The organism is Streptomyces sp. NPDC032161, from assembly GCF_040636995.1.
GTDB lineage: Bacteria > Actinomycetota > Actinomycetes > Streptomycetales > Streptomycetaceae > Streptomyces.
Genome location: NZ_JBEZVN010000016.1, coordinates 1 through 114,233, shown reverse-complemented (window position 1 = coordinate 114,233; position 114,233 = coordinate 1). Strand labels below are relative to the sequence as shown.

At 72.5% G+C, this 114,233-nt stretch carries 93 protein-coding genes, 1 tRNA gene and 2 pseudogenes (1 of these 96 running past the window's edge); 48 read left to right on the top strand and 48 right to left on the bottom strand.

Annotation, left to right across the window (positions count from 1 at the left end; all coding sequences use genetic code 11):
• Positions 1–507: the 3' portion of a FadR/GntR family transcriptional regulator gene (locus tag AB0E67_RS24330; protein WP_362030441.1), read on the top strand. Its footprint begins 198 nt before the window's first position; only the last 507 of its 705 coding nucleotides appear in the window; the start codon falls outside the window, past its left edge; the stop codon is at positions 505–507.
• Between the two features lie 159 nt (positions 508–666).
• Complete coding sequence (locus AB0E67_RS24325; protein ID WP_362030439.1) at positions 667–1,740, top strand: PAC2 family protein; 1,074 nt, start codon at positions 667–669, stop codon at positions 1,738–1,740.
• 150 nt (positions 1,741–1,890) lie between these two features.
• On the opposite strand, the gene mshC is transcribed toward AB0E67_RS24325, so the two are convergent.
• From mshC to AB0E67_RS24305, 4 genes are all read right to left on the bottom strand, one after another.
• Positions 1,891–3,120 carry a cysteine--1-D-myo-inosityl 2-amino-2-deoxy-alpha-D-glucopyranoside ligase gene (gene mshC, locus AB0E67_RS24320; protein WP_362030437.1) on the bottom strand — a complete coding sequence of 410 codons (1,230 nt, stop codon included), beginning with the start codon at positions 3,118–3,120 and terminating at the stop codon, positions 1,891–1,893.
• A gap of 347 nt (positions 3,121–3,467) precedes the next feature.
• On the bottom strand, positions 3,468–4,322 hold the full coding sequence (locus AB0E67_RS24315) for an SCO1664 family protein (RefSeq protein WP_362030435.1): 855 nt from the start codon (positions 4,320–4,322) through the stop codon (positions 3,468–3,470).
• Positions 4,286–4,876, bottom strand: coding sequence for a DUF3090 domain-containing protein (locus tag AB0E67_RS24310; RefSeq protein ID WP_073787872.1), 591 nt, complete (start codon positions 4,874–4,876; stop codon positions 4,286–4,288). Before AB0E67_RS24310 ends, AB0E67_RS24315 begins: the two co-directional genes overlap by 37 nt.
• 109 nt (positions 4,877–4,985) lie before the next feature.
• A complete protein-coding gene (locus tag AB0E67_RS24305) occupies positions 4,986–5,708 on the bottom strand; it encodes a histidine phosphatase family protein (RefSeq protein WP_362030433.1) in 723 nt (240 codons plus the stop codon).
• Between the two features lie 72 nt (positions 5,709–5,780).
• Here AB0E67_RS24305 and corA point away from each other — a divergent pair, with 72 nt between their 5' ends.
• Positions 5,781–6,776 (top strand): magnesium/cobalt transporter CorA, encoded by a 996-nt coding sequence (gene corA / locus AB0E67_RS24300; protein WP_362030431.1) that lies wholly within the window; start codon positions 5,781–5,783, stop codon positions 6,774–6,776.
• Positions 6,777–6,867: 91 nt separating this feature from the next.
• Here the strand turns inward: corA and AB0E67_RS24295 are convergent, their stop codons facing one another.
• The gene (locus AB0E67_RS24295; protein WP_362030429.1) at positions 6,868–7,656 is read right to left on the bottom strand and encodes a ferritin-like domain-containing protein; all 789 of its coding nucleotides are present in this window, start codon (positions 7,654–7,656) and stop codon (positions 6,868–6,870) included.
• Positions 7,657–7,943: 287 nt separating this feature from the next.
• Positions 7,944–8,993 carry an LLM class F420-dependent oxidoreductase gene (locus AB0E67_RS24290; protein ID WP_362030427.1) on the bottom strand — a complete coding sequence of 350 codons (1,050 nt, stop codon included), beginning with the start codon at positions 8,991–8,993 and terminating at the stop codon, positions 7,944–7,946.
• A 140-nt stretch (positions 8,994–9,133) separates the two neighbouring features.
• Here AB0E67_RS24290 and AB0E67_RS24285 point away from each other — a divergent pair, with 140 nt between their 5' ends.
• Positions 9,134–10,117: an aldo/keto reductase gene (locus tag AB0E67_RS24285; protein WP_351522658.1), complete on the top strand. Its 984-nt coding sequence runs from the start codon at positions 9,134–9,136 to the stop codon at positions 10,115–10,117.
• Positions 10,114–12,423: a helix-hairpin-helix domain-containing protein gene (locus AB0E67_RS24280; RefSeq protein ID WP_362030426.1), complete on the top strand. Its 2,310-nt coding sequence runs from the start codon at positions 10,114–10,116 to the stop codon at positions 12,421–12,423. The genes AB0E67_RS24285 and AB0E67_RS24280 overlap by 4 nt, the downstream gene beginning before the upstream one ends.
• Before the next feature lie 96 nt (positions 12,424–12,519).
• Here AB0E67_RS24280 and AB0E67_RS24275 read toward each other — a convergent pair whose 3' ends face one another.
• Entirely contained in the window at positions 12,520–13,179 is a 660-nt protein-coding gene (locus AB0E67_RS24275; protein WP_362030424.1) for a hypothetical protein, read from the bottom strand.
• A 47-nt stretch (positions 13,180–13,226) separates the two neighbouring features.
• On the opposite strand from AB0E67_RS24275, the gene AB0E67_RS24270 reads away from it, so the two are divergent.
• Positions 13,227–13,415: a DUF5703 family protein gene (locus tag AB0E67_RS24270; protein WP_072484370.1), complete on the top strand. Its 189-nt coding sequence runs from the start codon at positions 13,227–13,229 to the stop codon at positions 13,413–13,415.
• Positions 13,416–13,472: 57 nt separating this feature from the next.
• Here the strand turns inward: AB0E67_RS24270 and AB0E67_RS24265 are convergent, their stop codons facing one another.
• The 3 genes from AB0E67_RS24265 to AB0E67_RS24255 all read right to left on the bottom strand — a co-directional run bounded on the left by AB0E67_RS24265 (position 13,473) and on the right by AB0E67_RS24255 (position 16,124).
• A complete protein-coding gene (locus AB0E67_RS24265) occupies positions 13,473–14,237 on the bottom strand; it encodes a chaplin (RefSeq protein ID WP_362030422.1) in 765 nt (254 codons plus the stop codon).
• A 139-nt stretch (positions 14,238–14,376) separates the two neighbouring features.
• Positions 14,377–14,610 (bottom strand): chaplin, encoded by a 234-nt coding sequence (locus tag AB0E67_RS24260; RefSeq protein ID WP_362030420.1) that lies wholly within the window; start codon positions 14,608–14,610, stop codon positions 14,377–14,379.
• A 188-nt stretch (positions 14,611–14,798) separates the two neighbouring features.
• The gene (locus AB0E67_RS24255) at positions 14,799–16,124 is read right to left on the bottom strand and encodes a M20/M25/M40 family metallo-hydrolase (protein ID WP_351629326.1); all 1,326 of its coding nucleotides are present in this window, start codon (positions 16,122–16,124) and stop codon (positions 14,799–14,801) included.
• A 182-nt stretch (positions 16,125–16,306) separates the two neighbouring features.
• Here AB0E67_RS24255 and AB0E67_RS24250 point away from each other — a divergent pair.
• A tRNA-Leu gene (locus tag AB0E67_RS24250) sits at positions 16,307–16,394 on the top strand.
• 113 nt (positions 16,395–16,507) lie between these two features.
• On the opposite strand, the gene bla is transcribed toward AB0E67_RS24250, so the two are convergent.
• Positions 16,508–17,425, bottom strand: a complete 918-nt coding sequence (gene bla / locus AB0E67_RS24245; protein WP_362030418.1) for a class A beta-lactamase — start codon at positions 17,423–17,425, stop codon at positions 16,508–16,510.
• A gap of 298 nt (positions 17,426–17,723) precedes the next feature.
• Between bla and AB0E67_RS24240 the strand changes: the two genes are divergently transcribed.
• Entirely contained in the window at positions 17,724–18,659 is a 936-nt protein-coding gene (locus AB0E67_RS24240; protein WP_362030416.1) for a pseudouridine synthase, read from the top strand.
• A 68-nt stretch (positions 18,660–18,727) separates the two neighbouring features.
• Here AB0E67_RS24240 and AB0E67_RS24235 read toward each other — a convergent pair whose 3' ends face one another.
• A complete protein-coding gene (locus AB0E67_RS24235; RefSeq protein WP_362030414.1) occupies positions 18,728–19,357 on the bottom strand; it encodes an MBL fold metallo-hydrolase in 630 nt (209 codons plus the stop codon).
• Positions 19,357–20,442 carry an S-(hydroxymethyl)mycothiol dehydrogenase gene (locus AB0E67_RS24230; protein ID WP_362030412.1) on the bottom strand — a complete coding sequence of 362 codons (1,086 nt, stop codon included), beginning with the start codon at positions 20,440–20,442 and terminating at the stop codon, positions 19,357–19,359. Before AB0E67_RS24230 ends, AB0E67_RS24235 begins: the two co-directional genes overlap by 1 nt.
• Positions 20,443–20,838: 396 nt before the next feature.
• Between AB0E67_RS24230 and phsA the strand changes: the two genes are divergently transcribed.
• Positions 20,839–22,671: an O-aminophenol oxidase PhsA gene (gene phsA, locus AB0E67_RS24225; protein WP_362030469.1), complete on the top strand. Its 1,833-nt coding sequence runs from the start codon at positions 20,839–20,841 to the stop codon at positions 22,669–22,671.
• 154 nt (positions 22,672–22,825) lie between these two features.
• On the opposite strand, the gene AB0E67_RS24220 is transcribed toward phsA, so the two are convergent.
• A complete protein-coding gene (locus AB0E67_RS24220; RefSeq protein WP_362030410.1) occupies positions 22,826–23,527 on the bottom strand; it encodes an FCD domain-containing protein in 702 nt (233 codons plus the stop codon).
• A gap of 142 nt (positions 23,528–23,669) precedes the next feature.
• Here AB0E67_RS24220 and AB0E67_RS24215 point away from each other — a divergent pair, with 142 nt between their 5' ends.
• The 3 genes from AB0E67_RS24215 to AB0E67_RS24205 all read left to right on the top strand — a co-directional run bounded on the left by AB0E67_RS24215 (position 23,670) and on the right by AB0E67_RS24205 (position 26,321).
• A complete protein-coding gene (locus tag AB0E67_RS24215) occupies positions 23,670–24,179 on the top strand; it encodes a gluconokinase (RefSeq protein ID WP_362030408.1) in 510 nt (169 codons plus the stop codon).
• 11 nt (positions 24,180–24,190) lie between these two features.
• The gene (locus tag AB0E67_RS24210) at positions 24,191–25,588 is read left to right on the top strand and encodes a gluconate:H+ symporter (protein ID WP_362030407.1); all 1,398 of its coding nucleotides are present in this window, start codon (positions 24,191–24,193) and stop codon (positions 25,586–25,588) included.
• Positions 25,589–25,871: 283 nt separating this feature from the next.
• Positions 25,872–26,321, top strand: a complete 450-nt coding sequence (locus AB0E67_RS24205) for an ASCH domain-containing protein (RefSeq protein ID WP_362030406.1) — start codon at positions 25,872–25,874, stop codon at positions 26,319–26,321.
• A gap of 132 nt (positions 26,322–26,453) precedes the next feature.
• On the opposite strand, the gene AB0E67_RS24200 is transcribed toward AB0E67_RS24205, so the two are convergent.
• Positions 26,454–27,707, bottom strand: a complete 1,254-nt coding sequence (locus AB0E67_RS24200; RefSeq protein WP_362030404.1) for a carboxylesterase family protein — start codon at positions 27,705–27,707, stop codon at positions 26,454–26,456.
• Positions 27,704–29,053, bottom strand: coding sequence for an MFS transporter (locus AB0E67_RS24195; protein ID WP_360107996.1), 1,350 nt, complete (start codon positions 29,051–29,053; stop codon positions 27,704–27,706). Before AB0E67_RS24195 ends, AB0E67_RS24200 begins: the two co-directional genes overlap by 4 nt.
• Before the next feature lie 293 nt (positions 29,054–29,346).
• On the opposite strand from AB0E67_RS24195, the gene AB0E67_RS24190 reads away from it, so the two are divergent.
• From AB0E67_RS24190 to AB0E67_RS24165, 6 genes are all read left to right on the top strand, one after another.
• Complete coding sequence (locus AB0E67_RS24190) at positions 29,347–30,822, top strand: 2-hydroxymuconic semialdehyde dehydrogenase (RefSeq protein WP_362030402.1); 1,476 nt, start codon at positions 29,347–29,349, stop codon at positions 30,820–30,822.
• A gap of 136 nt (positions 30,823–30,958) precedes the next feature.
• A complete protein-coding gene (locus tag AB0E67_RS24185) occupies positions 30,959–31,723 on the top strand; it encodes a 4-oxalocrotonate decarboxylase (protein ID WP_362030400.1) in 765 nt (254 codons plus the stop codon).
• Positions 31,723–32,178, top strand: a complete 456-nt coding sequence (locus AB0E67_RS24180) for a RidA family protein (RefSeq protein ID WP_073787974.1) — start codon at positions 31,723–31,725, stop codon at positions 32,176–32,178. The genes AB0E67_RS24185 and AB0E67_RS24180 overlap by 1 nt, the downstream gene beginning before the upstream one ends.
• Positions 32,175–32,696, top strand: a complete 522-nt coding sequence (locus tag AB0E67_RS24175; RefSeq protein ID WP_362030398.1) for a 3-hydroxyanthranilate 3,4-dioxygenase — start codon at positions 32,175–32,177, stop codon at positions 32,694–32,696. The genes AB0E67_RS24180 and AB0E67_RS24175 overlap by 4 nt, the downstream gene beginning before the upstream one ends.
• 2 nt (positions 32,697–32,698) lie before the next feature.
• On the top strand, positions 32,699–33,706 hold the full coding sequence (locus AB0E67_RS24170; protein ID WP_362030396.1) for an amidohydrolase family protein: 1,008 nt from the start codon (positions 32,699–32,701) through the stop codon (positions 33,704–33,706).
• Between the two features lie 244 nt (positions 33,707–33,950).
• Positions 33,951–35,771, top strand: coding sequence for an acyl-CoA dehydrogenase (locus AB0E67_RS24165; protein WP_362030394.1), 1,821 nt, complete (start codon positions 33,951–33,953; stop codon positions 35,769–35,771).
• 135 nt (positions 35,772–35,906) lie between these two features.
• Here AB0E67_RS24165 and AB0E67_RS24160 read toward each other — a convergent pair whose 3' ends face one another.
• On the bottom strand, positions 35,907–36,848 hold the full coding sequence (locus AB0E67_RS24160; RefSeq protein ID WP_362030392.1) for a LysR substrate-binding domain-containing protein: 942 nt from the start codon (positions 36,846–36,848) through the stop codon (positions 35,907–35,909).
• A gap of 294 nt (positions 36,849–37,142) precedes the next feature.
• Positions 37,143–38,798 carry an FAD-binding dehydrogenase gene (locus AB0E67_RS24155; RefSeq protein ID WP_362030390.1) on the bottom strand — a complete coding sequence of 552 codons (1,656 nt, stop codon included), beginning with the start codon at positions 38,796–38,798 and terminating at the stop codon, positions 37,143–37,145.
• Between the two features lie 243 nt (positions 38,799–39,041).
• On the opposite strand from AB0E67_RS24155, the gene AB0E67_RS24150 reads away from it, so the two are divergent.
• The 7 genes and pseudogenes from AB0E67_RS24150 to AB0E67_RS24120 all read left to right on the top strand — a co-directional run bounded on the left by AB0E67_RS24150 (position 39,042) and on the right by AB0E67_RS24120 (position 44,202).
• Positions 39,042–39,935 carry a DMT family transporter gene (locus AB0E67_RS24150; protein WP_362030388.1) on the top strand — a complete coding sequence of 298 codons (894 nt, stop codon included), beginning with the start codon at positions 39,042–39,044 and terminating at the stop codon, positions 39,933–39,935.
• Between the two features lie 94 nt (positions 39,936–40,029).
• Positions 40,030–40,240, top strand: a pseudogene (locus AB0E67_RS24145) (TetR/AcrR family transcriptional regulator); the annotation flags it as partial.
• A gap of 134 nt (positions 40,241–40,374) precedes the next feature.
• Positions 40,375–40,959 (top strand): NUDIX domain-containing protein, encoded by a 585-nt coding sequence (locus AB0E67_RS24140; protein WP_362030386.1) that lies wholly within the window; start codon positions 40,375–40,377, stop codon positions 40,957–40,959.
• Between the two features lie 43 nt (positions 40,960–41,002).
• Positions 41,003–41,398, top strand: coding sequence for a DUF202 domain-containing protein (locus AB0E67_RS24135; protein ID WP_362030384.1), 396 nt, complete (start codon positions 41,003–41,005; stop codon positions 41,396–41,398).
• Positions 41,395–41,706, top strand: coding sequence for a DUF202 domain-containing protein (locus tag AB0E67_RS24130; protein WP_362030382.1), 312 nt, complete (start codon positions 41,395–41,397; stop codon positions 41,704–41,706). Before AB0E67_RS24135 ends, AB0E67_RS24130 begins: the two co-directional genes overlap by 4 nt.
• Positions 41,707–41,958: 252 nt before the next feature.
• Entirely contained in the window at positions 41,959–42,981 is a 1,023-nt protein-coding gene (locus tag AB0E67_RS24125; protein ID WP_362030380.1) for a phosphotransferase family protein, read from the top strand.
• 6 nt (positions 42,982–42,987) lie between these two features.
• A complete protein-coding gene (locus AB0E67_RS24120) occupies positions 42,988–44,202 on the top strand; it encodes an acyl-CoA dehydrogenase family protein (RefSeq protein ID WP_362030378.1) in 1,215 nt (404 codons plus the stop codon).
• A 49-nt stretch (positions 44,203–44,251) separates the two neighbouring features.
• On the opposite strand, the gene AB0E67_RS24115 is transcribed toward AB0E67_RS24120, so the two are convergent.
• The 3 genes from AB0E67_RS24115 to AB0E67_RS24105 form a co-directional block, all read right to left on the bottom strand.
• The gene (locus AB0E67_RS24115; protein ID WP_362030376.1) at positions 44,252–49,264 is read right to left on the bottom strand and encodes a HEAT repeat domain-containing protein; all 5,013 of its coding nucleotides are present in this window, start codon (positions 49,262–49,264) and stop codon (positions 44,252–44,254) included.
• A 324-nt stretch (positions 49,265–49,588) separates the two neighbouring features.
• Positions 49,589–50,191, bottom strand: coding sequence for a TetR/AcrR family transcriptional regulator (locus tag AB0E67_RS24110; RefSeq protein ID WP_362030374.1), 603 nt, complete (start codon positions 50,189–50,191; stop codon positions 49,589–49,591).
• Between the two features lie 297 nt (positions 50,192–50,488).
• Positions 50,489–51,259: an SDR family oxidoreductase gene (locus AB0E67_RS24105; RefSeq protein ID WP_362030372.1), complete on the bottom strand. Its 771-nt coding sequence runs from the start codon at positions 51,257–51,259 to the stop codon at positions 50,489–50,491.
• Between the two features lie 272 nt (positions 51,260–51,531).
• Between AB0E67_RS24105 and AB0E67_RS24100 the strand changes: the two genes are divergently transcribed.
• Entirely contained in the window at positions 51,532–52,806 is a 1,275-nt protein-coding gene (locus AB0E67_RS24100; protein WP_362030370.1) for a DUF1343 domain-containing protein, read from the top strand.
• 94 nt (positions 52,807–52,900) lie between these two features.
• On the opposite strand, the gene AB0E67_RS24095 is transcribed toward AB0E67_RS24100, so the two are convergent.
• Positions 52,901–55,729 carry a penicillin acylase family protein gene (locus AB0E67_RS24095; protein ID WP_362030368.1) on the bottom strand — a complete coding sequence of 943 codons (2,829 nt, stop codon included), beginning with the start codon at positions 55,727–55,729 and terminating at the stop codon, positions 52,901–52,903.
• Between the two features lie 227 nt (positions 55,730–55,956).
• Here AB0E67_RS24095 and AB0E67_RS24090 point away from each other — a divergent pair, with 227 nt between their 5' ends.
• Positions 55,957–56,568: a hypothetical protein gene (locus AB0E67_RS24090; RefSeq protein WP_362030366.1), complete on the top strand. Its 612-nt coding sequence runs from the start codon at positions 55,957–55,959 to the stop codon at positions 56,566–56,568.
• 197 nt (positions 56,569–56,765) lie between these two features.
• Here AB0E67_RS24090 and soxR read toward each other — a convergent pair whose 3' ends face one another.
• On the bottom strand, positions 56,766–57,314 hold the full coding sequence (gene soxR / locus AB0E67_RS24085) for a redox-sensitive transcriptional activator SoxR (protein WP_362030364.1): 549 nt from the start codon (positions 57,312–57,314) through the stop codon (positions 56,766–56,768).
• A gap of 191 nt (positions 57,315–57,505) precedes the next feature.
• Here soxR and AB0E67_RS24080 point away from each other — a divergent pair, with 191 nt between their 5' ends.
• Complete coding sequence (locus tag AB0E67_RS24080) at positions 57,506–57,967, top strand: MaoC family dehydratase (RefSeq protein WP_362030362.1); 462 nt, start codon at positions 57,506–57,508, stop codon at positions 57,965–57,967.
• Positions 57,968–58,054: 87 nt separating this feature from the next.
• Here the strand turns inward: AB0E67_RS24080 and AB0E67_RS24075 are convergent, their stop codons facing one another.
• A complete protein-coding gene (locus AB0E67_RS24075; RefSeq protein ID WP_362030360.1) occupies positions 58,055–58,678 on the bottom strand; it encodes a TetR/AcrR family transcriptional regulator in 624 nt (207 codons plus the stop codon).
• A 173-nt stretch (positions 58,679–58,851) separates the two neighbouring features.
• On the opposite strand from AB0E67_RS24075, the gene AB0E67_RS24070 reads away from it, so the two are divergent.
• Complete coding sequence (locus AB0E67_RS24070) at positions 58,852–59,565, top strand: winged helix-turn-helix domain-containing protein (RefSeq protein ID WP_362030467.1); 714 nt, start codon at positions 58,852–58,854, stop codon at positions 59,563–59,565.
• 33 nt (positions 59,566–59,598) lie between these two features.
• On the top strand, positions 59,599–60,684 hold the full coding sequence (locus AB0E67_RS24065; protein WP_362030358.1) for a DMT family transporter: 1,086 nt from the start codon (positions 59,599–59,601) through the stop codon (positions 60,682–60,684).
• 196 nt (positions 60,685–60,880) lie between these two features.
• Here the strand turns inward: AB0E67_RS24065 and AB0E67_RS24060 are convergent, their stop codons facing one another.
• Both AB0E67_RS24060 and AB0E67_RS24055 read right to left on the bottom strand, forming a co-directional pair.
• Positions 60,881–62,785 carry an ABC transporter ATP-binding protein gene (locus tag AB0E67_RS24060; protein WP_362030356.1) on the bottom strand — a complete coding sequence of 635 codons (1,905 nt, stop codon included), beginning with the start codon at positions 62,783–62,785 and terminating at the stop codon, positions 60,881–60,883.
• 33 nt (positions 62,786–62,818) lie between these two features.
• The gene (locus tag AB0E67_RS24055) at positions 62,819–63,499 is read right to left on the bottom strand and encodes a TetR/AcrR family transcriptional regulator (RefSeq protein WP_362030354.1); all 681 of its coding nucleotides are present in this window, start codon (positions 63,497–63,499) and stop codon (positions 62,819–62,821) included.
• A gap of 177 nt (positions 63,500–63,676) precedes the next feature.
• On the opposite strand from AB0E67_RS24055, the gene hmgA reads away from it, so the two are divergent.
• The 3 genes from hmgA to AB0E67_RS24040 all read left to right on the top strand — a co-directional run bounded on the left by hmgA (position 63,677) and on the right by AB0E67_RS24040 (position 67,311).
• Positions 63,677–65,005, top strand: coding sequence for a homogentisate 1,2-dioxygenase (gene hmgA / locus AB0E67_RS24050; RefSeq protein ID WP_362030352.1), 1,329 nt, complete (start codon positions 63,677–63,679; stop codon positions 65,003–65,005).
• 83 nt (positions 65,006–65,088) lie between these two features.
• The gene (locus tag AB0E67_RS24045) at positions 65,089–65,856 is read left to right on the top strand and encodes a GntR family transcriptional regulator (protein ID WP_362030350.1); all 768 of its coding nucleotides are present in this window, start codon (positions 65,089–65,091) and stop codon (positions 65,854–65,856) included.
• A gap of 192 nt (positions 65,857–66,048) precedes the next feature.
• Complete coding sequence (locus AB0E67_RS24040) at positions 66,049–67,311, top strand: type ISP restriction/modification enzyme (protein WP_362030348.1); 1,263 nt, start codon at positions 66,049–66,051, stop codon at positions 67,309–67,311.
• 78 nt (positions 67,312–67,389) lie between these two features.
• On the opposite strand, the gene AB0E67_RS24035 is transcribed toward AB0E67_RS24040, so the two are convergent.
• Positions 67,390–68,097 carry a TetR/AcrR family transcriptional regulator gene (locus tag AB0E67_RS24035; RefSeq protein ID WP_362030346.1) on the bottom strand — a complete coding sequence of 236 codons (708 nt, stop codon included), beginning with the start codon at positions 68,095–68,097 and terminating at the stop codon, positions 67,390–67,392.
• Positions 68,098–68,162: 65 nt separating this feature from the next.
• On the opposite strand from AB0E67_RS24035, the gene AB0E67_RS24030 reads away from it, so the two are divergent.
• Both AB0E67_RS24030 and AB0E67_RS24025 read left to right on the top strand, forming a co-directional pair.
• Complete coding sequence (locus AB0E67_RS24030) at positions 68,163–69,140, top strand: ATP-binding cassette domain-containing protein (RefSeq protein WP_362030344.1); 978 nt, start codon at positions 68,163–68,165, stop codon at positions 69,138–69,140.
• The gene (locus tag AB0E67_RS24025) at positions 69,137–69,967 is read left to right on the top strand and encodes an ABC transporter permease (protein ID WP_362030342.1); all 831 of its coding nucleotides are present in this window, start codon (positions 69,137–69,139) and stop codon (positions 69,965–69,967) included. The genes AB0E67_RS24030 and AB0E67_RS24025 overlap by 4 nt, the downstream gene beginning before the upstream one ends.
• A 163-nt stretch (positions 69,968–70,130) precedes the next feature.
• Here AB0E67_RS24025 and AB0E67_RS24020 read toward each other — a convergent pair whose 3' ends face one another.
• Both AB0E67_RS24020 and AB0E67_RS24015 read right to left on the bottom strand, forming a co-directional pair.
• Entirely contained in the window at positions 70,131–70,394 is a 264-nt protein-coding gene (locus AB0E67_RS24020) for a hypothetical protein (RefSeq protein WP_351522920.1), read from the bottom strand.
• A gap of 266 nt (positions 70,395–70,660) precedes the next feature.
• Positions 70,661–71,470: an SGNH/GDSL hydrolase family protein gene (locus AB0E67_RS24015; protein WP_362030339.1), complete on the bottom strand. Its 810-nt coding sequence runs from the start codon at positions 71,468–71,470 to the stop codon at positions 70,661–70,663.
• A gap of 215 nt (positions 71,471–71,685) precedes the next feature.
• Between AB0E67_RS24015 and AB0E67_RS24010 the strand changes: the two genes are divergently transcribed.
• Positions 71,686–72,789, top strand: a complete 1,104-nt coding sequence (locus tag AB0E67_RS24010) for a DUF5925 domain-containing protein (RefSeq protein WP_362030336.1) — start codon at positions 71,686–71,688, stop codon at positions 72,787–72,789.
• A gap of 130 nt (positions 72,790–72,919) precedes the next feature.
• On the opposite strand, the gene AB0E67_RS24005 is transcribed toward AB0E67_RS24010, so the two are convergent.
• Entirely contained in the window at positions 72,920–73,297 is a 378-nt protein-coding gene (locus AB0E67_RS24005; RefSeq protein ID WP_362030333.1) for a GntR family transcriptional regulator, read from the bottom strand.
• Positions 73,298–73,457: 160 nt separating this feature from the next.
• Here AB0E67_RS24005 and AB0E67_RS24000 point away from each other — a divergent pair, with 160 nt between their 5' ends.
• The 3 genes from AB0E67_RS24000 to htpG all read left to right on the top strand — a co-directional run bounded on the left by AB0E67_RS24000 (position 73,458) and on the right by htpG (position 77,013).
• Positions 73,458–74,378, top strand: a complete 921-nt coding sequence (locus AB0E67_RS24000; RefSeq protein ID WP_362030330.1) for a GNAT family N-acetyltransferase — start codon at positions 73,458–73,460, stop codon at positions 74,376–74,378.
• The gene (locus AB0E67_RS23995; RefSeq protein ID WP_362030327.1) at positions 74,359–74,853 is read left to right on the top strand and encodes a DUF402 domain-containing protein; all 495 of its coding nucleotides are present in this window, start codon (positions 74,359–74,361) and stop codon (positions 74,851–74,853) included. The genes AB0E67_RS24000 and AB0E67_RS23995 overlap by 20 nt, the downstream gene beginning before the upstream one ends.
• Before the next feature lie 216 nt (positions 74,854–75,069).
• Positions 75,070–77,013, top strand: coding sequence for a molecular chaperone HtpG (htpG, locus tag AB0E67_RS23990; protein WP_362030325.1), 1,944 nt, complete (start codon positions 75,070–75,072; stop codon positions 77,011–77,013).
• 93 nt (positions 77,014–77,106) lie between these two features.
• Here the strand turns inward: htpG and AB0E67_RS23985 are convergent, their stop codons facing one another.
• From AB0E67_RS23985 to dnaE, 4 genes are all read right to left on the bottom strand, one after another.
• On the bottom strand, positions 77,107–78,654 hold the full coding sequence (locus tag AB0E67_RS23985) for a methyltransferase domain-containing protein (protein WP_362030322.1): 1,548 nt from the start codon (positions 78,652–78,654) through the stop codon (positions 77,107–77,109).
• A 284-nt stretch (positions 78,655–78,938) separates the two neighbouring features.
• Positions 78,939–79,844, bottom strand: a complete 906-nt coding sequence (locus AB0E67_RS23980; protein ID WP_362030319.1) for an alpha/beta fold hydrolase — start codon at positions 79,842–79,844, stop codon at positions 78,939–78,941.
• A 313-nt stretch (positions 79,845–80,157) separates the two neighbouring features.
• Positions 80,158–81,174: a hypothetical protein gene (locus AB0E67_RS23975; RefSeq protein WP_362030465.1), complete on the bottom strand. Its 1,017-nt coding sequence runs from the start codon at positions 81,172–81,174 to the stop codon at positions 80,158–80,160.
• 17 nt (positions 81,175–81,191) lie between these two features.
• A complete protein-coding gene (dnaE, locus tag AB0E67_RS23970) occupies positions 81,192–84,953 on the bottom strand; it encodes a DNA polymerase III subunit alpha (RefSeq protein WP_362030316.1) in 3,762 nt (1,253 codons plus the stop codon).
• Between the two features lie 191 nt (positions 84,954–85,144).
• Between dnaE and AB0E67_RS23965 the strand changes: the two genes are divergently transcribed.
• The 6 genes from AB0E67_RS23965 (at position 85,145) to AB0E67_RS23940 (ending at position 89,350) form a co-directional block, all read left to right on the top strand.
• Positions 85,145–86,185: a DUF3533 domain-containing protein gene (locus AB0E67_RS23965; RefSeq protein ID WP_360108093.1), complete on the top strand. Its 1,041-nt coding sequence runs from the start codon at positions 85,145–85,147 to the stop codon at positions 86,183–86,185.
• Between the two features lie 104 nt (positions 86,186–86,289).
• A complete protein-coding gene (locus AB0E67_RS23960; RefSeq protein ID WP_362030313.1) occupies positions 86,290–86,805 on the top strand; it encodes a hypothetical protein in 516 nt (171 codons plus the stop codon).
• Positions 86,806–87,016: 211 nt separating this feature from the next.
• Entirely contained in the window at positions 87,017–87,838 is an 822-nt protein-coding gene (locus AB0E67_RS23955) for a helix-turn-helix transcriptional regulator (protein ID WP_362030310.1), read from the top strand.
• On the top strand, positions 87,835–88,095 hold the full coding sequence (locus AB0E67_RS23950) for a DUF397 domain-containing protein (RefSeq protein WP_362030307.1): 261 nt from the start codon (positions 87,835–87,837) through the stop codon (positions 88,093–88,095). The genes AB0E67_RS23955 and AB0E67_RS23950 overlap by 4 nt, the downstream gene beginning before the upstream one ends.
• A 20-nt stretch (positions 88,096–88,115) precedes the next feature.
• Positions 88,116–88,322: a DUF397 domain-containing protein gene (locus AB0E67_RS23945; RefSeq protein WP_362030304.1), complete on the top strand. Its 207-nt coding sequence runs from the start codon at positions 88,116–88,118 to the stop codon at positions 88,320–88,322.
• A gap of 152 nt (positions 88,323–88,474) precedes the next feature.
• A complete protein-coding gene (locus AB0E67_RS23940) occupies positions 88,475–89,350 on the top strand; it encodes an alpha/beta fold hydrolase (RefSeq protein ID WP_360108108.1) in 876 nt (291 codons plus the stop codon).
• A 47-nt stretch (positions 89,351–89,397) separates the two neighbouring features.
• Here AB0E67_RS23940 and fxsT read toward each other — a convergent pair whose 3' ends face one another.
• The 5 genes from fxsT to AB0E67_RS23915 all read right to left on the bottom strand — a co-directional run bounded on the left by fxsT (position 89,398) and on the right by AB0E67_RS23915 (position 98,381).
• Positions 89,398–93,330: an FxSxx-COOH system tetratricopeptide repeat protein gene (fxsT, locus tag AB0E67_RS23935; protein WP_362030301.1), complete on the bottom strand. Its 3,933-nt coding sequence runs from the start codon at positions 93,328–93,330 to the stop codon at positions 89,398–89,400.
• Entirely contained in the window at positions 93,314–94,672 is a 1,359-nt protein-coding gene (fsxC, locus tag AB0E67_RS23930; RefSeq protein WP_362030298.1) for an FxsC protein, read from the bottom strand. Before fsxC ends, fxsT begins: the two co-directional genes overlap by 17 nt.
• Positions 94,673–94,897: 225 nt before the next feature.
• A complete protein-coding gene (gene fxsB, locus AB0E67_RS23925; protein WP_362030295.1) occupies positions 94,898–97,144 on the bottom strand; it encodes a radical SAM/SPASM protein FxsB, inactivated metallohydrolase extension form in 2,247 nt (748 codons plus the stop codon).
• 30 nt (positions 97,145–97,174) lie between these two features.
• The gene (gene fxsA, locus AB0E67_RS23920; RefSeq protein ID WP_351523354.1) at positions 97,175–97,348 is read right to left on the bottom strand and encodes an FxSxx-COOH cyclophane-containing RiPP peptide; all 174 of its coding nucleotides are present in this window, start codon (positions 97,346–97,348) and stop codon (positions 97,175–97,177) included.
• A gap of 304 nt (positions 97,349–97,652) precedes the next feature.
• On the bottom strand, positions 97,653–98,381 hold the full coding sequence (locus AB0E67_RS23915) for a hypothetical protein (RefSeq protein WP_362030293.1): 729 nt from the start codon (positions 98,379–98,381) through the stop codon (positions 97,653–97,655).
• Positions 98,382–98,845: 464 nt separating this feature from the next.
• Between AB0E67_RS23915 and AB0E67_RS23910 the strand changes: the two genes are divergently transcribed.
• Complete coding sequence (locus tag AB0E67_RS23910; protein WP_362030463.1) at positions 98,846–99,742, top strand: DUF4231 domain-containing protein; 897 nt, start codon at positions 98,846–98,848, stop codon at positions 99,740–99,742.
• Positions 99,743–99,783: 41 nt separating this feature from the next.
• On the opposite strand, the gene AB0E67_RS23905 is transcribed toward AB0E67_RS23910, so the two are convergent.
• The 7 genes and pseudogenes from AB0E67_RS23905 to AB0E67_RS23875 form a co-directional block, all read right to left on the bottom strand.
• Complete coding sequence (locus AB0E67_RS23905; RefSeq protein WP_073791630.1) at positions 99,784–100,263, bottom strand: hypothetical protein; 480 nt, start codon at positions 100,261–100,263, stop codon at positions 99,784–99,786.
• Positions 100,264–100,517: 254 nt separating this feature from the next.
• Entirely contained in the window at positions 100,518–101,417 is a 900-nt protein-coding gene (locus AB0E67_RS23900; protein WP_362030290.1) for a S1 family peptidase, read from the bottom strand.
• A gap of 340 nt (positions 101,418–101,757) precedes the next feature.
• Positions 101,758–103,038, bottom strand: a complete 1,281-nt coding sequence (locus AB0E67_RS23895) for an NtaA/DmoA family FMN-dependent monooxygenase (protein ID WP_362030461.1) — start codon at positions 103,036–103,038, stop codon at positions 101,758–101,760.
• A gap of 17 nt (positions 103,039–103,055) precedes the next feature.
• Positions 103,056–104,123 (bottom strand): LLM class flavin-dependent oxidoreductase, encoded by a 1,068-nt coding sequence (locus AB0E67_RS23890; protein WP_362030459.1) that lies wholly within the window; start codon positions 104,121–104,123, stop codon positions 103,056–103,058.
• Between the two features lie 495 nt (positions 104,124–104,618).
• Positions 104,619–106,475, bottom strand: a complete 1,857-nt coding sequence (locus AB0E67_RS23885; RefSeq protein ID WP_362030288.1) for an FAD/NAD(P)-binding protein — start codon at positions 106,473–106,475, stop codon at positions 104,619–104,621.
• A pseudogene (locus AB0E67_RS23880) lies at positions 106,472–106,585 on the bottom strand (amino acid ABC transporter permease); the annotation flags it as partial. The pseudogene AB0E67_RS23880 and the gene AB0E67_RS23885, both read right to left, overlap by 4 nt.
• A 721-nt stretch (positions 106,586–107,306) precedes the next feature.
• Positions 107,307–108,617 carry a DUF5685 family protein gene (locus AB0E67_RS23875; protein WP_362030285.1) on the bottom strand — a complete coding sequence of 437 codons (1,311 nt, stop codon included), beginning with the start codon at positions 108,615–108,617 and terminating at the stop codon, positions 107,307–107,309.
• A gap of 309 nt (positions 108,618–108,926) precedes the next feature.
• Here AB0E67_RS23875 and AB0E67_RS23870 point away from each other — a divergent pair, with 309 nt between their 5' ends.
• Positions 108,927–109,370 (top strand): cell division protein SepF, encoded by a 444-nt coding sequence (locus AB0E67_RS23870; protein WP_362030282.1) that lies wholly within the window; start codon positions 108,927–108,929, stop codon positions 109,368–109,370.
• Positions 109,371–109,392: 22 nt separating this feature from the next.
• On the opposite strand, the gene AB0E67_RS23865 is transcribed toward AB0E67_RS23870, so the two are convergent.
• Both AB0E67_RS23865 and AB0E67_RS23860 read right to left on the bottom strand, forming a co-directional pair.
• On the bottom strand, positions 109,393–110,607 hold the full coding sequence (locus tag AB0E67_RS23865; protein WP_362030279.1) for an acyl-CoA dehydrogenase family protein: 1,215 nt from the start codon (positions 110,605–110,607) through the stop codon (positions 109,393–109,395).
• Positions 110,608–110,764: 157 nt separating this feature from the next.
• Entirely contained in the window at positions 110,765–112,522 is a 1,758-nt protein-coding gene (locus AB0E67_RS23860) for an MFS transporter (RefSeq protein WP_362030276.1), read from the bottom strand.
• A gap of 540 nt (positions 112,523–113,062) precedes the next feature.
• Here AB0E67_RS23860 and AB0E67_RS23855 point away from each other — a divergent pair.
• Positions 113,063–114,100, top strand: coding sequence for a phosphatase PAP2 family protein (locus tag AB0E67_RS23855; RefSeq protein WP_362030274.1), 1,038 nt, complete (start codon positions 113,063–113,065; stop codon positions 114,098–114,100).
• Positions 114,101–114,233 lie beyond the last annotated feature (133 nt).

The window sequence follows — 114,233 nt, the reverse complement described above, 5'->3', positions numbered from 1 at the left end:
ACCAGCCTGGATCCGCAGGTGCTGCTGGAGGCGCTGAGCTTCTTGGTGGACTTCCACCGAGACGACACGGTGCTGGAGTTCCTCGCGGTGCGCCGGATCCTGGAACCGGCGGCGACGGCGATGGCCGCCGCCCGGATCACCGAGGCCCAACTGGACGCGCTGGGCGCGGCGTTGGACGCCCTGGGGGAATCCCCCTCGGTGGAGGAACTGGTCGCGTCCGATCTGGAGTTCCACCGCGGGATCGTACGGGCGTCCGGGAACACGGTGCTCTGCTCGTTGCTCGACGGGCTGACGGGCCCGACGCTCCGGGCGCGGGTCCGGCGCGGCCTGACGCAGGAGGACGCGATCGGCCGGACGCTGTACGAGCACCGGGCGATCCTGTCCGCGCTGCGCGACCGGGACGCGGAGGCCGCGCGGTCCTGGGCGACGGTGCATGTGGCGGGCGTGGAGCAGTGGTTGCGGTCGACGTCGCGGGAGGCCGGGCAGGGGCCGGACCCCGCCCCCTGACACCGGCGGGCGGGCGGACCCGCACCGCGCCGCCGCGAACCCCGGGGCGCCCGGGATCCCGAGGACGGGTCCACCCCGCCGTGTGCGAGGGCTGCGTCGGAGGTGGCCAAAAGCCGTAAGGTTGTTGCGTACGCAAGGGAACTTCGGAAGGAGGCCTGGGTGATCGAGCTCGAGGGGGTTCCCGAGCTGATCGACCCGGTCATGGTGGCCGCGTTCGAGGGATGGAACGACGCAGGTGACGCCGCCTCCACGGCGGTCGCACACCTGGACCGGGAGTGGAAGGGAGAGGTGTTCGCGGCACTGGACGCCGAGGACTACTACGACTTCCAGGTCAACCGGCCCACGATCTGGCTGGACGGCGGTACGCGCAAGGTCACCTGGCCCACCACCCGGCTCTCCGTGGTCCGCGTCGGCGGGGAGCAGCCCCGCGACCTCGTCCTGGTCCGGGGCATCGAGCCGTCCATGCGCTGGCGCTCGTTCTGCAACGAGCTCCTGGGCTTCGCCCACGAGCTGGGCGTGGAGATGGTGGTGATCCTGGGCGCGCTGCTCGGCGACACCCCGCACACCCGGCCGGTGCCGGTCAGCGGGGTCACCTCCGACCCCGACCTGGCCAGGTCCATGGACCTGGAGGAGACCAGGTACGAGGGTCCGACGGGCATCGTCGGCATCCTCCAGGAGGCGTGCACCCACGCGGGCGTGCCCGCGGTCAGTCTGTGGGCCGCGGTGCCGCACTACGTGTCGCAGCCGCCCAACCCGAAGGCCACCCTCGCGCTGCTCAACCGGCTGGAGGACCTGCTCGGTCTGCGCATCCCGCTGGGCGAACTGCCCGAGGACGCGCGCGCCTGGCAGCTCGGGGTCGACCAACTGGCCGCCGAGGACAGCGAGGTGGCGGAGTACGTGCAGACGCTGGAGGAGGCCCGGGACACCGCGGAGCTTCCCGAGGCGAGCGGCGAGGCCATCGCCCGCGAGTTCGAACGCTATCTGCGCCGACGGGACGCCGGTCCGGGTCAGGCCCCCGGCGGACACGCGACGGAGAGCGGCGACACCGCGTATCTGCGCGACACCTCCGGTGGCCGGAACCGTCCGGCGAAGTCGCCGCGGCCGGAGGGCGAGGGCCGGACGGCACCCGGCGCTCCGCCCGCGAGCGGCTCCGCCCGCCCGGACACCGCCGACGACGAGGGCGAGGGCGACGACGGCCCGGCCCGGCCCTCGGAGGAGTCCCCCGACGACTGAGGTGCCCACGGCCCGGGGCACCTGCCCCGGACGCGTGCCCCGGGTCCGGGTTCGGCCCCCGGAACGGAACGGAACCGGCCCCGGACTTCGTCACGAAGTCCGGGGCCGGTTCGCCGGTCGGGGAATCGGCGGGTAGCCCCCGCGCGGGTGCTACAGCGCCACACCCAGCAACGCGTCGACGGTGCGCGAGACGAGTCCGGGCGCGCCCTCGTCCGTGCCGCCCTCGGCGTGCTGCCGCTCGGCCCAGCGGTCCACGGCGGCCAGTGCCGCCGGTGCGTCCAGGTCGTCGGCGAGGGCCTCGCGGACCTCCTCGACCAGCGCCTCGGCGGACGGTCCGTCGGGGCGGGAGACGGCGGAGCGCCAGCGTCCGAGCCGGGCGACCGCGTCGGCGAGCACCTGGTCGGTCCACTCCCAGTCGGACCGGTAGTGGTGCGCGAGCAGCGCGAGACGGATCGCCGCGGGGTCCACGCCGTCGCGGCGGAGCCGTGAGACGAAGACCAGGTTGCCCTTGGACTTGGACATCTTCTCGCCGTCCAGGGCGACCATCCCCGCGTGCACGTACGCCTGGGCGAACGGGTACTCGCCGGTCAGGACCTGGGCGTGCGAGGCGCCCATCTCGTGGTGCGGGAAGGCGAGATCGGATCCGCCGCCCTGGACGTCGAAGCCCATGCCGAGGTGGTCCAGCGCGATGGCGACGCACTCGATGTGCCAGCCGGGCCGTCCGGGGCCGAGCGAGCCGCCGTCCCAGCTCGGCTCGCCCTCGCGGGCGGCCATCCAGAGCATCGGGTCGAGCGGGTTCTTCTTGCCGGGGCGCTCCGGGTCGCCGCCGCGCTCCGCGGACAGCAGCCGCATCGCCTCCGCGTCGAGGCGGGAGACGCCGCCGAAGTGCGGGTCGGCCTCGACGGAGAAGTACACGTCGCCGTCGAGTTCGTAGGCGGCACCGGCGTCCCGGAGCCGTTCGACGAGCGGGACGATGCCCGGTATCGCCTCCACCGCGCCGATGTAGTGCTTCGGCGGGAGCATGCGCAGAGCGGTCATGTCCTCGCGGAACAGGGCCGTCTCGCGCTCGGCGAGCTGGGTCCAGTCCTGGCCGTCGCGCACGGCCCGCTCCAGCAGCGGGTCGTCCACGTCGGTGACGTTCTGCACGTAGTGGACCTGCCGCTTGGTGTCGAGCCACACGCGCTGAACGAGGTCGAACGCGTTGTAGGTCGCCGCATGACCCATGTGGGTCGCGTCGTACGGCGTGATGCCGCAGACATAGATGCGGGCGACGGGACCGGGTTCGAGAGTGATCCGTCCGCCGGTCGCGGTGTCGTGGATCCGAAGGTCGCGGCCCTTGCCAGGCAGGGCGGGGACCTCAGAAGCGGGCCAGGCATGCATGCCACGAGCCTAACCGGATGCACGTTCCGGATACGAACCGGATACCGGATCCTGGCCGAAGAGGCGCTCTTGCGCGATGCGGCCCCGTCTGCTTCGGCCCCGGAGGAAGGCGGCGCCGGGGACCGCTCGTGCCCCGGGAAGGCGCACGGATCCCGCCCGTGTTCTGCCGCACGACCGCCGAATCGGCCTGTTCTCCGCGGGCATCGCACCCGGCGTGCCCGCGCCGGGCCGTCGCCCGACTCGGGAACGACCCGGGCCGCCCGGACGGTCTCCGCACCGGACACGTTCGCGCCGGTCCGCCGCCCGCCCCTGGGCCGCCGCTCACACCGGCGGCCCAGGGCACCGGCTCACACCGGCGGCCAGGGGATCGAGGGCCACGAGCCGCTCGGTTCCGGGTGTCGTCCCGACGCCCGCAGCCCGCCCACACGGCCCCGCAGCGCCTCGATCTCGGCCTCGGTGATCAGCTCCCCCAGCCGGGTGACGAGCGGGGTCCCGGGGGCCAGTTCCGTGCCCAGCCGGTCCACGACGCCGACGGCCTCGGCCGTCAGCGGCTCCCCCGCCCACCCCCACAGCAGGGTGCGCAGCTTGTCCTCGGCGTTGAAGGTCACACCGTGGTCGATGCCGTAGAGCCGGCCGTCGGGCGCGGGCAGCAGATGGCCGCCCTTGCGGTCGCCGTTGTTGATCACGGCGTCGAGGACCGCCATCCGCCGCAGCTCCGGGTCGTCCGCGTGCACCAGCAGGGCCGTCCTGCCCTCCCCGATCTCGGCGCGTACGACGGCCTTCCAGCCCTCGCCGGGCTCGTCGTCCTCGACGAGCGCCAGCAACGGGCGCCGCCCGTCCCCGGCGTGCCCGTCGCCGTCCGGCCCGGCATCGATCCACAGCTGGCACATGCCCTCGCCGTACGGACCGTCACGGAGCACGGTGGGGGGTATGAGTCCCCAGCCGGTCGCCTCGGAGATCTCGTACGCGGCCACCTCCCGCCGGGCGAGGGTGCCGTCGGGGAAGTCCCACAGCGGCCGTTCGCCGGCCACGGGCTTGTAGACGCAGGCCAGTTCCGCGCCCTCGTGGGAGACCGCGCAGTGCAGCACCGCGTTGGACGCCCCGCGGACCTGTCCTCGGACGGTGAGCCGACCCTCGGTCAGCACGGTGACCCGGTCGGCGTCGGTCAGGCTCCGCGGCGGTATCCGTTCTGGCGCGGGCATACGTGTCCTTCCGGGTCGAGCGGCAGGCTGCACAGCGGGCACGGGGGGCGCCCGGCGTTCACGACGTCCAGGGCGCGCTTGGCGAAGGCCCGCGCCTGTGCGCCGCTCAGACGGACCCGGAGGACCGGAGGACCGTTCTCCTCGTCCTGCAGCAGCCGTTCCTCGGCCTCCGCGAGGTCCTCGTCGGATTCCACGTCCAGTTCGACCAGGGCCTGCGCCTCGACGATCATGCGCTGTTCCTCGCCGTCCCACGCGAGCGCCATCGTGCCGACCCGGAACTCCTCCTCGACGGGCACGTCGAGAGGGGCGGTGTCGGTGACGTCCATGGGCGCGACGGCGGGCACCGGCGAGTTGCCGCCGGTGCGCCGGACCACTTCGTCGAGCAGTTCGTCGATGCGCTCGGCGAGTGCGGCGACCTGAGTCTTCTCCAGGGCCACGCTGGTGACGCGGCTGCCCGAGGATGCCTGCAGGAAGAACGTACGACGTCCAGGCAACCCGACCGTGCCGGCCACGAAGCGGTCCGGGGGGTCGTAGAGGAACACCTGACGGGACACGTCCTGTCTCCCTTGAAGATCGACGGCGAATGGGGAATGGGGGTGGCCGGGGCCGCCGGCCGTCCCGGTCCGGGCGCCCACGGCGCGTCCACCCTACTGCGCGAAGCGATCACGGCGCCCCGGCGCCGCCACCGACCTCCGCGTCGGCTTCGGTGCCGGTGGCCGGGTGCGCGGCCGGCTCCGCCCCGTCCGTCCGCTCGCGCGGCGCCATTGAGGCGAGGTCCCCGGTGTCGCCGAGCCGCAGCAGGAACGGCCGCAGACGCGTGTAGCGGATCGCGGTGACCGAACAGGGGTCCACGTGGATCCGCTGGAAGAGGTCGAGGTGCATGCCGAGCGCGTCGGCGACGAGCGCCTTGATGACGTCGCCGTGCGAGCACATCACGTAGGCGGCGTCGTCGCCGTGCCCGGACTCGATCCGCGCGTTCCAGTCCCGCACGGCGTCCACGGCGCGCGCCTGCATGGCGCGCAGGGACTCGCCGCCCGGGAACGCCGCCGCCGACGGGTGCCGCTGCACGACGCTCATCAGCGGCTCGTCGGCGAGCTCGGCCAGCTTGCGCCCCGACCAGTCCCCGTAGTCGCACTCGTTGATCCGTTCCTCGGTGTGCGCCACCAGGTCCGGCCGGGCGTCGAGCAGCGGGCGCAGGGTCTCCCGGCAGCGCTGGAGGGGGCTGGTGACGACGGCGGCGAGGGGCAGCGCGGCCAGCCGTCCGGGGAGCGCCGCGGCCTGCGCGGTGCCGCGCTCGTCGAGCGCGACCCCCGGGGTGCGGCCGGCGAGCACCCCGGCCGTGTTGGCGGTGGAGCGTCCATGGCGTACGAGGATCAGGGTGGGCATACGGGCCAGCGTAGGCCGCCGCAGGAGCGCGCGGAGCGGGCCGGGATGCGCGGGAGTGCGGGGCAGGGAAGAATGCGCGCCGTGATTGTGGACTGTGCGATCTACCGGGACGGGCGCCGTACCGAGGGCCCCGCCGACCTCTCCGACGCCCTCGCGCAGGCACGGGCCACCGGGGACGCGTTCCTCTGGATCGGGCTGTACGAGCCGACGGAGCGGGAGATAGAGCGCGTCACCGAGGAGTTCGGGCTCCACCCGCTGGCCGTGGAGGACGCCCTGAGCGCCCACCAGCGGCCCAAGCTGGAGGTGTACGACGACTCGCTGTTCGCGGTGATCAAGCCGGTGGTGTACGAGCACTTCAGCGACAAGGTCACCGCCGACGAACTGATGGCCTTCATCGGCGATTCGTTCGTCGTGACGGTCCGGCACGGGGAGGGCGCGCCGCTCGCCGCGGTACGGCGCCGGCTGGAGGCGGAGCCGGAGGTGCTCAGGCACGGGCCGACCGCGGTGCTGTACGCGATCAGCGACGCCGTCGTCGACCACTACATCGAGGTGGCGGGCGAGCTGCAGAACGACCTGGAGGAGCTGGAGACCGAGGTGTTCGCGCCGACCGGCTCCGCGAACACCAAGAACACCGCGTCCCGCATCTACACCTTCAAGCGGCAGATCATGGAGTTCCGCCGTGCCGCCGGTCCGCTGAGTGCCCCCATGGCCCGGCTGGCGGGCGCGGACGTGCCGTTCGTCCACGAGCACGCGCAGCCGTTCTTCCGGGACGTGAACGACCACCTGACGCGGGCCAACGAGTACGTGGAGGGGCTGGACCGGCTGCTCTCGGACATCCTGTCCGCCCATCTGGCCCAGGTGGGCGTGCGGCAGAACGACGACATGCGCAAGATCTCGGCCTGGGCGGCCATGGCCGCCGTTCCGACCATGGTCGCGGGGATCTACGGCATGAACTTCGAGCACATGCCGGAACTCGGCTGGGTGTGGGCGTACCCGGCGGTGATCGCGCTGATGGCCACCGTGGTCTTCGGGCTGCACCGGCTCTTCAAGCGCCGCGGCTGGCTCTGAGAGCCTGCCGGGCGACCTCCGGCCGGAGAGCGGACGCGGCATGGTGCGTGCGTTTCCGGCGCCGCCGGGCCGTCCGGTGCGGGGGTGCCGGTCAGACGGGCTCGGCCTCGCGCGGCGCGGGCCCGCCCAGTGCGTCGCGGCGCTCCGGCTGTTCCAGGCGCACCATGCGCCGCCATCCCCCGAGCCGTTCGTACGCGTGGACCAGGTGGATCCCCGCCGCCAGTACGGCCGCCCTGGCCCGGGACCAGCCGAGGATGCGGCCCATGTGGTCCATCACGGCGAGACTGACGTCGCGGTACACCCGGATCTCGGCGAGCGCGCACTCGCGCAGCAGGCGCTGGATCGTACGGCCGTGTCCGGCCCCGGCGAGGCGCAGCAGCTCCTCGTGACAGTACGCCAGGTGGTTGTCCTCGTCGTCCGCGATCATCCGCAGCGCGCGGCCGATGCCGGGGTGGTCGCCGAAGTACCGTCGCAGCAGCGCCATCTGCTCGGAGGCGCGCTGCTCGGTGACCCGGCTGTGGGCGAGGTAGGTGATGATGTCGCGCTCGGTGAGCGGATCCCGGCGCGCCAGCCGTTCGTGGGCGAGGCCGATGCCACGCCGTTCCAGCAGCATCGTGTAGTCGGTCCCGGGCGGGACCTCGACCGGTCGCAGTCCGCGCTTCCTCAGCAGTGCGTGGAAGATCCGTCCGTGCTTGTCCTCGTCGGCGCCGTGCCGGGCGATCCTGGGCGCCAGAGCCCGCTGGCTCTCGGGGACGAGGGCCGCGATCCGGCCGTTCTCCCAGCCGCCCTGGGCCTCGCCGCCGGCCGCGATGGAGCAGAACAGCCGGAACGACTCGTCCTCGTCGAGAATCTCCTGGAACAGGTCCCTTGCCGAGAGCACCACAGCCACCTCCGTACCGGCTTCGGCCCATCGCCAGTCAAATGCGGCACGTCCGGCCGGGCAACAGGAACGGCCTCCGGCTACGCCGGACGGGCTGCCGGCCGCGCGACCGCCGTGGCCGCTGTGGCCGAAACCTTTCACCTCCGAGGGCGGCGGGCCGGGCGGGCGTAACCGCGCGCCGTCGGGGGCGTTGTTCCGCGTGACGGCCGTGGCGGGGAGACCCCCGAGCCCCCACCACGGCCGCGACGCCTGTCGGAGCCCGTGGTGCCGGGGTCCGTGCATCCGTATCACACGAGGCCGGACCGCTCCAGCGCCTCCGTGCCGGCCCGCAGCGCCGCGATCCGCTCGTCGAGCGTGAATCCGGCCGGGGCCAGGGTGAGCGTCGTGACGCCCGCGGCGGCGTACGCCTGCATCCGCTCGGCGATCCGCTCGACCGGGCCGAGCAGCGTGGTCCGGTCGATCAGCTCGTGCGGGACGGCTGCGGCGGCGCCGTTCTTGTCGCCGGACAGGTACTTGTCCTGGATCTCGACGGCCTCCTTCTCGTAGCCCATGCGCCGTGCGAGCCGGTTGTAGAAGTTCTGGTCGCGGCTGCCCATTCCGCCCACGTACAGCGCGGTGTACGGACGGAAGATGTCCGCGAGCGCGTCGACGTCGTCGCCGACGGCGAGCGGCAGCGTCGGGCACACGTCGAAGCCGTCCATGGTCAACCCGGCCTTCTCGCGCCCGGCCCGCAGGTACTTGACCGCGGTCTCCTCCAGGTGCTCGGCCGCGGGGAAGATCAGCAGGGCGCCGTCGGCGATCTCGCCCGTCTGCTCCAGGTTCTTCGGGCCGATGGCGGCGATGTAGAGCGGGATGTGCTCGCGCTGCGGGTGGACGGTGAGCTTGAGGGGCTTGCCCGGACCGTCCGGCAGCGGGAGCGTCCAGTGCTGCCCCTCGTACGTCAGCCGTTCACGGGACATCGCCCGGCGGACGATCTCGACGTACTCCCGGGTGCGGGCCAGGGGCTTGTCGAACTTCACGCCGTACCAGCCCTCGGAGACCTGGGGCCCCGACACACCGAGGCCGAGCCGGAAGCGGCCTCCGGAGAGCGAGTCGAGAGTGGCGGCGGTCATCGCCGTCATCGCGGGCTGGCGGGCCGGGATCTGCATGATCGCGGAGCCCACGTCGATGGACTCGGTCCGGGCGGCCACCCAGGACAGCACGGTCGGCGCGTCGGAGCCGTACGCCTCGGCCGCCCAGCAGACGTCGTAGCCGAGCCGGTCGGCCTCCTGGGCCACGGCGAGGTTGTCGCCGTCCATGCCCGCGCCCCAGTAACCGAGATTGATGCCGAGCCGCATAGCCGCTCCCCTTACCGATCAGTAACGTCTCTGGGTCCTGGACTCTAGCGCCCGTCGGCCCCTCGCGGCAGGGGCGACCCGGAACCGGGTTGTCCACAGCCCTCCGCCCGGTGGGGTTCCGGCCAGTAATCTCAGCGCCCATGGAGCAGAGGCATCTCGGCCGCACCGGCCTTCGCGTGTCCAGGATCGGGCTCGGCACCCTCACCTGGGGGCGGGACACCGACGAGCACGACGCCGCCGAACAGCTGAAGGCGTTCTGGGAGGCGGGCGGCACCCTGATCGACACGGCCGACGTGTACGGCGGCGGGGAGGCCGAGTACCTGCTCGGACGGCTCACCGACGGCCTCGTGCCGCGGCACGAGCTGATCATCGCGACGAAGGCGGGCAGTGTCGCCGACCCGTACCGCAGGTTCAACGGCTCCCGGGGGCATCTGCTGGCGGCCCTGGACGCCTCGCTGGACCGGCTCGGCACGGATCACGTCGACCTGTGGCAGGTCCACGCCTTCGACCCGGCGACTCCGCTGGAGGAGACGCTTCAGGCGGTGGACCTGGCGGTGTCCAGCGGCCGGGCCCGGTACGCGGGGGTGTCGAACTTCTGTGGCTGGCAGCTGGCGAAGGCGGCGACCTGGCAGCTGGCCGCACCCGGCGCGCGCACCCGGCTGGCGAGCACCCAGATGGAGTACTCCCTGTTGCAGCGGGGGGTGGAGCGCGAGGTGCTGCCCGCCGCCCTCGACCTGGGCGTGGGACTGCTCCCCTCCTCGCCGCTGGGCCGGGGAGTGCTGACCGGGAAGTACCGCACGGGCACTCCCGCGGACTCGCGCGGCGCCTCGGAACTGCTCGCTCCGTTCGTCGAGCCGTATCTGGACGACGCGGCGGCCCGCGTCGTGGACGCGGTGGCCACGGCGGCGGACGGTCTGGCCACCACGCCGCTCCAGGTGGCGCTGGCCTGGGTACGGGACCGGCCGGGAGTGGTGGCCCCGATCGTCGGCGCGCGCAACGCGCAGCAGCTGACGGAGGCATTGTCGGTGGAGACGCTTAGTCTTCCTGACGAGATCTGCCAGGCGCTCGACGACGTGTCGGCGCCCGTGCACCGCTATCCCGACCAGGACTGGAGCACGCTGTGACCGCGCTTCCCGGGGGAGACACCCCCGGCTCCCCGGCCGCCGACGACGCAGGCGCCGTCGCGGACCCCGCAACTGTTCCCTCCTCGCCCTCACCACCCGTGCGGGGCGAGGGCGAGGAGGCACACGAAGGAGCGGCGACGGCCGACGACGTCGCCGCCGAGGGGGCGGAGGCGGCCCCGGACGGCGGGGACGACGGGACCCCCGAGGACGGGGAATCCGCGGGCGGAAGGGCCACCGACGCCGAGGGGACGCCCGGCGAGGAGACCGCCGGGGGCGAAGGGGCCGCCGCGCCGCTCTCGGAGACCGAGGCCGAGCTCGCCGCCCAGCGCGAGCTCAGGGAGCGGATCGAGAAGCGCAAGGCCGAGAAGGCGGGCCCCATCCCGGCCGGCGGGAAGCTGAGCGGCACGGCGGCCGATCTGCTGGCCGCCGTGCGTGCCGTGGAGAGCGGCGAGAAGACCGCCGCCGCGTTCTTCGACTCGCCCGCGCCCGCCGCCGCGCCCAGACGGCCCGCTCCGGCCCCCGCCCCGACGCGCCCCCGCCCGCCCGAGCCGGCGCCCGCGCCCCGCGGACCCGCCCCGGAGACGGTGGCCGAGGTGGCCGCGGTGCTGGCCGAGGGTGGTGCTCCCGGAGCGCTCGCGGGACCGACGGCCGAGGCACTGGGCCCGCAGGCGGCCGGGGTCCTGCGCGAGGACCCGTGGCGGATGCTGGCCGTGCCGGGGGTCGGACCCGAGCAGGCGGACGCCTTCGCGCGGGCCCTGCTGGGTTCCGGATGCGGTCCGGACGACGAGCGCAGGACCACCGCCCTGATCGGCCGGCTGCTGGAGCGGGCCGCACTGCGGGGACACACGGCGATGGAGGCGACGGCGGTCCACGCCGCGCTCGCCGAGCACGCGGTGTCCGACCCGGAGGCGGCCGTGCGGCACGCCGTCGCCGCGGGCGCGGTCCTCGTGTTCCAGGAGGACGAGGCCGGGGACGGTGGCCCGGCCCCCGCCCCCGAGTCCGGCGAGGACTTGGAAGAGGACGACTCGTCCGGGCGGGGACCTGTCCGGGTGCTGCTCGGGCTCGACCGGTACGCGCTCGCCGAGGAGAGCCTCGCCGACGGTCTGGCCCGCCTGGCCCACGCCTGCGAGAAGGGTGCCGACTGGACGGAGGCGGCAGCGGCCGCGGGTTCCCCGTCGGCGGCCGAGCTGATCCGCGCGGTCGCGGTCCACGGCGTCGTGGCACACACCGGCGGCGAGGCGGCCCGTGCCGAACCCGCCGCGCTCCTCGTCGCCGCCCGCGCGCTGGGCCTGCGCGTCCTGGGCACCGCGCACGGCGTCGACGGCAGACGCAGGCTGGCCGGGGCGACCGGCGATCCGGCTGCGGCCGTCACCCTCGCCGGACTGCTCTCCGGCGCGGAGGGCCCGGGACGGGACGAGGAGGGGGCGATCGCCGTCGACCTGCTCGTCGTCCTGGACGCCCCGCAGGTGGACGTCGAGTCCGCCGCGATGCTCGTGGAGTCCCTGGCCGACGGCACCCGGCTGGTGCTCAGCGGCGATCCGGGCGTGCTGGGATCGGCCGGTGCGGGGCGGGTGTTCGCGGATGTGCTGGCGGCCCGCGCCTGCCCGCAGGTGGTCTCCCGCACCCCGGATCCGGGACCGATCGGCGAACTGGTCTCGGGCATCGGCATCGGTGAGCTGAACCAGGTCGAGGCGCCGGGCAGGGAAGTGGTGATCGTCCCCGTGCGCGACGCGGGCGAGGCGGTGCACCGCACCGTGCAGCTGGTCGCGGACTCGGTGCCGCGCGCCCTCGGCATCCCCTCGGCCGACACCCAGGTCATCACCGTCGGCCACGGCGGTCCGGCGGGCACCCGCGCGTTGAACGCGGCCCTCAAGCAACGGCTCAACCCCGGTCCGGGGCGGTTCGGCGGATTCGACCCGGGCGACCGGGTCGTCCACGTCCCGGCGCCCGGCAGGACCGTGCCCGCCACGGTCGTCTCGGCCGACGCCGAGGGCCTGCACCTGGACTCCGCGGGCGAGCGGATCGTCGTCCCCCGGCAGCGGGTGGCGTCGTCCGTGCGGCACGGCTGGGCCCTCAGCGCCCACCAGGCGGCCGGGACGCGGTGGCCCGCGGTGGTCGTCGTGCTGCCGGGCGACGCGGCGCAGGGGCTGAGCCGTCCCTGGGTGTACACCGCGTTCGGCCGGGCCGAGCGGCACCTCTCCGTGGTGCACGGCGTGGACCAGGCGCTCCCGCGCGCGGTCGCCGAACCCCCGGCCCAGGACCGCACGACGCGGCTGCGCGGCCTCCTGGAGGCGGCGGCCCGCTGACCGGGCCACCCGTCGTCCCGTACCCCCGGCCGATTCCGGCGGCGGGTACGGGACGGGCCGGGCGCACGGGGGTACGGACCCGGCCGACGGCACGGGTCAGGTGCCGTCCGCCACCAGTCCCGCCGGTTCCTCGTCCGCGTCGTCCTCGTCGAAGACGGAGCTGATGTCGAAGCGGCACACCACGAGTTGCGGATCCGCGTCCTCGAACGGGGCGTCGAGCCACTCCCCCGCCTCCGGCGGCTCCTCCACGGCCGTGACCCAGAGCGTGGAGTCCCCTTCCTCCAGCCCGAACTCGGAGTGCCGGGAGGCGATCTCGTCCGGTTCGTACTCCCCGAACAGCACTCCGAGCGCCGCGTGGACGCTGGAGCCGACGACCGCGGCGCTCCCGGTGGCCCGGTCGTCGGGATCGAGGTCGGCGATCCGCTGTGCCTGTGCGAACAGCCGCGGCGGCTCGACCACGGTGTAGTCCCGCCGGATCAGAACGCTGAGCGCGTTCGGTTCCTCGGGGCCGGTGTACGGCGGCAGGGAGCCGTCCGCACCCGGGATCTCGAAGGGGGTGACCTCGTCGTAGCGGTCGTAGAGCAGTTCGTCGTAGACCTCGGCGGCGGCGGCCAGTGCGTTGAACGCGTCGTAGACGGCGGGATCATCGTCCCCCGTCCGGCGCTCGACCGCGTCGAGGTGACGGTCGAGCGCGGCTTTGATGGCTTCGGCGGCGGCGCGTACCTCGGCAGCGGTGGGCTGCGCAGCATCAGACATGGTGCAGACGCTATCCGTACCGGGCCTCTGCCCGCACAATGGATGCGATGCCGGAATACGAATTTGTCGATGTGTACGTACCGCGCGGGGTGTCCCGGAAGGAGACCGCACGCCTGCTGACCGACCATGCCGAGTACGGGCACTGGGAACTGGACCGACTGACGCTGCGCCACGACGGCAGCCGCAGGGTGCGACTGCGGCGGCGGATCATCCGCCAGCTCCGCGCCACCTGGTGAGAGGGGCGGGCCCCGCTGCCGCGGGTCCCGCCCCTCTCGCTTCGCCGCCCCGGCCCGTTACGCGGACAGGCGGGCGCGGCGGTAGAACACCGTCCCCGCACCCGCCAGCAGCAGGCCGGCGCTCACCGGGATCAGCAGTTCGGCACCGCCCGCCCCGGTGTGGGCGAGCTGGGGCGCGTTCCGCGCCTCGGGCACGTTCGGCACCTCCCGCGGACCCGGCACCGGCGGCTTGTGCTCGGTGACCGGCGTGACCGGCGTGACCGGGGTGACCGGCTTCACCGGCTTCACCGGCTTCACCGGCGGTGTGACGACGTCCGTGTCGTTCCCGCATTCGTTGCCGAAGGTGGGATTGAGCAGTCCGCCGATGGTGACGCTGTTCCCGCAGACGTTCACGGGGATGTCGATCGGCGCCGAGATGCTGTTCCCGGACAGCAGGCCCGGCGAGCCCTCCGCGACGCCCTGGGCCGTCGCCCCCCCGTCGATCGGGGCCCGGTGCTTGCCCGTTCCCGGCCGACTCGCCTGGGTGAGGTCGCCGGACACCTGGCTGCCGGAGGCGTGCTTGCCCGCGGAGGCCCCCTGCGAACCGTTTCCACAGGTGTTCCCGAACGCGGGGTTGATCAGCGCCACGACGTCCACGGAGTTTCCGCAGACGTTGACCGGGACGTCGACCGGGATCTGGACGGAATTCCCCGAAAGCGCTCCCGGGGAATTCGCCGCGCCGCCGGACGCTCCCGCGTCCGCGTGCGCGTAGCCACCGCTCAGCGCGAGCGCGCCGCCCGCCGCAGCCATGGTGATCAGGCCCTTGCGCGTGACCTGTCGCATAACTTCTTTCCTGCCTTCTGCCTTCCGGAATACCCCCGGACTCGATCGAGCGGGGGCGGATTACCCAGCAGCCCCGGAGCGCATGGCGTGCACTCCGGGGCCGACCGGATTCAAACCCTCACGGGTTGACCCATCAACGTCAGGCGTTGCCGCAGGCGTTGCCGAAGGTGGGGTTCAGCAGCCCGATGATGTCGACCGTGTTGCCGCACACGTTGACCGGAACGTGCATGGGCACATGGACGACGTTGCCCGAGACGACACCCGGGTTGCCGACGGCGGCGCCCTGGGCACCGGAGTCCGCGACGGCCATGCCCGCACCCGAGAGCACCAGACCACCGGTCACGGCCGCAGCAGCGACGACCTTCTTGATCATTGTTTCCTCCTAGTTGGCAATGCGGTCCCAGCCGCGGACCGCATCACCTGTAACGAGGACGAGCTAATCGGGCTACGAGCGTATGGTTCCTTTCACTCGTTCCGGTCAAATGCGCACACGTTGGCGAATATTTGCGTGACACAGAGACGGACCGGTGCCACTCGTCCCTGCTCGGAGGCCGCGCGGGCTCAGCAGTTGTCGATGAAACGGTCGAGCACCCGCACGCCGAACTTGAGACCGTCCACCGGCACCCGCTCGTCCACGCCGTGGAACATGCCCGCGAAGTCGAGCTCCGGGGGCAGCTTCAGCGGGGCGAACCCGAAGCACCGGATGCCGAGGTCGTCGAAGGACTTGGCGTCGGTACCGCCCGAGAGCATGTAGGGGACCGCACGCGCGATCGGATCCTCGGCCTTGAGGGCCACCTGCATCGCCTCGACGAGCGAGCCGTCGAAGCTGGTCTCCAGCGCCTTGTCCGTGTGCACGTCCTCCCGCTTCACCCGGGGGCCGAGGATGCGGTCCAGATCGGCCAGGAACTCCTCCTCGAAACCGGGCAGGAAGCGGCCGTCGACGTGGGCCACGGCCTGTCCGGGGATGACGTTCACCTTGTAGCCGGCGCCGAGCATGGTGGGGGCCGCGGAGTTGCGGAGCGTGGCGCCGACCATCTTGGCGATGCCGTTGAGCTTGGGAAGCGTGGCCTCCATGTTCTCCGGGTCGAGCGGGACGCCGAGCGCGTCGGACAGCTCGTCGAGGAAGGACCGCACGGTCTTGGTGACCCGGACCGGCCAGTTGTGCCGCCCGAGCCGTCCGACCGCCTCGCACAGCTCGGTGATCGCGTTGTCGTCGTTGGTCATCGAGCCGTGACCGGCGGTGCCGTCCACGGTGAGCCGCATCCAGTGCATACCCTTCTCGGCCGTCTCGACGAGGTAGAGCCGCAGCTTCTCGTTCACCGTGAAGGAGAAGCCGCCGACCTCGCCGATCGCCTCGGTGACGCCCTCGAAGAGACCGGGGTGCTTGTCCACGAGATACCGCGCCCCGTACGTGCCGCCCGCCTCCTCGTCGGCGAGGAACGCCAGCACGATGTCACGCGGGGGCTTGCGGCCGCTGCGCAGCCGGTCGCGGACGACCGCGAGGGTCATCGCGTCCATGTCCTTCATGTCGACCGCGCCCCGGCCCCACACGCAGCCGTCCGCCACCTCGCCGGAGAACGGATGGTGGGTCCAGTCGTGGGCGTTGGCCGGCACCACGTCCGTGTGCCCGTGGATGAGCAGCGCGGGACGGGACGGGTCCTCGCCCTCGATCCGGGCCACGGTCGAGGCCCGGCCCTTGTGGGACTCGATGATCTGCGGCTCCAGCCCGACCTCGGCCAGCTTCTCCGCGACGTACTCGGCGGCACCGCGCTCCCCCGGTCCCGAGTGGTCCCCGTAGTTGCTGGTGTCGATGCGGATCAGGTCACGACAGAGGTCCACGACCTCGTCCTCACCCGGGACGGTCCGGGCCGTGTTGGTCTCGCTCACACTGCTTCCTTCCACTGTCGCTGTGTCCCTCCCCCTCATCCTCTCCCGCCCTGTCCGCCCGCCCAAGACCCTCCGTCTCTCGTCATGCGCCCTCACACTCCCCCCGCCGTGATCGAGCACCCCCGGATGTTTGCTATTGTTTTCCACGTCGGAACGGGCGAGGCCCGCGAGACAGACACCTGGTCCGGGTGGCGGAATGGCAGACGCGCTAGCTTGAGGTGCTAGTGCCCTTTATCGGGCGTGGGGGTTCAAGTCCCCCCTCGGACACCAATGAAAACCCCAGCTCAGCTGGGGTTTTCTGCTGTTTCGGGCGTGGGCCGGGAGCGCACGGCCCACGGGCCCGGCGCGCCGCCCATCGACGTTCCGGGCCCCGGCTCCCCCGGTTACGCGAGCGCCTCGGCCAGCAGGGCGGCGGTCCTGGCCACCAGTGCGTTGTCGGCCGGCGCGTCCTCCTCGTACCCGGTCGTCAGGACGGCCATGACGACCGGAGCGCCGCCCGGAGGCCAGGTGATGCCCACGTCGTTGCTGCCGCCGTACCGGCCGCCGCCGGTCTTGTCGGCGACGGTCCAGTCGGCGGGCAGACCGGCGCGGAACCGCTCGTCGCTGGTGGTGTTGCCCAGCAGCCAGCCGGTGAGGAGGCGCCGGTCCCGGGGCGAGAGCGCGTCGCCGAGCGTGAGGTTCGCGTAGGTACGACCGATGGCACGCGGGGTGGTGGTGTCGGTGACGCGCCACGGCTCCGCCGAGTTCAGTTCGGGCTCCCAGCGGTCGAGCCGGGTGCGGCCGTCGCCGGTCGAACGGCAGAAGCGGGTGACGGCGGTCGGTCCGCCCAGCTCGCGCAGGAGCAGGTTGCCCGCGGCGTTGTCGCTGTGGCGGATGGCCGCGTCGCACAGTGCACCGACGGTCATGCCGCGGGCGATGTTCTCGTCCTCGCCGGTGATCGGGCAGTACCCGGAGTCCTCCGCGTAGCGGCGGGTGTAGTGGATGCGCTCGGCCAGGAACTCGCCGTCGTGGTCGAGGTCGCGCAACACGGCCGCGGCGGCGATCGTCTTGAACAGCGAGCACATCGGGAAGCGCTCGTCCGCCCGGTAGGCCACCGTCCTCCGCGTGCGCGTGTGATGGGCGTACACGCCGAGCCGGGCGGTGTGCTCCCGCTCCAGTTGCGCCAGGCGCGAGGCGACGGCGCCGCCGGTCGAGGCGTACGCGGTGCCGCCGAGTGCCGCGGGCAGGGCGGCGGAGAGCGCCGCGCCGGCGCCGAGGACGAGGGCGGTACGGCGGGACGGGCGTGGTCCTGTGGTGTGCAAGGCGTTCCCTTCTCCGGTGCTCACGACATACCCCGAACACCCCGACACGCAGTCGGCTGCGGAACGGTTCCGTCCGGTCGGATGCGGAGCGGGGGCACGGGCCGCGCCCCGCGCACCGCGTGCGCGACGGTCCGATCGGCCGCGTCGGCCTCCCGGGCGGAGCGGGCCCGCTCTCCGTCCCGCGGGGCGGGGGCGGTGCCCCGGCGGGCCGGGACGACCGGGGATACTGGGCGAGCGCCCCGACGAGGACACGAGGAGTCCGTGCCATGCCCATCGCCGTACCGGACGGCGCGCCCCGGTGAGGGGACGCGCGAAGCCTCCGCCCGCGCCGCTGCCCCAGCGGGACGGGATCGATCCGGTGCGGGTGCGGCTTCCGGAGGACCCGGAGGGGCGGTGGGCGACGGTCGGGGATCATCTGCGGGCACGGTTCGCGGGCGCGGTCGGGGCGGCGCGGGTGGACGCCATGTTCGCCGAGGGGCGGTTCGTGTCCGCGCGCGGTCCCGTGTCCGCCGACGAGCCGTACGCCGCGGGGCGGTACCTCTGGTTCCACCGGGACTTCGCGCCGGAGGAACCGGTGCCGTTCCCGGTCGGGGTCGTCCATCGCGACGCGCATCTCGTCGTCGCCGACAAGCCGCACTTCCTTGCGACGACGCCGCGCGGACGTCATGTCACCGAGACTGCGGTGGCCCGGTTGCGCCGCGAGCTGGACATCCCCGCGCTGCAGCCCGCGCACCGGCTGGACCGGCTGACCGCGGGACTGGTCCTGTTCGTGGTGCGGCCCGAGGAGCGGGGCGCGTACCAGACGCTGTTCCGGGACCGGCTGGTGCGCAAGGAGTACGAGGCGGTGGCGCCGTACGATCCCGGGCTGGTCCTGCCGCGGACCGTGCGCAGCCGGATCGTGAAGGAGCGCGGGGTCGTCGCCGCGCGTGAGGAGCCGGGCGAGCCGAACAGCGAGACCCGGATCGAGCTGCTGGAGCACCGGGCGGGTCTCGGCCGCTACCGGCTGCTGCCCGCCACCGGACGCACCCACCAGCTGCGGGTCCATATGAACGGGCTGGGGCTGCCGTTGGTCGACGACCCGGTCTATCCGGTGGTCGAGGCGGAGGGCGAGGCCGACGACTGGTCGCACCCGCTCCAACTGCTCGCGCGCGTACTGGAGTTCACCGATCCGGTCACGGGCGGGCCGCGCCGCTTCGAGAGCGGGCTGCGGCTCTCCGCGTGGCCGGAGCGGTGACCGGCGGGCCGTACCGGTCCGGGGGCGGGTGACCTCCGCGGGCCCGGACCGGTGTGCGCCGCCCGGCCTCAGTGGCCGCGGGCGATCCACTCGTCGAGGTGCGGGGTCTCCGAGCCGATGGTGGTGGAGTCGCCGTGTCCGGTGCGGACGGTGGTCTCCGGGGGCAGGGTGAGCAGCCGTTCCCTGATCGAGTCGATGATCGTGGGGAAGTGGGAGAAGGAGCGTCCGGTGGCTCCCGGGCCGCCCCGGAAGAGCGTGTCGCCGGTGAAAACGGTGGTCAGCCCGGGGGCGTACAGGCAGACGGCGCCGGGCGCGTGGCCCGGGGTGTGCAGGACCGTGAGCGTCGTGCCGGCGATCCGCAGCTCCTGACCGTCGGTCAGTTCGCCGTCCGGGGCGCGGTCCGGGTGGGTGCGCCTCCACAGCGGCAGGTCGTCGGGGTGCAGCAGGATCGGTGCGCCGGTGGCGGCGGCGAGGGCCGGGGCCGCGTCGATGTGGTCGTTGTGCGCGTGCGTGCACACGATGGCGCGCAGGGCACGGCCGTTCAGCGCGGTCTCGATGGCGTCGGCGTCGTGGGCGGCGTCGATGACGATCGCCTCGGTGTCGTCGCCGACGATCCAGACGTTGTTGTCGACGTCCCACTCCCCGCCGTCGAGGGCGAAGGTGCCGGAGGTGACGAGGTGGTCGATGCGGACGGCCATCAGAGGACCACCACCGAGCGCAGCACGTCGCCCTCGTGCATCCGGGCGAACGCCTTCTCGACGTCGCCGAGTCCGATGGTCTCGGTGACGAACGCGCCGAGGTCGATGTGGCCCTGCTGGTGCAGATCGATGAGCATCGGGAAGTCGCGCGAGGGCAGGCAGTCGCCGTACCAGGAGGACTTGAGCGAGCCGCCGCGGCCGAAGACGTCGAGCAGCGGCAGCTCCAGCCGCATCTCCGGGGTGGGGACGCCGACCAGGACGACGGTGCCCGCGAGGTCGCGGGCGTAGAACGCCTGCTGGTACGTCTCGGGGCGGCCGACCGCCTCGATGACGACATCCGCGCCGTTGCCGCCGGTCAGCGAGCGGATCGCCTCGACCGGGTCGGTGGAACGGGAGTTGACGGTGTGGGTGGCGCCCATCGACTTCGCCGTCTCCAGCTTGCGGTCGTCGACGTCCACCGCGATGATCCGCGCCGCTCCGGCCAGCCGGGCGCCGACGATCGCCGCGTCGCCGACACCGCCGCAGCCGATCACGGCGACCGAGTCGCCGCGGCCGACCTGGCCGGTGTTGAGGGCGGCGCCGATGCCCGCCATGACGCCGCAGCCGAGGAGTCCGGCGACGGCCGGGGAGACCTCGGGGTCGACCTTGGTGCACTGGCCGGCGGCGACCAGGGTCTTCTCGGCGAACGCGCCGATGCCGAGGGCCGGGGAGAGTTCCATGCCGTCGAGCAGCGTCATCTTCTGCTTCGCGTTGTGGGTGTCGAAGCAGTACCAGGGTCGGCCGCGCAGACACGCCCGGCACTGGCCGCACACCGCACGCCAGTTGAGGATGACGAAGTCGCCGGGCGCGACGTCCGTGACGCCCTCGCCGACGGACTCCACCACTCCGGACGCCTCGTGTCCGAGGAGGAACGGGAACTCGTCGTTGATACCGCCCTGCTTGTAGTGCAGATCGGTGTGGCAGACGCCGCACGCCTGGATCTTCACCACGGCCTCGCCGGGGCCCGGGTCCGGGATCACGATGGTCTCGACCCGTACCGGCTCGTTCTTCCCCGGTGCGATGACCCCTTGCACCTGCTGCGACATACCGCGGTCTCCTGTTTCCGTCATTTCGTGAAGATCGAACACGAACAACCGTACGCCCCGAAAGGGTGTCACGGCGGCGCGCCGCGTTGGCGCGAAACGGCCGCCGCCCACCGGGTGGGATGTACCGGTTTCGGTCAGATGGGGCGTTGCGGTGAACTGCGGCGCCGCTCTCCGTGGTCCTTCGACGCAGAGGGACCACGGGGCCGACACCTGCGGGGGCAGGGGTCCCGTGGTCCACCGACAAATGATCTATGGATCACGGGGGGAAGTACCTTGACCGGGATCGCCGAGTTCACGGAGAAGATCGGCCGGCCGACCGGCGCGGCGGGAACCGACGCGGTGACGGCCGCGGCACCGGCCGACGCGGCCCGGACCGACGCGGCGGCGTCGGAGGCCGTGTCGGGGGCGCGGGTGGGCGGGCTCGTGCCGTACGCCGACCCGTTGCCCGTACCGCCGGTGCTGCGCCCGCGGAGCGACGACCCGCTCCGCGAGACCGAGATCGCCGTGTCGCCCACCTGGGTGCGGATGCACTCGCAGCTGCCGCCGACCCTGATGTGGGGGTACGACGGGATGGTGCCGGGGCCGACCATCGAGGTGCGGCGCGGGCAGCGGATCAGGATCGCCTGGACGAACCGGGTGCCCGAGGGGAGCGAGTACCCGGTGACCGCCGTGGAGGTCGGTCCGGTGGGACCGGGCGAGACGGCCCCGCACAACCGGCCGGGACGCGACGGCGTCGAGCCGGACGCGGACGTCGCCGCGCTGCCCGCCTGGACGGTGACCCACCTGCACGGCGCGCAGACCGGCGGCGGGAACGACGGCTGGGCGGACAACGCCGTCGGCTCCGGCGACGCCCAGTTGTCGGAGTACCCGAACGACCACCACGCCGCCCACTGGTGGTACCACGACCACGCCATGAACATCACCCGGTGGAACGTGTACGCCGGGCTCGTCGGCACGTACCTGGTCCGGGACGACGAGGAGGACACGCTCGGTCTGCCGTCCGGCGACCGGGAGGTGCCGCTGATCCTCGCCGACCGCAACCTGGACACCGACGAGGACGGACGGCCGAACGGGCGGCTGCTGCACAAGACCACCGTGGTCGTCGCGGCCGACCCGGAGACCGGAAAGCCGGTGTCGCTGCCGTTCCTGGGCCCGTACACGACGGTCAACGGCCGCATCTGGCCGCACTTCGACGTGGACGACGCCTGGTACCGGTTCCGGCTGGTCAACGCCTCCAACGCCCGGATCTACGATCTGGTGCTGCTGGACGACGCGAACGAGCCGGTGCCGGGCGTGATCCGGCAGATCGGCAGCGACGGCGGGCTGCTGCCGCGCCCGGTGCCGGTCGACTTCGACGAATCGATGCCGGCGCTGACGATCGCACCGGCCGAGCGGATGGACCTGCTGATCGACTTCTCGGCGCTGGCCGGGCGACGGGTCCGCCTGGTCAACCGCGGCAGGCTCGGGCCGGGGGTGCCGGACCTCGCGTCCAGCGTGCCGTTCCCGCAGGTGATGGAGTTCCGGGTACGGGAGACCGGGCGGCGGGACGCCTTCGTGCCGCCGGAGGTGCTGTCGGGTTCCTTCCGCCGGTACGAGCACAGCCTGGTGGAGCACGGACACCGGCTCGTCGTGCTGACCCCGCCCGGCACGGTCGGGGGTGGCGGCCACCCGGAGATCTGGGAGATGGCGGAGGTCGAGGACGCGTCCGGGGTGCCGGTGCCGTCGGACGGCATCGTCCAGGTGCGGGGCGAGGACGGCACGGTGCGCACGTACCGCAGGATCGCCCGGACCTTCAACGACGGGCTCGGGTTCACGGTCGGCGAGAACACGTACGAGCAGTGGTCGTTCCTCAACCTGGGCGCCCCGATCCATCCCATGCACATCCACCTGGCGGACTTCCAGGTCCTCGGCCGGGAGGCGTACACGGTGGACGGCTTCGACACCGCGATCGGCGGCACCCGCTCCCCCGTGGCGTTCGACCACGGCACCAAGATCCCGGTGCCGCCGAACGAGCAGGGCTGGAAGGACGTCTTCCGGGTGCCGCAGGGACAGTTGGTGAAGGTGCTCGGCAACTTCGACGGCGGGTACGGGCGGTTCATGTACCACTGCCATCTGCTGGAGCACGAGGACATGGGCATGATGCGGCCGTTCGTCGTGATGCCGCCGGAGGCGCTCAAGTTCGACCACGGCGCCGGGCACGGCGGCCACGGCCCGGGGCACGGCGGCTGACCCGGTCGCGAACGGCGGCCCCCGCGGGAGCGCCGACGCCGTCCCGGTGACGCGTCGGCCGCTTCGGGCCTGTCGTCGGACCGCCGCCGCACGGACGGCAGGCGACGGCCCGACGGCAGGTCCCGGCGGGAGCCCGCCGCGTGTCCGGGCGGGGTCAGGGCGCGAGCACGTCCAGTTCGTGCAGGGCGCCCACCGCGATCTCCTTCGTCAGCCGCTCCGCCGCTTCCGCGTCCCCCTCGCGCACCGCCTCGGCGACCCGGACATGGAGGGTGACCGCCGCCGGGTCGGGGTCCTCGAACATCACGTGGTGATGGGTGCGGCCGGCCAGGATCTCGGCGACGACGTCGCCGAGCCGCGCGAACATCTCGTTGCCGGAGGCGTCGAGCACGATCCGGTGGAACGCGATGTCGTGCTCCAGATAGCCCTCCAACTGCTGGCCGCGCGAGGTGGCGACCATGCCCAGCGCGCACTCCGTGAGGGCCGCGCACTGCTCGGGGGTCGCGTTGCGGGCGGCGAGGCCCGCCGCCACCGGCTCGATCGCCGACCGCAGCACGGTCAGGGAGCGCAGTTGGCGCGGGCGGTCGGCGCCGGCCAGCCGCCACCGGATGACCTGCGGGTCGTACACGTTCCACGCCTCGGTCGGCCGCACGGTGACGCCGACGCGGCGCCGCGACTCGACCAGGTGCATGGACTCCAGGACGCGGACCACCTCGCGCACGACCGTCCTGGAGACGTCGAAGCGCCGGGCCAGTTCGTCGGTGCGCAGCACCTGCCCGGGACGGTGCTCCCCGGCGGCGATCTCCAGACCCAGGGTGTCCAGCACATGCGTATGCAGCCCAGGGCCCTGTGTGGTCATGGGGACAGACTACGGCGCACCTCCGGAGACCAAAAAGTACGACGTTTACATCACAACATCTTGAATAAGTCGTACGTATACGTTTCAGTAGCGCGACGGACCGATGTCGAGGAAGACGTCGAAGAGAACAGCGAGGCCACCAATGAGCACCCCCCACGTCGTCGTGGTGATGGGCGTCGCAGGGACCGGCAAGACCACGATCGGCCCCCTGCTCGCCGCCGAACTGGGCGTACCGTACGCCGAGGGCGACGACTTCCACCCCGCGGCGAACATCGCCAAGATGTCGGCGGGCATCCCGCTGGACGACGCGGACCGGTGGCCCTGGCTCGATGCGATCGGCCGGTGGGCCCACGGCCGGGCGGGCCTCGGCGGGGTGGTGAGCAGCTCGGCGCTCAAGCGGGCCTACCGGGACCGGCTGCGGGCCGAGGCGCCCGGCGCGGTCTTCCTGCATCTGACCGGGGACCGCGCCCTGATCGGGGCCCGCATGGCGAAGCGCAAGGGCCACTTCATGCCCACCGCGCTGCTCGACTCGCAGTTCGCCGCCTTGGAGCCGCTCCAGGCGGACGAGGCCGGTGTCCCGGTCGACGTGTCCGGCACCCCTGAAGAAATCACCCAGCGAGCCGTCGCCGCACTGCGGCGGCTCGACGACTAAGGACCACCACCGTGACCAGTCTCAGCGTCGAGACGCTGGCAGCGGACGCCGTCGAACCGATCACCTCGGCGGGCAACGCGCAGTTGGGCATCGCCGTACTGGCGGGCATCGCCGTCATCGTCCTGCTCATCACCAAGTTCAAGGTGCACGCGTTCCTCGCGTTGACCATCGGGTCGCTGGCGCTCGGTTCGTTCGCCGGGGCCGCGGCGGACAAGACGATCGCCAGCTTCACCGCCGGGCTCGGCTCCACCGTGTCGGGTGTCGGGGTCCTCATCGCGCTCGGCGCCATCCTCGGCAAGCTGCTCGCCGACTCCGGCGGCGCGGACCAGGTCGTCGACACCATCCTCGCGAGGGCGAGCGGACGGGCCATGCCGTGGGCGATGGTGCTGATCGCCTCGGTCATCGGCCTGCCGCTGTTCTTCGAGGTCGGGATCGTGCTGCTGATCCCGGTGGTGCTGCTCGTGGCCAAGCGCGGGAACTACTCGCTGATGCGGATCGGCATTCCGGCGCTGGCCGGTCTCTCCGTGATGCACGGCCTGATCCCGCCGCACCCCGGCCCGCTGGTGGCGATCGACGCCCTCGGCGCCAACCTCGGTGTCACGCTCGCGCTGGGTGTGCTGGTGGCGATCCCGACCGTGATCGTCGCGGGTCCGGTCTTCTCCCGCTACGCCGCGCGCTGGGTGGACGTGGAGGCGCCGGAGAAGATGATCCCGCAGCGCCCCTCTCAGGAGCTGGACCGCCGTCCGGGCTTCGGCGCCACACTGGCGACGATTCTGCTGCCGGTCGTGCTGATGCTGGTCAAGGCTCTGGTCGACATCGTCGTGGACGACCCGGAGAACCACCTCCAGCGGGTCACCGACGTGATCGGCTCCCCGTTGATCGCGCTTCTGACGGCCGTCTTCGTCGGCATGTTCACACTCGGCCGGGCGGCCGGGTTCACCAAGGGCCGGCTCTCCGGCACCGTCGAGAAGTCCCTCGCCCCGATCGCCGGGGTGCTGCTGATCGTGGGCGCGGGTGGCGGTTTCAAGCAGACCCTCATCGACGTCGGCGTGGGCCAGATGATCCTGGACTTCTCGAAGGACTGGTCGATCCCGGCCCTGCTGCTGGGCTGGCTGATCGCCGTCGCGATCCGGCTCGCGACCGGTTCGGCGACCGTGGCCACCATCTCGGCCGCCGGTCTCGTCGCCCCGCTGGCCGCCGACATGTCGACCGCTCACATCGCACTGCTGGTCCTCGCCGTGGGCGCGGGCTCGCTCTTCTTCAGCCACGTCAACGACGCCGGGTTCTGGCTGGTGAAGGAGTACTTCGGAATGGACGTCGGTCAGACGATCAAGACCTGGTCGGTGATGGAGACCATCATCTCCGTGGTCGCGCTGGCCTTCATCCTGCCGCTGTCGCTGCTTCTCTAGTGCCGCGCCAGGCAACGTTTGCCCGTCAAGGAGCGCGTCCGGTACGTGCTCTCGGTGCGGCGAGAGGGCGTGCCGGGCGTCACGACGGGGCGAACGTTGCCTGATGCGGCACTAGCTAGTGCCGTGACCAGCAAGGTTTGCCCGGAACGAGCGTCGTCCGGTGCGCATGCCGAGGCGTGCGTCCGGTTCGGCGGGCGCCGTCGCCATGTGCACGGTTGACCAGCGGGAACGGAGGGCGTGCCGTCCGGCGCCGGGTCCGTGAGCGCGTGCCAGACTGAGCGCCATGCCGAACAGTGAACCCCTCAAGCCCTTTCTGCTCGCCTTCCCCGGCCCGCTGCGCGACCGGCTCGTCCGGGCGGTGCTCGACGGCGTGAAGGTGTCGACGACCGGGCTGCTCGCCGAGTACGAGGCGGAGAAGGAGGAGCTGCCCCCGGTGGGTGAGCGGTCCGCGCTGATCGACTCGGACGGCCGTGAGGTCGCGGTGCTGGAGGTGACGGAGGTACGGGTGCTGCGCCTCGGCGACATCGATCTGCCGCATGTGATCGACGAGGGCGAGGGGCACGCCTCGGTGGCCGAGTGGCGCGCGGACCACGAGAGGTTCTGGCACGGCGCGGAGATGCGGGAGGCGCTCGGCGACCCGGCCTTCACCGTGGACGACGACACCATGGTCGTCGCCGAACGGTTCCGCGTCGTCGAGCTGTCGGCCCCCGTGGCGGGCGCGGCGGAACGGTAGGGGCGGCCGGGCCTCACCCGCCGTCCCGGGCACGCGGTCCAGGCCCCGTCCCCGGCCGCACCCGTGGCCCGTGATCGCGGGCCCCGCGCCGGAGCCGGGCCGGAACCGGAACCGGACCGGGCCCGCGGCGGGTCAGGAGACCTTCCGGCAGGTCAGGGGCGGTGGGACGGCGCCCGGACGGCCGGTGCGCGCGAAGCCGGTCCAGGCGGCGCGCACCGCCCGGCCCAGCTCGTCCACCTCGTCCCATCCGGCGTCCCCCAGCATCGGGGACCTCCGCCAGGCGGCCCGGATGCCCAGGACCAGGGGCAGTTCCAGGCAGTGGGTGGCACCGAACGGCGAGCCCGCCGGGCGCCAGTCCAGCCGGTAGGCGTGGACCCGGGCCCCGGCGCGCACCAGCCGCTGCCCGAAGGCGGTCAGCGGTTCCTCGTACATCCGGCGGGTCGGTCCGGCCGGGTCGCCGTCCTCGTTCGGCTCGTCCGGGAAGGCCGTCATGTCGTCCGCGTTCCAGCCGTACAGGACGTCCATGCCGCGCACCCCCGCGTCGAGTTCCGCGCCGGGCCTCCGGACCGGTCCGAACGGCGGTTCCAGGGTGGAGCCGGAACGGGCGCGGTGGGCGAGGGCGGTGTCGCGTTGCGCGGCGAGCAGGGCAGCGGGGGCGGCGGTGCGCGGGTCGGCGCCGGGGGCGTGGACCGCGAGCCGTTCGACGAAGAGGCGTCCGAGGGCGGTCGCCTCCTCACGGGGGCGGGTCGTGATCGCCAGCGGGGCGCTCTGCAGGATCGCGCGGTGGAACAACCCGCGGGCCTCGGGCAGTTCCATCAGCAGCCGGATGGAGAGGGCCCCGGCGGACTGCCCGAAGACGGTGACGTCGGCGGGGTCGCCGCCGTACCCGGCGATGTGCCGGCGCACCCACCGGAGGGCTTCGAGTTGGTCGTACAGGCCCAGGTCGCCCTCGCAGACCCCGTCGAGGCAGAGGTAACCGAGCGCACCGAGGCGGTAGTTGACGGACACCACCACGACGTCGCCCTCGGCGGCGAGCGCTCCGCCGTCGTACCAGTCCATGAGGCCGCCGCCGCTGCTGAAGCCGCCGCCGTGGAACCAGACCATCACCGGCCGCCCTCGGCCGTCCCGGGCGGGTGTGGTGACCGTGAGGTTGAGGCAGTCCTCGCCCTGCGGGCGCCGGTCGAGCGGGGGGCCCATGACCGCGTCGAGCCGGGACGGCGGCTGCGCACAGATCTCGCCGCTCGCCGGGCGGGTGTCGTGCCCGGCCACCGGCCGCGGCCGGCCGAACCGCTCGGCCACCGCGTAGCGGATCGGGCCCGACCGGTGGACCCGGGCACCGGTCCGGTCCGCGCCCTCGCCCGGACCGGACCTCGGCGCGCCGGTCACGCGGCGCTCCCGGGCACCGACTCGGCCGGGACCCGCGCCGGTTCCGGCGCCCCTTCCGGCACCAGCCGGAACAGGGCGACGGCGCCCGCCAGGCTCACCGAGCAGATCGCGACCAGGTACCAGGTCACGCCGGTCGAGGAGCCGCCCGAGTTGAGGAGCGCCGTCGAGATCATGGGGGCGAGCCCGCCGCCGAGGATCGCGCCGGCCTGGAGGATGAGCGAGGTGCCGGAGTAGCGGACGTTGACGGGGAAGGTGTCGACGATGATGCTGCCCTGCACGCAGTGGGTGACCGGGATGATCAGGCCCATGCCGAGCAGCGCCACCACCGCGAGCGCGGAGTTCCCGGTGTTCAGCAGCGGGAAGAAGGCGACGCACCAGACGAGGATGGCGACGGATCCGCCGATGAACATGGTGCGCCGTCCGTGCCGGTCGGCGATCTTCGTCCACACCGGGATGGTCGCGAACCACAGGGCGGCGGCGACGGTGACGCTCACGATGAGGAACTGCTTGTCGTAGTCGAGGTGCTGGGAGCCGTAGGACAGGGTGAAGACCATGAACACGTAGGCGACGGCCGAGTTCGCCACGACGGCGAACAGGGTGAGCGCCAGCCGGGGCAGGCCGACCTTGAAGGACTCCGCCAGCGGGAACCTGACCACCTCGTCGCGGGCACGCGCGCGGTCGAAGGACGGGGACTCGGTCACCCGCAGCCGGATCAGCAGCCCCACGGCGACGAGCACGAAGCTGAGCAGGAACGGGATGCGCCAGCCCCATGAGGTGAAGGCGCGGTCGCCGACGAGCGCGTTGGTGGTGAGGAAGACGACGTTGGCCAGGACCAGTCCGCCGGGCGTGCCCATCTGCGGGAAGCCGGCGTACAGGTTCTTCTTGCCGCGCGGTGCGTGTTCCATCGACATCAGTGTCGCTCCGGCGCCCTCGCCGCCGAGGCCGATGCCCTGGACGATGCGCAGGGCGACCAGGAGGACCGGGGCCCAGAAGCCGATGGTGTCGTAGTTCGGGATGGCTCCGATGAGGGTGGAACCGATGCCCATCAGCACGAGGGAGACGACCAGCGTCGCCTTGCGGCCGATGCGGTCCCCGTAGTGGCCGAAGACCAGTCCGCCGAGAGGACGGGCGATGAAGCCGACGGCGAAGGTGCTGAACGCGGCGAGGGTGCCGGCGGCGGGGCTCAGCGACGGGAAGAACTGCTGGTTGAAGATGAGTGCCGCGGCCGTGCCGTAGAGAAAGAAGTCGTACCACTCCAGCGTCGTGCCCGCGAGGGTGGCGAGCGCGGTTCTGCCGGCGGTGGCTCGGGCTTCGCCCGGGTTTTCTTCGCGAGGTGAAGTGTTCACGGGGTGACCTATCACTTGGATGGCGGGCTGGGGCGGTTCGCTCCGGACAGCCGCTACGACGGCCTGGCTTCACCCGTCGTTAACGGTGGATCCTGATGCCCTGAGACATGACGCACAAATAACCAATTGGGGACTCGACATACCCGTTCGGGTATAGCGGAGGAGACCGCTCCAACATCGGCACGTCGCTCCGGCCGCCCGTCGACTCCGTCAGGCCGGTATGCCGAATCCGCTATGGCTCTCCACAGGAATCGCATTTGTACGGCATGACGACGGGGATCAGAGTGGGACCCATGACGGCAGAGACTGGGCGGTGGATCCGCAACTTCGTCGCCGGGCAGTTCGTGGAGCCCGACGAGAACCGCAGCTTCGAGAAGACCGACCCCGCCACCGGCCGGGCGTTCGCCCGGGTGCACGAGGCGGACCGGGAGCTGGTGGACCGTGCCGTGACGGCGGCCCGGCGCGCCCTGCACGACGGGTGGGCGTCGACACCGGTGCGGGAGCGCACGGCGCTGCTGCGGCGGGCGGCGGACCGGATCGAGGAGCGGTTCGAGGAGTTCGTCGCCGCGGAGATCGCGGACACCGGCAAGCCGGTCGTGCAGGCGCGGGAGCTGGACGTCGCCCGCGCCCTGACGAACTTCCGCACGTTCGCCGACGTGGTGGCCGCCGCCGGGCAGGAGTCCTTCGTCACCGATCTCGCGGACGGCCGTCAGGCGCTCAACTACGCGGTCCGCAAGCCGCTCGGCGTCGTCGCGGTCGTCGTCCCGTGGAACCTGCCCCTCCTGCTGCTGACCTGGAAGGTCGCCCCGGCCCTGGCCTGCGGCAACGCCGTGGTCGTCAAGCCCAGTGAGGAGACCCCGGCCACCGCCACGCTGCTGGCCGAGGTGCTCGCGGAGGTCGGGCTGCCGGCCGGGGTGTACAACGTGGTGCACGGGTTCGGGGGCGGCTCCGCCGGGGAGTACCTGACCTCGCACCCCGGGATCGACGGCGTGACCTTCACCGGTTCGTCCGCGACCGGGTCGCACGTCATGCGGACCGTCGCGCCCCGGGTCCGCCCGGTGTCGTTCGAGCTCGGCGGGAAGAACGCGGCGGTCGTCTTCGACGACGTCGACATCGACGAGGCGCTGAACGGGCTGACCAGATCGGTCTTCACCAACACCGGCCAGGTCTGCCTGTGCACCGAGCGGGTCTACGTCCAGCGCGGGATCTTCGACGACATCGCCCAGGGGCTCGCCGAACGGGCCCGGGGCCTGCGGCTGGGCGACCCGCTGGACGAGTCGACGACCACCGGCCCGCTGATCTCGCAGGCCCACCGCGAGAAGGTGCTGGGCTACTTCGAGCTGGCCGAGCGGGACGGGGCGAAGGCGCTCGCCGGCGGCGGCGTGCCGCAGCTGGGCCCCGGTCTGGCGGGCGGTTCCTGGATCGAGCCGACGCTCTGGACGGGCCTGACCAACGCGCACCGGGCGGTGCGCGAGGAGATCTTCGGCCCGGTGGCCGCCCTGATCCCCTTCGACACGGAGGAGGAGGCGATCGCGCTGGCCAACGACACGGACTACGGCCTCGCGGCCTCGGTGTGGACCAACGACCTGCGCCGGGGGCACCGGGTGGCGCAGGCGATGAACGTCGGCATGGCCTGGGTCAACACCTGGTTCCTGCGCGATCTGCGCTCCCCGTTCGGCGGCATGGGGCTCTCGGGCGTCGGCCGCGAGGGCGGCGAGTCCTCCCTGCACTTCTACACCGAGCCGACGAACGTGTGCGTGCAGCTGTGACCGGTCGACGTGGCCGATCGCCCGTACGCGATCGACGAGGTCCGGTCACCGGTGACCGGGCACCCGCGACCGGTCGTCACGACCCCGGCCCGCGCCGCGCGGATACGGCACGGGCCCCGAAGGAAAGGAACGACCAGTGATATCGGCGGAGCTGACCGGCATCCTGGCGCAACGGCTGGACACGGCGCAGACGTCCCGCAGGGACACCCCCAGTCTCGCCGACGGCCATGAGCTGGACATCGACGACGCGTACGCGGTGCAGGCCGGTCTGCTGGCGCTGCGCGAGGCGCGCGGCGAGCGGATCGTGGGCGTGAAACTGGGCTTCACCAGCAAGGCGAAGATGGCGCAGATGGGCGTCTCCGACGTGATCGTGGGACGGCTCACCGACGCGATGCGGATCGCGGACGGCGGCGAGGTGGACCTGTCGCGCTTCATCCACCCGAAGGCCGAGCCGGAGGTGGCCTACCGGATCTACCGGGACGTGGACCTGGACGACCCGTCGGTGGACATCGTGTCCTGCGTGGACGCGATGGCTCCGGCCATCGAGATCATCGACTCGCGGTACCGGGACTTCCGGTTCACGTACACCGATGTCGTCGCGGACAACACCTCCGCGTCCGCCTTCGCGATCGGCCCGTGGCGGCCGGTGAAGGACGTCGCCGACCGCGCGGTGCGGCTGCGCACCGGTGGTCAGGAGGCGACGGGCTCGACCGCCGCGATCCTCGGCGACCCGGTGAACGCGCTCCACGCGCTGCTGGACATGGCCCGGCGCCGCCGCATCCCGCTGGAGGCGGGCCAGGTGGTGCTGGCGGGCGCGGCCACGGCGGCGCTGCCGCTGACGGCCGGAATCACCGAGTGCGAGGTGGCGGGCGTCGGGTCCGTCACGATGAAGGGGTGCTGATGAACGGCTCACGGGTGATCGAGGGCAAGGCCGCCCCGCGGGGGCGGTTCCCGCACGTGAAGGTCGTCGGGGACCTGGTGTTCGTCTCCGGCACCAGTTCGCGTCGGCCCGACAACACGTTCGTGGGGGTGGAGGCCGACGAGTTCGGCACCACGAACCTGGACATCCGGGCGCAGACCCGGGCGGTGATCGAGAACATCCGCGACATCCTCGCCGAGGTGGGCGCGGAGCTCTCCGACATCGCGCAGATCACCACCTATCTGGTGTCCATGAACGACTTCGGCGGATACAACGAGGTCTACGGCGAGTTCTTCGACGAGCGGGGCCCGACCCGTACGACCGTCGCGGTGCACCAGCTGCCGCATCCCCATCTGCTGATCGAGATCCAGGCCGTCGCGCATCTGCCGCGGCCCCGCACGACCGCCACAGCGCACAGCACGGAGGTGTCCTCATGACCGCCATTCCCCCGGTCATCGATTTCCAGGGCTGGATCACCGAGCACGAGCACCTGCTCAAGCCGCCGGTGAACAACCGCACCATGTCCCTGGGCCAGGACTTCATCGTCCAGGTCGTCGGCGGCCCCAACCAGCGGACCGACTTCCACGTCGACCCGTACGAGGAGTGGTTCTACCAGGTCAAGGGCGACATGCACGTCGACCTGATGACCGATGAGGGGCCGCGGACCGTGCACATCCGGGAGGGCGAGGCCTGGCTGCTGCCCGGCAACGTGCCGCACTCCCCGCAGCGGCCCGACGCCGGTTCGATCGGGCTGGTCATCGAGCGGGTGCGGGAGGAGGGGACCCTGGAGAAGTTCCAGTGGTACTGCCCCGGCTGCTCCGCGCGGATCCACGAGGTCGAGCTCCAGGTACGGGACATCGTGGCCGATCTGCCGCCGGTCTTCACCGAGTTCTACGGTGACGAGAAGGCGCGTACGTGCCCGGAGTGCGGTGCCCTGCACCCCGGGAAGGGCTGAGCGTGGACCGCACGATCGACATCCACACCCATTACGTCCCGCGCGGCTGGCCGGATCTGACGGCCGAGGCCGGACCCGACGCGCCCTGGCTGCGGATCGAGTCCGAGTCGGACGCCGTGATCATGATGGGCTCCAAGGAGTTCCGGCGGATCCGGTCCGACGCCTGGGACGCCGGGACGCGGCTGCGGGACATGGACGCGGACGGGATACACCGTCAGGTGGTCTCCCCCACCCCGGCGTTCTTCACCTACGGGCGCGACGGCGCCGAGGCGGCGAAGATAGCGCGCATCTTCAACGATCTCGCGCTGGAGATCGTCGCCCCGGCGCCGGACCGGCTGATCCCGTTCTGCCAGGTGCCGTTGCAGGACCCGGACGCGGCCTGCCGCGAGCTGGAACGCAGCGTCGCGGGCGGCCACCGGGGCGTGGAGATCGGCAACCACGTCGGTGACCAGGACCTGGACAGCGAAGGCGTCGTGACCTTCCTCCAGCACTGCGCCGCGCTCGACGTGCCGGTGTTCGTGCACCCCTGGGACATGGCGAGTTCACCGCGTCTGGACCGGTGGATGGCGCAGTGGCTCACGGCCATGCCCGCCGAGACCCATCTGTCGATCCTCGCCCTGATCCTGGGCGGCGTCTTCGACCGGATCGACGAGCGGCTGAAGATCTGCTTCGCGCACGGCGGCGGGTCCTTCGCCTTCTGGCTCGGCCGGATGGAGAACGCCTGGTACGGCAGGAACGACGTGATCGGCACCTCGGAGCGCCCGCCCTCGCACTACCTGGGCCGGTTCTACGTCGACTCGGTGGTCTTCGACGACCGCGCGCTGCGGCTCCTGGTCGACACGGTCGGCGCGGAGCGGGTGATGGTGGGCAGCGACTACCCGTACCCGCTCGGGGAACGGCCGGTCGGCGAGGTGGTCCGCAAGAGCGCCTTCCTGGACGACCACAGCCGGGAGCTGATCACGTACGGCAACGCGGAACGGTTCCTGGGGCTGGACGGTCCGCAGGACTGAATGATCACGGAACCGGCCGGTCCGGGGGCCGACGGCCCCTCGGCCCGGCCGGTTTCCGTTGCCGCGGCCCCGGGCGCACGGTATCGGGAGCCGCAGTCGCCGCGGGAGGAGGTGCCCTCACGCCCCGCGGTCCCGGACGGGACCGGCGGCACCGCAATACGACTACCTACCGTCATTCGGAGGTTTCTAATCGTCATGATCATCACACTGTGTTCACCGAACGTATGAGCTAGCGTTCCCCTTCATGATCAACATCTCATCCCCTTCCGACCAGGCCGCCCCCACCGTCGCCGCACTGACGCGGGCGCTGTTCGGCGAACAACGGGAGAGCCTCCACGAGCCCTGGCGCAAGCTGTTCGGCACCGAGCCGTTCCGCTTCCTGGAAGGGCTTCCGCCCGACGAACGCGCCGCGCTCTCCTACGAGCGTCTGCGTCTGATCAACGACGCGCTCGACAGCCCCGAGGAGTTCGTGGCCGACGTGGAACGCCTCACGGCGCTGCACGAATGGGTCGGGCCGGTGGACGCGGGGCTGGGGACGGTCGCGAGCATCCACTACAACCTCTTCCTCGGCAGCCTCCTCGACCACCCCGCGGGCCCGGACCGCGAGATCGGCGAGTTCGTCGACTTAAGGCGTACGGGAACCTTCCTGTGCACGGAGGCCGGCCACGGCAACAGCGCCGCACAGCTGGAGACCACCGCCACGTACGAACCGGCCTCGCGCGAGTTCGTGCTGCACACGCCCCACGCGGGCGCCCGCAAGTTCATGCCGAACACGAGTCCCACCGGCGGCCCCAAGACCGCCGTCGTCGCCGCCCGTCTCATGACGGACGGGCAGGACCGGGGCGTCTTCCTGTTCCTCACCCCGCTCGGCGACGAGAACGGGCTGCCGACGCCGGGCGTCGACATACGCAGGCTGCCGCAGACCGCCACCGCCCCCGTCGACCACTGCGTCACCTCCTTCGACCAGGTCCGACTGCCGTACGAAGCGCTGCTGCAGGCCGAACACGGGCGCCTCACGCCGGAAGGCGTCTTCACCAGCTCGATCGGCAGCCCCCGCAAGCGATTCCTCCAGTCCATCGGCCGCGTCACCGCGGGCAAGCTCTGCATGAGCGCCTACAGCCTCGGGGTCACCCGTCACGCGCTCGCCGTGGCGGTGCGGCACGCCCACACGAGGCGGACGTCCGGGGTGACGGCGGGCGGCAGCGTTCCGCTGTTCGCCCACCGCAGCCACCACACCCCGCTCCTCGACGCGATCGCCACCACCTACGCGGCGACGTTCCTGCACCGCGCCGCGGTGCGGCGATGGGCGGGGGCCACCGGGGCCGAGCGGGAGGACGCGGAGCGGTTCGCGGCCGTCGCCAAGGGGTGGATCACCTGGCGGGCCCGCGACGTCATGACCGAGTGCCGCGAACGCTGCGGCGCGCAGGGGCTGTTCCTCGCCAACGGGATCGCGGGGCAGCTCGCCGCCAACGAGGGGACCATCACGGCGGAGGGCGACAACCTCGTCGTCTGGGTCAAGGCCGCCGGCGAGATGCTCCTCGGGCACTTCACCCCGAAGGAGCCCCAGAGCACGCCGCCCGAGGCCCGCGAGCTCGACGATCCGCTCTTCCTCCAGGACCTGCTGGCCGACATCGAGCGCATATGGCACCGGCGCGCACGGACCCGGCTGCGCGGCGGAGCGGCCGGCAACCCCCTCAACCGGTGGAACGCCACGGTCACACCGGCTCTGGAACTGGTCGACGCCCACGCGCACCGCCAGGCGGCCCAGGCTCTCCAGGACGCCGCCGACCAGGCCTCCCACCCCGAGGCGCAACGTCAACTGCGTCTGCTGCACCGCCTGTTCACGCTGCGCCGGGTGGCGGCCCACAGCGGGGACCTGCTCGCCGAGGGACACCTCACCCACGACCAGGTACGGCGGCTCCCGGACGCGGCCGAGTGCGTGGTCGAGGAACTCGCACCCCACGCCACGACCCTCACGGACGGATTCGCCGCCGTGGACGAGGTCCTCCTGGACCACCCCATCAACCGTCCGGACGCGTTCGAGGGCATCCTGCCGCCCCGGTGAGAACCCCTGCCGGTACGAAGAGGGCCGGCGCGGTGGGCCGGCGCACGGGACCAATGCTCCGGGCGGCCTCCCGGTGACGGACTCGGCGCACCGCCCGTCCGCCACCACCAGAGACCCCTCCGGGCCCGGAACGGGTCAGTCGCCGTCCACGGCCTGCGGGGACATGTGGGCGGCGATGTCCTCCAGGCTCCGGATCACCGCCTGCGCCGAGGGGCCCAGCGCACGGGCGGCCGACAGGGTCAACCCGACGCTGTGACTGATCGGGTCCAGCGGCAGCGCCAGCCGGACGAGCCGCGGGCCCTCCTGGACGATCAGGCTGGGAAGCGCCGCGACGACATCCGTCTCCAGGAGGAGTTGACGGACCGTCAGGAATGAGGTGGTCTCCACCCGGTTCATCGGCAGCTGCATGCCGTGCCGGGCGAAGAACTCCTCGATCTCCCGCCGCAGCGCGGTCTCGGCCCCCGGCAGGATCCACGGGTAGTCCGCCAGCCCGGCGAGGTCCACCGGGTCCCGCCCGGCGAGCGGGTGCCCGGCCCCGACGACGAGTTCCACCGACTCGTCGTAGAGCTTGCGGCGCACGATCCGCTCGTCGGAGGGGACGGTGAGCCGGCCGACGACGAAGTCGATGCGGCCGGCCTCCAGGTCCAGGAGCAGCGCTTCCGGCGACGCCTCCCGCACGACCACCGTCAGGTAGGGGCGCTCCTTCTTGATCTCCGCGATGGCCCTCGGGAGGAGCACGTTGGATCCGGCCAGGTGGGTGCCGACGATCACGGTGCCGCGGTCGGCGTCGGCCAGCTCCACGACATGACGGCCGGCCTGGGCCAGCTGGGCCAGCACCGCCCGCGCGTGCTCGGTGAACGCCTCCCCGAACACGGTGGCGGTGACGCCCCGCGGACCGCGTTCGTACAGCGGAACGCCGAGGATCTCCTCCAGCTCGTGCAGGCTGCGGGTGGCGGCCGGCTGGGTGACGTGCAGCTCCGCGGCGGCGCCGACGACGCTTCCCTGCCGGGAGAGCGCGTCGACGAGGACCAGGTGGCGGAACTTCAGCCGCCCGTCGAGGAGGCGCGGGATCTTCACTCCCCGACTCTATCCGCGATCCGCGCCCCCGCACCGGACGGGCCGGTTCCGGACATCCCACGAGGGCCGGGCCGGCGCGGGACGGTCCTCAGAGCCTGTCGGGTGACCTTCGGCCGGAAAGCGGACGCGGTAATGGTGCGTGCGATTCCAAGGCGCCGGGGTGTCCTGAGATGAGGTCTCCCCCGCTCGAACGAAGCCGAGAGCTCGGGGAAGGCGCTACCAGGACACCCCGGCAACGCCGGAAGCGTGCGTACCAGGGCATGGCCGCCCGGCCAGAGGTCACCCGACAGGCTCTCAGCCGACGGCCTTCGCCGCCGCCCGTCCCGCCGCGCGGCCGGAGAACACGCAGCCGCCGAGGAAGGTCCCCTCCAGCGAGCGGTAGCCGTGCACCCCGCCGCCGCCGAATCCGGCCGCCTCCCCCGCCGCGTACACACCGGGCAGCGGGCCGCCGCCCTCGGTGAGCACCCGGGAGGACAGGTCCGTCTCCAGCCCGCCGAGCGACTTGCGGGTCAAAATGTTGAGCCGTACGGCGATCAGCGGGCCGGCCGCGGGGGCGAGGAGGCGGTGCGGTGCGGCCGTGCGGATCAGCCGGTCGCCGAGGTAGGCGCGGGCCCCGCGCATCGCGGTGATCTGGAGGTCCTTGGTGAACGGGTTGGCGATCTCCCGGTCGCGGGCGACGATCTCGCGGCGCAGCTCGGCCTCGTCGATCAGCGCCTCGCCGGTCAGCGCGTTCATCCCGCGCACCAGGGCGGACAGGTCCTTCTCGACGACGAAGTCCGCCCCGTGGTCCATGAACGCCTTCACCGGTGCCGGTACGTCGGCGCGGGCCCGCCCGATCACGTCGCGGACCGACTTCCCGGTCAGGTCGGGGTTCTGCTCGGAGCCGGAGAGCGCGAACTCCTTGCCGATGATCTTCCGGTCGAGGACGAACCAGGTGTACTCGTAGCCGGACCTCATGATGTGTTCGAGGGTGCCGAGGGTGTCGAAGCCCGGGAAGAGCGGGACGGGCAGCCGCCTGCCACGGGCGTCCAGCCAGAGCGAGGACGGGCCGGGCAGGATCCGGATGGCGTGCTTGTCCCAGATCGGGTTCCAGTTCTCGATGCCCTCGGTGTAGTGCCACATCCGGTCCCGGTTGATGTGGTGGGCGCCCGCCTTCTCCGCGACGCCGAGCATCAGCCCGTCGACATGGGCGGGCACGCCGGAGAGCAGCTTCGCGGGCGGGGTGCCGAGCCGCCGGGGCCACTGCTCGCGCACCAGGTCGTGGTTGCCGCCGATCCCGCCGGAGGTGACGATCACCGCCTGGGCCCGCAGCTCGAAGGCGCCGGTCACCACCCGGCTGCTCGCGGTGCCCCGGGCCGCCGCGCTCGGTTCCAGGATCTCGCCGGTCACCGTGTCGACGGTGCCCGCGGTACGGCTGAGGCCGGTGACCCGGTGGCGGAAGCGGAACCGGACCAGGCCCCTGGCCGCACCCGCGCGGACCCGGCGCTCGAAGGGGGCGACCACGCCGGGGCCGGTGCCCCAGGTGATGTGGAAGCGGGGCACGGAGTTCCCGTGGCCGGTCGCCTCGTAGCCGCCGCGCTCCGCCCAGCCGACGACGGGGAACAGGCGCAGCCCCTGGGCGTGCAGCCAGGACCGCTTCTCACCGGCCGCGAAGTCGACGTACGCCTCGGCCCACTTCCGCGGCCAGTGGTCCTCCTCACGGTCGAAACCGGCCGTGCCGAGCCAGTCCTGGAGGGCCAGCTCATGGCTGTCCCTGATCCGCAGCCGACGCTGTTCGGGCGAGTCGACGAGGAACAGTCCGCCCAGCGACCAGTGCGCCTGACCGCCGATCGACTGCTCGGGCTCCTGGTCGAGCAGGATCACCGACCGGCCCGCGTCGACCAGCTCGGCGGTGGCCACCAGACCCGCGAGCCCTGCCCCGATCACGATCACATCAGCGTCGTACGCCATGGGTTCCATCCTTGTCGGGGAGGTTCGGCCTGGCCTCGGTGGCTCGTCGGCGGGAACCGCCGGGCCACGTCGGCGCCCGGCCCGAACGCCGGGATTCAGCGGAAGTTACTCGTGCGTCAGATCTTCGGCACCGGCCGCCACGACGTCAACCGCCCGGTCGGCGGCACTCCGACCGCGCTCGGCGGCCACAGGCGCTATCGTCGTAACAAATCACCCATGTCCGGCCTGCCTTGGGGTAGAAGCGTGTCGGTGCTGGTTTTCGTGCTCGCCGTGAGCGGCGCCTGCTGCCTGGGCTTCGGCTTCGTCCTCCAGCAGGACGCCGCCTCGCACGCGCCGAGGAGCGACTACCTCTCCCCCCGCCTGCTGCTGGATCTGATGCGGGTGCCGATCTGGCTGGCCGGGATCGGGCTGATGGTCTGCGGCATGGTGCTGGGCGCGCTGGCCCTGGGCAAGGGCGAGTTGTCCGTCGTCGAACCGCTGCTCGCCACCAATCTGCTCTTCGCGATGGCCCTGTCGCGCCACCGCACCGGGCAGCGCCTCGGCCGGCAGGGCTGGTCCGGGCTCTGGCTGCTGGCGGGCGGGGTCACCGCGTTCCTGGTGGCGGGCCGGCCGCGCGGCGGCGAGGCGGTGACCGATCCGCTGCGGCACTGGCTGGTCATCGGCGTGGTCGTGGGCGCCGCCCTGCTGCTCACCGCCGTCGCCAAGCGCCACCGTTCCGGGGTCGCCCCGGCGCTGCTCGCGGTGGCGGCCGGCCTGCTGTACGGCTTGCAGGACGCGCTCACCCGGCTGACCGGCCAGCGGATCACCGAGGGGGGTTTCGCGGCCGCGCTGACCGCCTGGCAGCCGTACGGGGTGGTGGTCCTGGGGGTGACGGGCCTGCTCCTGGTCCAGAGCGCGTTCGAGACGGGCCCGCTGCGGGTCTCCCTCCCGCCGCTGACCGCCTCCCAGCCGCTGGCCGGGATCGCCTGCGGGGTCGGGTTCCTCGGCGACCGCCTGCGCACCGACGCGGTCGCGCTGGCCTGGCAGGCGTCGGGGCTCGCGGCGATCGTCGTCGGGATCGTGCTGCTGGGACTGCATCCGGCCATGCCGGAGGGGCGGGTGGGCAGGCACCGGCACAAGAGCCTCCAGCCGAACTGAACGACGCGTCCGGTCACGGAATCCCCCGGTCCCTGGTTATCGATAATGTCCGCACCCCGCCCCGGACGGCACCGCCCACGGGCGGCTGACCGCCCGGGTCGGGGACTGCCTGGGCGAGCTGCCCCCGCCGGTGCGCCCTGGAGCGGCTGGACCCGGCGCTCACCCTGATCGGCGCGGCGTTCGTCGACCGGGCCCGCCAGGGGCTCGACGGCGTCCGGCCGCTGACCGGCCAGGAACTCTTCCTGGCCGATCTCGTCGAGACCACCACCGCGTTCCTGCACGCGCCCGCGCCGGACGGGACGTGAACGTCACCGGCGCCGAGCCGGCGGTCGACGGCGGCTGGCCGACCGGGCCGACCGTCAAGTACGTCATGGGGCAGTGATCCGAGTACGTCACGGGGCAGTGATCACGAAGGGGGATCTGCTGTTGGATGAGGGGTATGGCTCCTTCCGACAAGATCCCTTCCGGTTCCGGCGCGATCGCTTCCACCGGAACCCCTCCCCGGACCCCTTCCGACGAGATCCTGGACATCGTCGACGAGAACGACGAGGTCGTGGGGCAGGCCCCGCGCGGTGAGGCGACCGCGCGGGGCCTGCGCCATCGCTGTGTGTTCATCGAGGCCAGGGACGCCGCGGGCCGGCTCTTCGTACACCGCAGGACCCCCACCAAGCTGGTCTTCCCGTCCCACTACGACATGTTCGTCGGCGGGGTCGTCGGAGCGGGCGAGTCGTACGACGACGCGGCCCTGCGGGAGGCCGAGGAGGAGCTCGGCGTGCGCGGCCTGCCCCGACCCGAGCCGCTGTTCTCGTTCCTCTACACGAGCGCCGAACACTCCTGGTGGAGCCGGGTGTACCAGGTACGGTGCGAGCTGCCGGTGAACCCGCAGGCCGAGGAGGTCGCCTGGCACGCCTTCCTCACCGACGCCGAGCTGGAGCGCCGGCTCGACGACTGGGAGTGGGTGCCGGACGGCCTGGACGCGTACCACCGGCTGCGCGCCTTCCGGGCGGGCGGAGCGGCGTCCTGAGCCGGGTCGGCGGCCATCGGTACGACGACGGACGGGTTGGGGCATGAACGAATTCGTACGGGGACTGCGGCTGTGGTTCGCGCCTCAGCGCGTCCGCGAGGAGGGCGAGACCCCCGACTACCGGTTCTCGCTCGCCAACGAGCGGACGTTCCTCGCCTGGCTCCGCACGGCCCTCGCGCTGATCGGCGGCGGCTTCGCGGTCGACCAGTTCCTTCCGGAGCTGGCGTGGGGCGTCCGGGCCGGTCTGGCGCTGGCGCTGCTGGCGTCCGGTGTGCTGTGCGCGCTGCGGGCGATCAACCACTGGGTGCGCTGCGAACGGGCCATGCGGCGCGGCGAGGACCTGCCGGTCTCCCGGTTCCCGACGCTGCTGGGACTGGCCGTCGCCGCGGTCGCCGTGGCGATGGTGCTGGTGGTCCTCTTCGGCTGGGAGAGCCGGTGACGGACGATGCGCGCGACCCCGGGCTGCAGCCCGAGCGGACCAGGCTGGCATGGCGGCGCACGACGCTGTCCTGCACGGTGGTGGCGCTGCTGGCGGTCCGGCAGGCGCTGCACGCCGGGGCGGGCCCCGCGGCCCTCGTCGCCGTCGCGCTGAGCGCGCTCGCCTGGCTGGGCTTCCTGCTGGTGGCGCACCGGCGGATGGTCCGGTTGGCGACCGGGCCGCCCCGGCCGCTCCCGACGCGGGGCGCACTGGCCGCGGCGGCGTGCGTGATCGCGCTGGCGCTGTTCGCCGCGGGCCTGGTGTTCTGAGGACCGGCGCGCGTACGTGCCACCGGGTCGTGGCCGCCTTTCCCGCCGCCCCGTGCCCCCGCCTTCCTCCGTCCCCGTGCCGCCCTCGCCGCCTGCCCCGTACCGCACGCGTCGCCCCCGGCCGGCCTCCTCCCCCTCACCCCATCACTGGCCCCGGCACCTCCGCGCCCCGAATTCCCGGGGACGCTGGACGACATACCGACTGGTCGGCATCATGAACTCCGACCGTCTCTCATCCCGGAGGTGCGCACCATGAGCCCAGTCCATCCGCCAGGTCTCGACCTCGACCGGCTGCGCGGGCATCTCGACCGCGAGCGGCCGGGGCTGGTGAACGGACCGCTCGAGGCCCGGCTCGTCGAGGGCGGCCGGTCGAATCTGACCTATCTCGTGGCCGACGGCACCGGCCGCTGGGTCGTGCGCAGACCCCCGCTGGGGCACGTACTGGCGACGGCGCACGACATGAAGCGCGAGCACCGCGTCATCAGCGCCCTGCATCCCACCGCCGTGCCGGTGCCGGAACCGGTGCTGCTCTGCGAGGACGACTCGGTGCTCGGGGCGCCCTTCTACGTGATGGAGTACGTCGAGGGCACCCCGTACCGCACCGCCGAGCAGCTCGCTCCGCTGGGCGCCGGACGCACCCGGGCGGCCGTGCTCGGCCTCGTGGACACCCTGGTCGAACTCCACGCGGTGGACCCGGCGTCCGTCGGGCTCGGCGACTTCGGGCGTCCCGAGGGTTTCCTCGACCGTCAACTGCGCCGCTGGGGCAAACAGTTGGACGCCTCCCGCAACCGTGAGCTGCCCGGTGTCGACGAGCTGCACTCCGCGCTCGGCCGGGCCCTGCCCGACTCCCCCGCGCCCGCGGTCGTGCACGGCGACTACCGCCTGGACAACGTGCTGATCGGCGACGACGACCGGATCAGGGCCGTGCTCGACTGGGAGATGTCGACGCTCGGCGACCCGCTGACCGACCTGGGCCTGCTGGTGATGTACAGCTCCGACCTCGGGCTGGCGGACTCCCCGGTCTCCACCACCAGCGGCGCGCCCGGGCATCCCTCCCCCGCCGAGCTGATCGAGCGCTACGCCGCCCGGTCGGGCCGGGACACCTCCGCCCTCGCCTGGTACACCGCGTTCGCCTGGTTCAAGCTCGCCGTGATCCTGGAGGGCATCCACTACCGCTACACCCTGGGCCGGACGGTCGGTGCCGGCTTCGAGCGCATCGGCGACCTCGTCCCCGTCTTCATCGAGCACGGCCTCACCACTCTCCAGGAAGGCTGACCACCCATGGACTTCGCATTCGACGCACGCACCGAGGAGCTGCGCGGCAGACTCCTCGCCTTCATGGACGAGCACGTGTACCCGGCCGAGCGGACCGCCGACGAACAGCGCGCGCTCCTGTCGTCCCCGTGGCGGACCCCGCAGGTCGTCGAGGATCTCAAGGCCGAGGCGCGCAGGCGGGGGCTGTGGAACCTCTTCCTGCCCGATGCCGAGTACGGGGCCGGGCTGACCAATCTCCAGTACGCCCCGCTCGCCGAGATCACCGGCCGGTCACCGCAGTTGGCGCCGACCGCGCTCAACTGCGCGGCCCCGGACACCGGGAACATGGAGGTGCTGCACCAGTTCGGCGACGACGAGCAGAAGAAGCGGTGGCTGGAGCCGCTGCTCGCCGGGGAGATCCGTTCGGCGTTCGCGATGACCGAACCCGAGGTCGCCTCGTCGGACGCGACGAACGTCGAGACCCGGATCGAGCGGGACGGCGACCACTACGTCATCGACGGCCGCAAGTGGTACATCTCCGGGGCGATGAACCCGGACTGCGCGGTCTTCATCGTGATGGGCAAGACCGATCCCGACGGGACCGACATCCGTCGCCAGCAGTCCATGATCCTGGTCCCCCGCGACACCCCGGGCGTCGACGTACGGCGCGCCATGCGGGTGTACGGCTACGAGGACCACTACCACGGCGGGCACGCCGAGGTCGTGTTCGAGAACGTGCGGGTGCCCGCGGCGAACCTGATCGGCGAGGAGGGCGGCGGCTTCGCCATCGCCCAGGCGCGGCTGGGGCCGGGCCGCATCCACCACTGCATGCGGCTGATCGGCATGGCCGAGCGCGCGATCGAGCTGATGTGCCGGCGCGCGGTGTCCCGTACGGCCTTCGGCAAGCCGCTCGCCACGCAGGGCGTGGTGCAGAACTGGATCGCGGACGCGCGGGTGACGGTGGAGCAGCTGCGGCTGCTGGTGCTGAAGACGGCCTGGCTGATGGACACGGTGGGCAACCGGGGCGCGCACACGGAGATCCAGGCCATCAAGATCGCCACCCCGCGCGCGGTGGTCGGCATCCTCGACCGGGCGGTGCAGCTGCACGGCGCCGGAGGGGTCGGCCAGGACTTCCCGCTCGCCGAGCTGTGGGCGGCGGCGCGGACCCTGCAACTGGCGGACGGGCCGGACGAGGTGCACCAGCGGTCGTTGGCGCGGCGGGAGATCAAGAGGTACCTGTAGGCGGCGCCGCGGCGGGCCCACAGGGGGCCCGCCGGGTGCCGTCGCGCTCTCAGTCGCCGGACGGGCCCGGCCGCCGCCCTGCGGGCCGCGCCGCCGCGATCCGGTCGAGCACGGACGTGTAGCGGGCGCGTCTGTCGGGGCGGGCGTGGTCGGCGGCGTGGCGGAGGGCGGGGAGCGCCGCCTCGCCCATCCCGGCGAGACCGTCGGCCGCCGCCTCGCGCACGGCCGGACGCGGGTGCGTGAGCAGGGCCGTCAGGGCGGGGATCGCGGGCCGCCAGCGGGTGCGGCAGAGCGTACGGACCGCCGAGCGCACCACGTCGCTCCGGGGGTCGTCGAGCAGGAGCTCGGTGTGGCGCAGATGGGTGTCGCGGTCGAGCATCACCCGTGAGGCCCGGTGGGCGCGCAGCCGGACCCTGCCCCGGGAGCGCAGCAGCAACTCATCGAGCAGCTCGCGCAGTTCGGGATCGCGGTCCGGTTCCGGTCCGGGGTGCGCGTCGGCGAGTTCCGTCAGGGCCCGGCACGCCCGGTCCGGGGTGCCGGTGCGGGCCAGCTCCAGCAGTTCCCGCCGGGAGGTGCGGCGCGGCGCCCCGGCGGGCGCGGCCGGTGTGCGGGCGCGGAGCTCCGCCCGCGCCGCCGCGTCCCGGCGTCCCGCGTCCGGGTCGCGCAGGGGGCCCTCGACGAGGACGAGCCGGTCCGCGAGCGCGTCGCATCCTTCGGCGCGCAGCCGCTCATGAACGCGCGTCAGTGCGGGGGTGCGCAGCAGCCGACGGCCGACGAGCAGGTCGAGGAAGCCTCGGGCTCCGGCGTCGAGGCGGTCTTCGAGGGCGCGGGCGAGCGCGTCGGCGGGGTGGGCGCGCAGGGCGCCCACGAGCGCCGGTCGCAGGGCGGGCGGGGCCTGCTCCCACCATTCCAGCAGCAGCGGCACCAGCGGTTCCCGTTCCCCCGGGCCGAGCTTCGCGGCCACGAGGGCCACCCGGTCGCGCAGGATGCCGTCGCCGCGCAGGTCCGCCGGGTCGAGCGCGGTCAGCACACGGGCGAGGCCGTCGTCGACGGGCAGGTCCACGCGCCCCCGGAGGAACGCGAGCAGCACGGCCCGCCGGGTGTCGGGCTCGGGCCATGTCACCAGTGCGCGGGCGGCGGTCGCCCTGTGGTCGGCGGAGGCGGACTCCAGCATGGCGAGCAGGCGTGCGCGCAGCGGGGTCGAGCGGGACCCGTCGAGGTCGCCGCCCCGTACGCGCCGGGGCGCGGGGGGCTGTGTGCGGGCGGTCTCGGTGATGGTCCAGGGCGGCGCGTCGAGCGGCTGGAGCAGCGTCATCCAGTCGAGCAGCGCGGACCGGATCCCCGGGTCGGCCCCGTGGTGGGCCTCGATCAGCGCGGCCAGCCGGTCGCGGGAGCCGACCGTGCCGTCGTCGCGCCGACGGAACTCCTCCAGCGCGGCCGGGCTGCGCGTCGCCCCGTGCAGCGCCGCCCGCCAGGTCCGGGCCCTGTCGGCCTCGACGCCCGCGGCCCGGATCCCGTCGGTTCCGGGCCCGGCGGGCGGGGCCGCGCCGACGGCGGTTCCGCGGACGGGGCCTCGCCGGGGCCACGACGAGCCGGGCGCCGGGGTCGGACCTGCCGGGCCGTCCTCCGCCCGGCCACCGTCCGTCGGGGCGGAGCCGGCTTCCGGGACCGCGAACGCCTCGCGCAGCACGGCGGTCACCGCCTCCCAGGGGTCGGCGCCGAGCCGGGCCGCGTCGAGCGCCCGGTCGAGGTCGGCCCGGACCAGCACCGCGTCGAGCCGGCGCAACAGCGTCAGCGTGGACCTGTGCGGGGCCGCGGGCGCGGGGCGCAGGGCCCGTACCGAGGCGACGACGGCCGGTCTGCCGGCCGCCGGCAGCTCGGGCGCGACCTCTTCGAGCACCGCGATCAGGTCGTGCCGGTCCTCGTCCCGGGCCTCGGTGAGCGTGTCGAGCAGGGCCGGGACGGAGCGGGCGTACGCCGTCAGTTCGTCGGCCGTCCGGGGCCCGGGGCAGGCACGCAGCACCAGTCGCACGACGTCCTTCCGGGCCGCGGGGCGCGCGGAGGCCAGCCGGAGCAGGTCGCCGAGCATCGGCCGCAGTTGCGCCGCCCGTTCGGGGCGGGGGCGGTCGGCGTGCCCGGCGAGGCGGAGCGCGACCGTGGGGTCCCAGCCCCCGGTGACCAGTGTCGTGATGTCGTGGTCGGTCCCGTCGTCCGTCGGCGGCCGCCGTACCTCGTCCGGCGCGGCGACCCCGTGCCGGGCCATGGCCGCGGCGAGGTCCGGCACCGTCCCCGATGCCAGGCCGACGCGCCGGGCCGCGACCAGGGCGAGCAGGGAGGCCGCCACTGGTGACCCCTGGTCGTCCAGGGCGAGGACCGAACGCGCCGTGAGGGTGCCGTGGAGTGCTTCCAGGAGCCGGTCCCGGCTCCTCGTGTCGCCACTGTGTTCGGCGGCGGCGAGGAGCGTCGCCTCGTACGCGTCGCCGAGGACGTTGCGCAGGGCCTCGACGAGCGCGTCGCGCAGTCCGGGGTTGTCGTGGTGCCCGAGCCCGTGCAGCAGCCGGGGCACGGCTGCCGGGGTGCCGGCGCGGGCCAGCGCCTCGGCGGCCGTCTTCCTGATGTTCATGTTCGGATGGCCGAGGCAGGCGGCGATCGCCTCGGACGCCCAGTGGGCGCGCGCCCGGCCCAGGGCGAGCAGCGCCTGCCGGACGGTCTGGATGTCCGGGGCGCGGGTCAGCGCGATCAGGGTCGCCGACAGCGCCCGCGCGTCCTCGCCGCCCGCCGTGTCGTCGTCGGCGGACGTGTCCGCGCCGGAGGGCGTGCCCCTGCCGCCGGGCGCGGCCCCGCCACCGGTGTCGCGGGCGAGCAGGGCGATGACGTGCTTGCGCACATGCCGGTCGCGATGGCGCAGCAGCCGGTGGACCCGGGCCCGGGTGCCGGACCAGGGCGCCCTGCCCAGCAGCTCCAGCAGGATCGTCCGCTCGTGGTCGCTGAGGCCGGGACGTTCCAGCAGGTCCAGGACCGTGGTCGCGACGAGTGCGTGACCGGCCTCCCGCGCGTCCGCCGCGTCGAGCAGGCACACCGGCCGGATCGCGCCCCGCTCGTACAGCCGACGGCCCAGACCGTGCACGGCGTCCAGAACCTCTTGGGGCACCACCGGTTCGGCGCCCGGCCGGACCCGGTCGTGCGGCCCGGTGGCGGGGGCGGCCGACCGGCCGGCCGCCAGGTCGGACACGATGCGCAGCAGCAGGTCGGCGACGGCCGGCAGGGTGCCCGCGCCGCCGTACGCCGCTGTCCGCCGCAGCGCCGCCACCGGCCCGTCCGGGTCCGGGCGGGAGCGCAGCAGGGCCAGTTCCCGCTCGTCGGGTCCGCCGAGGTCCGCCGCCACACGTGCCGGGAGATCGAGCGGGTCGAGCCGCACCAGCAGGGCCTGCCGTCGCTCCGGGTCGCGGGTCAGCTGCCACAGCAGTTCGAGCGCGCGGTGCCGCACGGCGTACAGGTGGGTTGCGGGCGGCGCACCGGTCAGGCCCAGGCCGTCGCGCAGCGCCCGTACCGTCCGCCGCCCGCCGATGGCCTCCAGCGTGTCGAGAGCGGCGGCGGGCGCCGAGGGCAGCAGCGCGATCACGGCCTCCTCGGCCCGTCGGTGGCGCAGTTCGCGGATCGCGCGGAGGAACGGGCCGGGGTCGGGAGCCGACGGGAGTACGCGGGTGATCGCCTCCCCGACCGGCAGCTCGTCCGTTCCCTGTCCGGCCAGAGCCACCAGCAGGGCGAGCCGTCGCGGCCATCCGGGATCAGCGGGGTCCGCGTCGGTCAGGGTCCGGAACGTCTCGGCCCGGCAGGTGTACAGGATGGTCGCGGCCTCGTCGGGCGGAATCGAGTGATCGGCCAGGGCCAGACCGACGACGGCCCGTGCGTGCGGATCGGCCACGAAGTGCCCGCGCCGGTGGAGGCCCCGCAGACAGGCGATCGCGGGCCGCCCGAACAGCAGCGGATCCCCCGCGGCGACCGCCAGGAGGTCGCCGATGTCGTCGCGGTCCGCCCGGCCGCCCAGCAGTTCCATCGCCCGTCGGCGCGCGCCCGGCGGAAGGTCGGGATCCGCGACGGCCCGCCGCAGCAGCGTCCCGTGGCCGTGGCGTGCGGCGGCGGTGAGCGCCGCGTCGAGCGTCCCGGGCCCGGTGCGGGCCGACGCGGCGGTGAGGAACGGGGACAGGTGTCCCGGCGGCAGCGGTTCGGTGGCGGCCCAGGGCTCCCCGAGTTCGCGCAGCGCGTCGGCGACGACGGGGGCGCCGTCGTCGAGGAACGGCGGACCGTAGGCGGGAGCCGGGGCGGTGTCGGTGACGGGCACCCGGGCCGTGTCGGCGGTGTGGGCGGGAGCCGGAGCGGTGTCGGCGGAAGGGGCTGCCGGGGCCTCGTCGGTGGCGATCAGAGCGGTCAGGGTCGTGCGGACCCGTGCGGGTGCCAGGAGTCCGGCGCGCAGGCCCTGCCGGGCGAGCCGCAGCGCCTCGGCGCGGAGCACCGGGTCCCCGCTGCCGGCGAGTTCGTCCACCAGCCGGGCCGGCCGGGGCGCGCGGGCGATGTCCAGCGCGCGTACTGCCTGGTAGAGGAGTTCGCCGCGGGTCTCCTCGCGGATCAGCCCCGGCTCGTCGAGGATGTCGGCGCACAGCCACGCGATCCGCACCCGGGCCGGGAGCCCCGCCGTGCGCCACGCCGGGCGGGGACGGCCCCGCAGGTACGGGGCGAGCCGCTCGTGGAGTCCGGCGAGGAGGAGGTCCGTCTCCGGCCGTCCCGTCGGCGTGCCGGGCAGCAGTCCGGCCAGTTCGGCCCCCTCCGCCCCGTCGGACGGGCCGTCGGGCGTGACCCGCTCGGTGAGCAGGACGAGCCCCAGTTCGCACAGGCCGGGATCCTCGTGCCGGATCAGGCGTCCGAGGAGGGCGGGCGGGCAGTCCCGGGCGTCGAGGAGCGCGGACAACCGGGCGGCGTCGGCCCGGCGTACGGCGTCGTGGATCTCTTCCCGTATCCGGGCGTGGAACTGTTCGTCGGTCTGCGTGTCGGTCGGTGGCCTCACCGTCGGATGCTAACGACCTCGTCCACGATTGTCAGCGGCGTCGCGGTGTCTGGGGCCTCCGCCTCCGGCGTTGTCGTCAGTCACCGACGCTCCGCGTCGACTCCCTCCTCCGCCTTGGATTCGAAGGCCCCAGACACCGCTCCTTCCTCCACTGCCAATCGTGGACGAGGCCGTAACGACGGTGCTCCGGCCGCCGTCAACGGGATTCCGGCTTCCCGGGCGCGGCTCGTGACCGTTCCCGCGGTCGTGCCCATGGGTCCGCGCCGCGTCCGTGCTCGTGCTCGTGCGTGGAGCGTGCCCCGGCCGCCGGGGACCGACGGGTGGCTACGGGCGCAGGGCGCGCAGCAGCAGGTCGGCGAGGTGGTCGGCGACCTCCTGCTGACTGAGCGGGCCGTCGGGCCGGTACCAGGTGGACAGGTGGTGGACCGAGCCGAAGTGGTAGTCCACGATCAGGTCCGCGGGGGTGGCCGTGGAGAACACGCCGCTGCGCTGCCCCTCTTCGACCAGGGCCCGGAAGCGCTCGTGGTAGCGGCGCCGCTCCGCCCGCACCTGCTTGTTCTTCTCCGGGCTCAGATGGTGCATGGAGCGGAAGAAGATCGCGGCGTCGTCGAGGTTCTCGATGGTGGTGACGACCACGTCCGCCGCGGCGTCGCGAAGACGCTTCTCGACCGGGGCGTCGGCGCCCGCGAAGGCGTCGAGGCGTTCCTGCTGGAGGCGCAGCACCCGGGCATACACCTCTTGGAGCAGGTCCTCCTTGGAGCCGAAGTAGTGGTAGAGGGCGCCCTTGGTGACGCCCGCCGCCTCGACGATCTCCTGGACGGATGTGCGGTCGTAGCCCTGCTCGGCGAAGAGCCGGGTGGCGGCGGCGAGCAGCCGTCGGGGTACGGGGGCCGGTTCCTCCGGTTCCCCGTCCGTCGCCTTGGTCATGGCCGTCGCCTTCCTTCCGTCCTGTGCGCGGGTCCGCGCCGTGTGCCGTGCGTGCCGCGTGCGATGCGGTCCACCGAGGGGAACGCGGTCGGCGCCCGAGGATCTTCCCACTCGCGGTCCCCGGGTGTCCGGTCGGCGTCTCGGCCGCGCGGGCCCGTGATATATGGGACGCCCCTGCCCGTAGCCGCCATATCGTCGCCCGTCTCGGCGGGACTCCCGTCCGCGCCGGTCCGTGCGGGTCCGCGCCGGTCCGTGTGGACGAATCGGGCCCCTGCGGGTCCGTGCGGACGAATCCGGTCAGGCGCCGCCGCTCTCCTCCCACCTCCGCTGGAGGTGGTTCATGCCGCCGAGCCACTGGTCGGTGTCGTCGGCCCGGGCGCGGTAGAACCCGGCGACCTCGGGGTGAGGCAGCACGAGGAAGCGGTCCTCGGCCATGGCGTCGAAGAGCGCGTCGGCGACCGCCTCCGGCTCGATGGCGGTGGGCGCGAGGACGAGTTCACCGGCCGATCCGGCGGCGGTCAGCATGTCGGTGCGCACGCCCTGCGGACAGATGGCGTGCACCTTGACACCGCGGTGGCGGTAGGTCAGCGACAGCCATTCGGCGAAGGCGACGACACCGTGCTTGGTCACGCTGTACGGCGCTGCGCCGATCATCGTCAGCAGCCCGGCGGCGGAGGCGGTCGAGACGAACCGGCCGGCGCCGCGCTCCAGCCAGCCGGGCAGCAGCGCCCTGGCCGCCCTGACATGGGCCATGACGTTGACGTCCCAGGCGGCGGCCCAGACCTCCTCCTCGGCGAAGACGTCACCGGGCGAGGCCAGACCGGCGTTGGCGCAGTAGACGTCGACGGTGCCGTCCAGCGCGTCGCGGACGGCGTCCAGGGTCCGCGAGGCGTCGCCGGCGACCGCGACGGCACCGATCTCCTCGGCCAGACCGCCGATCCGCGCCTCGTCCAGGTCGTTCACCACGACCCGCGCGCCCTCCGCCGCGAAGCGACGGGCCAGCGCGGCCCCGATGCCGCCTCCGGCCCCGGTGACCACCACGCCCGCGCCCCGCACCGTGCCACTCATCGGTACCGCCTCTCTCCGCCGACCGCACCCGGCAGACTAACCAGTCGGTATGCGGGAACGGAAGAGGTCGCCGCCCGGCCGGCAGGTTCACGCGCGGGAGGCGCCCGAGCGGCCGGTCGCGCGGGTCGTTCCGCCCCTGCCGAGGCGGCACCGCCCTGGGAGGCACCGCCGTCACCCCTGCCGCACCGGTCACGTCCGGCTCGTTCCGTATGGCCTGATCACGCGCTAGCGTGCGTGACCATGACAGACGTCGCGATCACGGAGGTAGCCGAATGAGCCTGTCCAGACGTGGTTTGCTGGCCGCCGGCGGCGCGGTGGGCGCCCTCGCGGCGACGGCCGCAGGCAGTGGCGGGACGGCGGCCGCGGCCGGCCGAGGACACGGCGGCGGCAACGGCCGCGGGCGGGTCCGCACCGGTTTCGACCGGCTGGCGGCGGACGGCTACGCGCTGTTGAAGGGCCAGAAGGTCGGGGTCGTCACCAACCCGACCGGGATCACCTCCGACGTGCGCCACATCGTCGACGTGATGCACCCGGACGGCCGGGTGGACCTGACCGCCGTCTTCGGCCCCGAGCACGGCTTCCGCGGCACCGCGCAGGCGGGCGGTTCGGAAGGACGGTACGACGACCCGGCGACCGGACTCCCGGTCTACGACACGTACCTCAAGAGCGGGCAGCCGCTCGCGGACGTCTTCACCGCGTCCGGCGTGGACACGGTCGTCTTCGACATCCAGGACGCGGGCGCCCGCTTCTACACGTACATCTGGACCCTGTACGACTGCATGGAGGCGGCGGCCCTCGCGGGCAAGCGGTTCGTGGTGCTGGACCGGCCGAACCCGGTGACCGGACGGGCGGCGCTCGGGCCGGTCCTCGACCCGGCGTTCGCGACGTTCGTCGGTCGTCGGGAGATCGCCCAGGCGCACGGCATGACGGTGGCCGAGCTGGCGTTGCTGTTCGACCGGGAGTTCCTGGAGCGGCCGGTGGACCTGCGGATCGTGAAGATGTCCGGGTGGCGGCGCTCGGACTTCTTCGACACGACCGGCCTGCCGTGGGTGCCGCCGAGCCCCAACATGCCGACGCCCGAGACGGCGCTGGTCTACGCGGGCACGTGCCTGTTCGAGGGCACGAACCTCTCCGAGGGGCGCGGCACGACCCGGCCGTTCGAGCTGCTCGGCGCGGAGGGCATCGACCACCGGTGGGCGGCCGCTGCCAACGCGCTGGACCTGCCGGGGGTCGCGTTCCGCGAGGCGTACTTCGCGCCGACGTTCTCCAAGTTCCAGGGCAAGACGGTCGGCGGGGTGCAGGTGCACGTCCACGACCGTGCCGCCTTCGATCCGGTCCGCACGGGCATCGGGCTGCTGGTGACGGCGAAGCGGACCTGGAGCGGCTTCGAGTGGCGCTCCGACAACTGGATCGACAAGCTCACCGGCAACACCCGGGTCCGCACGATGATCGACGCGGGGGCCGGTACGGACGAGGTGGTGGGGGCCTGGGAGGCGGATCTCGCCGCGTTCCGGGCCGTCCGGAAGAAGTACCTCCAGTACCACTGAGGCTGCGCCGGACGGGCCGGGTGGGCCCGGACCCGCGGGTCCGGGCCCACCCGGCGTACGACTTCCGTCCCCACCCGGCGCACGGGTTCCGTGCTCACCGATGGGCGGGGAACTCCACCACCTGCTGGTACGTGGGGCGGTTCTGCCAGTGGATGGTCTTCTGGGAGATCCCGCCGAGCGCCCGGTGCACGATCGCGTCCGCGCACCACTGGTCCCCGGCCTTGCACGTGTCGTCGCCCGGGTAGACCTGCGTGGCCGGCTGCGCCGCCGCCTCCTTCAGCGAGGCCAGCAGCGCGTCGCGGCAGGCGCCGAGGTCACCGCCGCCGCAGTAGGTCCTGGCCAGCGGGCCCTTGACCGGCTGGCCCAGGACCTTGCGCAGGTCCTTGTCCACGAAGCCCCACCAGCCGTACTGGAACGCCGAGCCGCTGTGCGCGCCGCTGGCCCCGTGGCCGGCGGACGGGGACTCGTCGGTGCCGAGGCTCGCGGTCAGCGCCTGGTAGAGGCCGTCGCCGAGGCCGGGCCTGAACTCGGCCTCGACCAGCCGGGGCCACCACGCGTCCATGACGCGTACCGCGTCGGCGTGCGCGTAGCCGTGCGAGCCCGAGCCGTTCTCCCTGCGCTGCGAGCCGGCCGCCCGCCAGGACTCCAACTGCTGGACCACACCGTTCAGTTCGGGATCGGTGACCGGACGGGACCGGATCACCTTCAGCAGTTCGGGCAGCAGCTGCTCACCGCGCAGGTCGGTGACCCCGGCCTCGGCCATGACCCGGGTGAGGGAGGCCCGGGTCACGCCGCCCTCCGCGACCAGCTTCGCCACCCGGTCGTCGAGCAGATCGCCCCGGTGCACCGCGCTGAGCCCGAAGCCGGCGGCGGAGTACCCCTCGGCCTGCTTGTTGTTCCAGGAGACGTAGTAGTCCTGGCCGCTGGAGTTCGGGTGCTGGGCGAACGAGGTGTACGCGGCGGTGTTGGCGGCCGGGTCGAAGTCCTTCCACTCGTAGGCCCGCTCGGCCTTCACCGGGAGCGCCGGGTCGACGCCCGCGGCGCGCACCGGGTTCATGCCGCTGTTGTAGTACGCGGCGGTGCGGGAGTCCGCGTAGAACCAGTTGAAGGCGTAGTCGATGCTGCTCGCCGCGCGCTGGAACGAAGCGGCGTCCTTGACCAGGTCCGGGTCGTTGAACATCTGGAAGCCGATGATCGAGTCGGCCTCGTGGCGGTAGGTGCTGCGCAGCGAGGTGTACGCGACGGGCCTGCCGTCGACGGTGGCCCGGTGGGTGACGACGCCGTAGTGCGTGCGCCGGACCTGCATGCGGTAGGAGCCCTTGGCCGTGGAGTCGGCGACGGTCGGCTTCCAGGAGTTGGTGCGCTCCAGCGTCTCCATGGCGGTGCAGGTGCCCCGGTAGCGGTAGTGCGTGGAGTCCTTGGTGGGCGCGGAGCCGTCGGGCTCGCACAGCTCGATGGCGTAGGTGTCGGTGATGTCCTGGCCCGCCGAGGTGGCGCTCCAGGCGTAGTCCTGGCCGCGGCCCATCTGGACGTACATGCCGACGCCCGCGAAGGAGACGCCCCGGGCGCTGATGCCCGGCCCCTGGAGCTCCTGGAGCATCATCAGCTGCGGGGCGAAGTAACCGGTCTGCGGGCCGAACACGGCGATCGGGTTCCCGCTCGCGGTGTGCTTGCCGGACACCAGCAGGGCGTTGGACATGCCGCGCTTCTGCGCGCCGGATCCGGAACCGGGCAGCGAGCCCTCGGGGATGACGCCGTCGTCGTAGATGCCCTGGGCCTTCCTGAGGTTCGCCGGGGCCTTGACCGGGGCCTTGCGGTCGGTGCCCGCCGAGCCGGTGCGGTCGAAGACGAGCGGTTCGGCGGTGACGGACCCGGCGTCGGGCAGTGCGGTGCCGCGCGCCTTGTCGGGCTTGCCCGCGTACGGGAACGCGGTGCCGTCGTGGACGGTGAGGACCGCCTCGGGGTCGTTGCGCTGCCGGAACGACTCCCAGACCTTGGTCCCCTCGGCCACCCCGTACTTCTGCTGGGCGGAGAGCAGCGAGAGCGCCGCCTGCACCTCGCCGCCGCCACCGCCGCCGAACTGGCCGCCGACCACGGAGGCGATCGAGATCAGGTCGGTCAGCTTGAACGGCTCTATCTCGCCGACGTTGGTGATGGCGTCGATCTTCCCGGTGAGCACGTACTCGCCGGGGAAGTACCGGCCGTTCTTGGACTTGTCGCGGTACGCGTTGATGCCGTCGACGTACGCCTGGGCGTCCGCCATGGCCTGCTCGCCGCGCGGGCCCTCATGGGTCCGTATGTACGCGACCTGGGCCTCCAGGTCGGCCTCGGTGTACGGGGCCTGCGGCCAGAACTGCTGCTCCAGGCCCTGGTTGGCGAGCGCGCCCCCGGCGAACGAGGTCAACTGGCCGCGTCCGATGTGCCGGAAGAGGTCCATGAGCCAGAGCCGGTCCTGCCCGGCGGCGTATCCGGCGCCGAACTCGGTGCCGTAGCGGGTGGTGCCCTTGATGTGCGGGACGCCGGTGGCCTTGTCGCGGGTGATGGTCACGTCGGCGCGGGGCGAGACGACGGACTCGACCCGGTCCTTCGGGACGCCGAACGAGGCGTCGTTGAAGAAGTCCGCCAGCTTCTGGTCGGTGAGCGCGGTGTGACCGGCCACCAGGCCGTCGTAGCGGTCGATCTGGTCGTCGCTGTGGGCGGGGTGCGTGCCGAACGCCTTGTTGCCGAGGATCTCGACGAGCGTGGCGTTGCCGTTCTGGCCCGGCGGCAGGATGTCGTCGCACTGCCCCTGGCAGTAGTCGGTGACGGGTGCGGGCTCCGCCGCCGCGGCACCGGACTGCGGCGCCGCGGCCAGCAGGGTGACGCCGAGGGCGAGGACGGCCGCCGTGGCGGCGGCTGTGGACATGATGGTGCGTGGGGGCATGCGCACTCCTCCTGGTGGCCGATGGGCCGGAGGTTACCGGCGGTACGACCGACCGGTAAGGTGAGCAACGATCACCTTTTCCGAATCGTCACATGCCGCCGCCACCATTCCGCGTGACAGAGGCTCATCTCACTTTCCGGACACTCTTGCCCGTCGCGGGATCCCAGACGGGCGCCCGTTCGTCTATCTCTTGACGCCGAAGTACGAGCGACGGAGGTGATGGCGCAGTGGCCGGATTCCGGAGTCTTGCGAGACAGGTGCGCGACCCGGGGAGCGACCTGGCACTGCGGCGGTATTCGCTGCGCAAGTGCCTGGAGCGGTTCGCCCCTTACGGACACCGGGCGACCTGGGACCACCTGTGCACACGGCACGGGTTCGAGCCGGAGGACCGCTCCCCCGATCCGGTGCGACTGGTGGGCGCGCTGGAGGAGCTGGAGGCGGCCCGGGCCGCCTGGCTCGGCTACGAGGCGTCCTTCGCCGCGCGCCGCAGACGCGAGAAGCACGACGGGCTGCGCAGACCCGTCGTGTTCGACGACTGGCACCGGCGCGCCTGGGGCGGGTACGGGGTGGCCCGCTGCGCGGATCCGGCCGTTCATCCCTCGGCGCCGCTCGCCGAGGTCCTCGACCGGCTGATCGCCGCCCTGGAAGCGGGGCCGGGCACGGCCTGCCCGGTGTGCGGGTGCGACGAGATCGAGTGGCGGCCGGATCCGGTGTGCGAGCAGTGGACCGGACCGGTCTGCTCGGGGTGCGGGATCCTGGTGCCCCGTCCGGTCCTCACACCGGGGGCGCTGGCAAGGGCCCGGAGCGCGCGGCGGCGGGACCTCGCGTCGGCGGCGTGACCGCGCCGCACGCCACCGGTACGCCACCCGGACGCCCACCCGTGCCCACGACCGGGCCCGGGGCGCGCGGAAGACCTGACGCGGGACTCGATGCCGTCGGACCGACGGGCGATCCGCCGCCCGGTGTCGCGGGTGCTCTGCCGCCGGGCCGATCCACCGGAGCGATCCACCGCGGACCCGCCTCCGCCCCCGCCCTCCTACGCCCCGTCCCGCCGGTACCCGTTCTTCCGGGCCTCGTTCTCCCGGGCCTCGTTCTCCCCCGAACCGCCCCTCCGCCCGCCGTCGTCCGCGCGGCGCTCCGGCATCAGGCGCGAGCCGCTGATCCACTGACCGGAGACGTCGTTCGGGTTGGAGAGCACACAGGTCTCCAACGACAGGCAGCCACAGCCGATGCAGTCGGTGAGGTGGTCACGCAGCCGCGCCAACTGTGCGATGCGCTCGTCCAGTTCGGAGCGCCAGGCCGCCGAGAGCCGCGCCCAGTCGTCGCGGTTCGGGGTGCGTTCGTCGGGCAGTTCGGCCAGAGCGTCCCTGATGGTGGCCAGCGGGATGCCCACCCGCTGCGCCGCGCGCACGAACGCGACCCTGCGCAGCGCGTCCCTGGTGTAGCGGCGCTGGTTGCCGCTGGTCCGGCGGCTCTTGATCAGGCCCTTGGCCTCGTAGAAGTGCAGGGCGGAGACGGCTGCCCCGCTGCGCGCGGAGAGCTGACCGACCGTGAGTTCCTGGAGTGAATGTGGAATCTGAGGCACTTCCCCAACCCTACGTGCCCCGCCCCGGGCCGGTCCGTCGTTGACAGGAACGCACCCGCCAACCATGCTGAGCAAGCGCTTGGACAGCCCGGGGCGAAGGGTGTCGCCCCTCGCCCGGCTTCCTACTACGGGCGCGCGGCCCACGGGCGCGCGACGCCGGACGGCCGCGAGCGGAAGGCAGGACCAGGGACATGGCGGAGCCGAGGATCTTCACGTCCGCGCAGGAGTTGCGCGACGCGGTGGGCGAGCAGCTCGGGCACAGCGAGTGGCTGGAGATCGACCAGAAGAGGATCGATCTCTTCGCCGACGCCACCGGCGACCATCAGTGGATCCACGTGGACCCGGAGCGGGCCGCGACCGGGCCGTTCGGCACGACGATCGCGCACGGCTATCTCACGCTCTCGCTGCTGCCGGCCCTCGTACCGCAGGTCATGCGGGTCGAGGGCATGAAGATGGGGATCAACTACGGCACGAACAAGGTCCGTTTCCCGTCCATCGTGCCCGTGGGCTCCCGGCTGCGCGCGACGGCCGTGCTGAGGAACGTCGAGGAGGCCGGGGGCGGCGTGCAGGTCACCGCCCTCGTCACGGTCGAGCGCGAGGGCGGCGACAAGCCGGTGTGCGTGGCCGAATCGGTGTCGCGCTACTACTTCTGACCGGACGCGTCCCGAACCGGCCGGCGCGGCCGGAACCGTCGCGTCCCGGCCGGGTACGGGGCGGCCCCCGGCCGGGCCCCGCCGCCGCTACCGCTCGGCACCCACCATGCGCAGCACGAGACCGGCGTAGAACTCGCCGACCCCGTCGGGCGTCCGGCTGCCCCGCGCGTTGAACCAGCGCGCCACGTCGATGCAGAGCGAGAGCACCGCGAGGGCGGTGCCCGGGACGTCGGGGACGTCGAACTCCCCCGCCTCCACGCCCTCGTCGATGATCCGGCGCACCACCGCTTCGGTACTGCGGCGCAGCCCGACGATCTCGGCGCGGTGCTCCTCGCCGAGCGCGTCGAGTTCGTACTGGACCACGCGGGCCGTGGTGTGCTGCTCCGCGTGCCAGCGGACGAAGGCCCGTACGGCCTCGGCCAGCCGCTCGGCGGCGGCGCCGTCCCCGTCGGCGGCGGCTTCCAGGACGGCGAGGGCGCGGTCGTGACCGATCCTGCTGATGCGGTGGAGCAGTTCTTCCTTCGTCTTGTAATGGATGTAGAGCGCGGCCGGGCTCATGCCCGCCCGGCCCGCGATGTCCCGCGTGGTGGTGGCGTGGTACCCGCGCTCGGCGAAGGCGTCGACGGCGGCGACGAGGAGCCGTCTGGCCGCCTCGGGCGTCACCTCGGCCCACGGCGCGCGGTCGCCGTCGGTCTCCTCCGCCGTGCTCATGATCACTCGCCCCTCTCGTCAACAGGACGAACACCATACCCTGAACCTGAGCAAGCGCTTAGGCCGTGTCCTCAAAGTGCCGTCTTCCGGCCGGAGGGCGGGCCAGGCGTCGCGCGGGGACGTTTCGGCAGCCGCCGAAACGTCCCCGACGCATCCTGGAACACATGGCACGCATGGCACATCCCGATCCGGCCGCGCCCCGGCTCGCCGCCCTGGCCGCGCTCCTGGCCGACGAGACCCGGGCGGCCTTCTGCCTGGCCCTGCTCGACGGCCGCGCCTGGACGGCGGGCGAGCTGGCCCGGCACGCCTCGGTGGCGCCGTCCACCGCCAGCGAGCATCTCGGCAGGCTCGTCGCGGGCGGGCTGCTGGCCGAGGAACGGCAGGGCCGCCACCGCTATGTGCGGCTCGCCGACGAGCGGGCGGCGCACCTCGTCGAGGACCTGGCGGCCCGGGTCGCCCCCGACGCGGCGGCCGACCGCCCGCGCGCCCTGAGCGCGGTGAGCGCGGGCAGCGCGCTGGCCCGCGGACGCACCTGCTACGACCATCTCGCCGGACGGATCGGCATCGCGATCGCGGACGCCATGACCGCGCGCGGACTGCTGGTGCAGGACACGGGTTTCGCCCTCACCACCGACGGCGTCGCCTGGTTCGCGTCGCTGGGAATCGCCCTGGAGTCACGGTCGCGGCGTCCGCTCGTACGGAGCTGCCTGGACTGGACCGAACGCAGGCCGCACCTGGCGGGGCTCGCGGGCGCGGCGCTGTGCCGACACGTGCTGGACGCGGGGTGGTGCGTACGGATCGGGTCCGGCCGGGCGGTGCGGGCGACGGCCGACGGGGAACGGGCACTGCGCGAGCACCTGGGCATCGAGCCGTCCATGCTTCGGTAGGGGCCGAACCGTCGCGCCCCTACGGTCGGGCCCATGACGACAACGCCCTCCCCCACGGCGGAATCCGTGGGCCGCCCCGACCGGCGGGCTCCCGCCGCGGCCTGTGTCACCGTGCTGCTGTGGGCCTCCGCCTTCGTGTCCATCCGCAGCGCCGGAACGGCCTACTCCCCCGGCGCGCTGGCGCTCGGCCGGCTGCTCACCGGCTCCCTGGCACTGGGCACGCTCCTGCTGCTGCGGCGCGAGGGGCTGCCGCCGCGGGCCGCCTGGCGGGGGATCCTGTGGTCCGGGCTGCTCTGGTTCGGGCTCTACACCGTGGTGCTCAACCAGGCCGAGCGGCTGGTGGACGCGGGCACCGCGGCGATGGTGGTGAACATCGGCCCGCTGCTGATCGCGCTGCTGGGTTCCCGGGTGCTCGGCGAGGCACTGCCCGGGAGGCTGGTGGCGGGCATGGGGGTGTCGTTCGCGGGCGCCGTCGTGGTCGGGCTCTCGATGACGGGACACGGGAACACCCCGGTGCTGGGCGTGGCACTCTGCGTGGTGGCGGCGGTGGCGTACGCCGCCGGGGTGGTGGGGCAGAAGCCCGCGCTGCGGCACGGTTCGGCACCGCAGATCACCACGTTCGGCTGCCTGGTCGGTGCCGTCGCCTGTCTGCCGTTCGGCGCCTCACTGGTGTCCGAGGCCGCCCGGGCGCCCCTGGCCGCCACCCTGAACATGGTCTACCTGGGGCTCTTCCCGACCGCTCTGGCCTTCACCACCTGGGCCTACGCGCTGACCCGGACCACCGCGGGACGGATGGGCGCCACCACGTACGCGGTGCCCGCCGTGGTGGTGGCCCTGTCCTGGCTGCTGCTGGACGAGGTCCCGGCACCGCTCACCGTCGGCGGGGGTCTGCTCTGCCTGGCCGGGGTGGCGGTCTCCCGGACGCGTACACGGACGGGCCCGACGCGGAAGAACCCGGCAGCGCCGGTGGAGGGACGCCGGCACGGCACGCGGCGCCGAGGAGCGGCACGGCCGCAGGCGGACCGGGAAGCGGCCGAACGAGGGCAACCGGATCACCGCGGCCGTCGAACGCCCCCGAGGACGCCCTGGTCAGGACGGGCCACGCATTGGTCCTCCTGATGTCGGGCCCGGCGGCCGGTGGCGGCGCACACCACTGACGTCCCCGTCCCGCGGCACCGGTCCGTCGGCCCCGCGACCCGCCCACGGCCTCCCGCCCGGCGCCGCGGGGAGGCCGTGGACGGCGGGCCGGGCGGGACACGTCGGACACGGTCCGACGGACTCACGGATCCCGGCACGGTCCGACGGACTCACGGATTCAGACACGGTCCAGCGGACTCTCGGATCCCGGACCCTCGGCCCCGGAATCCTGGAACTGGGTGCGGTACAGCTCCTCGTACCGGCCCCCGGCCACGAGGAGTTCGTCGTGGGTGCCCCGCTCCACGATCCGTCCGTCCTCCACCACCAGGATGAGGTCAGCCGACCGCACGGTGGACAGGCGGTGGGCGATCACGACGGCGGTGCGTCCGGCGAGCGCCTCGGTGAGGGCCTCCTGAACGGCCGCCTCGGAGGTGTTGTCCAGGTGGGCGGTGGCCTCGTCGAGGATCACGACGCGCTGGCGGGCCAGGAGCAGCCGGGCGATGGTCAGCCGCTGGCGTTCGCCGCCGGAGAGCCGGTAGCCGCGTTCGCCGACGACGGTGTCGAGCCCGTCGGGCAGCGAGGCGACCAGTCCGTCCAGCCGTGAGCGGCGCAGCGCGTCCCAGAGGTCGCCCTCGGTGGCGTCGGGCCGGGCGAGCAGCAGATTGGCGCGGACCGACTCGTGGAAGAGGTGGCCGTCCTGGGTGACCATACCGAGGGTGTCGCGCAGGCTGTCGGCGGAGAGGTCGCGCACGTCGACACCGCCGATGCGCACCGCGCCCTCGTCCACGTCGTAGAGGCGCGGCAGCAGTTGCGCGATGGTCGACTTGCCCGCGCCGGAGGAACCGACGAGCGCCACCGTCCGACCGGGTTCGGCCCGGAACGAGACTCCGCGCAGCACCTCCCCGCCGCCCCGGGTGTCGAGGCTCGCGACGTCCTCCAGCGAGGCGAGGGAGACCTTGTCGGCGGCCGGGTAGCCGAACCGGACCCGGTCGAACTCGACGGACACCGGCCCCTCGGGGACCGCCCGGGCGTCGGGCTTCTGCGCGATGAGCGGTTCGAGGTCGAGGACCTCGAAGACCCGCTCGAAGCTGACGAGGGCGCTCATCACCTCCACCCGCGCCCCGGCGAGCGCGGTGAGCGGCGCGTACAGGCGGGTCAGCAGCAAGGCCAGCGCGACGACCGCGCCCGCGTCCAGCTGCCCGCGCAGCGCGTAGTACCCGCCGAGCCCGTAGACCAGGGCGAGCGCCAGCGCCGACACGAGGGTGAGGGCGGTGATGAACGCGGACTGGGCCATGGCCGTACGGATCCCGATGTCGCGCACCCGCCCCGCCCTGGCGGCGAATTCGGCGGACTCGTCGGCGGGCCGGCCGAACAGCTTGACCAGGGTGGCGCCGGGCGCGGAGAAGCGCTCGGTCATCCGCGTCCCCATCGCGGCGTTGTGGGCCGCCGCCTCCCGCTGGAGCCTGGCCATCCGGGTGCCCATGCGCCGGGCGGGCAGCACGAACACCGGCAGCAGCACCAGTGCCAGGAGGGTGATCCGCCAGGAGATGGAGAGCATGACGCCGAGGGTGAGGAGCAGCGTCACGACATTGCCGACGACGCCGGACAGGGTGTTGCTGAAGGCGCGTTGGGCTCCGATGACGTCGTTGTTGAGCCGGCTGACGAGCGCGCCGGTGCGGGTACGGGTGAAGAACGCGACCGGCATGCGTTGCACGTGGTCGAAGACGGCGGTGCGCAGGTCGAGGATCAGCCCCTCGCCGAGGTTCGCCGAGAGCCAGCGGCCGACCAGTCCGAGTGCCGCCTCGGCGAGGGCGATCGCGGCGATGAGCAGGGACAGGCGCGTGACGGTGCCGGTGTCCCCGCCGGTCACGATGGCGTCGACGACGCGGCCGGCGAGTACGGGGGTGGCGACCGCGAGCAGCGCTGTCGCCACGCTCACGAGCAGAAAGAGGGCGACCCGGCGGCGGTGGGGGCGGGCGAAGGCGGCGACGCGCCGCAGGGTGGCGCGGTCGAAGGGGCGCCGGTCCGCCTGCGCGTTCATGACGTTGTGGAGCTGTGTCCACGCGGTGGTTTCCATGCTCATGGCTGGAACGTACGACCTCCAGCGGACTTGAGGTCAACGCCCGGCCGTCCGCCGCCCGTCACCGGCCCGGGATCCGTGCGGCGCCCGCCGGTCCAGGACCTGCGCGAGATACGCCCGGAGCAGGACGCGGGTCTCGGCGACGACGGCGTCGTCCCCCGACGGATCGGTACGGAAGGCGAGTCGGAGCAGGGCGTCCGCGGCCTCGACGCACACCAGGATCGTCCGGTGCAGGTCCTGAGCCGGCACCGGGCCCAGATACCCGGCCAGGAGCGGGGTGAGACGGACGGCCACCCGGTGGTTGGCGTCGTCGGCCGGGTCCTCGTCGGGGGCGGGGGCGGGGGCGCCGAAGTCCACGAGGGCGAAGCCGGCCACGGCGCGCTTCATCGCCAGGTACTCGTCCAGCACGGCGTCGATCGCGCTCTGCCAGTCGGTCGTCGGGACGGTGGCCAGCCGGGCGGTGACGCGTTCGGCGTAGCTGTCCAGGTTGCGCCGGGCGAGTGCGTCGGTCAACGCGCGCTTGTTGGAGAAGAACCGGTAGACGGAACCGATGGGCACCCCGGCCCGGAGGGCGACGGCCCGGGTGGACAGCTGCTCGTACCCCGTCTCGTCGAGGAGTTCGGCGCAGGCGTCGAGCATCCGGGCCAGACGTTCGGCGCTGCGCCGCTGGACCGGGACGCGGCGGAGGTGGCTGTTCGCTGGGGGCACGGGCTCCATGATGCCGTGACCCTCCGCCGCCCGGATTCCTCCCCGTGCGGCGCGCCCGCGCCGCCACGGGACGCCGTCTCGCGCCTCCACCGCCACGGAACCCCCGTATGTCACCGAATGGCGTTGACGAGCCACGTTCCGATTCCTACGGTTGTCCATAGGATTTCTTCGGCACCGGGAGCGCACATGAGTGGCATCGAGCAGGCGAGGAAGACGGCACAGGGGCTCGGGTATTCCCCCGGATTCGGCAATGAACACAGCTCGGAGGCGGTTCCCGGGGCGCTGCCGCACGGCCGCAACTCGCCCCAGCGCGCCCCTCTCGGGCTCTACGCGGAGCAGCTGAGCGGCTCGGCCTTCACCGAACCGCGGGCGCACAACCGCCGTTCCTGGCTCTACCGGATCCGCCCCTCGGCCGCCCATCCCCCGTTCGTCCGCGTCGACAACGGCGCGATCCGCACGGCCCCGTTCACCGAGACCGTGCCCGACCCCAACCGGCTGCGCTGGGACCCGCTGCCCGAGCCCGCGGCCGGGACGGACTTCCTGGCCGGTCTGTGGACCCTCGGCGGCAACGGCGACGCGACGCAGCGCGCCGGTATGGCCGTGCACCTCTACCACGCCAACGCGTCCATGACCGACCGGGTGTTCAGCGACGCGGACGGCGAGCTGCTGATCGTCCCGGAACGCGGCGGCCTGCTGCTCCGCACCGAACTGGGACTGCTGCGCGCCGAACCGGGGCACGTCGCGCTGATCCCGCGCGGGGTCCGCTTCCGGGTGGAGCTGCTCGACGCCACCGCCCGCGGCTACGTCTGCGAGAACTACGGCCGCCCGTTCGTCCTCCCCGATCTCGGCCCGATCGGTGCCAACGGCCTGGCGAACGCGCGGGACTTCCTCGCGCCCGTCGCCGCGTACGAGGACGACGACCGCCCGGTGGAGGTGATCAACAAGTTCTGCGGGAACCTCTGGTCCGCGACGTACGACCACTCGCCGCTCGACGTGGTCGCCTGGCACGGCAACCACACCCCGTACGTCTACGACCTGCACCGTTTCAACGTCATCGGGTCGATCAGCTACGACCACCCCGACCCGTCGATCTTCACGGTGCTGACCTCGCCGTCCGACACCGCCGGTCTGGCGGGCGTCGACTTCGTCGTCTTCGCGCCGCGCTGGCTGGTCGGCGAGGACACGTTCCGGCCGCCGTACTTCCACCGCAACGTGATGAGCGAGTACATGGGCCTGATCGAGGGCGCGTACGACGCCAAGACGGCCGGGAAGGGCGGATTCGTGCCGGGCGGCGGTTCGCTGCACAACATGATGTCGGCGCACGGCCCGGACCGGGAGACCTTCGACCGGGCGAGCGCGGCGGAGCTGAGGCCGCAGAAGATCGACGACGGCCTGGCCTTCATGTTCGAGACCCGCTGGCCGGTGACCGCGACCGCGCAGGCGGCCGGTGCCGACCATCTTCAGCACGGCTACGACGACGTGTGGCAGGGTCTGAGCCGCAACTTCAGGCCGTAGGCGACGACCGCCACCACGCGGCCCAGCGTCGTCGCGTCCGCTGTGTCGCAGTACGGAGAGACCAGGTGACTCAGGTGCCCCAGATGCCCAAGACGCCCCCGGTGCCGGCCTTCGCCCCCGATTCGCTGGTCCTGAACCGCAAACTGCCGCTGTGGTACCAGGTCTCGCAGTCGCTGCGCGCCTCGATACTGGGGCGCGCGGCGGACGTCTCGCAGCGGCTGCCGACCGAGGAACAGCTCGCCGCGCACTACGGCGTCAGCGTGCTGACGATGCGCCAGGCGCTCAAGGAGCTGGAGGCGGAGGGACTGATCAGCAGGCACCGGCGGCGCGGCACGTTCATCGAACCGCGCGCCCGCCGGGTCTCCCCGGTCCGGCTGCTGGGTTCGATCGACGCGATCGTGGCCCAGCAGTCGGGCGAACGGACCTCGGTCCTGGACCACGGCCCGGTGGCCGTGCCGTGCGAGCTCGGCGAGCACTTCCCCGGCTGCTCCGAGGTGGTCAGCTATCGCAGGCTGCGCCGGGACGAGGACAGCGACGAGCCCACCAACTGGGCGGAGAACGCGGTGCATCCCGAGGTGGCGGCCCGGCTCGACATCGCCGACCTCGAACGCTGGCCGATGACCAAGGTGCTGCGCGACCGCGTCGGCGTCCGCATCGCGCGCATCACCGACACCGTCGAGGCGCGCCTCGCCGACCCGGTCACCGCCGAACTCCTCCGGGTACCGCTGCTCAGCCCGATCCTGTTCTACACGGGGGTGACGTACGAGGAGGGCGGCCGGGTGGTGGACGTGGCACGGATCCGCTACCGGGGCGACCGGTTCTCCTTCTCGGTCACCGTGGAGGCGCACTGACGCACCGGCACGACGGGGCCGCCGGACGCACCCGCGCCCGGTCCGCGCCCCCGCGCCTGGTACGCGCCCGCCGGGGTGCGCCCGTGCCGCGTGCGCCGGCGCCGGGCGAGCGCCACCGGCCGCACTCCGGCGGCCGCGGTTACGATGCCGGGGCAGGTACGCAGGCGACGTGGCGACGGGGAGGACGACACGGTGGCAGCACGGGCGGCGGGCGGCTCCGATGACGCCCGGGGCGACGGCGCCCCGCTCCTCGACGACCTGATGCCCTGGTCCGTAAGGCCGTTGCGCACCGGACGCGCCTGGGTGACCGCCCCCGACGCCGCCTCGCTCAGAGCCCGCTGGGACCGGCTGACGAAGGCCCCGCGGGACGAGCACGAGCGATTGTTCCGGGTCACCCGTTCCCGTGATCCCCGAAGCCGGGTGGCGGCACTGCCCGGACAGGCCACGGGCACCGGCCCGTTCGACCGCGAGGAGGGGCCGTGCCCCGCGCCGGTGCGGATCGCCCACGGCCCGTTCGACGAGCAGTGGCTGATCCCCGACCACCGGCTGATCGACGCCGCCCGCCCCGAGCTGTGGCGGGTGGCCGACGGACAGCAGTTCTTCGTCGTCGAGCACGGGTACGTGCCGCAGGACACCGGCCCCGCGCTGTCCGTGACGGCACTGCTGCCGGACGGCCATTCGCCCGCGGGCCGGCCGGGCCGGATCCGGCCGCTGTACCGGCGCCCCGGCGGCCTCGAACCCAATCTGGCCCCCGGGCTGCTCGCCCTGCTGAAGGACCGCCACGGGGACGGGGTCACTGCCCGGTCCGTGCTGGCGTGGATCCTCGCGGCGGCGCGCCACTCCCCCGCCGGATGCGTGGTGCCGCTGCCCGCCGACACGGCGCGCTGGTCGGCGGGGGTGGAGCTGGGGCAGGAACTGCTGCGGCTGCATCTGCGCGGCGCCCGGGGCGGGGAACGACCCCGGCTGCCGGGCGGACGGCGGCCCTATGTGCGGGCTTCGGTGCCGCCCGCGCCGACGGCCCTGGAGTACGACCCGGTCGACGAGGCGCTTTTGCTGGGCACGGGCCGCGTCTCGCCCGTACCGGCGGGGGCGTGGGAGTTCCGGGTGGGCCAGGTCCGCGTGCTGGAGCTCTGGTTCGGTCGCCGCGCGGCGCCCTGGGCGAACGGCGCCGGAGGCGCGAGCGCGGAGGGCTCGCCGGACGCGGACGGCCTGGAGGCGATCCGGCCGCGCGCCTGGCCCCAGGAGTGGACCTCGGAACTGCTGGAACTGGTCACGGTGCTCGCCCTGCTCGCCGAACTCCGCCCCAGGCGGGAGGAGCCGGCCGAGGGCCCGCACCTCACGGCGGAGGACCTCCGGGCCGCGGGCGTGCTGCCCGTCCCGGACGCGGCCCGCCGCCCCGCCTCCGTGCTCGACCACCGCGAGGAGGGACCGGACGGGCAGTTCGCGCTGCTGTGACCGGCGTGGGAAAGGACGACCCCGCCGAAGAGGGGCACGAGGCGGCACCGCCGCATCGGACCCGACCGCGGGGCGGAGCTATCGGCCGAAGGAGTCCAGCACCCGCCCGAGCGCCCGGTCGAAGACCCCGTCCATGTCGATCGGACCGGGGTCCTCGGCGAACGCGGCCGCCATCCGAGGGTACTTCCCGGTCGCTATCTGACTGATCAGGTACTCGGTGCGCACGGCGTGCTCCCGCTCCTCGGACCAGGGCAACGACCGGCTGCGCTCCGCCGTGGCGATCTCGTTGGCCACGTAGGTGGTGACGACGCCGTTGACCATGGCGACGAGCTCCATCTTCTCGCCGAACCGCGCGTCGACGCCGTCCAGGCAGCTGAGCGCGTACTCCAGGTACCGCAGGGCGTTCGGGCTGAAGCCGTAGACGGGTGACATCAGCCGGGGCATCCAGGTGTGGCGGTGCATCATCGCGCGCGCCTGATGGGCCAGCGCGATCAGATCGGCGCGCCAGTCGCCGGACGGCTCCGGGTACTCGTAGTCGCCGCTGACCGCGTCGAGCATCAGCTCGTGCAGGTCCTCCTTGCGCGGCACGTAGTTGTAGAGCGACATCGTGCCGCAGCCGAGCTCCGCCGCCACCTTCCGCATGGACACCGCGTCGAAGCCCTCCGCGTCGGCGATGCGGACCGCCGCCGCCGCGATGTCGGCACGGCTGAACGCCGGCTTGGGGCCGCGGCCCGCGCGCTCGGGGCGCGCCCAGATCACTTCGGGTACAGCGGGACGCCCCACCATCGATCATCACCTCGCCCCACCATCCTAGTTACGTACAGCGTACGTAGTGCGGTACGGTGGGCGGCATGACAACTACGTACGCTGTACTTAGTGAAGGTCTGGAGAAACGCTACGGCGAGGTCCACGCCCTGCGCGGGCTCGATCTGGCCGTCGCCGAGGGCACCGTCTGCGGGGTGCTGGGGCCGAACGGCGCGGGCAAGACCACCGCCGTCCGGGTCCTCACCACGCTGACGGTCCCGGACGGCGGCAGCGCCCGGGTCGCGGGCCACGACGTGCTGCGCGAGGCGCACGCGGTGCGCGCGGCGATCGGTGTCACCGGTCAGAACGCCTCGGTCGACGGCGAACTGTCGGGGCGGCAGAATCTGCGGCTGTTCGCGAAGCTGCTCCGGTTCCGGGGCGGGGCCGCCCGCGCCCGCGCCGACGAACTGCTGGAGCGTTTCGGGCTGACGGAGGCCGCGGACCGCCCGGCCCGCACCTACTCGGGCGGCATGCGCCGTCGGCTGGACCTCGCGGCCAGTCTGCTGACCCGTCCCCGGGTGCTCTTCCTGGACGAGCCGACCACCGGCCTCGACCCGCACAGCCGCAACCGGATCTGGGCCGCGGTCCGGGAACTCACCGGACGGGGAACCACCGTCCTGCTCACCACGCAGTACCTGGAGGAGGCCGATCAGCTGGCCGACGACATCGTGCTGATCGACCGGGGCCGGACCGCCCACCGCGGCACCCCCGCCGAACTGAAGTCGCTCATCGGCAGCTACGCCGAGGTGGTCGTCGCCCATGAGTCGGCGCTGGCCCCGGCCGCGGGCGTCCTGGACCAGCTCACCGGCGCCGAACCGGTGATCGACCGCGAGCGCCGCACCGCCGCTGCCGTCGCGACCGACAGCACGCTCACCCTCCCCCGCGTCGTGCGCGAACTCGACGCCGCGGGCGTTCCCGTGATCGACGCGAGTCTGCGCCCGCCGACGCTCGACGAGGTCTTCCTCCGCCTGACCGCCCGCGGCGACGTCCGCACCGCCCCGCCACCGAAGGAGACGGCAGCATGAGCGGCACCACCGCACCCGTCCACGACCGGAACCTCCCGGCCGCCCCGTTCGCCCCGGCGGCCGACGCCCTGGCCGTTCTGGTCCGCCACCTCCAGCGGATCAAGGCCGCCCCCGGCGTCGTGATCCTGACGCAGACCATGCCGATCACGATGCTGCTGTTCTTCGGTTACGTCTTCGGCAGCGCCCTGGCCGTGCCCGGGCAGGAGTACCGCGCGTTCCTGGTGCCGGGCCTGCTCGCGGCGACGGCCGCGAACGGTGTCATGACCGGGATGTTCCAGGCCTCGCAGGACTGCCACCGCGGGGTGATGGACCGGTTCCGCACGCTGCCGATGAGCCGGTTCGCCGTACCGTTCGGACAGACCGCGGCCGACCTGCTGACCACGGCCGTCGGCATGGTCCCGCTGATCCTGGTCGGACTGGCGGTCGGCTGGCGGATCGAGGACGGCCCGTTCGGCGCCCTGGGCGCCTTCGGGCTGCTGCTGCTCCTCCGGTTCGCCACGTCCTGGCTGGGCTGCTGGCTGGGCCTGCTGATCCGCAACGAGGAGGCGGCCGGTCAACTGGGCAGCGCCACGTTCGTCCTGCCGCTGCTGTCGAGCGCGTACATCCCGACCGACGACCTGCCGGGGTGGCTGCGCACGGTCGCGGAGTGGAATCCGATCAGCGCCCTGGCCGCCGCCGCCCGTGAGCTGTTCGGCAACGCGTCACCGGCCGCCGATGCCGCCTGGCCGGTCGCCCACCCGGTGGCGGGGACGCTCGCCTGGTCGCTGGCGCTCCTCGTGGTCTTCGTGCCGCTGACCGTACGACGCCACGCGCGCGGCGGCGAATGACACCCGCGCACCGCGCCGTCCGGACCGACGGCCGGTGAGTACGCCGAAGCGCCGCTGCGGACCCCGGGGATGACGGGAGGGTCGGCAGCGGCGCACGTCCGGTACGGACGATCGCCCGATCGGCCCGGGCACGGCCGATGAGCGGTGGTGACGGGCCGTCGGGTCAGTGGCGGCTGCCGAAGAGCGAGCGGCGCAGCCGGCTCAGCGGCGCGAAGAGCGAGACCCGCGCGCTCCTGCTCCGACGGCTGTGCCCGACCTCGCGCGAGGTCAGCTCGCGCATCAGCAGCGTGGCCTCGGCGACCTCCCGCCGCGGCACGGCAGGACCGCCGAGCACCGCGAGATGGCGGTCGAGGCGCGAACTGGTCGCACTGCTCCCGCATGTGATGGCAGGCACACGTGGCCTGCTGCGGACCGTTATCTGTTCCATGTCACTCCCCACCCGTACGAGGGCACCCGGCCCGGGCAGGCTAACCCTAACCCCCCGCGAGGACACTCGTGTATCCCGCCCGGGGGACCGGGCGCGCCGTCCGGAGGTCGACGATCACTCTCCACACCCGTCCGATTCCAGGGCGGTTCGGCCGCCGTGGAGCCGCCGCCCCGCCCCGGACGACGGGAGGCCGGACGAGTACCCCGCAGACGGGGCCGCCCGGCCTTCGCACCGGCCCGACGGGCCGGCGTTCCGTACGTCGGGGATCAGGCCGCCGAGTCGAGAACCGGCAGGTAGCCGCCGGACTGTCCGGCCGCCGTGGGGTGGTACGACTCACCGATGTTGAGCCAGTTGACACTGTGCAGCCAGGCGTCCCCGGAGCAGATCTCGTGCCCGGTGAACCTCCCCGCGACATCGGCGAAGGCGAACCCGTGATCGGCGGCACGCTTCGCGGTCGTCGTGTTGAGGTAGTCGGCGGCGTCGTTGATCGCGGTGCGCACCTTGTCACTCAGACCGACGACGCAGCTGCCGCCGACCTTGTAGAAGCGCGGGTAGCCGAGGACGACCACACGGGCGGAGGGCGCCTTGGCGCGGATCGCCGAGTACACCGAGTCGAGATTGCCCGGCAGGGTCGCGCCGACGTAGCCGCGGGCCGTGGCGATCCGGCTGAGACAGGTGGCCTCCGACTGGAGGACACAGGTCGTCATCACATCGGCGAAGCCCGCGTCGTTGCCGCCGACGGAGATCGAGACGAGGTCGGTCGAGGAGTTCAGCGGCCCGAGCTGACCGGAGGTCACATCACCGGTACGGGCGCCCGAGCAGGCGGTGAAGGAGAAGGACGAGGGCGAGTGGGAGGCGGCCCAGAGCGCCGGATACGCCTTGGTGCTGCGTTTGCAGGACCCGCTGGCGCTGTCGTAGCTCCCGGCGCCGACGCCCGAGGAGTACGAATCGCCGAGGGCCACGTAGTCGACCCCCTGGACGGACTGCGCGGCGGACGCGGTGGCCGCCCCGGTCAACGCGAGTACGGCACCGAGCAGAAGCGAGGACGAGAACGCCACGAGTCTGGACACCTTCATGGAACCTCCCTTGGACCGACCGGCAGGATCTCCGCCTTGGTCTGCCGTGTCCGTGGTAGCAGCACCGGCCCCGCTCCGGAAGTGTGCATGCCAAGTTGCTCGAAGGAGTTCTTCCACGCGCCCCCTTGATGCCGTGTCATGTCTGCGGACGACCTGTCGGACACGGGGAGAAAGGTGATGAAACCCGGGTGCGGCGGACCTCCCCTTGCCGGATCATGGGCGCCATGTCCTCCACCCCTGAGTCCGCGCTGCCGATCCGGCTCACCGTCGACGACGGCGATTCGCCGTCCGATGTCGTGGACGCGCTGTTCCTCGGCCGCTTCGCGACGGGCGAGCAGCCCTACTCGCACAGTTCCTCCCTCGACCGGGTCAAGGCCGATGCCACCCTGCTGCCCCCGGCCGCCACGGTGCTGCGCGCCGCCCGGGACGACGACCGCAGCGCCACGCTCGCCGAGGGCGACGGCTGGACCCTGCTCGCCTCCCGGTGGAACCGCGGCGCCGACGTCACGGTCACCGCGACCAGCGCGGAGCTGGCGCGCGAGATCCTCGACCGGGCGACGGAGGGCGTGCGGGACGAACCCGAACCGCAGCCCGAGAACGTGACGATGGGATTCTGGTACGTGTCACCGCGCCGCGGTCCGTACCGCACCACCCGTCAGATCGCCGCCGGGGCGTGGGACGAGGTCCGGAGCAACTACACGGCTCCGGTGGCCGATGCCATGGACCGGCTGATGAAGATCACCCCCGACGACATCGCGGGCCGGCTGCTCCTGCTGCACGGCCCGCCCGGCACCGGCAAGACGTCGGCGCTGCGCACGCTCGCGCGTTCGTGGCGGGACTGGTGCCAGGTCGACTGCGTGCTCGACCCGGAGCGGCTGTTCAACGACGTCGGCTATCTGATGGACATCGCGATCGGCGAGGACGAGGGCACGGCCAAGGGCCGTTGGCGGCTGCTGCTCCTGGAGGACTGCGACGAGCTGATCCGCGGCGAGGCCAAGCACACGGCGGGCCAGGCACTCTCCCGGCTGCTGAACCTCACCGACGGACTGCTCGGCCAGGGGCGCAACGTGCTGGTCGGCGTCACCACCAACGAGGATCTGGAACGGCTCCACCCGGCCGTGGTCCGGCCCGGCCGCTGCCTCGCCAGGATCGAGGTGGGCCCGCTGACCCGCGAGGAGGCGGTGGGCTGGCTGGGCACGGAGGAGGGACTCGGCCGCGAGGGCGCCACGCTCGCCGAGCTGTACGCGCTGCGGCGCGGCAGCGGCCCCGCGTCGGTGCCGAGGCAGGATTCCGGCGCGGACGCGGGCCTCTATCTCTGACGATCCGACACCTCCGGCGGGTCCGGGCGCCCCAGACGGATCCGACGCCCCCGGCCCCGGCCCGTTCCCGCACGGGCCTCGTGGCGCTCCCGGGGCGAAAGGTCCGGCGGGTTTTTCCCCGCGCGCCGGCTCAGTGCGCCGCGTACGCCGCCCGCACCGCTTCCTCGGCCAGCGACAGCGCCTCGGCCCGCGACAGGCCCAGCCGTCGCGCCACCTCGGCGTACTCGCGAGCGGCGGACGCCGCGTGACGGTCCGCCGCCTCACCGGCCGCGGCGATGAACGTGCCGTTGCGACCCCGGGTCTCGATCACGCCATCGGTCTCCAGCGCCCGGTACGCCTTGGCGACGGTGTTCGCGGCGAGGCCGAGTTCCTCGGCGAAGCCGCGTACGGTCGGAAGTCTGAAACCGACGGGAAGCGCGCCGGAACGGGCCAATTCGGAGATCTGCGCGCGCAGTTGCTCGTACGGAGCGGTGCCGGAGGCCGGGTCAAGGACGATCTTGAGAGTCACGTACCGATTGTCCACCACCGCGGCACCCCGCCGCCGACGTCCGCCACGGTGCCGTCGCCGTCCCACCGCCGTCGCGTCGCGATCCCGACGCCGTTCCACCGCTGTTCCGATGCCGGAAAATCGGAGGCGGTGCGACGCACCTCCGCGTAGCGTCCGGCCCATGACTGTCCTCGTTCGCGACTTCCTGCCCGCAGACGCCGCTGCCTGGGCGCGCGTCGGGCATGCCGCAATGCCCTACATCGTGACCACCCCCGAGCAGGTCGCCTTCGACCTCGCCTCCGCCCGGTCCGAGGAGCACCGCCGCCTGCTGGTCGCCGAGGAGGACGGGGAGATCATCGCGATCGCCCGGACCGGGATGGTGCCCGACAGCCCCGAACCCGGCCTGGCGTTCTGCGACCCGTACACGCATCCGGACCGCACCGGGCGAGGCGCGGGCGGGCTGCTGCTGCGGACGGCGGAGGAGCACCTCGCGGTGGAAGGGGCGCGCACCGTCTACACCTGGGTGCTCGACACCCCGTCGAACCGTGCCTTCGCGGAGAAGCGCGGCTACGCGCCGAGCCGCTCGGCGCACTTCCTCCGTCTCGACCTCGCGGGTGGCGCGCTGCCGCAGCGCCCTGCCGTCCCGGCGGGCGTCGAGCTGCGCACGGGGGCGGACTTCGCCGACGACCCGCGCCCGCTCTTCGAGGCCGACGCCGAGACCACGGCCGACGAACCGAGCGACACCCCGGCCGAACTGTCCGACTACGAGCACTGGCTCCGGCAGACCTGGCGCCACCCCACGCTCGACCACGCACTCACGTCGGTCGTGACGGTGGACGGAGAGGTGGCGGCGTTCACCGCGGCCCGGACCGACGGCCGGACCCGCTACATGTCGGGGATGACCGGCACCCGCCGCGCGTACCGGGGCCGCGGGCTGGCGAAGCTCGCCAAGCACGACTCGCTGAGCCGGGCGCGCGCGGCCGGGTACACGGACGCGTACACCGGCAACGACGCGGACAACGCTCCGATGCTGGCGGTCAACCGCTGGTTCGGCTACGAGATCTGTGCCACGGAGGTGCGGCATGTCCGTGAGCTCGGCTGACTCCTCGCTCGTGGTCGCCCTGGTGAAGGCCGGGCGGACCAAGATCAGGTATCCGGCGGGCCTGGTCCGCGACGACGGCACCCGGATCACGGTACGAGCGCCCTGGGCGGCGCCGGGGGTGCGGGACTTCGGCTTCGTACGGTTCGAGCCGGGGGACGTGTTCACCGAGCACTACTGGCGCGACCGCTGGTTCGCGGTGAAGGAGGTCCGGACCGGGTCGGGCGGGCTCAAGGGCTGGTACTGCGACATCACCCGGCCCGCCGTGCCGCGGGACGGGGAGCTGGTGGTGGAGGACCTGGACCTCGACCTGTGGGTGTCGGCCGACGGGTCGTCCGTGCTGCGGCTGGACGAGGACGAGTTCGAGGCGAGCGGTCTCGCCGACCGTGATCCGGTGGCGGCCGAAGCGGCCCGGCGGGCGCTGGACGAACTGGAGCTGCTCGCCAGGACGGACGGTCTCGCCGCACTGCTCGGATGACGCGCCCGGCGGACGGGCCGGACTTCCGGTCCTCCGCCTCCGCCCGGTCGGCCCCGGTGCGTCGGCCCTGCCGGGGCGGCCGGGGCCGGGCGGCCCGGACAGGGAATGAACGATCGAGCACGGCCAACCTCGGAGAACCGACTGTCCGTGATGATCGGCTCAATTAAAGTGCTCAGGTCAGTTCCCCACCCGGTGACCTGAGAAGGAATCACGGATATGCCCACTGAGACGTTCGAGTTTCAGGTGGAAGCGCGCCAGCTTCTGCAGATGATGATCCACTCGATCTACTCGAACAAGGACGTGTTCCTGCGCGAACTCGTCTCCAACGCCTCCGACGCGCTCGACAAACTGCGGCTGGAGGCATTGCGCGACGACTCGCTCGGCGCGGACGTGTCCGACCTCCACATCGACATCGAGACCGACAAGCAGGCCCGCACGCTGACCGTGCGGGACAACGGCATCGGCATGTCGCACGACGAAGTGGTCCAGCTCATCGGGACGATCGCGAATTCGGGCACCGCCACGTTCCTGCGGGAACTCAAGGAGGCCAAGGAGTCCGAGGACGCCACCGCGGCCGAAGGGCTGATCGGCCAGTTCGGGGTCGGGTTCTACTCCAGCTTCATGGTGGCCGACGAGGTCACGCTGCTGACCCGGCGCGCGGGCGAGACCCGGGGCACCCGCTGGACGTCGACCGGCGAGGGCACGTACACGATCGAGAGCGTCGACCACGCCCCGCAGGGCACCTCGGTCACGCTCCGGCTCAAGCCGGAGGACACCGAGGACCGGCTCTACGACTACACCTCCCCGTGGAAGATCAGGGAGATCGTCAAACGATACTCGGACTTCATCACCTGGCCCATCAGGATGGTCACGGAGACCGACGCCGACGCGAAGGACGCCGGGGAGGGCTCCGACGACGCGCCGCGCGAGCCCGAGACCATCAACTCGATGAAGGCCCTGTGGGCGCGCTCGCGCGACGAGGTCTCGGACGACGAGTACCACGAGCTGTACAAGCACATCAGCCACGACTGGATCGACCCGCTCGAAACCGTCCGGCTCCAGGCGGAGGGCACCTTCGAGTACCAGGCGCTGCTGTTCATCCCGTCGCACGCGCCCCACGACCTGTTCATGCAGGGGTACAAGCGCGGCATCCAGCTGTATGTGAAGCGCGTCTTCATCATGGACGACTGCGAAGCGCTGATGCCTCCGTACCTGCGCTTCGTGAAGGGCGTCGTCGACGCGCAGGACCTGTCGCTCAACGTGTCGCGCGAGATCCTCCAGCAGGACCGCCAGATCCAGATGATGCACCGCCGCCTGGCGAAGAAGGTGCTGTCGACGGTCAAGGACATGATGACCGCCGACCCGGAGCGCTACGCCACGTTCTGGCGGGAGTTCGGCCGCGTCGTCAAGGAAGGGCTGCTGAGCGACTTCGAGAACCGCGACGCCATCCTCAAGATCGCCTCCTTCGCCACGACCCATGACGAGGACGGGCCGACCACGCTGCGGCAGTACGTGGAGCGGATGAAGGAGGGCCAGGAGCACATCTTCTACCTGACGGGCGAGTCCCGGCAGGCCATCGAGAACTCCCCGCACATGGAGGCGTTCCGGGCCAAGGGCATCGAGGTGCTGCTGCTGACCGATCCGGTCGACGAGGTGTGGGTCGAGGCGGAGCCCGAGTTCGACGGGAAGAAGCTGCGGTCCGTCGCCAAGGGCGAGATCGACCTCGGTACCGAGGAGGAGAAGAAGGAGGCGGCGACCGAGCGGGAGAACCGTCAGCGGGAGTACGCGGATCTGCTCTCCTGGATGACGGAGCGGCTCGGCGAGACCGTCAAGGAGGTGCGTCTCTCCTCGCGCCTCACCGTCTCGCCCGCCTGCATCGTCTCGGACGCGCACGACGTGACGCCCGCCCTGCGGAACATGTACCGGGCGATGGGCCAGTCCGTCCCGGACGCCAAGCGCATCCTCGAACTCAACCCGGAACACTCGCTGGTCGGCGGACTCAACCGGGCCTACGCCGAGCGTGCCGAGAAGGACACCACCGGTCTGGAGGAGACGGCCGAGCTGCTGCACGACCTGGCGCTGCTGGCCGAGGGCGGGGAGCTGGGCGACCCGGCGCGCTTCGTCCGGCTGATGGCCGACCGCCTCGAACGCGCCCTGTGACCGAGGGCCCGCCGCACCACCGGCCGGGGTGACGTCCCCGGCCGGTGACCGCTCTCCCGATGCCCGCCGGGGCAATGCCCCGGCGGGCATCCGTCAGTCCCGGACGCGTTCCCATACGTCGATGTGCGGATCCGGCTCCTGCGGTGCCGGGCGGGCCTGTCTGATCCCGGCGACCAGCTCCACCTCGTAGCCCGCCGCGTCCTCCAGATACGCGGCGACGTGCTCGTCCCCGCCCGCGTGCGGGTAGCGGTCCGGGAAGAGCTGCCGCCAGCCGTGTTCCGGAGCCTCGGCCACCAGGGCGTCGAGGGCGGCCCGGTCCCGGACGTGGAACGCCAGGTGGTTGAGCCCGGGGCGGCACCGGTCGTGCGTCCGGCCGGTCAGGTCGGGCGACTGCTCGACCACCACGTAGCTGTCGCCGCGCCGCCAGCTCCGCCCGTTCTCCCAGTGCTGGTACGGGACATGGCCCAGCTCACCGAGCAGCCACCCCCATCCCCGCTCGGCGGTCGGCAGATCGGGCACCCACAGCTCGATGTGGTGCACCCCTCCGGTGCCCGTCCCCCCGGCCGGCAGCGGGACGGCGCGGCGGGCACCGTGCGGCTGGTACGCCACGGGGTCGCCGTCCTCGTGCCAGTGGATCAGGAAGTGCTCCCCCGCCCGGTAGCCGTCGAGCCCCGCGCGGCAGTAGGCGATGCTGTCGTCCGGGAGCGCGTCCAGCGGGAACCACTCCAGCTCGGAGCACTTGTCCGGTTCGCGGTTGTACGGCGGGCGGGCGGGGTCGTAATCCGCCTCGAAGAACCAGCCGGTTCTGGGTCCGCCGCCGGGGCCCCGGTGCTGCATGACCAGCGCGACCCGCAGCTCGTCCGGGCCGAGTTCGACACCGATCTCCTCGGCGGCCTCGCGGATCATCGCCTCGCGGACGTCCTCGCCGTCCTCGACGTGCCCGGACGGACAGTGGAACAGCCCGTCCGCGTATCCCGTCCCGTCCCGGCGGGCGAGCAGGACGTCCGGGCCGCGGCGAAGGATCAGGTGCACGTCGACGACCTCGGTGTGCCGCCGCGGCGGTTCGGCACGGGCCACCAGCGCGTAGCGCTCGTCGTCGACCCGCCCGCCCCACAGGTCCGGGTCGCCGGAGAGCGGCTCGTGGTGGACGCGCTCGGTGAACTCCGAGAGCAGCCCGGTCAGTCGGCCGACGGGCAGACCGGCCCCGTCCCACACGCCCTCGATCAGGACCAGTCGGCCACCGGGCCGCAACAGGCCGAACCAGTGGCGCAGGGCCGCCGCCGGATCGGGCAGCAGCCACACCACGTGCCGGACCATGACCACATCGAACCGCTGTCCGCCGACCGGGGGCCGTGCCGCGTCCCCGAGGAGCACCTCGCTCCCCGTCCCGGCGAGCTTGGCCCGGGCCCGCTCCACCATGCGCGGCGACCGGTCGACCGCCGTGACCCGATGCCCCTGCCCGGCGGCGAGCAGCGCGAGGCTTCCGGTGCCGCACCCCAGATCGAGCACCTCGGAACGCGCACCGGGCAGCCAGCCCTCCAGGCGCCTCGCCCAGGCGTGCCGGACCACCGGATCGAGCAGCCCGTGGTCGGGCCCCTCGTCGAAGGAGTCTGCCGCGGAGTCCCAGTCGATCGTCGTCATGGTTCGATCGTGCCATCCACCACCGACAACGGTGCCCGGGCAGGGTCGGCGCAGCCGGTCCGCCCGGGAGCCCGGGGGCGCGCTCAGGGGGCCCGCGCCGCCCGCAAGACGCGTGCGGGTCCCGTTCGAAACCCGTTTCCGCACGGCCCCGAGGCCGTGCGAAGGCCGACCGATGAGTGCCTCCGCCAGTGCGGTGGCACGCGGCACCTGCGGTATGCGCGGCACCGGTCGGTGCGCCGCGTTCCCGCTCCCGGACCGGTCCGGGAGCGGGAGCGGTCCCGGCGCTAACCGATGACCGAGGCGCAGGTGGTCGGTGTGGCGCGGGCGGGGTCGAGGGCGTTCGCCACCTCGTGGTAGGCGATCCGGTCGACGGTACCGATCGCCACGTGCCCGGAGACATCGAGCGGGCACAGGTCCTGGAGCAGCACGTTACGGACGTTCGGCCCGTCCAGGAACTGCGTGCGGTACGGGGTCACGACCTCGTCGTACCTGGTCGCGATGACCGTGTACCGGACTCCGGGCACGGTGTCGCCGCCCGCGTTGAGCTTGGTGAGGAAGGGGGAGCCCGCCACCTGGTCGGCGAGGGCGGGGGTGTTGGTGTTGAGCAGGTGCTCCACGCCCGGGAAGTACGGCAGGAGTTTCGTCAGGCCGAGGAGGGTGGAGCCGTGATTGTCGGGGGCGATCCCGATCAGGGCGTTCACCTTGGCGGCCCCGCCGAGGAACTTCAGGTAGTAGTTCGGCATCATCCCGCCCTGGGAGTGACCGACGAGGTCGGCCTCGGAGGCGCCGGTGGCGGCGAGCACCTTGTCGACGAAGACGGCGAGCTGGCCGGCCGACTCGTCGATCGGACCGAGGCCGTAGAAGAGCGGTACGCCGGGCAGCCGGCCGTAGTCCAGGGAGTAGACGCAGTATCCGCGGTTGACGAGGTAGGGGGCGAGGGCCAGCCAGTTGTCGATCGAGTTCCCGAAGGTTCCGTGGACCAGGACGACGGGCCGGGGGTGGGCCGTGGAGGGCTTGCAGGAGTAGTCGTTCCAGCCGCGGGACGTGGCCGTGGCGGCGGTGGGAGCAGTGGCTGTGGGGGTGGCGGCCGCGGCGGCCGTGGGGGTGGCGACTGCGGCGACGGCGAGGAGCAGCGCGGCAAGGGTTCTCCGGGCACGGAGAACGCGTGACGCACGGGTCCGGGGCAGCATCGTGTGGTCTCCTTGCGGCTCAAGGGAGTTGCGACGGGTGTACGCCCTGCGGCCCGGACCACAAGTTCTGACAGCTGACCTTTCGTGTGCTCAGGCCAAATTACCCATGAGTAGAGAGGCATGGGAAGTTACGCGTCGGAAAAACTGATGGTTCACCAATATGACGGAGCGGCACGACCCGTGGGCAGCGATGCGGCAATCGACGGACGGCACGGGCGACACGGGCGACACGGGCCCTTGTGGACAGCGCACGGAGGCCTGCGGACAGCACGGGGGCGGCGGGCCGCGCGGGAGCCGTCGGGCCGCGCGGGGATCAGCCGTCCGCGAGGCGTCCCGGCATCACGGCCCGCGGGCCGTACTTGTCCCGCAGCCGGTCCGCCACCGCCTCGATCCGGCGCGCCCGTTCGTCCGCCGGGTCGAACGACAGCTGGTGCGCGGCCCGTTCGGCGTCCATCAGGCCCTCCGCGCGCAGCGCGATCCCCCGGACCCGGGCTCGTTGCAGTCCGAACGAGTCGTGGATCCGGTACGCGAGATCGGTGAGCGCCGCGGAGTGGGCGGTGGGTTCCGGAAGCGTACGGGTACGGCTCAGCGTGGCGTACCCGGTCCGGGAGGCGTGGCGCACGAGGACCGTGAGCCCTCGGCACACCTGCCCGTCCGCGCGCATCCGGGCGCCCAGTTCCTCGGTGAGCGACAGGATCGCGCGGCGCTGCCGCTCCTGGTCCAACTCATCGAGCGGGAAGGTGCGTTCGGCGGTGACCGACCGGGCGGGGGCGCCCGGTGCGACCACCGTGCGGTCGATGCCGCGCGACCGCTCCCACAGGTCCCGCCCGGTCCGTGCGCCGGTGATCCGTTGCAGGGTGCCGAGCGGGGTCGCCGCGATCCGGCCGACGGAGTCGAGCCCGTAGCCGCGCAGGGTGCGGGCCGTCGCCGCCCCGACTCCGTCCAGCGCCGTGGCCGGCTCGGCGGCGAGGAACCCCGCTCCCCCGCCCCGGGGCACCACGAAGGTCGTTCCGGGGGCCGCCCGGCGGGCCGCCGCCCGGGCCAGCATCGGGTTCTCCCCCGCCCCGATCGCGCAGTCCACGCCGTGCAGGGCGAGCGCCCGGACCCGGATCACCGAGGCCAGCCCCCTCGCGTCCTGGCCGAAGTACCGCAGTGCGCCGCGCACATCGGCGAGCGCCCCGTCGGGCCGGACCGCCTCGACCACCGGGGTGAACGTACCGAGCAGGGCGAGCAGTTCCTCGTAACGGACGGCGTCCGGGGGGCCGCCGCCGACCATGCGGAACCGCAGGTACAGGATGCCCGGCACCCCGGCCCCCGGCACTCCCGGCATGTCCCGTTCGATGCCGCTCATCCCGCGCTCCCCGGGCTCTGGTGCCACAGCTTTCTGCCGGTGGCGACGCCCTCGCCGGGCGGCTGGAGGTCCGACCAGGGGTTCATCTCGTACCCCGTCGGCAGCCGGACGCGGCGGCCCTCGCCGTCGGGCGCGTGGGTGTCGGCAGCGGGCCCTCCGGACGAGGAGCCGACGCCGGCCGAGGGCTTCCGGTCCGGGGATTCCTCGGTTCCGGGCTTCTCCGCCAGTCGGGCGGCGACCGCGTCGAGCCCGCCGGTGCGCCGCAGTTCGGCCAGTTCGGCCAGGTTCCAGGCGGCCGAACCGACCACGCTCAGGCTCCGCGGTCCGCGCCGCTGCACCACGCCGCGCACCAGCAGCAACCAGGAGTGGAAGACGGTGTGCGCGCAGGCCGCGTGGCTGTCGTCGAAGAAGGCCAGGTCGACCAGGCCGGTGCCGTCGTCCAGGGTGGTGAAGACGACCCGGCGGCCGGAGCGGACCGGCGGGGTCTGGGTGGCCGCCTTGGCCCCGGCGACCAGCACGGTCTGCCCGTGCCGCGCCTCGCGCAGCCGCTTGGCGGAGACCGCCCCGAGCTCCTTCAGGAAAGCGTGGTGATCCTCCATCAGGTGGTGGGAGACGTCCATGCTCAGGATGCCCAGCTCGGCGCTGAGGCGTTCGGCCTCGTTGAGGTCGGGCAGCCCGATCGGACCGGTCCGGTGGCCGCCTCCGAGCGGGAGCTGCTCACCGGCACCGGCACCGCCGGAACCGGCGCCCCGCCGGACGTGGCGCAGTTCGGACAGGTGCAGCAGCAGATCGCGCCGGTTGGCGCCGAACGCGTCCAACGCGCCCACCTGGGCCAGCCGTTCGGCGACCGGCCTGGTCGGCCTGGCCCGCTGCCAGAAGTCCAGCAACGAGGTATAGGGCTGTCCGGCCTCGATCCGGGCGACCTCGGCCCTGCTGATGCCATGGACGTCCGAGAGCGCGAGCCGCACCCCCCAGACCCCGGGGCCCTCCCCGGAGACCCCGGCCCCGTTCCCGGACGGGACCGCTGCCCCACCGTCAGACACCAGTTCGATTCGATGGGTGGCCGCCGAGCGGTTCACGTCCAGTCCCAGCACCGGCACTCCGCGCCGCCGCGCGTCCGCGAGCAGCAGCCGCTTCGGGTACATCCCCGGGTCATGGGTGAGCAGCCCGGCGTAGAAGGCCGCCGGGTGGTGCGCCTTGAGCCACGCCGACTGGTACGTCGGTACGGCGAAGGCGACCGCGTGCGCCTTGCAGAAGCCGTAACTGCCGAATGCCTCGATGATCTCCCAGGTGCGGGCGATCACCTCGATGTCGTACTTCCGTTCCGCCGCCCGCTGCGCGAACCACACCCTGATCCGGTCCTGCGAGTCGGGGTCGGACAGTCCGCGCCGCACCCGGTCGGCCTCGTCCCGTCCGCAGCCGGTCATGATGTCGAGCATCTCGATGACCTGCTCGTGGAAGACGACCACTCCGTACGTCTCGCGCAGCGGCCGCTCCAGATCGGGGTGCGGGTAACGGGCGGGCGCCCGGCCGTGCCGTGCCTCGATGAACGGCCGCACCATGTCGGCGGCGACCGGACCGGGCCGGAACAGCGAGATGTCGACCACCAGGTCGTGGAAGCCGGTGGGCTGGAGCCGACCGACGAGATCGCGCTGGCCCGGCGACTCGATCTGGAAGCAGCCCAGCGTCTCGGCGCTCCTGATCAGCCGGTACGTCTCCGGATCGCCCGGCGGCAGGGCGTCCAGGTCCACGGCCCGACCAGAGGCCCGCTCGACCTCGGCGACCGCGTGCGCCATCGCCGACTGCATCCGCACGCCCAGGACGTCGAGTTTGAGCAGCCCCAGGTCCTCCACGTCCTCCTTGTCGAACTGCGCCATCGGGAAGTGCTCCCCGCTCGTGGGCACGACGGGCACCCGGTGCGGCAGGGAGGCGTCCGAGAGGAGCACCCCGCACGGATGCATGGCGATGCCGCGGGGCAGGGAGTCCAGCGCCTCGACCAGTTCCCAGAGCCGACCGTGGCGGCCCTTCTCCCGTGCCACGTCGCGCAGTTCGGGCAGTTCCGCCATGGCCGCGCGGGCGTCACGGGCCCGGATGTGCGGGAACGCCTTGGCGAGCCGGTCGGTCTCGGCCGGATCCATGGAGAGCGCGGCGCCGACGTCCCGGATGGCGTGGCGCACCCGGTAGGTCTCGGGCATGGCGACGGTCGCGACCCGTTCGGCGCCGAAGCGTCCGATGATCGCGCGGTACACGTCGAGCCGGCGGGCGGACTCGACGTCGATGTCGATGTCGGGCAGCACGGCGCGGCGCTTGGAGAGGAAGCGCTCCATCAGCAGCCCGTTCTCGACCGGGTCGGCGTGCGCGATCCCGAGGAGATGGTTGACGAGGGAGCCCGCGCCGGATCCCCGGGCGGCCACTCGTACATTCATCGCCCGTACGTCGTCGACGACTTGAGCGACCGTCAGGAAGTAGGAGGCGAAGCCGTGGTGGGCGATGATGTCCAGTTCCCGGTGCATCCGCTCCCAGTAGTCGCGCCTGCGGTCGTAGCCGCGCAGCACCATTCCGGCGGCGGCGCGGGAGGCCAGCACCCGCTGGGCGGTGCGGTGGGCGGCGCCGACGAGGTGCGGTTCGGGGAAGTGGACGGTGCCGAGGCCGAGGTCGCTCCGGGGGTCGACGACGCAGGCCTCGGCGGTGCGCCGGGTCTCCGCGAGCAGCCGCGCCCCGGCACCCTGGCCGAGACCGGCGGCGGAGGCGATCCGTTCGGCCGCCTCGGCCATCGCGCGGGCGCCCTTCAGCCAGCGCTCGCCGCTGTCCAACGGGGCGCGGCGGGGATCGACGGGCACCAGCAGGCGAGCCGCGTCGAGCACGTCGGCGACCGGCCCCTGCCCGGGATCGGCGTACCGGACGGCGTTGGTCAGCACGGCCCGCACCCCCTGCTCGGCGGCGAAGCCGACGGTACGGGCGGCGAGCCGCAGCGATCCGGGGCCGGTGCCCTCGCGCCCGTGGTGGACGGCTTCGAGGCGCAGGTCGTCGCCGTGGAGCTCCCGCCAGGCGGCGAGCAGCGCGGCGGCCCGGTCCGGACGGCCGGCGGCCAGCGCCCTGCCGACGTCGGAGGCGGGGCCGAGCAGTACGACGAGCCCTTCGCCGGGCAGCGCGGACCGGTCGAGCAGGGGCTGCCCCGGCCTCGCGCCCGTCCTCACACCCGCGCGCGCACCGGAAGCAGCTCCGGCCCCGGCGTGCGCGGCGCCCGCGGCACGGATGTGCGCGGGTCCCGTACCGGCGTGCGCGGCGCCCGTACCCCCTGCGCGAGCGGGCCCGGTAGCGGCGTACGCGGCGTCTCCGGCTCCGGCGTACACGCCCCCGGCCCCGGCGTGCGCGGCGGTGACGAGGCGGCACAGTTCCGCCCATCCCCGCGCGCCGTCCCGGGCGAGGAAGGTGACCCGGGGGGCCGATTCGTCGACAAAGGCACCACCCCGGGCGGGGGTCCGCAGCTGATGCGCACCCCCGCCCTCTCTCGTATGCTCCGCCCTCACGGTCCCCGTCGCGGCCCCCACCGCGAGCTCCGTCCCGAAGATCGGCCGCACCCCGGCCCGCTCGCACGCCTTGGCGAAACGGACCGTTCCCGCGAGCGTGTCGCGGTCGGTCAGCGCGAGCGCGCCCATCCCCCGCTCCGCGGCGCGCTCCACCAGGCGCTCCGGGTGCGAAGCCCCGTACCGCAGCGAGAACCCGGAAACGGTACGCAGATGCGTGAACCCGGGCATCCGCACCTCCTGGACCGATCCGTACTCACCACCCCCCTCGCCTCCACCATAAACCACTTTTCGAACATTCGTACGACAACCGAGGGACACGCGAGCGGCGACAGGGCACACCCGCACCCACATCCGTGTACCGTTCAACCGTTTGGCCTACTTTTCCTGTACTAACAGCCGATACCCCGGATTGTGAGGACATGACTTTCGTCGACGAGGTGAAGAACGCCGTCACTCCACGAGCCGCAGTGCTCGTCATCGGTGTACTCGCACTGCAACTCCTGTTCATCGCCTCCTACGTCGGGGCCCTGCACAAACCGAAGCCGACGGAGATCCCCTTCGGGGTCGTCGCTCCCCAGCAGATGTCCGCACAGCTCCTGACCGAGCTGAAGAACCTCCCGGGCGGCCCGCTGGACCCCCGTGCGGTCGCCGACGAGGCCACCGCCCGCGAGCGGATCATGAACCGTGAGATCGACGGCGCCCTGATCGTCGACCCCACCGGCACCACCGACACCGTCCTCGTCGCCTCCGGCGGCGGCACCGCCATGGCCGACACCCTGACCAAGACCCTCACCAAGGTGGAGCAGGCCCAGCAGCGCACGGTGCGGTCCGTGGACCTGGCCCCCGCCTCCGACCAGGACTTCAACGGGATCTCGTCCTTCTACCTGGTGGTGGGCTGGTGCGTGGGCGGCTATCTCTGCGCCTCGATCCTGGCGATCAGCGCCGGCGCCAAACCCGCCAACCGGCGGCGCGCGCTGATCCGGACCGGCGTCATGGCGCTCTACTCCGTCCTGGGCGGAATCGGCGGCGCGCTCATCATCGGCCCGATTCTCGGCGCCCTGCCCGGAAGCTTCTGGGGCCTGTCGGGGCTGGGAGCGCTGACCGTCTTCGCGGTCGGCATGCTCACCCTCGCCCTCCAGGCCCTCACCGGCATCGTCGGCATCGGCCTGGCCGTCCTGATCGTGGTGATCGCGGGCAATCCGAGCGCCGGCGGCGCCTTCCCACTGCCGATGCTCCCGGACTTCTGGCGGGCGATCGGCCCCGCGCTGCCGCCCGGAGCCGGTACCTGGGTGGCCCGCTCGATCGCCTACTTCAAGGGCAACGCGATCACCGGGCCGCTGCTGGTGCTGTCCGCCTGGGCGGCGGTGGGCACCCTCGTCACCTTCCTGATCGCCATGCGCCGCACCCCGCAGGACATCGCCGACGCCCCGCCGCCGTTCGGCTCGGTGGTCGAGGACTGATCCGCACACTGCGCCCGCCGCTCGCCGAGCCCGCGCCCCGGAGTACTGTCCGCTTGTTCGGATCAGGCCCTGGGGCAAGGGGCCGCACGTGGGAGGGGTGTGTCATGAGTGGTACGGGGTCGGCGGACGGTACATGGAGGCCGAGCGACGCGGAGGGCGGGGAGCTCTCGGGCCGGTGGTGGACGTGGGCCCTGTCCGCCCCCGACGACCGCAGCCCGGTCAAGGACACGACGGGCGAGTACGCCGACTGGAACCAGCCGGACGACCTCTGGTTCCTGGCGGGCACGTACGGCGGCCGCGTCGTGCGGCGTTGCGCGGTCCCCTCGGACCGGCCGCTGTTCTTCCCCGTACTCAACATGCAGCACCCCAGGTCGTACTCCAGGGTGCCCCTGTCCATGGCCGTCGTGGAGGCCACCGCGTCGCTGAACGGCGTTCCACTGCCGCTGCGCGAGTTCACCGCGTCGTTCAGGACGGAGTCGACCCAGCGCTACACGTGGGGCCTCTGGGGAGGCGTCGCACCCCTGCTCCCCGGACAGTACGTGCTGGAGATCAGGGCCAGGGCCAAGAACGGTTTCTGGGTCGACACGACGTACCACCTGGAGTCGACGCCCACCGCCTGACCCCGGACGCCCCACGGACGGCCCGGCGGCCGGGCCGTTGCTCACCTCTCCGCGCCGATATTCGTACACCCGGCCGATGAGCGCATTTTGTCTCATTCACGCCACTGGTATCACGCGAAGTCACTAGCGTTGATCAGCGTGTGGGGCCGCACATCCCGCACGTACGGCTTCTGGCGGGTAGTTGGGGTTTCACGACGGGGAGAGGCAGTCCATGCACGCGGCGAAGAGGAACAAGCGGGTCACGTCCTGGCATCTGATCGGCGCCCAGTTGGCGACATTCCGCAAGGCTGCACGGTTGACGCAGTCGGCGCTGGCCGATCGGTGCTGTGTGGGCGAGGAGACGATCGCATCGATCGAGCAGGGGCGCAGGCCACTGCAGGCCGATTTCGCGGTCCAGCTCGACGAACTCCTGGAAACCAAGGGGGTGTTGCAGGTCGGGGTGGCGAAGGTACCGAAGAAGGAGCGCTTCCCGGTATTCGTCCAGGACTTCATCGACTACGAACAGGACGCGGTGACGCTGCTCTCGTACCAGAACCAGGTCGTCCCTGGACAGTTGCAGACCCCGGAGTACGCACGCGCGGTCTTCGCCTCGCTCTATCCGCCACTGGAGGAGGAACAGATCAAACAACGGGTCACAGCGCGGATCGACCGGCAGAAGATCTTCGATCGGAAGCCCAGGCCGATGGCCAACTTCCTGCTGGAGGAGAGCATCCTGCACCGCCCGATCGGTGGTCGCCATGTGCTCCGCGAACAGCTTCTGCACCTCCGGCGATGCGCCGAACTTCCCTTCCTGGGACTGCAGATCATGCCGATCGACCGCGAGGTGCATGCCGCCCTGGACGGCCCGATGGTGCTGCTGGAAACTCCCGACCACGATCAGATGGCCTATATCGAGGGGCAGCGCGTCAGCTTCCTGGTCGACGACCTCGACGAGGTCAGTGTCTTCCATCAGAAATATGGGATGCTGCGCTCTCAGGCGCTCTCTCCCGAGCAGAGCATGCGCCTCCTGGACAACTTGCTTGGAGAGTCATGACTCGCGCAGCACACCCCGACCACAGCACCGCGCCCACCTGGTTCAAGTCCAGTTACAGCGCCAGTGAAGGCGGCAACTGCATCGAGATCGCCTACGAATGGCGCAAGTCCAGCCACAGTGGCAGCGAAGGCGGCGATTGCGTCGAGGTCGCTGCCCACCCCGCTGCCGTCCACATCCGTGACTCCAAGGTCATCGGCGGCCCCATGCTCACCGTCGCACCCACCGCCTGGACCGCGTTCCTCGCCACCACTGTCTGACGGCGCCCCTCGAAAGAGACATGAGCATGGAGCAGGTAACCGAGAACGCTGACGAGCTGCACTGGTTCAAGAGCAGCTACAGCGGATCCGACGGCGGCGACTGCGTAGAGGTGGCCGTCGATCACAGCACCGTGTGCGTACGGGACTCGAAGGCGGCGGACGCCGGACCCGTGCTCCGGATCGAACGGGGCGAATGGGCGGCATTCGTCACGTTCGCCCGCGGGTAGCCCGGCGAGGCACCGGCAATACGGCGAACGCGCTCCCCAAGACTTCCCTCGTTTCCCAACACGCCGTCCCGGTAAGGGCTCTGATGAGCCATCATCAATTCGGGGCGGGAAGCCGGGCACGCCGTGCCCGCACCACACGGAGGAGGCACGGAGTGCGAAGTCGGGTGCACGCGGAGGACGGGCGGCATCTGATGGTGGAGCGCCTGGGTGATCCGCACGGCAGACCGGTCTTCCTGCTGCACGGGATGCCTGGCAGCAGGCTCGGTCCGGCCCCGCGCGGCATGGTGCTGTATCAGCGCAAGACACAACTGATCGCCTACGACCGGCCGGGCTACGGGAGCTCGGACCGGCTGCCGGGCCGCTGCGTCGCCGATGCCGTGCAGGACGTACGGGCCATCGCGGACCACCTCGGGCTCGAACGGTTCGCCGTGGTGGGCCGGTCCGGGGGCGCTCCGCACGCGCTGGCCTGTGCCGCGCTGATGCCCGAGCGGGTGACCCGTACCGCCGCGCTGGTCGGGCTGGCCCCCTGGGGCGCCGACGGGCTCGACTGGTTCGAGGGGATGGCCGCGTCCAACGTGCTGGCGTACTCCACCGCGGCGACCGATCCCGACGGGCTCGCGGAGTCGTTCATCTCACGGTCCGCGGTGATCAGGAAGAACCCGGTCCGGCTCATCGACGACCTGCGCCGGGAGTTGACCGACTCCGACCGGATGGTGGTCAACGACGCCGGGGTCCGCAGCATGCTGCTGCGCAACTACCGTGAGGCGCTGCGCACTTCGGCGTGGGGATGGATCGACGACGCGATCGCGTTCAGCCGGCCGTGGGGTTTCGATCCCGCCGACATCCCCGGTCCGGTGATGCTGTGGCATGGCGAGAAGGACGTGTTCACGCCGGTGGGCCACTCCCGCTGGCTGGCCGAGCGCATCCCGAACTCGACCGTCGTGGTGGAACCGGCCGCCGCGCACTTCGACGCCCTGCACGCCCTGCCCCGGATCCTCAACTGGCTGCTGGAGCCGGTCACGGATTGAGGGCGGAGCCCCGGGGGTGTCCGACGGTCGCCGGACACCCCCGACGCTCACACCTGCATCGGTTCCAGCTCGCGTTCGAACCGGCGCTCGTCCCGCGCGATCCGGGTCATCGGATGGTCCTCGCCGAGCTGCCGGGCCAGCTCGTCGCCCGTCTCCGCCCGCAGGAGCGCCGCCTCTTCCGCGCGCCCCATCGCGTCGAGCGTGACCGCCATGTTCGACATCATGGCCAGCGTCTCCGGGTGGTGCGCCCCGAGGACCTGCCTGAGCTGTCCGGTGAGCCTCCGCTCGGTCTTCAGCACGATCTCCAGATCGCCCTGTTCGGCCGTCGCGTTGGCGAGGTTCATGACGCAGAACAGGGTGTTGGGGTGCTCCTGTCCGTACACCCCCCGCATCGCCGCGACCACCCGCGTCAGCACCTGCTCCGACTCCTCCACCGCGCCGACCCCCAGGTGATAGACGGCGAGGTTGTTCAGCGCGGCCAGGGTGTACGGGTGCTTCTCCCCCGGCACCTTCATGTACTGGTCGACGACCTGCTGCGCGGTCTCCCTGGCCTCGGTGGTCTCGCCGGCCGCGTACAGGTCGGCCGCCAGGTTGAGGTCGCAGGCGAGCCATTCCGGGTTGGCGGCCGTGTACTTGGCCCGGTAGCGGGCGAGGGTGGCCACCGTGAGCCGGCGGGCGTCCTCCAGTCTGCCCGCCCTGCGCAGCGAGACCGCCAGGCTCTTCGCCGCGCTCAGCGTGCCGGGGAAGGCGCGCCCGAGCGTGGCCTTGTAGCTGTCGTACGTGCGGCTGAGGATGTTGACGGAGTCCTCGTACCGCCCGACGTCGCGCAGATCACGCGCCAGGTTCATGGCCGAGGACAGACTGTAGGGATGCTCCGCCCCCAGTACCTCGACCCTCCGGTCGAAGACGTCCTGGTCGATCTCCCGGGCCCGGGCGTACTGTCCGATGGACCGCAGGGTGAACGCCAGGTTGTTCGCCGCCGCCAGGGTCCTGGGGTGCGATTCGTGGAAGATCTGGTTGAACCCCTCGGTGGCCTCGGTCGCCAGCTCGATCGCCCTGGTGTACTCGCCGAGCGTGCCCAGGTCCGTCGCCAGGCTGCTGGTGCTCATGTACGTGTGCGGATGCTCCGGGCCCAGGACCTCCTGCTGCACCGAGAGGGTGATCTCGTCCAGCTCCCGCGCCTCCACGTAACGGCCGCGCGAGCGGTAGATGTTGGCGAGGTGGAAGCACAGGTAGAGGTACTGGATGTCCCGCTCGCCCAGGGTCTCCTGCCAGATGGCGCGCAGCTCCTCGCAGAGCGCTCCCGCCGTCCTGAATTCGCCGCGCTTCCAGAGGTAGCGGACCCGGTCGATCAGCAGCCTGCGGGCTTCGGGCTCCTTGCAGTTGCGGGCGTCGGAGGGGGCGAGGTGCGGCCAGATGGTCGCGAACTGCGGCCAGGTCGAGGGGTTGTCGATGGGTTCGTCGTCATCGGGCCGGGCACCCGCGAGGATGCGGTGGACGGCGTGCCGGGCGTCCCGCTGCTCCTCCTCGCTGAGCTGTGCCCGGATGACGGCCTGGACGAGACGGTGCACCTGGATGGAGTTGGACACCTGGTCGACCTTGGCGAGGGCGAACCGGCCGATCTCCCGGATGACCCGGCCCAGCACCAGCTTCTCCTGGAGCGCGGCATCGTACGGCTTCAGTGCCTCGATCATCTCCTTGCTGTAGAGGAGATTGCCCGAGATCGGCTCCGGGGCGAAGAAGGCGCAGAGCTGGAGCAGCCGCACCGCGGCGGGCGAGCGCTCCTTGAGCCGTTCGATGGAGATGTTCCAGGTCGCGGCGACCGGCTGCGGGTAACCGTCCGGCTGGTTGAGCGCCAGGACCTCGGGGGCCTGCTGGGCCAGCTGTTCCAGATACGTGTCGATCGGGGTGGCGGTCTCGGCGATCCACGCCGCCGCCTGCTCGACGGCGAGCGGCAGGTCACCGACCGCGGTGGCCACCTGGTCGGCGTCCTCGGCACTCAGTCCCGGCGCCCGGCGCTGGAGGTGCTCGATGGACTCCTCGCGCAGGAACACGTCGACGGGCAGCGCGTCGCCGTGCTGCGACCACGACTGGTTCCGCGAGGTGACCAGGATGTGCCCGGAGCCGCCCTGCGGGAAGTACCGCCTGAGCCGCTCGGGGTCGTCGGCGTTGTCGAAGACCAGCAGCCAGCGCTCGGTGGGCACACCGCGCCGCAGCAGGTCCACCGCCTCCCGGGAGGCGGCTGCCATGTCGTCGCCGCCCTGGGCGCCGATCTGCACGGCCAGCTCCGCGAGCGAGGCCACCACGTCGTCGATCTGCTCCGACGATATCCACCAGACCAGGTCGTAGTCGGCCATGAAGCGGTGCACGTACTCCAGGGCCACCTGGGTCTTGCCGACGCCGCCGAGGCCGTACAGCGTCTGCGGCTGGGGCAGGACGACGGCCATGCCGCCGCCGAGCTGGTCGCGCATCCGCTCCAGGACCGTGGAGCGGCCGGTGAAGCCGGGGTTGCGCGGCGGCGCGTTCCAGATCCTGGGGACGGTGCCGGGGAAGCGCGGTCCGGGTGCCACCCCGTCGGTGAGCTGCACCGGACGGTCCAGGGCACGCAGCAGGGCGGCGGTGGCGTGCACCTCGTCCAGCCGGAAGAGGTCGACCGGGTTGCGGTCGAGGTACTGGGCGGTCAGCCGTACGTCCCCGACCCTGAACGACAGCAGCTGGCGCCGGCCGCCGCCGGGGTCCTCCGCCACGGTCCTCTCCCAGAACCTCACCGCGCGCTGCGACTTGAGGTACGCGTTGGACAGCAGCACGACGGTACGGGTCGCGGTCTCCGCGGAGTACGCGGATTCGGGGGTCTCCCGCTCGGCCGACACGTCGCGCGGCACGACCCGGAACCCGGCCCGGGTGAGCACGGACTCGACCCAGTCGGCCCACATCCGGTTCTCCGCCACGTAGTTGAGGAAGAGATCGGCGGGCAGGGCCGGCCTGCGCCGGGTGAACGCGTCCCGGATGCGCAGCCGCACCTCCTCGGCGACCGGCGGCATAGAGGTGATCCGGCGGTCGGTGATGACGGCGGTGAGCCGTTCGAAGGCGGAGAGCAGCGAGTTGGTGAGGCCGGCCTCGTCGCCGAAGGTGGCGAGGGTCTCCTCGTACGCGTAGTAGGGGCGGTAGGGGATCTCCACCGCGCCCCAATAGGCGGTGAGTTCGTCCCCGGACAGATCGCGCGGCAGCCGGTCGAACTTCAGCCGGGCCAGGGCCCGTCCGGCGTCGGCCTTCTCCTTCTCGCCCTCGTCGATGCGCATCGGTACGGGATAGATGGCGATGGGGCGGCCGGTGTAGCGCTCGGAGATCTGCCGGGCGACGGAGGCGGCGCCGTCGATGGACTGGTCGCTGAGGGTGAAGCAGTCGACGAGGACGTCGGGCAGGTGGACGGTGCAGATGTCGGCGATGTCGCTGAGGCCGGTCCGGCTGTCGATGAGGACGTAGTCGTAGTTGGCCTTCATGTCGTCGCGCAGGGCGTCGAAGAAGTGGCCGCCGCCGAGCCGGTCGTAGAAGTTGTCCCAGTCGAAGGTGGAGACGGTCGCGGAGTACTCGCGGTTCTGGCGCCCCGCGGAGACGAAGTCGAGGGTGCCTCCGTGCGGGAACTCCCAGCCGAGCGACTCGGGCGCGAGGGACACCGCGTGCGGCTGGATGCGGGCGTAGTCGCGGTGCCAGTCGTCGGCACGCTGGGCGGGACTGGTCGCGGCCCACGCGTACTCGGTGATCAGGTCGATGACGCCGGTGGTGGCGCCGAGTGTCGAGGGATCGAGGAACGGGTGGAAGAACCGGTGGAGCCCGGGTGCCTCCAGGTCCCAGTCGACGGCCAGTACCCGTTGTCCGTTGGCGGCGAGTATCCAGGCGGTGTTGGCCAGGGCCATGGTGCGCCCGGTGCCGCCCTTGTACGAGTAGAAGGTGACGATGCGCCCGTCACGACCGGCCGTCATCCGTGTCCTCCGCATCCGTCGCAGGGTCGTGTGTCTCGGGAATGTGGTTCGTCTGCGCCATCGGCCCCATCAAGCGTGTCCGTTCGGTCTGTCCGCCACCGGCGGCGGGCGGGTAGACCGCCGCGTGCCGCAGGTACTGCTGGGCCGCCACCTCCACCACCTGCGGCAGGATCTGCCCGAACGCCTCCATGCTGGGTACGCCCTTGGCGGCGGCCCGGCAGAAGGCCCGGCCCTGGCGCATCTTGGTCGGCATGGTCCGTTCGAGCTTCTCGGTCAGTTCCGCCTCGGCCTCCCGGCTCTCCTGGTCCTCCCGGTTCCACGGCACGACCATCGTCACCCAGGGACGGTTCTCGGCGTCGAAGGCGGCGAGCCGCCTGCGCCGGTCCTCGTCCTGGAGGGCCCAGCGGTCGACGAGCAGGATCTCCGGCCGGCTGGGCGCCTGCTTGCCCTCCGGGTGCCCGGACTCCTCGTCGAACGAGGAGATGGTGGCCTGGTAGTTGAGGGAACGCACCAGGTCCTCGGCGACATAGGCCAGGGGGCGCACCGCGGACGGGTGGTAGGGGTTCCAGTCCTGCGGGATGTCGCCGTAGTAGTCGGCACTGCGCCCCTCGGGCAGGTCGTGCCGGGTGGGCGCCGCTATGGTCACCTGCATCGGACGGGGGGCGACCGTGCTGTTGGGCGGGCCGAAGGCGCTGGGGGCCATGCGATAGTCCACGGGGCGCCCGGTGCCGAGCCGAATGGTGTCCGCCACGTTGACTATGCGCTTGGCGAGTTCGTACACCGCGCGCTCGTACTCCTCGGCGAAAAGCCGGAGTTTGATGAGCCCGTACAGCCCGTCGCTGACGTAACGGTCGCCGAAATCGCGGTGGTTGAACTGCAACCGCTCGGCAGGGCCCGGGAGTTGACTCGGCGGCACCGGAACCCAGAGCGCCGGGACGATCGCTTCGGCGCGCTGGTTGGAGCGCGCTCGATGGTGAATGGCGCGCTGCGCGAAGGCGTACCACTCCTTGCCGCACATCTCGCTGGCGAAATAGCGCGGCGAGAACAGCGGAACGAACACCCGGCAGGTGGCGAGGACTTCGCCCAGTCGCTCCGACCAGCCCTCACCGGCGCCTATCTCCCGGTCGATGAACCCGGCGGACGCGCCGGCGGGCAGATCGGTCATGGCCATCACATGGCCGCAGAGATCCTGGAAGAGCCGCTCGACCCACATGTCGGGGTCGGTTCCACGGCCGTACCCCGGTGTATGGGCATAGCTCAAGAAGAAGTACGGCCGATGGTCCGCCGCTCGCTGTTGCGTTGTTGCGTGCACACGACCCCCGTCCTGTGTGAGCACCCGCATCCGAGGAGAGAGATGAATGCGAGCGAATTCATCATTCCGGAGCGGACGTTGCTCCACCCCCATGGCGTTCGGTCATTCAACGCCGGTTTCCGGTCATAGGTTCCCGGATTCATTCGATCTTTTCCTTGATCGAATTCGATCTGCGACCCTTTCTCCCACTTGTCCCGTGTGTACCGGCGTTGCTCAGGCGTCCCGACCCAAACGGAATATCGACTTCGAATTCCCTCAGATCTCTTTTCGCATCAGATCCAACAGCCGTTTCCCGTGAACGGTCAGTTCGGCGGCTCCCTCCAACGTGTCAAGTGCCTCCGGTACGCCTTCCAGCCATCGTGACCCGAAGGCCCCCAATGCGATCCGTTCATAGGTGTCGGACAGCAACCGGGAAAATGGAACGGGCTCTTCCTGCCAGGGCATTCGATGGTCCCAGGAGCCGTCTGCCGCGTAAAGATCCGTGACATCGCGAAGCGCCCGCAATTCGGCTCGCCGGAAACCACGGAGCAGTCCGGACGCCAGCTCCTCGGGGCCGCCGTCCACGGGGATCCCGAGAGCGCCCTGTCCGTGCCGTCCGACGGAGCACTCCGTCGGACCCAGCCCGGTCAGCGGGGTGAGGGTGGTGAGGAAGCCCGCCATCTCCCGGACGCGTCCGGGCGCCTTCGACCCGATCACCGCCCACGCCTCGTCGATCCTGGCCGCCAGGGCGGCGGCGGCACGGTCGTCGAGCGCGGGCGCGGCGGGGGCGGGGAAGCAGTCGCGGAACGGGTCGAGGTCGTCGAGCACCAGGCCGGGAACGGACGCGGACACCGGGCCGGGCGCCGCCGACCGGCGCAGCGGCCGCCATGCGGGCGCCGCCTCCCGCAGCAGCACGACGTCCGTACCGGCCGCACCGGCCCCCTCGCGCCGCACGACGAAGCCGTCCCCGGTAACCCGCACCAGGGCCGTGCCGCACTCCCCCGCGGCCCCGACCCGCGCCTCGCCGAGGCCGGGCAGGAAGAGACGGCCGTCCGAGAACCTCACCCGCACGGGCAGATCCAGTCCGCCCCGCACGACGGCCGACGCGAGGTACGCCGGGAGCCGTCGCGCCACCCGTACGGCCCCGCGGCGCTCGTGGACCAGCTCCAGCGCGTGGAGCAGCCAGCTACGGGTGTACGGCAGGGCCAGCACCTCGTCCAGGCCGCGGGCGCCCTCCTCGGACTCCTCCACGGCGGCGGCCAGCTCCCAGGCCCTCGCCCACTCCTCGCCTCCGCGCCGCCCGATGTCGGCGTTCAACCGGGCGAGGAGGGTGCGGGTGAGGTCCTGCTGGGCGGCGGCCCGCTCGACGGTGTCGGTCACCGCGGGCGCGACGAGGGACTCCGCCGTGCGCGCCTCGATGCCGCGCACCAGGGCTTCCAGATCGGCGCAGTACACGGACGGGTTGTCGAAGGCGCCGTCCGGCCCCGCGGGATCGTAGCGATGGGTGTAGAGACCGCCTCCGCACGACCGCACGACCGGGCAGCGCCGGCAGGTCTCGCCGACTCCGGCCAGCCCGAGCTGGCGGGCCCGTACCCCGGGATGGGCGGCCACCTCGTCGAAGGTGTGGCCGAAGACGTCGAATCCGGTGGCGGCCGCGCCCTCGTAGGCGCTCTTGAGCGAGTCGACCTGTTCCAGTCGGCCGTCGGTCTCCACCACGACGAGGTCGGTGGGGGCGAGCCCCAGGGACTCGGTGAGGCTGGGCCCCCCGCTCAGGGTGGAGAACACCGAGGAGAACATGCGCACCGGTGCCGGACGCCCCCGCTCCTCCCAGCGGTCGAATACCGCGAGGAGCCAGTCGGCGTAGGCCGTGGGCGATCCGTCCGGGCGGAGCGGCGGCTGGTCCCATGTGGCATGCGGCAGCAGGAAGTCGATGAGCGGCGGTTCGAGTTCGACGAGCGCGTCCAGGACCGCGTGCGGGTCGTTGCGGATGTCGACGGTGCACAGCAGGCCGAGGTTGAGGTGGCGGTAGCGCTCCTGCCGCAGCAGTTCGACGGCCTTGAGGACCAGGGGGTGGCTGCTGCGTCCGTCGGCGTAGCGGCGGTGCCGGTCGTTGGCGGCGCGGTCGCCGTCGAGGGAGATGCCGACCCTGACGCCGAACTCGTCGAAGAGGTCGAGATAACGCGGGCTGAGCTGGATCCCGTTGGTGTGGATGCGGAGGTCGAGTTCCGCGACGCCCTCGAAGGCGGAGGTGAGCGCTTCGCAGACGCGGCGCAATCGGGCGGGGCCCGCCAGTAGGGGCTCCCCTCCGTGCAGGATCACTGACACGGAGGGCAACGCATGCGCTGAGGCATGCTCGGCCAGGCGCTGAGCTGTCCGGAAGATGACTTCGTCAGAGATTGTTCTGGGGCGGGTACGCCAACTCTGATCTGCATGTTCGTAGACGTAGCAATGGTCGCACGCAAGATCGCACCTGCTGTGCACTTTGAGCACGAATTCGCGGAATGGGACCAGGGGTCCTGTCATTCCCTCAGTCTAGCCAGCATGCGGCGCGAATCAGAGCGCGGAACTGAAGGTGGACGCCTGGGTGTGGCGGTCTGCGGGGGCCGAGAACACACGGCCGAGCTTCCGGTTGGCTTCTGCGCCGCGGGTGTCGATCTCGGCGAGCGACATGCGGCCCTTCTTCGCGACAGCGAAGGCACGAGGGGATTCTGAGGTCTTCACGGCCATCCTTGAGGGGTGTGTTCCGGATCATGAACAAAGCAGCCGGTTTCCGCATCATCACAGTGCCCGGCGAAACGACTTTACTCCCCTCAACGGGCTTGGCAACTGCGGAGATCCACTCGTCACACGAGTGGCATACAGAACGCATCAGGCGTCACGGGCAGCACCCACGCGGACGCCCGCGACCGGGAGAAACGCGCCGGTGGAAGAGGTGCGCGCGGGGCCCGCGCGTCCGGGCTCGGCGACCGTCGTACCACCGGTCGCGCCGACGGCCGGCGGGGAGTGCCTTCGCACGGTGGGCGGCTCCCCGTCACAGCGGGCGGGGCGTGCCGTCGGCCGGCGGGGGTTCGGTCGCCCGTACGCCCTTCATGCAGTCCATGACCCGCTCGTGGGTGTCGCCCACGACGTCCGTGATCCTGGCGCGCACGTACACGGACTCGACCCGGCCGACGAAGTTCTCCGAGAACGCCCCCACCAGCACGGTCTCGTGGCTTCCTGCCCCCACGAGGGGGAACCCCGCCCCGAAGTCAATGAGCCGGAAGTCCTCACCGGCCACCAGGCCGGCCCCCGCCAGCTCGTCGCAGGCGGCGGGGACGCTGCCCCACGGCGCGTCCGGGAGGTCCCGCTCGCCCCTCATCACCACCCTGCAGTCCCAGGATTCGACGACGGCGAGGTGCTGGCCGCCGTTCATGACCCCGACCCGCCACGCGGGCACGTCCCGCGTGATCTCACCGGTCACCCAGGCGGCCCGCCAGCCCAGGTACGGCCGCACCGTGCGGGCGTACTGCGCGCGGGCCAGCACGGCTCCCGCCGCGACGGCGAGCAGGCTGCCCAGCGCCTCCCCGTCGAGGAGTTGCAGACGCCACGGCCACTCGGTCCGCGCCCCGGCCGACACGTTGGCCCGGACGGTCTCCCAGACGAGCACGGCGATCAGCAGGAGGAGAAGGGCCATCGGCACGGCGAAGAGCAAGGGGCTCCTGCGGATCCGCCGCTGGGCGTCGGACCCCGGATCCGCGCCCTGACGGCCTGCCTGACTCATCCTCGACTCCTCCCCCGCGACGACGGAATCCGAGAGGTGCACCAGCGGTAACTGGCCTTAAAATATTGTCAGTTGGCCGAGCTTCCCACAACGCTTACGACCTGGGGAGCGATAGGGAGTGGATAGGGAGCGTCGTCATGCGGCTCCGATTGCGAGGCGGAGGAGGGAGTCGATGCGGCGCATCGACAACCGACGAAAACGCCGCAAGCGGAGTCGCAGGGCGGCGCGAGCCCGCTCCCTATCGGTCCCCAGGTCGTAAGGGAACACAGAGGGTGCGGCGGGCGGGAACGGGGCGCGGCGGGGACCGGAATCGGCCGGGCGGGACCGAAAACAGCCGTTGGCGCGGTCGGGACGTTGCCGCGTCCGGTGACGCCACCTACCCTCATGCCTCCACCACCGCAGAACGCCTCCATCACCTCAGACGGGGAGTGAACATGACGGCGATTCCCGGACCGCTCCAGAGCATGGTGTTCAGGAACGCTGACCTGCCGGAGCTCTTCCACCACACGGACGCGATCGCCGTCGCGAGCCAGCGGGAGGCGGTGAACACCACCCGCGTCCAGCTGATCCTGCTGGTCCTGGGCACGGTGCCGGCGGCCCTGCCCTGGCGCGCCGAGCTGGGCGGCACCTTCCAACTCGTCGACGTCATCGGCGTGCTGGCCTACACGGGCGTGCTGATCACGACCTACCTCGCCACCCGGCGCAGGGCGAAGTCGCAATGGCAGCTCAACCGCTCGGCCGCGGAGTTCATCAAGTCGATGTGCTGGCGCTACTCGGTGCACGGCGCCCCCTTCGACACCAGTACGCCGCATCCCGAGGCGGTGTTCGCGAACCGTCTCGAGGAGGGGCTTCAGGAGCTGTGCAAGGTGGGCTGGACCGATCCCCGCGACCTGACGGCGGATTCGGGCGGTCTGATCACCGATTCCATGCGGGAGTTGCGGAACAAGGCGTTCACCGTGCGCAAGGAGACGTACGTGCGCGACCGGCTGATCGAGCAGCGCACCTGGTACCGCAGGCGCCAGGAGGTGTCGCGCCGGGCCACCCTGCTCTGGTCGAGCACGATCGCCGTACTGACCGCGCTGGCCCTTCTGTTCGCCCTGTTGCGGACGTTCTCCGTCATGCAGTCCTTCGCCCTGACCGGGGTCCTGTCGGCCGCCGCCGCGGCCTGTCTGGCGTGGGCCGAGATCCGCCGCCACCACCCGCTGATCTCGGCCCACTCGCTGGTGGAGCAGGACCTGGAGTCGATGCAGGTGGCGATGGAGACGACGCTGACCGAGCGGCAGTGGCCGCGTGCCGTGTTCGAGACCGAGCGCATCGTCTCCCCCCAGCACACCGACTGGCTGGCCCGCCACCAGATGTGACGGTACGTCAGATGAATCACGCGCGAGGGCGTGGACCGCGGTCAGCCGCGCTCCACGCCTTCGCGCCAGATCACGGTGACCGGGCGGCCCAGGCGGCGGGCGTACGTCACGATGTCGCCGGTGCCGCCGAGGCCGCGGGCCGGCCTGCCGTCCCACACGGCGAGCAGCCGGTCGCAGTGGTCGGCGATGTACGCGCCCGCCGCGTAGTACGCCTCGTCGGTGGAGTGCGGGAAGTCCAGCCGGACCTCGCGGGCCGCGCGGTTCTTGAGGGCCCGGTAACGGGCGAGTTCGGCCGCGTCGGCGAAGGAGGACTCGTAATCACCGCTGGGAACGACCACGGTCAGTTCGGCGCCGCGGGCCAGGGCGAGGTCGGCGAAGATCTGGTCCGCCCCCACCGCCAGGCTGGAGAGCGCCTCCAGGGAGCCCTCCAGGCCGCGCAGGACCGTCTGGATGCCCGCCAGCACATGCGCGTGCGCCTCCTGCGGAATGCTGCGATGACCGGTCACTCCGATGCGATTCACGGATCCGCAACCCCCTGGGGTGTCTGCCGGGGGTTCCCGGAGGACACCCTCCGGCAGGCACAGCATCCGCCCCCGTTTGCTCCTGCATGACCGACCTGCCCCACATCCTCTCAAAAGGCGCGGGGTGAGCGGGAGCCCCCGCCCAGCATTCGGGCAGGGGCTCCCTCTCTCTTCAGGGTGTCGCCGAGCAGATGCCGTACTCGCCTTCGCGGGACGAACGCGAGCACCAGGGGGTGCGCGGAGGCGCGGCGGGGTCAGTAGACGCTGACCCCGTACGCGCTGAGCGCCTCGGTGACCGGCTGGAAGTACGTGGTACCGCCGGAGGAGCAGTTGCCGCTGCCCCCGGAGGTGAGGCCGATCGCCTTGGAACCGGAGTAGAGCGGACCGCCGGAGTCACCGGGCTCCGCGCACACATTGGTCTTGATCATGCCGTACACGATGTCCCCGTTGCCGTAGTTCACCGTGGCGTTGAGACCCGTGACGGAGCCGCTGTGGGTGCCCGTGGTGGAGCCGCGGCGGGTGACGGACATGCCCACCGTGGCGTCGGCCGCGCCGGTGATGTCGACACTGCCGACGGTGCCGTCGTGCGGGACGGAGGTGTTGTCGTAGCGCACGAGGCCGTAGTCGTTGGTCGGGAAGCTGGAGCCGACCGTCGGGCCGATGCTGGTGGTCTGCGAGGAGCTGGTGTACCAGGGCGGGTTGCCGTCGGTGCAGTGACCGGCGGTCAGGAAGTAGTACGTGCTGCCGCTGCGGACGTTGAAGCCGAGCGAGCAGCGCCAGCCGGGGGCGTAGATCGCGTCGCCGCCGGAGAGCAGCTTGGTGAGCTTCCCGGGGGTGCGTTCGATGCGCAGGGCGTCCGCGTTCGCCCCGGCGGACTGCTTGATCCGCTTGATCTCGGCCTGTGAGACCGTGCTGTCCGCGGAGACCACCACGGTGCCGGACTTCGGGTCGACGCTCCAGGCGGTGCCCGCCACGTCGGCTTCGAGCACGGCGTCGCTCGCGGCGGCGAGCCGGGCGGCGCCGGATGTGGTGGCGGAGTCGGCCTGGGCGCTGGGGACCGTCAGGGCCGCGAGGGCGACGAGGCCCGCTGCGACGGCGACGGCCCGGCCGCGTCTGACGATGTCGCCGTGGGGGGTTGTGCGCTTGATCCTCACTTTTCGTTCCTCCCGAGGGAAGTCGGGGGCCCGCCCGTGGGGTGGTCGGGCCCGTGAGGCGCAGTCGTTCGCACGACGGTCCGCCGGAGGCGAAAACATGCCGTGTTCCTGACAAGCGCTGCACGGGAGTATTCAAGGGGTCAACTTCTTGCGCAAGGGGGCCGACCGCCCCTGACGCGTTCCGCCACGTACCGGCCCGGCGGCGTGCGGGGCCGCCGGGACCGGTGTTCCGGAAGGGGACGACGGGGCGTCGGTTCAGCGGTCGACGCGGCGGCGTTCGCCCGCCTCGACGGCGAAGGGAAGGGTGTTGCCGGGCGGCGGGGCTCCGGTGCTCATGCGGTCAGCCCTTCCACGGCGGTGCGGCGATCCCGAGATGCGACCGCAGAGTGGCACCGGTGTACGCGGTGCGGAACGCACCGCGTTCCTGGAGCAGCGGGACGACCCGGTCGACGAAGTCGTCGAGACCGCCCGGTGTGAGGTGCGGTACGAGAACGAACCCGTCGGCGGCGCCCGCGTCCACGAACTGCGACATCCGTGCCGCGACCGTGTCCGGACCGCCGATGAAGGACTGCCGCACGGTGGCCTCGACGACGGTCTGACGGATGGACAGCCCCTTCTCCTCCGACAGAGCGCGCCAGCGGGCCGCGACCTCGAAGGGGTCGTCGTGCCTGACCCGGCCCCGCACCAGGGTGGAGTCGGGGTCCGGGTCGATCCCGGGCAGCGGCCCGTCGGGGTCGTAGGAGGAGAGATCGCGGCCCCAGACCTGTTCCAGGGCCAGCAGCGCGTTCTGCGGCGAGACCTGCTGGAGGCGGATCTCCGCGGCCCGTTCCTGGGCGTCGGCGTCGCTGTCGCCGAGCACCACGGTGACGCCGGGCATGATCTTCAGCGCGTCGGGCTCCCGGCCGTACTTCGCCAGCCGCCCCTTGACGTCGGTGTAGAAGGCGCGGCCCGCCCCCAGGGTGCCGTACCGGGTGAAGACGACGTCGGCCGCGGACGCGGCGAACTCGCGGCCCTCCGGCGAGTCCCCGGCCTGGATGACGACGGGATGGCCCTGCGGGATGCGCGGGACGGTGAACTCGCCCTCGATCCCGAAGTGCCGGCCTCGGTGCGCGAACGGGCGCGGGGTGCCGTCGGGGGTCCAGCTGTCCCACAGTTCGCGGGCGGTGGTGACGAACTCGGCGGCACGGGTGTAGCGGTCGGCGTGGTCGAGGTGGCCGCCGCGCCGGAAGTTCTCCCCGGTGAAGGCGTCCGAGGAGGTGACGACGTTCCAGGCGGCCCGTCCGGCGCTGAGGTGGTCCAGGGTGGCGAGGCGGCGGGCCAGTTCGAACGGCTCGTTGAAGGTGGCGTTGACGGTCGCGGCGAGCCCCAGCCGGTCGGTGACGGCCGCCAGCGCGGCCAGCACGGTGAGGGACTCGGGCCGGCCGACCACGTCCAGGTCGTGGATCCGGCCTTTGTGCTCGCGCAGCCGCAGTCCCTCGGCCAGGAAGAAGAAGTCGAACAGGCCGCGTTCGGCGGTGCGGGCCAGATGCGCGAAGGAGGAGAAGTCGATCTGGCTCCCGGAACGGGGGTCGGACCAGACGGTGGTGTTGTTCACGCCCGGGAAGTGGGCGGCGAGGTGCATCCGCCTCGGTGTGGTGCTCACGCTCGTCCCCCTTCGAGGGCGTACCGGTTGGCGGGGCGGGCCAGCCCGAGGTGTTCGCGCAGGGTGCCGCCGGGGTGGAAGGTGCGGAACAGTCCGCGGTGCTGGAGCAGGGCCGCGGTTCCGTTGACGATCCGTTCGAGGTCGCGTCCGGGGGTGATGGGGGTGAGGTGGAAGCCGTCCGCCGCCCCGCCCCGGTGCCACTGGATGATGAGCTCGGCGAGGTCGACCGGGCCGCCGCGGAAGTACGAGCCGCCCGCCGCGAGCGCGGGGCCGCTGTCCAGCCCCGGTTCCGGGGTGGTCTCGGCGTCGCCGAGGTCGACGGTGAGCGCGATCAGGAAGCGGAGCGTGTCGGGGTCGCGTCCGTACGCCGCGGCGCGTCGGCGCAGTTCGTCGCGCAGGGCGGCGGCCCGCTCGGGGGCGCTCGCCCGGACGAGGACCACATCGGCGTGGCGGGCGGCGGTGTGCGCGGCGGGGCCGGACGCCGTGTCGACGACGGTGACCGGGCGTCCCTGCGGGGGACGGGGCACGATGGCCGGACCGCGCACCGAGAAGAACTCGCCCTCGAAGTCGATGTGGTGCAGCTTGTCGCGGTCGACGAAGCGGCCGGTGGCGACGTCCCGGATCTCGGCGTCGTCCTCCCAGCTGTCCCAGAGCCGGGCGCTCACCTCGGCGGTGTCCCCGGCCTCGCGCCACAGTTCCTCGGCGTGGGCCGCCGGGCGTCGCCCGAAGAGACGGGCCTCGGCCGCGGTCGTCGACACGTCGACGAGCCAGCCGGCCCGGCCCCGGCTCACCCAGTCCAGGGTGGCCACGGCCGAGGACACGTGGAAGGGCTCGGTGTGGGTGGTGGTGACGGTCGGCACCAGGCCGATCCGGTCGGTGGCGGGCGCGACCCGGGAGAGCACGGCGAGCGCGTCGGGGCCGGGCCGCGCGAAGGAGTCGCCGAGCGTGACGAAGTCGAGGGCGCCGCGTTCGGCGAGCCGGGCGAGGGCGATGTGGTGCTCGGGGTCGTAGCGGGGCGGTCCGCCGATCTCGGCGGCCAGATGCAGGGGGGCGGTCACGGGCATGGGTGTGTCACCTCTCGGGGGTCGGTTCCCGGTCCTGGGCAGGCCGGGCGGGTCGATCTCGGACCTCGTGACCGCCTCGTCGGACGGTCCCCATCGCTTCAGCACCTGGGCGTACGAGCCGTTGCGCACGACGTGGTCGATGGCGGCGGTGTACGCGTCGACCGGGCCGCTGCCCCGCTTCGTGGTGGCGGCGACCTCGCCCTGGAGCGCCAGGACGCCGCCCCGGACGATCTCCGCCGCGTGGGCGGCCCGGTGCAGCGTCGGCCCGGGTACGGCCGCGCTCATCGCGCCGACCAGGTCCATGGCGACGACTCGCGAGGACGGCGCCCCGTCGCCAGGGGTGGCGCAGCGGGACGACGACGAGGGTGTCCGGGGCGTCGGGGCGACGGGCGGGGCCGTTGCCCGGTCGAGGGGCGGATCGTTGGTGAGGGACATGACGGGTCCTTGGGGCGGGGCTGCGGGGAGAGCGGGGTGGGCCCGTACGCGGGGCCGCGGTCAGGCGCTGCGGGGGCCGTCGGTACAGGCCATGTCCCGGAGGAGGGCGAGCGCGGTGCGCGCGGTGGCGTCGTTCTGCCGGAAGGCCGGGCCGCCGGTGCGCGGACGGGTGAACGCGGCGCCGGTGCGCGCGGTGGTGAACGGGCCGAGCGCGAACCGGCGGGGGTGCGGGCGGCCGTCGCGGCCGAGGATCCGGCCGTCGTCGGGGGCGACGGAGAGCAGCCCAGTGCCGGTGGCGGCGGCCCCGTCCCGGTACAGGTTCCGCAGCAGCGGGCTGCGGGTGCGTTCCAGGGTCGGGGCCGGCAGGCGCGCCTCGACCAGGGCGCGAGCCTCGACCCGTTCGTCCGGAACGGTGGCGCTGGAGGCGACGAAGAGGCCCCGCCCCTCGTCGGACTCCACGGTCATTCCGGCGCCGAGGAAGCGGACGACACCGGCCCGGGAGAGGGCGAGGAGCCGACGCAGCCGGGGTCCCGGCGGGCCGGAGGCTAGATGGCTGAACAAGCCGTGCCACTGGTCGCCGATGTCCCCGAGTCGACTCAACTGCCCGTAGACGGAAAGCAGTCCGAGGAAGACGGCGAGGTCCGGGCTGTGGGCCGGGTCGTGCCGGCGGTCGAGGTCGGCGGTGATGTGGGCGCGCAGTGCCTCCTGGAGGGCGTCGTACGAGGGGTGGCGCACCCCGTCCAGGGGGCGGTCGAGCGCTTCGAGGTCGAGGCGGTCGTCGGGATCGGGGACGAACTCTCCTACAAGGTCCTGGAGTTCGGGTCCCGTAGGGTCGGCTGCGGCGTACGCCGCCTCGAACTCGGCCCAGCTGCCTCTCGTCCGTCCGGGGTGGGCGGTGAAGAGGCGGTGGTAGTGGGCGTGGCCGAGTTCCTTGACGACATGCGGCCGGATGTCGCGCCGGAAGTCGACCGGCTCGTCCCGCTCCAGCAGCCTCTCGATCAGGTCCGGACCGAGGAAGCGGGGCAGCGGCGGACGTTCGCCCTGCCAGGGGTAGCCGATCTTGGAGTGGTACGGGACGCCTCTGCGCGAGCCGACATGGAGCACGGGTTCCCGGCCGGAGGGCACGTACACGCCGTTCTCGTACCGTCCGCCGCGCCCTTCGGTGAGCAGCACCATCAGGTCGACGAAGGCGAGACCGAAGCCGCGCACGAGGACGGGTTCGCCCGCGGGCAGGACGGTCGGATCGGTGTCGGCGGTGAAGTCGGGCGGCAGGTGGACGAGCCCGTGCCGGGCGGCGAACGCGGCCAGTCGGACGTGTTCGGGCTCCGGTTCCGCGTCCAGGTGGCCGACGGCGAAGACGACGAGGTCCGCCGGGAGCGGCCTGTCGCGCCCCTCCAGCCGGACGTACTGACGGCCGTCGCGCGGCCCGGTCACGCGCACCGCCCGGTCGCGGTGGTGGTGGACGGTGACGCCTTCCGGGAGCGCGGCCACGGCCCGGTCGTGCACCCAGCGCAGATAGGCGCCCTGGAGCCGTCTGCTCGGGAAGTCGTCTCCCCGCAACGCCCTGGCCTCGGCGAGGAGTCCGGGGTCGGCGCCCGGCCCGTCCGGGAACGCGAGGTGTCCGTCGCGGATCCGCTCCGCCCAGGTGTGGAGCGCGGGGCCGGGGCGTACGGGTCCTTCCTGCCGGACCGTGTCGTCGGTGAACATCGTGACGTCCTCGGCCATCGAGTTCATCCACAGCAGCGGGGACTGTTCCCGTCGCCAGACCCGTCCGCCACCGGGCGGATACGGGTCCACGAGGTGGATGTCGAGCGGGCGATCGCCGTACACGCCGGGGGCGTTGGCTGCGAGGCGCTCGATCAGACCGGTGCCGCGCGGTCCGGCGCCGATGACGACGAGCGTGGGTGTGCGGCTCATCGGGCGCCCGCGGTGCCGCGCGCGCAGTGCCGTTCGACGTGGTGCCGGCCGATGCCGAGCAGCGTGGTGACGACGGCGTGCCAGAGGGTGGCGACCAGCAGGGGGATGACCAGCCGGTGGGCCCCGTCGTTCCTGACGGGCGGGACGGGGGAAGCGGGAGGGAGGGTGTCTGTCTGCGCGGGCATGCGGAGGCTCCGTGGATGCAGAGATCGAACACGGGGCGCGTCCTCAACGCGGACACCACACGGACCGGGCCCCTCAGCACCGGTCCGCCTCCGAGGTAATCGCCGTGCACCGCGTGTTGTCAACCCTGTCCACACTGTGAGTCGTACGTCTCGGTTCGGTTGACGGACCACCGGATGCCTGTTCCACTTGGGCCATGCATGCGCAGCAGTGGCTGGTCAAGCGCTCCCACATCGACTTCGGTCGCGTGTGGTCCTCCTCCTGTTGAGCCGACACCCTGTCCTGCCCCGCGCGCTCCTCGCGCGCCCGCCTCGCGCCGCGTGCGGCGCCTGAGCACCGTTCCCCGCGTGTCCTCGCGTACCCGGCATCGCCGCACCCTCCCCTCGTTCCGCCCCGCTCGCCGTTCCGTCGTCCTCCCGTCCGCTGAACTTCCCTCGCCCGGCCGTCGCGGCGCCGCGCGCCGCTCTCCCGCGGCGTGCCCGCGCGACCGGGCACCCGCGCTCCGGCGCTCCCGGCGTCCTCCCCGCGCCTCCGTACGCTCTGAGACGCGAGGTGGCCTCCTTCGAGGTGACGCTGGAGGAGAACGCGCACCGGTGCTCCGGCGCGGACCGGGAGCCGTACCGGCTGCGGACGTACATCGAGTGATCGTCAGCAGCTGCAGTCGCAGTCGCAGCAACTGCAGGACTCGCAGCAGTCCCCGCAGCCGCTGCAGCAGTCGCACGCATCGCAGCAGTTGCCGCAGTCGCACTGGCGGCACAGCCCCTCACGGCGCTGATGGGTCCACGGGTCGTCGAACGTGCCGCAGCACATCTGGCAGGTGCAGGCCAGCCCCGCCCACACCAGGCAGCCCGCGATCAGCCCGCGCCGGTCGCGCGGCGGCTCGGGCGGCAGCGGCGGGCCACCGGGACCACCGGGCCCCGGGGTGTACGGGTTGCCCGGGCTCGGGGCGTACGGGTTGCCGGGCGGCGGCCCGTATGATCCGGCCGGCCCGGCGCCCGGCGCGGCGGCGATCCCGTCCTCGGCCACGCCGTGGACGGTCCCGTCCGTGTCCGTGCCGCGGAGGTTCCCGGACGGTGCCGCGCCGTCCGCCCGGTGCGAGCACGTCGTGGTGCCGAAGGCCCGGTCCACCGACTGCCGGAGCTCGTGGGCCAGCAGCACATGGGCCAGCCTGCCGTCGGTGAACTCGGCGTCCCGCAGCGCCAGCCGTACGCCGCGCACGGCGTCGTCGCACAGCCGCCGGGCCTCGTCCCGGGAGGTGCCGGTCGCGGTGAGCGGGTTCCAGGCGCCCGACGCCGCGTCAGCTTCCTGGTCCTCCACGGCGTCCAGCAGATGCGCCAGGCGTCCGAAGAGGCGGCCCGCCTCGGCCAGCGGCTCCGCGTTCCCCGGCCGCCCGGCGAGCACCGCGGTGTGGGCGAAGGCCGCGGCGGTGGCGGTCTCGGTCGGCTCGGTGACCGTCAGCAGCGGCGTTCCGGGTCCGGCGAGCAGTTCGATGCCGCTCTGCCGGTCGACCGCGTCGACGAGGAGCGCCGTGTCGAATCCGAGTTGCGCGCCGGTGCGCGCGCCTGCCCGGTCCCACCCGGCGGCGACCCGGCGCGCCGCGGCGGCGACCGGACGGCGCCTCATCCAGCCGTCCCCGTCCGCGACATGGTCCCGCACCTTCGCGGACGCCAGCACCAGCGAGACGGCGGCGGCCAGCCTGGCCCCCTCGCCCCGGGCGACCGGAGCGGTCCGCATGGCGCGCAGCGGGCAGGGCCCCGCGGTCCGGCGCCATCCCGTGGTGCGCTCGGACTGAGCCTCCGTCAGGACCGAGACGATCAGGCCGTCGTAGTTCGTGACGACGCGGGCGAACTGCCCGTGGTCCGCGCGAAGCGCGAGGCAGAGCCCGCAGAGATGGGCCATCCACTCCGTCCTCATCCCCTCGGACAGGCGATGGGCGCAGGGCCTGACGATTCCGAACACGACGATCCCCCGAATGTCGTCCACTGTCGCGCCGGGTTCGTGCACCCGCGCGACGAGCATCGTAATCGAGCCATCCGTTCACCCGTACGTGCTGCATGTCACCCGTACGGACCGGCGCATCACATTTTCTTTCTTTCAGACCATCGATGTAGGGCAAACCCTGACGAACCGCCACATCTTCTGCACCAGTACCGTCACGAATCCCCTGCGCGCCGACTATCCACTTGGCGCACGATCCGCATCATGGACGACCATAGGGATACGAAAGAGATGCGGAGCAACACGGAACCGCGGTGAGAGGAGGCGTCCATGGGATCGGTGCGCAGGGCGAGTGCCTGGCTGGGCCTCGTAGAGGACAACGACGAGCGGTACTACGACGACGACGAGTACGCCGAGGTCGCGCACACCGGGGCCGGTCAGGCGTGGGTGACCGACCCCAGGGTGCAGGCGACCGCCGGGAAGGCCGAGGAGACGGACCGTCGGATCGCCACCGTCACCCCGGACAGCTTCCGGGACGCCCGGGCGGTCGGGGAGCTGTTCCGGGACGGCGTGCCGGTGATCGTCAACCTCACGGCCATGGACCCCACCGACGCCAAGCGCGTCGTGGACTTCGCCGCCGGGCTGACCTTCGGGCTGCGCGGTTCGATCGAGCGGGTGGCCACCCGCGTCTTCCTGCTGACCCCGGCCGACACCCAGGTGCTCAGCGGCGAAGCCGTCGGCCGTCCGACCGACGGCTTCTTCAACCAGAGCTGAGCGGGGCGCTCCCCCGACCGTCCTACCGGAACGCGTCGAGACCGGTGAGCGCCTTGCCCAGCACCAGCTGGTGCATCTCCACGGTCCCCTCGTAGGTGAGCACCGACTCCAGATTCGTGGCGTGGCGCATCACGGGGTACTCCAGCGAGATCCCGTTGGCGCCGAGGATCGTGCGCGCGGTGCGGCAGATCCCGATCGCCTCCCGCACGTTGTTGAGCTTCCCGAAACTGACCTGCTCCGGGCGGAGCGTGCCCGCGTCCATCCGCCGCCCGAGGTGGTGGGCGAGCAGGATCCCCTTGTGCAGCTCCACGGCCATGTCCGCGAGCTTGGCCTGGGTGAGCTGGAAGCCGCCGATGGGCCTGCCGAACTGCTCCCGCGTCCGCGCGTAGTCGAGCGCCGCCTCGAAACCGGCGCGCGCCGCGCCCATGGCGCCCCAGACGATGCCGTAGCGGGCGTGGCCGAGACAGCTGAGCGGGCCGCGCAGTCCGGTGACCCCGGGAAGCACGGCATCGGCCGGCAGCCGCACCTCGTCGAGGACCAGTTCGCTGGTGACCGAGGCGCGCAGGGACCACTTGTGCCTGATCTCCGGCGCGGAGAAGCCCGGGGCGTCGGTCGGCACGACGAACCCGCGGATCCCGGCACCCGGCCCGCCCTCGTCGGTCCGTGCCCAGACGACGGCGACCCCGGCGACCGAGCCGTTGGTGATCCACATCTTGCGGCCGGTGAGCACCCAGTCCCCACCGCTCTCGCGCCGGGCGTACGTCCGCATCCCGGCCGGGTCGGAGCCGTGGTCCGGCTCGGTGAGGCCGAAGCAGCCGATGATCTCCCCGGCGGCCATGCCGGGCAGCCACCGCCGCCGCTGCTCCTCGGAGCCGTAGCGGTGGATGGCGTACATGGCGAGCGAGCCCTGTACGGAGACCAGCGAGCGGATCCCCGAGTCCGCCGCCTCGAGTTCGAGGCAGGCCAGCCCGTACTGGACGGCGGTGGCCCCCGCGCAGCCGTAGCCGCTCAGGGACATCCCGAGGGCGCCGAGCGAACCGAGTTCGCGGGCCAGTTCACGGATGCCGGGCAGTTCGCCGTTCTCGTACCACTCGGCGATGTGCGGCAGGATCCGGTCGGCCGCCCAGTCACGGACGGTGTCGCGGATGGCCAGGTCCTCGGTGCCGAGCAGATCGTCGATGCCGAGGGGGTCGGCGGGGTCGAAGGGCGGGAGCTTCGCGGACGGGGTGGTGGACATGGGGAATGCCTCCGGGCGGCTCGCGTGCCGCCGGGCCGGACGGCGCGGGCGGTGTCACGGAGCCGGGTGCGCACCCGGCCGGTCCCGCTCCCCGCACCGTGGGCCGGCCGACCCGGAACCAGCGGTGTGGGTCATGGCGTCGAGGCGACGTTACGGGTCAGTGCCCCGCCCGTCCAGAGCCGGTCGCTTCCGCGGGCCTGCGGCGGGCGGGCGCCGGGAGAGTACGTCGCGCGGAGCCCTCGCAAGGGGCCTGGCGCGCCTCGGGAACCCCTTCGCCCGCACCGGCCCCCTCCGTCACACGGCGGGCCGTGGCCGGGCCCTCCGGTCCGACGGGGGAGGCGGGCGTTTCCTCCGGCTCGGCGGCGGACGGGGCCGGATCCTCCGTCCTGCGCGGCAGCCGCAGCGCGGCGAGTGCCCCGAGCAGCAGGAGGGCCGCACTGACCAGCAGCGTGACGTGCAGTCCCGTGATGAAGGAGCCGCAGGCCGTGGTCCGCAGCGACTCCCCCAGCGGACCGCCGATCCTGTCGGCCACCTGGTACGCCTCGCCGAGGGAGTGCGCGGCGGCCTCCCTGTCGGCGGCGGAGACGCCCTTGTCGGACAGCTCAGCGAGTCCGGGGGCGTAGGCGGCGTTCATGACGCTGCCGAGAAAGGCGATCCCCATGCCCGCGCCGAGCTGGTAGGAGGTCTCGCCGATGGCCGCCGCGCCGCCCGCCCGGTCGGCCGGGGCGTCGCTGAGCATGGATTCGTACGCCCCGAAGAGCGTGGTCTGGAGCCCGAAGCCGAGTGCGACGAAGGCCGCGGCCAGCAGGGCGGGCCGGTCGTGCCGGCCCATCGCGGTCAGGACCAGCACCGAGGCGGCGGTGAGCACGAAACCCCAGCCGACCATCCGGCGCGGCCCGAGGCGGTGCAGGGTGTACGAGCCGGTCGCGCCCGCCGCCATGGCGGCGAACGTGAGCGGCAGCAGCCGCAGACCGGTCTCCAACGGGCTCAGGCCGAGGACGAGCTGGAGGTACTGCACGGCTATCAGCTGCAGCCCGACCAGGGCCAGCATCGCGACGACGATGCAGCCGACCGCGGTGGAGAAGGCGGGCCTGGCGAACATCCCGATGTCGATCAGCGGATGCGTTCGCCGCTTCTGGCGGCGCGCGAACAGGACGAGCAGCACCGCCCCGACGAGCAGCGGGACCAGCGCGGTCGGGCTGAGTAGCCCCTCCCCGGCACCCGCCCGCTTCACCCCGAGCACCACGCCGAGCACCCCCGCCGCGGCCATCAGCGCGCCGAACACGTCCCACGGGCCGTCGCCGCCGCCACGCGACTCGGGCAGCAGCAGGCGGCCGACGGGCAGCACCAGGGCCATCAGCGGGATGTTGATCAGGAAGACCGAGCCCCACCAGAAGTGCTCGACGAGGAAGCCGCCGACCACGGGCCCGGTGGCGGCCCCGACGGCGGCGACCGCCGACCAGACGCCGATCGCCACGGCCCGCTCGCGACGGTCGGGGAAGACCTGGCGGAGGATCGACAGCGTGGCGGGCATGATCATCGCCCCGCCGACGCCGAGCAGGGCGCGCGCCGCTATGAGCAGGCCGGGGGTGTCGGCCAGCGCGGCGATCGCGGAGGCGATGCCGAAGAGCGCGTAACCGAGCAGCAGGACGCGGCGGCGGCCGACCCGGTCGCCGAGCGTCCCGAAGAGGATCAGCAGCGAGGCGCAGACCAGCGGGTAGGCGTCCACGATCCACAGCAGATCGACGGCGCTGGGCCGCAGGTCCTCGGTGAGGGAGGGGACCGCGACGTGCAGCACGGTCGCGTCGAGCGCCACGAGCAGCAGGCTGAGGCAGAGGACGACGAGGACGACCCATCGATTGGCACCGCCGCCCACCGGGCGTGACCGTGCTCGGGCTGTGGTCGTCCCGGACATGCATGTACCTCCCAAAAGGTCCCTCGCGCTCGGCGGGCCGGCCGGGTACGCGGCGGACGTGCCGCCCCTCGGGGCCCGGCATCGCGGGCGAGTGATCCGTCAGCGTACGCGAGTTCGGGGAACTCACACGTGGTCCACCTCATACCTTGACGGGCCGTGGAGTGCGGCCCGCGTCACGCGGCGGGTCGCGGTTGCCCCTCCGGCCCGCGCGAACGATCTCCGCGCCCGGCACAGAAGGTACTCGCCCCGGCCCGCAGAGCGATCGCCGGGCCCGACACGGAAACTTTCGGTGACCGGACGGGCACCGTCCGTCCTTCCTCCCGCGGTGCGGTTTGTTTTCGTACCGACACCTCCTGGGATTTTCCACCCGCGCCAAACACCCTTCCGAAATAAGTGCGAAATGAATGACGCAAAGGCGCGGCGATACGCTTCTCGGAGTCAGGAATTAAGGCCCTGCCGAGACATAGCCCACATCACATCGTCATCACAAAGAGACCTGAAGGCCCTGGTCGCGCACTCACTCGCTGTAACGTCGATTGGGTGCGTACCGACATCTTTGCCCGCCTGGACCGGGAGCCGGAGCCGCCGAAGATAGAGCCGCCGCGGATGAGCCGTCACCGCGTCGCTCTCTTCGGCGGGACGTTGGCGTTCTATGTCGCCATCGTCGTCGCCGTGCTGGTCTCCTCCTGGCTGGTGGCGCTGGACTGGAAGGTCATGCTCTTCCGGCCGTATCAGCAATGGCCGGAAATCCATGCGTTCCTCGACTACTACGTCGTGCTCGGCCAACGCGGTCCCACCGCCACCATGGTCGCCTGCTGGCTCGGCTGGCGCTCCTGGCGGCAGCACACGCTGCGGCCCCTGCTGACGCTCGGTGCGGCACTGCTGCTGCTCAACGCGACGGTCGGCGCGGTCAAGATCGGCCTGGGGCGGCTCGGGCCGCATTACGCGACCCAGATCGGCTCCGCGGAACTCTTCGCCGGCGGCGACATATTTCCCTCGGGTCACACCGCCAACGCGGTGGTGACCTGGGGGATCCTCGCCTATCTGGCCACCACGCCGAGGGCCAGGCGCTACCTGTCGGCCCTCTCGGCGATCGTCTCGCTCGGCGTCGGGCTCACCACCGTCTACCTCGGCACGCACTGGCTCAGCGATGTGCTGCTGGGCTGGGCCGCGGGGCTGCTGATCCTGCTGGCGCTGCCCTGGGTCGAGCCGCTGATCGCCCGGACCGAGACCTGGATCTTCGCGCAGCGCGAGAGCCTGCGGGGGCTCGGCCGTCCCGTGCCCTCCGTGCCCGTCCCGGTCGCGGGCCCCCGGACCGAGGCGTTCCCGCTGCCGGACGGCGACGACGTCCCGGCCGGAGGCCCGGTGCCGGAGCCGGTCGCCGTGGGCGGCCCCCCGACGACCACCGCGGTCGCGGGCACCCGGCCGCACGCCCACTCGGGCCCGCCGTCGCACCAGGTCCATCTGCCGCGCTCGGAGCGGACCCCGGTCACCCCCACCGGCAGCCGTCGGCCGCCGCACCCGGACCGGGTGCCGCGCGGCGGAGCGGCGTCGGCCCGGCCGGTGACCGGCGGCTGACCCCCGCGGACGGTGAGGCGGGTACGCACCCCGCCGCCCCCGGCATGAGTGAGGGGGCCCGCCGGGGGGGGGGGCCCACACAATGCGGGGGGGGGGGGGCGGCCCCCCCACCCACCGGGGGGGCCGCGGGCCC

What these genes read in the sequence shown, in the direction of transcription:
- AB0E67_RS24235 (WP_362030414.1), bottom strand. Translation starts at nt 19,357, where the DNA reads ATGGCCGTCCGCATCGACCACCTCGTCACCTCCGGCACCTTCGCCCTC.
- AB0E67_RS23915 (WP_362030293.1), bottom strand. Translation starts at nt 98,381, where the DNA reads ATGAGTCAGGCAGGCCGTCAGGGCGCGGATCCGGGGTCCGACGCCCAG.
- fsxC (WP_362030298.1), bottom strand. Translation starts at nt 94,672, where the DNA reads ATGCGGGTGCTCACACAGGACGGGGGTCGTGTGCACGCAACAACGCAA.
- AB0E67_RS24175 (WP_362030398.1), top strand. Translation starts at nt 32,175, where the DNA reads ATGACCGCCATTCCCCCGGTCATCGATTTCCAGGGCTGGATCACCGAG.
- AB0E67_RS24275 (WP_362030424.1), bottom strand. Translation starts at nt 13,179, where the DNA reads ATGTCTGATGCTGCGCAGCCCACCGCTGCCGAGGTACGCGCCGCCGCC.
- AB0E67_RS24265 (WP_362030422.1), bottom strand. Translation starts at nt 14,237, where the DNA reads ATGCGACAGGTCACGCGCAAGGGCCTGATCACCATGGCTGCGGCGGGC.
- fxsA (WP_351523354.1), bottom strand. Translation starts at nt 97,348, where the DNA reads ATGGCCGTGAAGACCTCAGAATCCCCTCGTGCCTTCGCTGTCGCGAAG.
- AB0E67_RS24205 (WP_362030406.1), top strand. Translation starts at nt 25,872, where the DNA reads ATGCCGAACAGTGAACCCCTCAAGCCCTTTCTGCTCGCCTTCCCCGGC.
- AB0E67_RS24125 (WP_362030380.1), top strand. Translation starts at nt 41,959, where the DNA reads ATGAGCCCAGTCCATCCGCCAGGTCTCGACCTCGACCGGCTGCGCGGG.
- AB0E67_RS24305 (WP_362030433.1), bottom strand. Translation starts at nt 5,708, where the DNA reads ATGCCCACCCTGATCCTCGTACGCCATGGACGCTCCACCGCCAACACG.
- AB0E67_RS23985 (WP_362030322.1), bottom strand. Translation starts at nt 78,654, where the DNA reads ATGACGACGATCGACTGGGACTCCGCGGCAGACTCCTTCGACGAGGGG.
- AB0E67_RS23965 (WP_360108093.1), top strand. Translation starts at nt 85,145, where the DNA reads ATGACTTTCGTCGACGAGGTGAAGAACGCCGTCACTCCACGAGCCGCA.
- AB0E67_RS24155 (WP_362030390.1), bottom strand. Translation starts at nt 38,798, where the DNA reads ATGGCGTACGACGCTGATGTGATCGTGATCGGGGCAGGGCTCGCGGGT.
- AB0E67_RS24180 (WP_073787974.1), top strand. Translation starts at nt 31,723, where the DNA reads ATGAACGGCTCACGGGTGATCGAGGGCAAGGCCGCCCCGCGGGGGCGG.
- AB0E67_RS24230 (WP_362030412.1), bottom strand. Translation starts at nt 20,442, where the DNA reads ATGTCGCAGCAGGTGCAAGGGGTCATCGCACCGGGGAAGAACGAGCCG.
- AB0E67_RS23960 (WP_362030313.1), top strand. Translation starts at nt 86,290, where the DNA reads ATGAGTGGTACGGGGTCGGCGGACGGTACATGGAGGCCGAGCGACGCG.
- AB0E67_RS23995 (WP_362030327.1), top strand. Translation starts at nt 74,359, where the DNA reads ATGTCCGTGAGCTCGGCTGACTCCTCGCTCGTGGTCGCCCTGGTGAAG.
- AB0E67_RS24215 (WP_362030408.1), top strand. Translation starts at nt 23,670, where the DNA reads ATGAGCACCCCCCACGTCGTCGTGGTGATGGGCGTCGCAGGGACCGGC.
- AB0E67_RS24190 (WP_362030402.1), top strand. Translation starts at nt 29,347, where the DNA reads ATGACGGCAGAGACTGGGCGGTGGATCCGCAACTTCGTCGCCGGGCAG.
- AB0E67_RS24315 (WP_362030435.1), bottom strand. Translation starts at nt 4,322, where the DNA reads ATGCCCGCGCCAGAACGGATACCGCCGCGGAGCCTGACCGACGCCGAC.
- AB0E67_RS24110 (WP_362030374.1), bottom strand. Translation starts at nt 50,191, where the DNA reads ATGACCAAGGCGACGGACGGGGAACCGGAGGAACCGGCCCCCGTACCC.
- AB0E67_RS23895 (WP_362030461.1), bottom strand. Translation starts at nt 103,038, where the DNA reads ATGCACCTCGCCGCCCACTTCCCGGGCGTGAACAACACCACCGTCTGG.
- corA (WP_362030431.1), top strand. Translation starts at nt 5,781, where the DNA reads ATGCGCGCCGTGATTGTGGACTGTGCGATCTACCGGGACGGGCGCCGT.
- AB0E67_RS24120 (WP_362030378.1), top strand. Translation starts at nt 42,988, where the DNA reads ATGGACTTCGCATTCGACGCACGCACCGAGGAGCTGCGCGGCAGACTC.
- dnaE (WP_362030316.1), bottom strand. Translation starts at nt 84,953, where the DNA reads ATGCCCGGGTTCACGCATCTGCGTACCGTTTCCGGGTTCTCGCTGCGG.
- AB0E67_RS24135 (WP_362030384.1), top strand. Translation starts at nt 41,003, where the DNA reads ATGAACGAATTCGTACGGGGACTGCGGCTGTGGTTCGCGCCTCAGCGC.
- AB0E67_RS24260 (WP_362030420.1), bottom strand. Translation starts at nt 14,610, where the DNA reads ATGATCAAGAAGGTCGTCGCTGCTGCGGCCGTGACCGGTGGTCTGGTG.
- htpG (WP_362030325.1), top strand. Translation starts at nt 75,070, where the DNA reads ATGCCCACTGAGACGTTCGAGTTTCAGGTGGAAGCGCGCCAGCTTCTG.
- AB0E67_RS24070 (WP_362030467.1), top strand. Translation starts at nt 58,852, where the DNA reads ATGGCACATCCCGATCCGGCCGCGCCCCGGCTCGCCGCCCTGGCCGCG.
- AB0E67_RS24030 (WP_362030344.1), top strand. Translation starts at nt 68,163, where the DNA reads ATGACAACTACGTACGCTGTACTTAGTGAAGGTCTGGAGAAACGCTAC.
- AB0E67_RS23980 (WP_362030319.1), bottom strand. Translation starts at nt 79,844, where the DNA reads ATGCTGCCCCGGACCCGTGCGTCACGCGTTCTCCGTGCCCGGAGAACC.
- AB0E67_RS24100 (WP_362030370.1), top strand. Translation starts at nt 51,532, where the DNA reads ATGAGCCTGTCCAGACGTGGTTTGCTGGCCGCCGGCGGCGCGGTGGGC.
- AB0E67_RS24165 (WP_362030394.1), top strand. Translation starts at nt 33,951, where the DNA reads ATGATCAACATCTCATCCCCTTCCGACCAGGCCGCCCCCACCGTCGCC.
- AB0E67_RS24220 (WP_362030410.1), bottom strand. Translation starts at nt 23,527, where the DNA reads ATGACCACACAGGGCCCTGGGCTGCATACGCATGTGCTGGACACCCTG.
- AB0E67_RS24140 (WP_362030386.1), top strand. Translation starts at nt 40,375, where the DNA reads ATGGCTCCTTCCGACAAGATCCCTTCCGGTTCCGGCGCGATCGCTTCC.
- AB0E67_RS23975 (WP_362030465.1), bottom strand. Translation starts at nt 81,174, where the DNA reads ATGCCGGGAGTGCCGGGGGCCGGGGTGCCGGGCATCCTGTACCTGCGG.
- AB0E67_RS24035 (WP_362030346.1), bottom strand. Translation starts at nt 68,097, where the DNA reads ATGGTGGGGCGTCCCGCTGTACCCGAAGTGATCTGGGCGCGCCCCGAG.
- AB0E67_RS24060 (WP_362030356.1), bottom strand. Translation starts at nt 62,785, where the DNA reads ATGAGCATGGAAACCACCGCGTGGACACAGCTCCACAACGTCATGAAC.
- AB0E67_RS24065 (WP_362030358.1), top strand. Translation starts at nt 59,599, where the DNA reads ATGACGACAACGCCCTCCCCCACGGCGGAATCCGTGGGCCGCCCCGAC.
- AB0E67_RS24075 (WP_362030360.1), bottom strand. Translation starts at nt 58,678, where the DNA reads ATGAGCACGGCGGAGGAGACCGACGGCGACCGCGCGCCGTGGGCCGAG.
- AB0E67_RS23955 (WP_362030310.1), top strand. Translation starts at nt 87,017, where the DNA reads ATGCACGCGGCGAAGAGGAACAAGCGGGTCACGTCCTGGCATCTGATC.
- AB0E67_RS24045 (WP_362030350.1), top strand. Translation starts at nt 65,089, where the DNA reads ATGCCCAAGACGCCCCCGGTGCCGGCCTTCGCCCCCGATTCGCTGGTC.
- AB0E67_RS24080 (WP_362030362.1), top strand. Translation starts at nt 57,506, where the DNA reads ATGGCGGAGCCGAGGATCTTCACGTCCGCGCAGGAGTTGCGCGACGCG.
- AB0E67_RS24055 (WP_362030354.1), bottom strand. Translation starts at nt 63,499, where the DNA reads ATGGAGCCCGTGCCCCCAGCGAACAGCCACCTCCGCCGCGTCCCGGTC.
- AB0E67_RS24290 (WP_362030427.1), bottom strand. Translation starts at nt 8,993, where the DNA reads ATGCGGCTCGGCATCAATCTCGGTTACTGGGGCGCGGGCATGGACGGC.
- fxsB (WP_362030295.1), bottom strand. Translation starts at nt 97,144, where the DNA reads ATGACAGGACCCCTGGTCCCATTCCGCGAATTCGTGCTCAAAGTGCAC.
- fxsT (WP_362030301.1), bottom strand. Translation starts at nt 93,330, where the DNA reads ATGACGGCCGGTCGTGACGGGCGCATCGTCACCTTCTACTCGTACAAG.
- AB0E67_RS24270 (WP_072484370.1), top strand. Translation starts at nt 13,227, where the DNA reads ATGCCGGAATACGAATTTGTCGATGTGTACGTACCGCGCGGGGTGTCC.
- hmgA (WP_362030352.1), top strand. Translation starts at nt 63,677, where the DNA reads ATGAGTGGCATCGAGCAGGCGAGGAAGACGGCACAGGGGCTCGGGTAT.
- mshC (WP_362030437.1), bottom strand. Translation starts at nt 3,120, where the DNA reads ATGCATGCCTGGCCCGCTTCTGAGGTCCCCGCCCTGCCTGGCAAGGGC.
- AB0E67_RS23950 (WP_362030307.1), top strand. Translation starts at nt 87,835, where the DNA reads ATGACTCGCGCAGCACACCCCGACCACAGCACCGCGCCCACCTGGTTC.
- AB0E67_RS23885 (WP_362030288.1), bottom strand. Translation starts at nt 106,475, where the DNA reads ATGAGCCGCACACCCACGCTCGTCGTCATCGGCGCCGGACCGCGCGGC.
- AB0E67_RS24095 (WP_362030368.1), bottom strand. Translation starts at nt 55,729, where the DNA reads ATGCCCCCACGCACCATCATGTCCACAGCCGCCGCCACGGCGGCCGTC.
- AB0E67_RS24015 (WP_362030339.1), bottom strand. Translation starts at nt 71,470, where the DNA reads ATGAAGGTGTCCAGACTCGTGGCGTTCTCGTCCTCGCTTCTGCTCGGT.
- AB0E67_RS24010 (WP_362030336.1), top strand. Translation starts at nt 71,686, where the DNA reads ATGGGCGCCATGTCCTCCACCCCTGAGTCCGCGCTGCCGATCCGGCTC.
- AB0E67_RS24025 (WP_362030342.1), top strand. Translation starts at nt 69,137, where the DNA reads ATGAGCGGCACCACCGCACCCGTCCACGACCGGAACCTCCCGGCCGCC.
- AB0E67_RS24105 (WP_362030372.1), bottom strand. Translation starts at nt 51,259, where the DNA reads ATGAGTGGCACGGTGCGGGGCGCGGGCGTGGTGGTCACCGGGGCCGGA.
- AB0E67_RS23890 (WP_362030459.1), bottom strand. Translation starts at nt 104,123, where the DNA reads ATGCCCGTGACCGCCCCCCTGCATCTGGCCGCCGAGATCGGCGGACCG.
- AB0E67_RS23945 (WP_362030304.1), top strand. Translation starts at nt 88,116, where the DNA reads ATGAGCATGGAGCAGGTAACCGAGAACGCTGACGAGCTGCACTGGTTC.
- AB0E67_RS23870 (WP_362030282.1), top strand. Translation starts at nt 108,927, where the DNA reads ATGGGATCGGTGCGCAGGGCGAGTGCCTGGCTGGGCCTCGTAGAGGAC.
- AB0E67_RS23860 (WP_362030276.1), bottom strand. Translation starts at nt 112,522, where the DNA reads ATGTCCGGGACGACCACAGCCCGAGCACGGTCACGCCCGGTGGGCGGC.
- AB0E67_RS24285 (WP_351522658.1), top strand. Translation starts at nt 9,134, where the DNA reads ATGGAGCAGAGGCATCTCGGCCGCACCGGCCTTCGCGTGTCCAGGATC.
- AB0E67_RS23910 (WP_362030463.1), top strand. Translation starts at nt 98,846, where the DNA reads ATGGTGTTCAGGAACGCTGACCTGCCGGAGCTCTTCCACCACACGGAC.
- AB0E67_RS24020 (WP_351522920.1), bottom strand. Translation starts at nt 70,394, where the DNA reads ATGGAACAGATAACGGTCCGCAGCAGGCCACGTGTGCCTGCCATCACA.
- AB0E67_RS24000 (WP_362030330.1), top strand. Translation starts at nt 73,458, where the DNA reads ATGACTGTCCTCGTTCGCGACTTCCTGCCCGCAGACGCCGCTGCCTGG.
- AB0E67_RS23865 (WP_362030279.1), bottom strand. Translation starts at nt 110,607, where the DNA reads ATGTCCACCACCCCGTCCGCGAAGCTCCCGCCCTTCGACCCCGCCGAC.